The sequence below is a fragment of the Micromonospora sp. NBC_01392 genome, from assembly GCF_045040125.1.
Taxonomy (GTDB): Bacteria; Actinomycetota; Actinomycetes; order Mycobacteriales; family Micromonosporaceae; genus Micromonospora.
On sequence record NZ_CP109549.1, the window covers coordinates 743,403 to 854,171 of the forward strand.

116 protein-coding genes, 1 tRNA gene and 1 riboswitch (1 of these 118 cut by a window edge) are annotated in these 110,769 nt (G+C 73.3%); of the genes, 75 read left to right on the forward strand and 42 right to left on the reverse strand.

All coding sequences use genetic code 11. The features are described 5' to 3' along the window. Positions 1–55 precede the first annotated feature (55 nt). The 6 genes from tmk to OG767_RS03515 all read left to right on the forward strand — a co-directional run bounded on the left by tmk (position 56) and on the right by OG767_RS03515 (position 6,051). Positions 56–2,122, forward strand: a complete 2,067-nt coding sequence (tmk, locus tag OG767_RS03490; RefSeq protein ID WP_405094122.1) for a dTMP kinase — start codon at positions 56–58, stop codon at positions 2,120–2,122. Beyond that, positions 2,119–3,489: a DNA polymerase III subunit delta' gene (locus OG767_RS03495; protein ID WP_405092121.1), complete on the forward strand. Its 1,371-nt coding sequence runs from the start codon at positions 2,119–2,121 to the stop codon at positions 3,487–3,489. The genes tmk and OG767_RS03495 overlap by 4 nt, the downstream gene beginning before the upstream one ends. 150 nt (positions 3,490–3,639) lie before the next feature. Further along, positions 3,640–3,969 (forward strand): YbaB/EbfC family nucleoid-associated protein, encoded by a 330-nt coding sequence (locus OG767_RS03500; RefSeq protein ID WP_396772592.1) that lies wholly within the window; start codon positions 3,640–3,642, stop codon positions 3,967–3,969. Between the two features lies 1 nt (position 3,970). Continuing rightward, positions 3,971–4,276, forward strand: coding sequence for a hypothetical protein (locus OG767_RS03505; RefSeq protein ID WP_405092122.1), 306 nt, complete (start codon positions 3,971–3,973; stop codon positions 4,274–4,276). Then, the gene (locus tag OG767_RS03510; protein ID WP_405092123.1) at positions 4,276–4,944 is read left to right on the forward strand and encodes a hypothetical protein; all 669 of its coding nucleotides are present in this window, start codon (positions 4,276–4,278) and stop codon (positions 4,942–4,944) included. Before OG767_RS03505 ends, OG767_RS03510 begins: the two co-directional genes overlap by 1 nt. A 261-nt stretch (positions 4,945–5,205) precedes the next feature. Continuing rightward, positions 5,206–6,051 carry a stage 0 sporulation family protein gene (locus OG767_RS03515; RefSeq protein ID WP_405092124.1) on the forward strand — a complete coding sequence of 282 codons (846 nt, stop codon included), beginning with the start codon at positions 5,206–5,208 and terminating at the stop codon, positions 6,049–6,051. A 20-nt stretch (positions 6,052–6,071) separates the two neighbouring features. Here the strand turns inward: OG767_RS03515 and OG767_RS03520 are convergent, their stop codons facing one another. Next, a complete protein-coding gene (locus tag OG767_RS03520) occupies positions 6,072–7,928 on the reverse strand; it encodes a metallophosphoesterase family protein (RefSeq protein ID WP_405092125.1) in 1,857 nt (618 codons plus the stop codon). Positions 7,929–7,940: 12 nt separating this feature from the next. On the opposite strand from OG767_RS03520, the gene OG767_RS03525 reads away from it, so the two are divergent. The 6 genes from OG767_RS03525 to OG767_RS03550 all read left to right on the forward strand — a co-directional run bounded on the left by OG767_RS03525 (position 7,941) and on the right by OG767_RS03550 (position 12,520). After that, positions 7,941–8,017: transfer RNA gene (locus tag OG767_RS03525), tRNA-Thr, on the forward strand. Between the two features lie 405 nt (positions 8,018–8,422). Continuing rightward, positions 8,423–8,614, forward strand: coding sequence for a hypothetical protein (locus tag OG767_RS03530; RefSeq protein WP_405092126.1), 192 nt, complete (start codon positions 8,423–8,425; stop codon positions 8,612–8,614). A gap of 124 nt (positions 8,615–8,738) precedes the next feature. After that, positions 8,739–9,257: a SigE family RNA polymerase sigma factor gene (locus tag OG767_RS03535; RefSeq protein WP_405092127.1), complete on the forward strand. Its 519-nt coding sequence runs from the start codon at positions 8,739–8,741 to the stop codon at positions 9,255–9,257. Beyond that, a complete protein-coding gene (locus OG767_RS03540; RefSeq protein WP_405092128.1) occupies positions 9,257–9,739 on the forward strand; it encodes a hypothetical protein in 483 nt (160 codons plus the stop codon). Before OG767_RS03535 ends, OG767_RS03540 begins: the two co-directional genes overlap by 1 nt. A 93-nt stretch (positions 9,740–9,832) precedes the next feature. Next, entirely contained in the window at positions 9,833–10,216 is a 384-nt protein-coding gene (locus OG767_RS03545) for a VOC family protein (protein WP_405092129.1), read from the forward strand. Between the two features lie 150 nt (positions 10,217–10,366). Further along, positions 10,367–12,520 carry an acyltransferase family protein gene (locus OG767_RS03550; protein WP_405092130.1) on the forward strand — a complete coding sequence of 718 codons (2,154 nt, stop codon included), beginning with the start codon at positions 10,367–10,369 and terminating at the stop codon, positions 12,518–12,520. A 4-nt stretch (positions 12,521–12,524) separates the two neighbouring features. On the opposite strand, the gene OG767_RS03555 is transcribed toward OG767_RS03550, so the two are convergent. Next, positions 12,525–13,145 (reverse strand): pyridoxamine 5'-phosphate oxidase family protein, encoded by a 621-nt coding sequence (locus tag OG767_RS03555; RefSeq protein ID WP_405092131.1) that lies wholly within the window; start codon positions 13,143–13,145, stop codon positions 12,525–12,527. Positions 13,146–13,311: 166 nt separating this feature from the next. Between OG767_RS03555 and OG767_RS03560 the strand changes: the two genes are divergently transcribed. The 3 genes from OG767_RS03560 to OG767_RS03570 are packed head-to-tail and all read left to right on the forward strand — an operon-like array spanning position 13,312 to position 15,477. After that, positions 13,312–13,818, forward strand: coding sequence for a DUF2231 domain-containing protein (locus OG767_RS03560; RefSeq protein WP_405092132.1), 507 nt, complete (start codon positions 13,312–13,314; stop codon positions 13,816–13,818). After that, complete coding sequence (locus tag OG767_RS03565; protein WP_405092133.1) at positions 13,815–14,351, forward strand: Hsp20/alpha crystallin family protein; 537 nt, start codon at positions 13,815–13,817, stop codon at positions 14,349–14,351. Before OG767_RS03560 ends, OG767_RS03565 begins: the two co-directional genes overlap by 4 nt. Before the next feature lie 7 nt (positions 14,352–14,358). Continuing rightward, on the forward strand, positions 14,359–15,477 hold the full coding sequence (locus OG767_RS03570) for a glycosyltransferase family 9 protein (protein WP_405092134.1): 1,119 nt from the start codon (positions 14,359–14,361) through the stop codon (positions 15,475–15,477). Here the strand turns inward: OG767_RS03570 and OG767_RS03575 are convergent. Further along, positions 15,452–16,324 (reverse strand): glycosyltransferase, encoded by an 873-nt coding sequence (locus tag OG767_RS03575; protein ID WP_405092135.1) that lies wholly within the window; start codon positions 16,322–16,324, stop codon positions 15,452–15,454. The two genes, OG767_RS03570 and OG767_RS03575, sit on opposite strands and share 26 nt — an antisense overlap. Beyond that, on the reverse strand, positions 16,321–18,207 hold the full coding sequence (rfaE2, locus tag OG767_RS03580) for a D-glycero-beta-D-manno-heptose 1-phosphate adenylyltransferase (RefSeq protein ID WP_405092137.1): 1,887 nt from the start codon (positions 18,205–18,207) through the stop codon (positions 16,321–16,323). Before rfaE2 ends, OG767_RS03575 begins: the two co-directional genes overlap by 4 nt. A 162-nt stretch (positions 18,208–18,369) precedes the next feature. On the opposite strand from rfaE2, the gene OG767_RS03585 reads away from it, so the two are divergent. Together OG767_RS03585 and OG767_RS03590 are read left to right on the forward strand one after the other, a co-directional pair. After that, complete coding sequence (locus OG767_RS03585) at positions 18,370–18,927, forward strand: type 1 glutamine amidotransferase domain-containing protein (protein ID WP_405092138.1); 558 nt, start codon at positions 18,370–18,372, stop codon at positions 18,925–18,927. A 55-nt stretch (positions 18,928–18,982) separates the two neighbouring features. Further along, positions 18,983–20,656 (forward strand): MDR family MFS transporter, encoded by a 1,674-nt coding sequence (locus tag OG767_RS03590; protein WP_396772603.1) that lies wholly within the window; start codon positions 18,983–18,985, stop codon positions 20,654–20,656. 30 nt (positions 20,657–20,686) lie between these two features. On the opposite strand, the gene OG767_RS03595 is transcribed toward OG767_RS03590, so the two are convergent. Then, positions 20,687–21,178: an NUDIX domain-containing protein gene (locus OG767_RS03595; protein WP_405092139.1), complete on the reverse strand. Its 492-nt coding sequence runs from the start codon at positions 21,176–21,178 to the stop codon at positions 20,687–20,689. 84 nt (positions 21,179–21,262) lie between these two features. Here OG767_RS03595 and OG767_RS03600 point away from each other — a divergent pair, with 84 nt between their 5' ends. Further along, positions 21,263–22,912, forward strand: coding sequence for a fatty acid--CoA ligase (locus OG767_RS03600; protein WP_405092140.1), 1,650 nt, complete (start codon positions 21,263–21,265; stop codon positions 22,910–22,912). A gap of 175 nt (positions 22,913–23,087) precedes the next feature. On the opposite strand, the gene OG767_RS03605 is transcribed toward OG767_RS03600, so the two are convergent. From OG767_RS03605 to OG767_RS03620, 4 genes are all read right to left on the reverse strand, one after another. Beyond that, positions 23,088–24,101 (reverse strand): NADPH:quinone reductase, encoded by a 1,014-nt coding sequence (locus OG767_RS03605; protein WP_405092141.1) that lies wholly within the window; start codon positions 24,099–24,101, stop codon positions 23,088–23,090. Positions 24,102–24,203: 102 nt separating this feature from the next. Next, a complete protein-coding gene (locus tag OG767_RS03610; protein ID WP_405092142.1) occupies positions 24,204–24,860 on the reverse strand; it encodes an HAD family hydrolase in 657 nt (218 codons plus the stop codon). A 31-nt stretch (positions 24,861–24,891) separates the two neighbouring features. Continuing rightward, positions 24,892–25,740 (reverse strand): SCO6745 family protein, encoded by an 849-nt coding sequence (locus OG767_RS03615; RefSeq protein ID WP_405094123.1) that lies wholly within the window; start codon positions 25,738–25,740, stop codon positions 24,892–24,894. Positions 25,741–25,879: 139 nt separating this feature from the next. Beyond that, positions 25,880–26,551 carry an FKBP-type peptidyl-prolyl cis-trans isomerase gene (locus OG767_RS03620; RefSeq protein WP_281943459.1) on the reverse strand — a complete coding sequence of 224 codons (672 nt, stop codon included), beginning with the start codon at positions 26,549–26,551 and terminating at the stop codon, positions 25,880–25,882. A gap of 188 nt (positions 26,552–26,739) precedes the next feature. Between OG767_RS03620 and OG767_RS03625 the strand changes: the two genes are divergently transcribed. Further along, on the forward strand, positions 26,740–27,132 hold the full coding sequence (locus OG767_RS03625; RefSeq protein ID WP_281943457.1) for a PPOX class F420-dependent oxidoreductase: 393 nt from the start codon (positions 26,740–26,742) through the stop codon (positions 27,130–27,132). A gap of 55 nt (positions 27,133–27,187) precedes the next feature. Here OG767_RS03625 and OG767_RS03630 read toward each other — a convergent pair whose 3' ends face one another. After that, a complete protein-coding gene (locus tag OG767_RS03630; RefSeq protein ID WP_405092143.1) occupies positions 27,188–28,171 on the reverse strand; it encodes a Ku protein in 984 nt (327 codons plus the stop codon). Positions 28,172–28,258: 87 nt separating this feature from the next. Between OG767_RS03630 and ligD (OG767_RS03635) the strand changes: the two genes are divergently transcribed. Both ligD (OG767_RS03635) and ligD (OG767_RS03640) read left to right on the forward strand, forming a co-directional pair. Continuing rightward, positions 28,259–29,197 (forward strand): non-homologous end-joining DNA ligase, encoded by a 939-nt coding sequence (gene ligD / locus OG767_RS03635; RefSeq protein WP_281943815.1) that lies wholly within the window; start codon positions 28,259–28,261, stop codon positions 29,195–29,197. After that, positions 29,187–30,101, forward strand: coding sequence for a non-homologous end-joining DNA ligase (gene ligD, locus OG767_RS03640; protein WP_405092144.1), 915 nt, complete (start codon positions 29,187–29,189; stop codon positions 30,099–30,101). Before ligD (OG767_RS03635) ends, ligD (OG767_RS03640) begins: the two co-directional genes overlap by 11 nt. Here ligD (OG767_RS03640) and OG767_RS03645 read toward each other — a convergent pair. Both OG767_RS03645 and OG767_RS03650 read right to left on the reverse strand, forming a co-directional pair. After that, positions 30,028–31,104, reverse strand: coding sequence for a hypothetical protein (locus tag OG767_RS03645; protein ID WP_405092145.1), 1,077 nt, complete (start codon positions 31,102–31,104; stop codon positions 30,028–30,030). The genes ligD (OG767_RS03640) and OG767_RS03645 overlap by 74 nt on opposite strands. A gap of 101 nt (positions 31,105–31,205) precedes the next feature. After that, entirely contained in the window at positions 31,206–31,580 is a 375-nt protein-coding gene (locus OG767_RS03650) for a DUF4267 domain-containing protein (RefSeq protein ID WP_405092146.1), read from the reverse strand. Between the two features lie 87 nt (positions 31,581–31,667). On the opposite strand from OG767_RS03650, the gene OG767_RS03655 reads away from it, so the two are divergent. The 7 genes from OG767_RS03655 to OG767_RS03685 all read left to right on the forward strand — a co-directional run bounded on the left by OG767_RS03655 (position 31,668) and on the right by OG767_RS03685 (position 38,000). After that, positions 31,668–32,246: a TetR/AcrR family transcriptional regulator gene (locus tag OG767_RS03655; RefSeq protein ID WP_405092147.1), complete on the forward strand. Its 579-nt coding sequence runs from the start codon at positions 31,668–31,670 to the stop codon at positions 32,244–32,246. A gap of 27 nt (positions 32,247–32,273) precedes the next feature. Further along, positions 32,274–32,996, forward strand: a complete 723-nt coding sequence (locus OG767_RS03660) for a TIGR03089 family protein (RefSeq protein ID WP_405092148.1) — start codon at positions 32,274–32,276, stop codon at positions 32,994–32,996. Positions 32,997–33,168: 172 nt separating this feature from the next. Further along, positions 33,169–34,029 carry a GNAT family N-acetyltransferase gene (locus OG767_RS03665; protein ID WP_405092149.1) on the forward strand — a complete coding sequence of 287 codons (861 nt, stop codon included), beginning with the start codon at positions 33,169–33,171 and terminating at the stop codon, positions 34,027–34,029. A 214-nt stretch (positions 34,030–34,243) separates the two neighbouring features. Continuing rightward, positions 34,244–35,935 (forward strand): Eco57I restriction-modification methylase domain-containing protein, encoded by a 1,692-nt coding sequence (locus OG767_RS03670; protein WP_405092150.1) that lies wholly within the window; start codon positions 34,244–34,246, stop codon positions 35,933–35,935. 3 nt (positions 35,936–35,938) lie between these two features. Continuing rightward, positions 35,939–36,658: a PaeR7I family type II restriction endonuclease gene (locus tag OG767_RS03675; RefSeq protein WP_405092151.1), complete on the forward strand. Its 720-nt coding sequence runs from the start codon at positions 35,939–35,941 to the stop codon at positions 36,656–36,658. An 11-nt stretch (positions 36,659–36,669) separates the two neighbouring features. Continuing rightward, the gene (locus OG767_RS03680) at positions 36,670–36,873 is read left to right on the forward strand and encodes a hypothetical protein (protein ID WP_405092152.1); all 204 of its coding nucleotides are present in this window, start codon (positions 36,670–36,672) and stop codon (positions 36,871–36,873) included. Between the two features lie 176 nt (positions 36,874–37,049). Continuing rightward, positions 37,050–38,000 (forward strand): zinc metalloprotease, encoded by a 951-nt coding sequence (locus tag OG767_RS03685; protein ID WP_405092153.1) that lies wholly within the window; start codon positions 37,050–37,052, stop codon positions 37,998–38,000. A gap of 67 nt (positions 38,001–38,067) precedes the next feature. On the opposite strand, the gene OG767_RS03690 is transcribed toward OG767_RS03685, so the two are convergent. Both OG767_RS03690 and OG767_RS03695 read right to left on the reverse strand, forming a co-directional pair. Then, positions 38,068–38,361, reverse strand: a complete 294-nt coding sequence (locus OG767_RS03690; protein ID WP_405092154.1) for a hypothetical protein — start codon at positions 38,359–38,361, stop codon at positions 38,068–38,070. Between the two features lie 76 nt (positions 38,362–38,437). Then, on the reverse strand, positions 38,438–40,117 hold the full coding sequence (locus tag OG767_RS03695; RefSeq protein WP_405092155.1) for a DNA repair helicase XPB: 1,680 nt from the start codon (positions 40,115–40,117) through the stop codon (positions 38,438–38,440). Between the two features lie 172 nt (positions 40,118–40,289). Between OG767_RS03695 and OG767_RS03700 the strand changes: the two genes are divergently transcribed. After that, positions 40,290–41,159, forward strand: a complete 870-nt coding sequence (locus OG767_RS03700; protein ID WP_405092156.1) for a L,D-transpeptidase family protein — start codon at positions 40,290–40,292, stop codon at positions 41,157–41,159. Between the two features lie 96 nt (positions 41,160–41,255). Further along, positions 41,256–41,489 (forward strand): hypothetical protein, encoded by a 234-nt coding sequence (locus OG767_RS03705; protein ID WP_281942742.1) that lies wholly within the window; start codon positions 41,256–41,258, stop codon positions 41,487–41,489. 1 nt (position 41,490) lies between these two features. Here OG767_RS03705 and OG767_RS03710 read toward each other — a convergent pair whose 3' ends face one another. Next, positions 41,491–43,956, reverse strand: coding sequence for a helicase-associated domain-containing protein (locus OG767_RS03710; protein ID WP_405092157.1), 2,466 nt, complete (start codon positions 43,954–43,956; stop codon positions 41,491–41,493). Positions 43,957–43,993: 37 nt separating this feature from the next. Here OG767_RS03710 and OG767_RS03715 point away from each other — a divergent pair, with 37 nt between their 5' ends. Then, positions 43,994–44,617 (forward strand): HAD family hydrolase, encoded by a 624-nt coding sequence (locus OG767_RS03715; RefSeq protein ID WP_405092158.1) that lies wholly within the window; start codon positions 43,994–43,996, stop codon positions 44,615–44,617. A gap of 28 nt (positions 44,618–44,645) precedes the next feature. Continuing rightward, the gene (locus OG767_RS03720; RefSeq protein WP_073826071.1) at positions 44,646–45,032 is read left to right on the forward strand and encodes a cold-shock protein; all 387 of its coding nucleotides are present in this window, start codon (positions 44,646–44,648) and stop codon (positions 45,030–45,032) included. On the opposite strand, the gene OG767_RS03725 is transcribed toward OG767_RS03720, so the two are convergent. Next, positions 44,993–45,823: a 1,4-dihydroxy-6-naphthoate synthase gene (locus tag OG767_RS03725; protein ID WP_405092159.1), complete on the reverse strand. Its 831-nt coding sequence runs from the start codon at positions 45,821–45,823 to the stop codon at positions 44,993–44,995. The genes OG767_RS03720 and OG767_RS03725 overlap by 40 nt on opposite strands. A gap of 306 nt (positions 45,824–46,129) precedes the next feature. Between OG767_RS03725 and OG767_RS03730 the strand changes: the two genes are divergently transcribed. Further along, positions 46,130–47,041 (forward strand): GNAT family N-acetyltransferase, encoded by a 912-nt coding sequence (locus tag OG767_RS03730; protein ID WP_405092160.1) that lies wholly within the window; start codon positions 46,130–46,132, stop codon positions 47,039–47,041. Here the strand turns inward: OG767_RS03730 and OG767_RS03735 are convergent. Both OG767_RS03735 and OG767_RS03740 read right to left on the reverse strand, forming a co-directional pair. Next, entirely contained in the window at positions 47,007–47,663 is a 657-nt protein-coding gene (locus OG767_RS03735) for a futalosine hydrolase (RefSeq protein WP_405092161.1), read from the reverse strand. The genes OG767_RS03730 and OG767_RS03735 overlap by 35 nt on opposite strands. Then, on the reverse strand, positions 47,660–49,267 hold the full coding sequence (locus OG767_RS03740) for an MFS transporter (RefSeq protein ID WP_405092162.1): 1,608 nt from the start codon (positions 49,265–49,267) through the stop codon (positions 47,660–47,662). The genes OG767_RS03735 and OG767_RS03740 overlap by 4 nt, the downstream gene beginning before the upstream one ends. A gap of 65 nt (positions 49,268–49,332) precedes the next feature. On the opposite strand from OG767_RS03740, the gene OG767_RS03745 reads away from it, so the two are divergent. Beyond that, positions 49,333–50,172, forward strand: a complete 840-nt coding sequence (locus tag OG767_RS03745; protein ID WP_405092163.1) for a DUF3027 domain-containing protein — start codon at positions 49,333–49,335, stop codon at positions 50,170–50,172. 4 nt (positions 50,173–50,176) lie between these two features. Here the strand turns inward: OG767_RS03745 and OG767_RS03750 are convergent, their stop codons facing one another. Further along, the gene (locus OG767_RS03750; protein ID WP_405094124.1) at positions 50,177–50,392 is read right to left on the reverse strand and encodes a DUF2530 domain-containing protein; all 216 of its coding nucleotides are present in this window, start codon (positions 50,390–50,392) and stop codon (positions 50,177–50,179) included. 138 nt (positions 50,393–50,530) lie between these two features. On the opposite strand from OG767_RS03750, the gene OG767_RS03755 reads away from it, so the two are divergent. The 5 genes from OG767_RS03755 to thpR all read left to right on the forward strand — a co-directional run bounded on the left by OG767_RS03755 (position 50,531) and on the right by thpR (position 55,088). Continuing rightward, positions 50,531–52,012 carry an NCS2 family permease gene (locus OG767_RS03755; RefSeq protein WP_405092164.1) on the forward strand — a complete coding sequence of 494 codons (1,482 nt, stop codon included), beginning with the start codon at positions 50,531–50,533 and terminating at the stop codon, positions 52,010–52,012. A gap of 61 nt (positions 52,013–52,073) precedes the next feature. Further along, a complete protein-coding gene (locus tag OG767_RS03760; protein WP_281943423.1) occupies positions 52,074–52,523 on the forward strand; it encodes a MarR family winged helix-turn-helix transcriptional regulator in 450 nt (149 codons plus the stop codon). A gap of 69 nt (positions 52,524–52,592) precedes the next feature. After that, the gene (locus OG767_RS03765; RefSeq protein WP_405092165.1) at positions 52,593–53,879 is read left to right on the forward strand and encodes an MFS transporter; all 1,287 of its coding nucleotides are present in this window, start codon (positions 52,593–52,595) and stop codon (positions 53,877–53,879) included. Between the two features lie 125 nt (positions 53,880–54,004). Beyond that, positions 54,005–54,514, forward strand: coding sequence for a hypothetical protein (locus tag OG767_RS03770; protein ID WP_405092166.1), 510 nt, complete (start codon positions 54,005–54,007; stop codon positions 54,512–54,514). 4 nt (positions 54,515–54,518) lie between these two features. Beyond that, positions 54,519–55,088: an RNA 2',3'-cyclic phosphodiesterase gene (gene thpR / locus OG767_RS03775; protein WP_405092167.1), complete on the forward strand. Its 570-nt coding sequence runs from the start codon at positions 54,519–54,521 to the stop codon at positions 55,086–55,088. Positions 55,089–55,127: 39 nt separating this feature from the next. Here thpR and sepH read toward each other — a convergent pair whose 3' ends face one another. The 3 genes from sepH to OG767_RS03790 all read right to left on the reverse strand — a co-directional run bounded on the left by sepH (position 55,128) and on the right by OG767_RS03790 (position 58,898). Continuing rightward, positions 55,128–56,216 (reverse strand): septation protein SepH, encoded by a 1,089-nt coding sequence (gene sepH / locus OG767_RS03780; RefSeq protein ID WP_405092168.1) that lies wholly within the window; start codon positions 56,214–56,216, stop codon positions 55,128–55,130. Positions 56,217–56,405: 189 nt separating this feature from the next. Then, positions 56,406–57,533, reverse strand: a complete 1,128-nt coding sequence (gene serC, locus OG767_RS03785; protein WP_405092169.1) for a phosphoserine transaminase — start codon at positions 57,531–57,533, stop codon at positions 56,406–56,408. 258 nt (positions 57,534–57,791) lie between these two features. Next, positions 57,792–58,898 carry a citrate synthase 2 gene (locus tag OG767_RS03790; protein WP_281943411.1) on the reverse strand — a complete coding sequence of 369 codons (1,107 nt, stop codon included), beginning with the start codon at positions 58,896–58,898 and terminating at the stop codon, positions 57,792–57,794. 274 nt (positions 58,899–59,172) lie between these two features. Between OG767_RS03790 and pdxH the strand changes: the two genes are divergently transcribed. The 7 genes from pdxH to OG767_RS03825 all read left to right on the forward strand — a co-directional run bounded on the left by pdxH (position 59,173) and on the right by OG767_RS03825 (position 65,027). Then, positions 59,173–59,802 carry a pyridoxamine 5'-phosphate oxidase gene (gene pdxH, locus OG767_RS03795; RefSeq protein WP_405094125.1) on the forward strand — a complete coding sequence of 210 codons (630 nt, stop codon included), beginning with the start codon at positions 59,173–59,175 and terminating at the stop codon, positions 59,800–59,802. Then, positions 59,799–61,091, forward strand: coding sequence for an MFS transporter (locus OG767_RS03800; RefSeq protein ID WP_405092170.1), 1,293 nt, complete (start codon positions 59,799–59,801; stop codon positions 61,089–61,091). Before pdxH ends, OG767_RS03800 begins: the two co-directional genes overlap by 4 nt. A 15-nt stretch (positions 61,092–61,106) precedes the next feature. Beyond that, on the forward strand, positions 61,107–62,033 hold the full coding sequence (locus OG767_RS03805; protein ID WP_405092172.1) for an aldose 1-epimerase family protein: 927 nt from the start codon (positions 61,107–61,109) through the stop codon (positions 62,031–62,033). A 2-nt stretch (positions 62,034–62,035) separates the two neighbouring features. Beyond that, complete coding sequence (locus tag OG767_RS03810; RefSeq protein ID WP_281943405.1) at positions 62,036–62,638, forward strand: nitroreductase family protein; 603 nt, start codon at positions 62,036–62,038, stop codon at positions 62,636–62,638. A 54-nt stretch (positions 62,639–62,692) separates the two neighbouring features. Beyond that, a complete protein-coding gene (locus OG767_RS03815; RefSeq protein ID WP_107154773.1) occupies positions 62,693–62,998 on the forward strand; it encodes a type II toxin-antitoxin system VapB family antitoxin in 306 nt (101 codons plus the stop codon). 4 nt (positions 62,999–63,002) lie between these two features. Next, complete coding sequence (locus OG767_RS03820; RefSeq protein ID WP_357294646.1) at positions 63,003–64,163, forward strand: acyl-CoA dehydrogenase family protein; 1,161 nt, start codon at positions 63,003–63,005, stop codon at positions 64,161–64,163. A 99-nt stretch (positions 64,164–64,262) separates the two neighbouring features. After that, positions 64,263–65,027 (forward strand): DUF4230 domain-containing protein, encoded by a 765-nt coding sequence (locus OG767_RS03825; RefSeq protein WP_405092173.1) that lies wholly within the window; start codon positions 64,263–64,265, stop codon positions 65,025–65,027. 51 nt (positions 65,028–65,078) lie between these two features. Here OG767_RS03825 and OG767_RS03830 read toward each other — a convergent pair whose 3' ends face one another. After that, on the reverse strand, positions 65,079–65,282 hold the full coding sequence (locus tag OG767_RS03830; protein WP_281943400.1) for a PspC domain-containing protein: 204 nt from the start codon (positions 65,280–65,282) through the stop codon (positions 65,079–65,081). Between the two features lie 388 nt (positions 65,283–65,670). On the opposite strand from OG767_RS03830, the gene OG767_RS03835 reads away from it, so the two are divergent. From OG767_RS03835 to OG767_RS03870, 8 genes are all read left to right on the forward strand, one after another. Then, positions 65,671–67,041 (forward strand): L-serine ammonia-lyase, encoded by a 1,371-nt coding sequence (locus tag OG767_RS03835; RefSeq protein ID WP_405092174.1) that lies wholly within the window; start codon positions 65,671–65,673, stop codon positions 67,039–67,041. Positions 67,042–67,106: 65 nt separating this feature from the next. Next, entirely contained in the window at positions 67,107–67,934 is an 828-nt protein-coding gene (locus tag OG767_RS03840; RefSeq protein WP_405092175.1) for an ABC transporter permease, read from the forward strand. Next, on the forward strand, positions 67,935–68,678 hold the full coding sequence (locus OG767_RS03845) for an ABC transporter ATP-binding protein (protein ID WP_107154781.1): 744 nt from the start codon (positions 67,935–67,937) through the stop codon (positions 68,676–68,678). Further along, positions 68,675–70,660, forward strand: a complete 1,986-nt coding sequence (locus OG767_RS03850) for a DUF5941 domain-containing protein (RefSeq protein ID WP_405092176.1) — start codon at positions 68,675–68,677, stop codon at positions 70,658–70,660. The genes OG767_RS03845 and OG767_RS03850 overlap by 4 nt, the downstream gene beginning before the upstream one ends. A gap of 16 nt (positions 70,661–70,676) precedes the next feature. After that, entirely contained in the window at positions 70,677–72,866 is a 2,190-nt protein-coding gene (locus tag OG767_RS03855) for a CDP-glycerol glycerophosphotransferase family protein (RefSeq protein WP_405092177.1), read from the forward strand. A 104-nt stretch (positions 72,867–72,970) separates the two neighbouring features. Continuing rightward, positions 72,971–74,281 carry an ABC transporter ATP-binding protein gene (locus OG767_RS03860; RefSeq protein WP_405092178.1) on the forward strand — a complete coding sequence of 437 codons (1,311 nt, stop codon included), beginning with the start codon at positions 72,971–72,973 and terminating at the stop codon, positions 74,279–74,281. Between the two features lie 103 nt (positions 74,282–74,384). Then, on the forward strand, positions 74,385–74,960 hold the full coding sequence (locus tag OG767_RS03865; RefSeq protein WP_405092179.1) for a winged helix-turn-helix domain-containing protein: 576 nt from the start codon (positions 74,385–74,387) through the stop codon (positions 74,958–74,960). Further along, positions 74,960–76,240: an MFS transporter gene (locus OG767_RS03870; protein WP_405092180.1), complete on the forward strand. Its 1,281-nt coding sequence runs from the start codon at positions 74,960–74,962 to the stop codon at positions 76,238–76,240. The genes OG767_RS03865 and OG767_RS03870 overlap by 1 nt, the downstream gene beginning before the upstream one ends. 11 nt (positions 76,241–76,251) lie before the next feature. Here OG767_RS03870 and OG767_RS03875 read toward each other — a convergent pair whose 3' ends face one another. Further along, on the reverse strand, positions 76,252–76,722 hold the full coding sequence (locus OG767_RS03875) for a MarR family transcriptional regulator (protein WP_405092181.1): 471 nt from the start codon (positions 76,720–76,722) through the stop codon (positions 76,252–76,254). Between the two features lie 29 nt (positions 76,723–76,751). Further along, complete coding sequence (locus tag OG767_RS03880) at positions 76,752–76,979, reverse strand: hypothetical protein (protein ID WP_405094126.1); 228 nt, start codon at positions 76,977–76,979, stop codon at positions 76,752–76,754. Positions 76,980–77,191: 212 nt separating this feature from the next. Between OG767_RS03880 and OG767_RS03885 the strand changes: the two genes are divergently transcribed. Next, complete coding sequence (locus OG767_RS03885) at positions 77,192–77,992, forward strand: Scr1 family TA system antitoxin-like transcriptional regulator (RefSeq protein WP_405092182.1); 801 nt, start codon at positions 77,192–77,194, stop codon at positions 77,990–77,992. Continuing rightward, positions 77,983–78,171, forward strand: coding sequence for a DUF397 domain-containing protein (locus OG767_RS03890; protein WP_405092183.1), 189 nt, complete (start codon positions 77,983–77,985; stop codon positions 78,169–78,171). Before OG767_RS03885 ends, OG767_RS03890 begins: the two co-directional genes overlap by 10 nt. Positions 78,172–78,178: 7 nt before the next feature. Here the strand turns inward: OG767_RS03890 and OG767_RS03895 are convergent, their stop codons facing one another. After that, on the reverse strand, positions 78,179–78,718 hold the full coding sequence (locus OG767_RS03895; protein ID WP_405092185.1) for an AAA family ATPase: 540 nt from the start codon (positions 78,716–78,718) through the stop codon (positions 78,179–78,181). Between the two features lie 15 nt (positions 78,719–78,733). Beyond that, positions 78,734–79,258 (reverse strand): hypothetical protein, encoded by a 525-nt coding sequence (locus OG767_RS03900; protein WP_405092186.1) that lies wholly within the window; start codon positions 79,256–79,258, stop codon positions 78,734–78,736. A 109-nt stretch (positions 79,259–79,367) separates the two neighbouring features. Here OG767_RS03900 and OG767_RS03905 point away from each other — a divergent pair, with 109 nt between their 5' ends. The 6 genes from OG767_RS03905 to OG767_RS03930 are packed head-to-tail and all read left to right on the forward strand — an operon-like array spanning position 79,368 to position 85,428. Then, complete coding sequence (locus OG767_RS03905; RefSeq protein WP_281943375.1) at positions 79,368–79,772, forward strand: GntR family transcriptional regulator; 405 nt, start codon at positions 79,368–79,370, stop codon at positions 79,770–79,772. After that, positions 79,769–80,677: an ABC transporter ATP-binding protein gene (locus OG767_RS03910; protein WP_405092187.1), complete on the forward strand. Its 909-nt coding sequence runs from the start codon at positions 79,769–79,771 to the stop codon at positions 80,675–80,677. The genes OG767_RS03905 and OG767_RS03910 overlap by 4 nt, the downstream gene beginning before the upstream one ends. Next, entirely contained in the window at positions 80,674–81,738 is a 1,065-nt protein-coding gene (locus tag OG767_RS03915) for an ABC transporter permease (RefSeq protein ID WP_405092189.1), read from the forward strand. Before OG767_RS03910 ends, OG767_RS03915 begins: the two co-directional genes overlap by 4 nt. A gap of 53 nt (positions 81,739–81,791) precedes the next feature. Beyond that, positions 81,792–82,259: a DUF4442 domain-containing protein gene (locus OG767_RS03920; RefSeq protein WP_107154791.1), complete on the forward strand. Its 468-nt coding sequence runs from the start codon at positions 81,792–81,794 to the stop codon at positions 82,257–82,259. A 47-nt stretch (positions 82,260–82,306) separates the two neighbouring features. Continuing rightward, the gene (locus OG767_RS03925) at positions 82,307–83,059 is read left to right on the forward strand and encodes an HAD family hydrolase (RefSeq protein WP_405092191.1); all 753 of its coding nucleotides are present in this window, start codon (positions 82,307–82,309) and stop codon (positions 83,057–83,059) included. Next, a complete protein-coding gene (locus tag OG767_RS03930; protein WP_405092192.1) occupies positions 83,056–85,428 on the forward strand; it encodes a glycoside hydrolase family 65 protein in 2,373 nt (790 codons plus the stop codon). The genes OG767_RS03925 and OG767_RS03930 overlap by 4 nt, the downstream gene beginning before the upstream one ends. A gap of 67 nt (positions 85,429–85,495) precedes the next feature. Here OG767_RS03930 and OG767_RS03935 read toward each other — a convergent pair whose 3' ends face one another. The 3 genes from OG767_RS03935 to OG767_RS03945 form a co-directional block, all read right to left on the reverse strand. Continuing rightward, positions 85,496–85,675, reverse strand: coding sequence for a hypothetical protein (locus OG767_RS03935; RefSeq protein ID WP_405092194.1), 180 nt, complete (start codon positions 85,673–85,675; stop codon positions 85,496–85,498). 63 nt (positions 85,676–85,738) lie between these two features. Beyond that, positions 85,739–86,086, reverse strand: coding sequence for a thioredoxin (trxA, locus tag OG767_RS03940; RefSeq protein ID WP_405092195.1), 348 nt, complete (start codon positions 86,084–86,086; stop codon positions 85,739–85,741). Beyond that, entirely contained in the window at positions 86,056–86,448 is a 393-nt protein-coding gene (locus OG767_RS03945) for a MerR family transcriptional regulator (protein WP_405092196.1), read from the reverse strand. The genes trxA and OG767_RS03945 overlap by 31 nt, the downstream gene beginning before the upstream one ends. Positions 86,449–86,601: 153 nt before the next feature. On the opposite strand from OG767_RS03945, the gene OG767_RS03950 reads away from it, so the two are divergent. Next, positions 86,602–87,300, forward strand: coding sequence for a dienelactone hydrolase family protein (locus OG767_RS03950; RefSeq protein ID WP_405094127.1), 699 nt, complete (start codon positions 86,602–86,604; stop codon positions 87,298–87,300). 149 nt (positions 87,301–87,449) lie between these two features. On the opposite strand, the gene OG767_RS03955 is transcribed toward OG767_RS03950, so the two are convergent. Then, positions 87,450–88,733 carry an AI-2E family transporter gene (locus OG767_RS03955; protein WP_405092197.1) on the reverse strand — a complete coding sequence of 428 codons (1,284 nt, stop codon included), beginning with the start codon at positions 88,731–88,733 and terminating at the stop codon, positions 87,450–87,452. Between the two features lie 129 nt (positions 88,734–88,862). On the opposite strand from OG767_RS03955, the gene OG767_RS03960 reads away from it, so the two are divergent. Continuing rightward, a complete protein-coding gene (locus tag OG767_RS03960) occupies positions 88,863–89,045 on the forward strand; it encodes an antitoxin (RefSeq protein ID WP_405092198.1) in 183 nt (60 codons plus the stop codon). A 130-nt stretch (positions 89,046–89,175) separates the two neighbouring features. Here the strand turns inward: OG767_RS03960 and OG767_RS03965 are convergent, their stop codons facing one another. Then, complete coding sequence (locus OG767_RS03965; protein WP_405092199.1) at positions 89,176–89,589, reverse strand: pyridoxamine 5'-phosphate oxidase family protein; 414 nt, start codon at positions 89,587–89,589, stop codon at positions 89,176–89,178. 214 nt (positions 89,590–89,803) lie between these two features. Here OG767_RS03965 and OG767_RS03970 point away from each other — a divergent pair, with 214 nt between their 5' ends. Then, the gene (locus OG767_RS03970; protein WP_405092201.1) at positions 89,804–91,591 is read left to right on the forward strand and encodes a trypsin-like serine protease; all 1,788 of its coding nucleotides are present in this window, start codon (positions 89,804–89,806) and stop codon (positions 91,589–91,591) included. A 152-nt stretch (positions 91,592–91,743) separates the two neighbouring features. On the opposite strand, the gene OG767_RS03975 is transcribed toward OG767_RS03970, so the two are convergent. From OG767_RS03975 to OG767_RS03985, 3 genes are all read right to left on the reverse strand, one after another. Next, complete coding sequence (locus OG767_RS03975) at positions 91,744–92,079, reverse strand: hypothetical protein (protein ID WP_405092202.1); 336 nt, start codon at positions 92,077–92,079, stop codon at positions 91,744–91,746. Between the two features lie 41 nt (positions 92,080–92,120). Continuing rightward, positions 92,121–92,957, reverse strand: a complete 837-nt coding sequence (locus OG767_RS03980) for a hypothetical protein (RefSeq protein WP_405092203.1) — start codon at positions 92,955–92,957, stop codon at positions 92,121–92,123. Positions 92,958–93,096: 139 nt separating this feature from the next. Then, positions 93,097–93,486, reverse strand: coding sequence for a hypothetical protein (locus OG767_RS03985; protein WP_405092204.1), 390 nt, complete (start codon positions 93,484–93,486; stop codon positions 93,097–93,099). Positions 93,487–93,694: 208 nt separating this feature from the next. Between OG767_RS03985 and OG767_RS03990 the strand changes: the two genes are divergently transcribed. Further along, complete coding sequence (locus OG767_RS03990; RefSeq protein WP_405092205.1) at positions 93,695–94,297, forward strand: lipocalin family protein; 603 nt, start codon at positions 93,695–93,697, stop codon at positions 94,295–94,297. Between the two features lie 88 nt (positions 94,298–94,385). Here the strand turns inward: OG767_RS03990 and OG767_RS03995 are convergent, their stop codons facing one another. From OG767_RS03995 to eccB, 3 genes are all read right to left on the reverse strand, one after another. Then, positions 94,386–95,645, reverse strand: coding sequence for a WXG100 family type VII secretion target (locus OG767_RS03995; protein ID WP_405092207.1), 1,260 nt, complete (start codon positions 95,643–95,645; stop codon positions 94,386–94,388). Beyond that, a complete protein-coding gene (locus OG767_RS04000) occupies positions 95,638–96,009 on the reverse strand; it encodes a hypothetical protein (protein WP_405092208.1) in 372 nt (123 codons plus the stop codon). The genes OG767_RS03995 and OG767_RS04000 overlap by 8 nt, the downstream gene beginning before the upstream one ends. Positions 96,010–96,113: 104 nt before the next feature. Then, positions 96,114–97,592, reverse strand: a complete 1,479-nt coding sequence (gene eccB, locus OG767_RS04005; RefSeq protein WP_405092209.1) for a type VII secretion protein EccB — start codon at positions 97,590–97,592, stop codon at positions 96,114–96,116. Positions 97,593–97,752: 160 nt separating this feature from the next. Here eccB and OG767_RS04010 point away from each other — a divergent pair, with 160 nt between their 5' ends. After that, positions 97,753–98,922: a type VII secretion protein EccE gene (locus tag OG767_RS04010; RefSeq protein WP_405092210.1), complete on the forward strand. Its 1,170-nt coding sequence runs from the start codon at positions 97,753–97,755 to the stop codon at positions 98,920–98,922. Here OG767_RS04010 and eccD read toward each other — a convergent pair. Next, on the reverse strand, positions 98,906–100,303 hold the full coding sequence (eccD, locus tag OG767_RS04015) for a type VII secretion integral membrane protein EccD (RefSeq protein WP_405092211.1): 1,398 nt from the start codon (positions 100,301–100,303) through the stop codon (positions 98,906–98,908). The two genes, OG767_RS04010 and eccD, sit on opposite strands and share 17 nt — an antisense overlap. Before the next feature lie 155 nt (positions 100,304–100,458). Here eccD and eccCa point away from each other — a divergent pair, with 155 nt between their 5' ends. The 7 genes from eccCa to OG767_RS04050 all read left to right on the forward strand — a co-directional run bounded on the left by eccCa (position 100,459) and on the right by OG767_RS04050 (position 107,049). Beyond that, the gene (gene eccCa / locus OG767_RS04020; protein ID WP_405092212.1) at positions 100,459–104,424 is read left to right on the forward strand and encodes a type VII secretion protein EccCa; all 3,966 of its coding nucleotides are present in this window, start codon (positions 100,459–100,461) and stop codon (positions 104,422–104,424) included. Positions 104,425–104,493: 69 nt separating this feature from the next. Beyond that, complete coding sequence (locus OG767_RS04025) at positions 104,494–104,904, forward strand: YbaB/EbfC family nucleoid-associated protein (protein WP_405092213.1); 411 nt, start codon at positions 104,494–104,496, stop codon at positions 104,902–104,904. A gap of 13 nt (positions 104,905–104,917) precedes the next feature. Next, on the forward strand, positions 104,918–105,211 hold the full coding sequence (locus OG767_RS04030) for a hypothetical protein (protein WP_405092214.1): 294 nt from the start codon (positions 104,918–104,920) through the stop codon (positions 105,209–105,211). Between the two features lie 31 nt (positions 105,212–105,242). Beyond that, a complete protein-coding gene (locus tag OG767_RS04035) occupies positions 105,243–105,971 on the forward strand; it encodes a hypothetical protein (RefSeq protein WP_405092215.1) in 729 nt (242 codons plus the stop codon). Beyond that, the gene (locus OG767_RS04040) at positions 105,968–106,255 is read left to right on the forward strand and encodes a hypothetical protein (protein ID WP_405092216.1); all 288 of its coding nucleotides are present in this window, start codon (positions 105,968–105,970) and stop codon (positions 106,253–106,255) included. Before OG767_RS04035 ends, OG767_RS04040 begins: the two co-directional genes overlap by 4 nt. Positions 106,256–106,430: 175 nt before the next feature. Next, positions 106,431–106,739 (forward strand): WXG100 family type VII secretion target, encoded by a 309-nt coding sequence (locus OG767_RS04045; RefSeq protein ID WP_357294299.1) that lies wholly within the window; start codon positions 106,431–106,433, stop codon positions 106,737–106,739. Between the two features lie 28 nt (positions 106,740–106,767). Next, entirely contained in the window at positions 106,768–107,049 is a 282-nt protein-coding gene (locus OG767_RS04050) for a WXG100 family type VII secretion target (protein ID WP_091062555.1), read from the forward strand. 141 nt (positions 107,050–107,190) lie between these two features. On the opposite strand, the gene mycP is transcribed toward OG767_RS04050, so the two are convergent. Both mycP and OG767_RS04060 read right to left on the reverse strand, forming a co-directional pair. Beyond that, complete coding sequence (gene mycP, locus OG767_RS04055) at positions 107,191–108,345, reverse strand: type VII secretion-associated serine protease mycosin (RefSeq protein WP_405092217.1); 1,155 nt, start codon at positions 108,343–108,345, stop codon at positions 107,191–107,193. 143 nt (positions 108,346–108,488) lie between these two features. Then, positions 108,489–108,833 carry a helix-turn-helix domain-containing protein gene (locus tag OG767_RS04060; RefSeq protein WP_107154814.1) on the reverse strand — a complete coding sequence of 115 codons (345 nt, stop codon included), beginning with the start codon at positions 108,831–108,833 and terminating at the stop codon, positions 108,489–108,491. 170 nt (positions 108,834–109,003) lie between these two features. Here OG767_RS04060 and OG767_RS04065 point away from each other — a divergent pair, with 170 nt between their 5' ends. Next, the gene (locus OG767_RS04065; RefSeq protein WP_405092218.1) at positions 109,004–109,657 is read left to right on the forward strand and encodes a carbonic anhydrase; all 654 of its coding nucleotides are present in this window, start codon (positions 109,004–109,006) and stop codon (positions 109,655–109,657) included. 54 nt (positions 109,658–109,711) lie between these two features. Here the strand turns inward: OG767_RS04065 and OG767_RS04070 are convergent, their stop codons facing one another. Then, the gene (locus OG767_RS04070; RefSeq protein ID WP_405092219.1) at positions 109,712–110,737 is read right to left on the reverse strand and encodes a coiled-coil domain-containing protein; all 1,026 of its coding nucleotides are present in this window, start codon (positions 110,735–110,737) and stop codon (positions 109,712–109,714) included. A 3-nt stretch (positions 110,738–110,740) separates the two neighbouring features. Then, positions 110,741–110,769: riboswitch (cyclic di-AMP (ydaO/yuaA leader) on the reverse strand; it runs 103 nt beyond the window's last position.

The following is a 110,769-nucleotide window of genomic DNA, read 5'->3' on the forward strand; positions in this document are numbered from 1 at the left end:
GTTCGCCGCCATCCGCTCGGTGCTGCGCATCCGGCCGTTCCGCCGGCTGTGGATCGTGCTCAGCGCCGCCTCCTTCGGTGACTGGCTCGGCCTGCTCGCCACCGCGTTGTTCGCCGCCTCGCAGGTCTCCGGCAGCACCGCCCAGGGCGCGGCGTTCGGCGGCGTCACCGCGATCCGGCTGCTGCCGGCGCTGGTGCTCGGCCCGGTGGCGGGCGTCTTCGCCGACCGGTTCGACCGCCGGTGGACGATGGTCATCTGCGACCTGCTGCGCTTCGTGCTGTTCGCCTCGATCCCGCTCTACGCGCTCACCGGCGCGGCGGGCGGCCTGGTGGTCGGCTGGGCGCTGATCGCCACCTTCCTGATCGAGTCGATCACGTTGCTGTGGATCCCGGCCAAGGAGGCGGCGGTCCCCAACCTGATCCCGCGTACCCGGCTGGAGGCCGCCAACCAGCTCACGCTGATCACCACGTACGGCCTGACCCCGGTGGCCGCCGCCGTCGCGCTGGCGGTGCTGACCCGCGGCCTGCCCGGCGTGGTCGGCGGCAACCTGCCCGACTGGGCCCAGCCGGCCCAGCTCGCGCTCTGGTTCAACGCCTTCTCCCGGCTGGCCACCGCGCTGGTGGTGGCGTTCGGGATCAAGGAGATCAGCGAGGCCCAGCGCGGCGAGGCCCAGCGCACCGAGCAGAGCATGTTCCGCCAGTTCGCCGACGGCTGGAAGTTCATCGGCCAGACGCCGCTGGTCCGTGGCCTGGTGCTGGGCATCTTCGGCGCGTTCGCCGGCGGCGGCATCGTGGTCGGCACCGGCAAGTTCTTCGCCAACTCGCTCGGCGCCGGTGACGCCGCGTTCTCGCTGCTCTTCGGCGCGATCTTCGTCGGCCTGGCGCTCGGCATCGGGCTGGGGCCGATGGTCGTGCGGGACATGTCCCGGCGCCGCTGGTTCGGCATGAGCATCGTGCTGGCCAGCGCCTCCGTGCTGGTGCTGGCGTTCGCCATCCACCTGTCCATGGCCATCCTCGGCGCGATCCTGGTCGGCGCCGGCGCCGGCATGGCGTTCCTGGCCGGCACCACGCTGCTCGGCGGCGAGGTCGCCGACGAGGTGCGCGGCCGGGTCTTCGCGGTGGTGCAGATCGGCACCCGGCTGGTGCTGATCCTGGCCATCGCGCTGAGCAGCCTCCTGGTCGGTGTCGGCGGCTCCCGCCAGCTCACCATCGCCGACCTGGGCATCTCCATCTCCTCGACCCGCCTGCTGCTGCTCGCCGCCGGCGCGGCCGGCATCTTCGCCGGGATCAGCGCGTTCGGCCAGATGGACGACAAGAAGGGCGTGCCGGTCCTGGCCGACCTCTGGGGCTCGATCCGGGGCCGCCCGCTGATGCCGGCCGAGTCGTTCGTCTCCTCCGGCCTCTTCGTGGTCTTCGAGGGCGGCGAGGGCGCCGGCAAGTCCACCCAGCTCGCCGCGCTCGCCGAGCGGCTGCGCGGCGACGGGCGGGACGTGGTGGTCACCCGCGAACCGGGCGCCACCGGGGTCGGTGAGCGGATCCGCTCGCTGGTGCTGGGCACCACCTCCGACGACACGCCGTCGCCGCGTGCCGAGGCGCTGCTCTACGCCGCCGACCGGGCCCACCACGTGGCCACCGTGGTCCGCCCGGCGTTGGTGCGGGGCGCGGTGGTGATCAGTGACCGGTACGTCGACTCGTCGCTGGCGTACCAGGGCGCCGGCCGGACGCTGCCGGTGGACGAGGTCTCGTGGCTCTCCTCCTGGGCCACCGGAGGGCTCAAGCCCGACCTGGTGGTCCTGCTCGACGTCGAGCCGCACACCGGACTCGACCGGGTGACGGCCCGTCGGGAGGGCACCGACCGGCTGGAGGCCGAGTCGCTGGCGTTCCACGAGCGGGTCCGGTACGCGTTTCTCGACCTGGCCGCCGGCGACCCGAAGCGTTACCTGGTCCTCGACGCGTCCCGCCCGGTCGAGGAGATCGCCGACGTGGTCGCCCGCCGGGTGGACGAGTTCCTCGTCGACCCGGCCGGCATCGTGCACCCGCGTCCGGCCCAGGGCCCGGACACCTCGGTCCAGCCCGAGTTATCCGAATCGGAGCTGGTGACGATGGAGCAACGCCGACAATGACGGACGTCTTCGGCGATCTGGTCGGGCAGGACGAGGCGGTGGCCACGCTGCGGCGCGCCGCCGCCTCGGCCGCCGCGCTGCTGCGCGCCGCCACCCTCGGGGCGGCCGGCACGGGCGCCCCGACCGGCGGCGGAGACCCCGACGGGTACGACGACCTCGACGCGCTCGCCGAGCAGTTCGACGAGCCGGGCGACCCGGACGGGCCCGGTGCGACCGGTGACCCGGGCGCGACCCCGCCCACCGCCGACCCCGCCTCCGCCGACCCCGCCTCCGCCGACCCCGGCGCCGGGATGACGCACGCGTGGATCTTCACCGGGCCACCCGGTTCCGGCCGGTCGGTGGCCGCCCGGGCGTTCGCCGCCGCGCTCCAGTGCGTGCACGGCACCGGCTGCGGTCGCTGCCCCGGCTGCCACACCACGCTGGCCGGCACCCACGCCGACGTGCGGCTCGTGGTGCCCGAGGGGCTCTCCATCGGCGTCGGCGAGATGCGCGCGCTGGTGCTGCGGGCGGCGAGCACGCCCTCCGGCGGTCGCTGGCAGATCGTGATCATCGAGGACGCCGACCGGCTCACCGAGGCCGCCGGCAACGCGTTGCTGAAGGCGGTCGAGGAGCCGCCCCCGCGTACGGTCTTCCTGCTCTGCGCCCCGTCCACGCACCCGGACGACGTCTCGGTGACCATCCGGTCGCGGTGCCGGGTCGTGCCGCTGTGCCAGCCACCGGCCGGCGCGGTGGCCGAGGTGCTGGTCCGTCGGGACGGCATCGCCCCGGACGTGGCCGAGTGGGCCGCCGCAGCCGCGCAGGGGCACGTGGGCCGGGCCCGGCGGCTGGCCCGCGACCCGGAGGCCCGGCAGCGGCGGGACGCCGTGCTGGCCGTGCCGCGCCGGCTCACCGGCGTGGGCGCCGCGTTCGACGCCGCCTCGGCGCTGATCGAGGCCGCCGAGGCGGAGGCCGCCGCCTCGGTCGTCGAGGCCGACGAGGCGGAGCGGGCGGCGTTGCAGACCGCGCTCGGCGCCGGCGGCACCGGCCGGGGTGCGGCCGGGGCCATGCGGGGCGCCGCCGGCCAGCTCAAGGACCTGGAGAAGCGGCAGAAGTCGCGGGCCACCCGGGCCCAGCGGGACGCGCTGGACCGGGCGCTCGTCGACCTGGCCGGCTTCTACCGGGACGCGCTCACCATGGCGCTGCGGGCGCCGGTCGCCCCGGTGCACACCGACACCGCGACGCTGGCCGCCGCCGGCGCCCAGAAGTGGGACGCCGAGGGCTCGCTGCGCCGCCTGGAGGCGGTGCTGGAGTGCCGGGCGGCGATCGAGACGAACGTCAAGCCGCGGATCGCGGTCGAGGCGATGATGTTGTCGCTCTGGCGGGGCTGACCCCACCCCACCCCACGCTGTCCACAGGGCATCGACACGCGCGATTGACGTGCGGTACGGTCCGGGGAATGCCGTGGTCACCAAGGCGGCACGCTCAGTGAGGGTGGCGTCGGGGTGGGGCGGCGGCGCCGACCGGGGAGGAGTCCGCCGATGGCGCGGGGGGAGATCGACGAGGCCTGGATCGAGGAGGCGGTGCGGCGTTACCGCCGCATCGAGACGCTCCAGGCCGAGTTCGACCAGGCGGTCGCCACGGTGGAGGTCACCGTCCGTTCACCCGACGGGCTCGTCGAGGTGGTGGTCACGGCCGGTGGGCGGATCACCGACGTGCGCTTCCTCGGCCCGCTGCACCAGCGCAACCCGCGTGACGTGGCCGGTTCGGTGCGGGCCGCGGTGAGCGCCGCCGCGGACGCGGCGCAGTGGGCCCGGGAGAAGCTGCACAACGAGACGTTCGCGGCCTACCGGCCGCTCGCGGGAGCCTGACGTGGAATCGCTGCGTGCGCTGGCCGTCCGCCTCGACGAGGCCGCCGCCGATCTCACCACGCTGGCCCGCACCGTGCCCGCCACCGACCCGCCGCACCCCGCGTTCGGCGCCCACGCGGCCGGCCGGCCCGGCGAGGTCGGGCGCGCGCTGCACCGGCAGTGGGCCGCCGCCACCGCCGACCGGGCCCGCGAGGCGCAGGCGGCCGCGAACCGGCTGGCCGCCGCCGCGGCGGCGCTGCGCAGCGCCGCCGAGCGCTACGCGGCCACCGACGACGCGGTCGTCCGCCGGCTGGCCCGGGAGGCCTGATGGACGCGCTGGACCGTCTCGCCGAGCCGGGCCTCGACCTGCTCACCCGCGTCGACGCGCTGCTCGCCGCCGGCGCGCCCGAGGGGCACCGGCTCTGGCCGCTGCTGCGCCGCATGCAGGTGCTCCCCGGCGTGGCCGTGCGGGAGTTCCTCGACCTGCACCCGGCGCCGCTGACCGGCGCCGGCCACGCCGTGCGCCGGCTCGTCCGGGGGTACGACGACACCTGCGCCGTGCTCACCGACCCGGTCGCCTGGTCCGGGTCCGCCGCGTCGGCCTACGACGAGGCGCGCACCGCGCTGCTCCGGCATCTCGACGAGGGGCCGGAGAGCCTGGTCGGGCGGCTGGAGTCGACCGCGGGCTACGCGGACGCGCTGGCCGGCTGGGTGGAGAGTAGCCGGGCCGCCCTGGCGCGGGCGCTCGCCGAGGTGGTCGGCTCGGCCGAGGCGGTCGCCGTGCACGCCGCGAGCCGGCCGGGCGTCGAGGCCGGCCCGGTCGGCGCGTCGGCGGCGGCCGAGATCGCCACCCGGGTGCTGGGTGTGCTCGGGGTGGCCTACGACGGGGCCGAGACGCTGCTGCGCCAGTGGGGGCCGAGTCTGACGGAGACGACCTGGCGGGACCGCGCCGTCTCCGCGCCGCGCTACGGCGGCACCACCCGGATCGGCTACTGACGGCCCACGGCGTCGCACGCCGCTCCGACCGTGGCCGGGCACCGGCGTGCGACGCCGTGGCTTTCCCCTGCACCCCCCGCAGGTATGCCTTCACTCAACGCGGTGGATGGGCGTTTGTCCCGGGGGCGGCCCAGGTTTCAACCGTCCGGGCGAGGCGCGGGGGCCGGTTCGGTCGGGTCGACCGGGATGGACCGCTGCGCGGTGTGACCGGACGGCGACCGGTGGACCGTCCGGCCGCTCCGGTCCGCGTAGGGTAGGCGCATGGGCATGCTCTGCGCGGTCAGCTTCAACCGGTACGGGCGCCTCTACTACCTCGATCCCGGTGAGTTCCGCCCCCAGGTGGGGGACCGGGTGCTGGTGCCCACCGACGAGGGCCCCGAGGTGGCCGAGTGCGTCTGGGCCGCGCAGTGGGTCAGCGAGGACACCGACGGTTTCCCGAAACTGGCCGGGCTGGCCGGCGAGGACGACCTGCACCGCGACGAGCTGCTGCGCCGGCGCAAGGCCGACGCGAAGGTGGCCGCCAAGCGGCTGATCCGCGAGCACGGCCTGCCGATGAAGGTGGTGGCCGTCGACCACGTCCTGGCCACGCCGGAGTCCGGCAGCGACCGCACGACCATCTACTTCACCGCGCCGCACCGGGTGGACTTCCGTTCCCTGGTCCGCGATCTGGGCGCCACGCTGCACTGCCGGGTCGAGCTGCGGCAGCTCTCCGCCCGCGACTCGGCGCGCGTGCAGGGCGGCATCGGCTCGTGCGGTCGTGACTTGTGCTGTGCCACGTTCCTCACCGACTTCGAGCCGGTGACGATCCGGATGGCGAAGGACCAGGACCTCCCGCTCAACCCGCTGCGCATCTCCGGCGCGTGCGGCCGGCTGATGTGTTGCCTGAAGTACGAACATCCCCTGTACCAGCGGTTCCAGGAGTCCGCTCCGGCGGTCGGCACCCGGGTGGAGACCCCGCAGGGCGAGGGCAAGGTGGTCGGCCACAGCGTTCCGCGCGACGCCGTCACGGTCCGCCTGGACGCCGACGGCTCCCGCTGCCAGTGCAGCCGGGCCTCCGTCTGCGCCCCCCGCCAGTCCCACGACCAGCACTACAACCCCACCCCCTGACCGCCCGGCGGGGCCGGCGGTCAGCGGAGCGTGATGGGGGGTTCGGCCAGGCGGGGCGTCAGCGGGGTCTTCGGGGTCAGCCACGGGGCCGTGGCGGACTGGTCCGGGTTGAGCTGCCAGGCGTGGGACACCCGGTCCAGCGCGACGGGGTAGATCGTCACCGTGCCGTCGGGGTCGAATCGGAACCGGAGGAACGCCTTCGAGTCCTCGATGCCCTGACCGGCGAACAACTCGTTCAGGTTCACGCCGAACGCGCCCGCCACCAGCAGGTAGAGCGCCACCAGCTGACTGGCGACCAGCCCGCTGACCGGGCCGTAGAGCACCGCCGCCGCGACCGCCGGCAGCGGCCACGGCCAGTCGTAGAACGGCAGGTGCAGCCAGAGCCAGGTGCCGCCGGCCGCCAACGCCACCTGCGCCACCCCGTGCGCCACCCCGAGGATCCAGTGCCGGGCGTGCCGCTTGCCGCCCGCGCTGGGCGGCTTCGCGAAGAACGCCGCGCCCAGCAACGTCACCGCGAGCATCGCCACCAGCGGGACGCTGAACAGCCGCTGCGCGGTGGAGTCGGCGCGCTGCGCCGTCACGCCGGCCATGGCCAGCATCAGCAGCGTGTGCAGCGTGCCGAGCAGCGTGGTGAAGCCCGGGTTGCGCAACGGCAGCCGGCGGAAGATCCCCCAGCCGTACCGGCGGGAGCGGGCCTTCTCCGGGTAGCGGGCGGCCAGCTCGTACTCGCGGGTGCGGCTGGCCCGTCGGGTCAGCGTGTCCCGGGGCGGCACCTCCAGCCGCTGCGGAAGCTGGTGCGTCGGATAGAGGTACGCGCCACCGCCGCCGCAGGTGATGAGCTGCCGCTCCGGGCCGGCGTACCGGGCGTAGTGGTGCAGGTCGCCGGAGACCAGCACCCGGACCTGGGCCCCGGTGGGCGCCACGATGGTGCGGATGAAGTAGTCGACCGAGTCGTACGCGTTGGGGTGGTCGGCGGCCTTGACCCACGTCGGCGCCGGCACCGCCACGATCACCCGCGACCGCGGGGTGAGCTTGCGGGCCACCGCGTCGAAGTAGGTGAGCTGCGGATCGTCCAGGTACGAGCCGGACTGGTCGTCGAGGCCCAGCAGCCACCACCCGGCCGGCAGCTCCACCGCGAAGTAGGAGCGGGACTGGCCGGTGCCCCAGCCGGCGAAGTGGCGGTCCCGGGAACGCACGAACAGCCGCAGGAACGCGGTCAGGCCGTCGTACCAGTCGTGGTTGCCGGGGACCGCGAAGAGCGTCGGCCGCTCCGGCGGGGCGACCGGCAGCGCCGCCTGGTACGGGCCCTTGCACCGGTCCTCGTACGCCTCGTAGCCGGCCGACGGGTAGACCTGGTCACCGCCCATCACCAGCGTCTGCGCCCGGGGCAGCCGGTGCCCGTCCACGGTCAGCTCCGGCTGGGCCAGCAGGTAGGCGATCGAGTACGTGGCGTCGAAGCCGTCGCCCAGGTCGGCCACGTAGTCCAGCCAGAGCCCGCCGTCCGGCCCGACCTGCCGGAACGTGTCGTCGCCGAACGCGTTCTGCAACTCCCGCTTGTCCAGGTACGCCCCGAACAGCATGGCCAGCAGCGTCCGCAGGCCGGTGCTGATCAGCAGCAGCGGCGCGAGCCAGGGCACCGGCCGACGCGGGGTGAAACCCAGTTCCCGCGGGTCCAGGCTGTGCGGCCGACGGCTGGCCCGCTCGCCCGGGCGCACCTCAGGATCCGGCTGTCGCGGCGGTACGTGGTCGTCGCTCACCCGCCGCAGGGTAGTCCGGACCGGGCGGGAAGTCTCTCCCGTGCCGGGGCCGAGGGGCCCGGTTGTCCGGTTCCGGACGAGGGGGATCCGGTTCGGCTCCCGGCGGCGCGTGCCGTACACTTGGTGGTCGTTGCCGCCTTAGCTCAGTCGGCTAGAGCGACGCACTCGTAATGCGTAGGTCGACGGTTCGATTCCGTCAGGCGGCTCCAGATGAGCCCCTGGCCAGCAGAAGTGCTGGCCAGGGGCTCACTTGCGTATCGGGCGGACGGGTCGCCGAAGATCCGGAGAAAAAGTTCCAGGTGGCGGCAACCTGCGGGCGGTGGATCGCATGTACCCGGATGTAAGCAACGATCGCCACGATCCATAGGGGCCCGGAAATGTCTGCACGTCGTCTGCTGCTGCCCGCTGCCACCGTCCTATTCGTCCTCACCGCCTGTTCCGCCACGGCGGAACCCGGCACCGGCGCGACCGCATCCGCTCCGGCCTCGACTGCCCCGGCGAACGGCGCCCCCGGTGCCACGCCCACGGTGACCGCCAAGGCGGCCGGGGGTGTCCGGAGCGCCGACTGTCCCTCGGGGACGGACCTGCAGAAGCTCGTCGAGCTGCCGACCGGCATGACCTTCGGCAGTGTCGAGTGCGTGCAGGGCTGGGCGGGAGCCGTCCCACAGGGCCCGAAGACCGGTGACGGCGTCTACCTGTTCCACCACACGGCCGGTACGGGCTGGAAGTACTACGGCGAGGGCAGCGGATACGACTGCACGGACCTCGGCCTCACCGAGCCGGCGCCGTTCTGCGTCTCCGGCTGATCGGATCGACCGCGGTTGCCCGCTGTGGCGCACACTGACTACGGTGTGCGCCACAGTCAGCCGGCCGCACCGATGTTGTCGCGCCCTGACCACCTGTGCGGGCACCTGGGGATGCGAGCGGGGCATGGCGGACTCGATCGACGATCAGTTCCGGGAGTTCGTCCGGACCCGCTCGTCCGCGTTGCTCCGGACGGCGTTCCTGCTGACCGGCGACCGTCACCTCGCCGAGGACCTGGTGCAGGACGCGCTGGCCCGCACCCATCGGGGCCGGCGGCGGCTGAACGATCCGGGGCACTTCGAGGCCTACACCCGTACTGCCATGTACCACCAGCAGGTGAGCTGGTGGCGGCGCCGCAGGGTGGTCGAGTCCCTGCCTGGGGAACTGGCCGACGTGGTCCAGCCCGGCAGTGACCACGCCGGCCGTACCGATCTCAAACTCGCCCTGCACCAGGCGCTCGCCCAACTCACCCCGCGACAGCGCGCGGTGCTGGTGATCCGCTTCTTCGAGGACCGCAGCGAGGCCGAGGCCGCGCAGCTTCTGCAGTGTTCGGTCGGCACGATCAAGAGTCAGACCAGCAAGGCGCTGGCCCGCATGCGGGAGATCGCGCCCGAGCTGCTCTCGGCCGTGATGGAGGAGGCCTGATGACCGACAACCTCGGGCCGCTGCGTCAGGCCATGTCCGATCTGAGCGAGCACGGCGGCAGCGCCGACCTGTACGAGCGGACCCTGCGCAGGTCGCGGCAGTTGCGCCGGCAGGCGACCGTCACCACCGGTGCCGCAGCCGCAGTGTTGGTGTTCGCCGTCGGCGGTACGGTCGCCTTCGCCGTCAGCCACTGGTCCGACCCGACGACGCCTCCCGCGGCCGCCCCCGGGCAACCCGACTGTCCGTCTATCGAAACCCTGGGTGACCTGGTCGAACTGCCGCAGGGCTGGTCCTTCGCGTCCACCGATGTGCAGTGCGCGGAGACGTGGGCGGCAGTCGACGTGACGCGCCCGGCCGGCGGCGACGTCCGCTACCTGTTCCACTACACGTCCGATGCGGGTTGGCGGTACCAGGAACAGGGCGCCGAATGGGACTGTCGGGAGCTCGGTCTCACCCGGCCGGCACCGTTCTGCACCTCCTGACCGCCCGCCGATGATTCGTGACCGGCTGGCCGGTCCATCCGGTGACCGCTTTTTCCGTCCAGACCCGGAGTCGCCACCGTGCCCACCTCGCCCGTGACCGTCAGTCTGCCGATCGCCGACCGCGCGACCGCACACCGCTTCTACGCCGAGGCGCTCGGCTGGCCGACGGTCGGTGAGCCGGCGGCGGACGGCATTCCCGAGCCGCTCCAGTTCGCCGTGCACGACGGCCTGCGCCTGATGCTGGTGCCGAGCGGCGGTTTCGGCTGGGTCATCGGCGACCACGAGGTCGCCGAGCGGGGCCGCAGCGAGTGCGTGCTCGGCCTGACCGCCGCGGATCCCGCCGAGGTGCGGCGGGTCGTCGACCGGGCCCGGGCCTCGGGTGCCCGCGTCGTGACGCCGCCGGCCGAACAGCCGTGGGGGTACGCCGCCACGTTCGCCGACCCGGACGGCCACCTGTGGATGGTCACGGCGTCCTGACGCACGGTCCGGAACCGGCGCGCGGAGCTCGGGACGACGGGGAACCGGTACCTCACCGGTGCCGGCCCGACCAGCCGGTACGACATTGCCCGCATCCGTGAGAGCCGCTATCGTTCCCTGGCCAGACGCCCCCGGAGTTCGAGGATCGCGGTGACTTCCCCGGAGTTGACGAACCAGGTTGCCCGGCACGATCCCCGCACCGAGGAGAAGACGACCGGGCGCGTCCCGAGCCGGTTCCGGGGCGACGTCGCCGGGCTCCGCGCCGTGGCCGTCGCGGTGGTGCTGCTCTACCACGCCGGGCTGTCGTTCCTGCCCGGTGGTTTCGTCGGCGTCGACGTCTTCTTCGTGATCTCCGGCTTCCTGATCACCGGGCAGATCGTCGCCGAGATCGAGCGCACCGGCCGGCTCTCCCTCGTGGGGTTCTACGCGCGCCGGGCCAAGCGGATCCTGCCCGCCGCGACGGTGGTGCTCGCGGCGACCGCGGTGGCGGTCCGGCTCTTCGTGCCCCGCGGCGACTGGCAGGCCATCGGCGGCGACATCGCCGCCGCGGCGGTCTACGTGGTGAACTGGCGCTTCGCCGACCGGGCGGTCGACTACCTCGCCGCCGACAACGCGGTGGTCTCGCCGGTGCAGCACTACTGGTCGCTCGCCGTCGAGGAGCAGTTCTACCTGGTCTGGCCGCTGCTGATCGTGCTGGCGCTGATCGCCGCGCGGGCGCTGCGGCGGACCAACGTGCGGCCGGTCCTGTGGGTCGGTCTCGCGGTCCTGGCGGTGCCGTCGTTCGTCTGGTCGATCGTCGAGACGGCGAACTCGCCGGCACGCGCGTTCTTCGTCTCCACGACGCGGTTGTGGGAACTCGCCGTCGGGGCGGGCGTCGCGCTGATCGCGACGCGGGCCGCGCGGATGCCACGGGCGGTGGCGGTCGTCCTCGGGTGGCTCGGGCTGGCCGCGATCGTGGCGGCGGCGGCGCTGGTGAGCGGCAAGACGGCCTGGCCCGGGTACGCTGCCGCGCTGCCCACGCTCGGCGCCGCCGCGGTCGTCGCGGCCGGCCCGGCGGCGGGCTCGCGGGGGCCGGTGGTGCTGCTCGGCACCGGCCCGTTCCGCTGGGTCGGTGACCTGTCGTACTCGCTCTACCTGTGGCACTGGCCGATGCTCATCGTGGCCGCCGCCCGCTTCGGTGAGCTGTCGACCGTCGAGGGACTGGCGGTGGCGCTCGCCTCGGTGGTGCCCGCCTGGCTCACGTTCCGGCTGGTGGAGAACCCGCTGCGATACTCCCGCAAGATCGCCACGTCGCCGCGGCTCGCGTTGAGTCTCGGCGGCAACTTCACCATGGCCGGGATCTGCGCCGGCCTGGCGCTGGTCCTGCTCGGCGCCTGGGCGGCCGCCGCGGTCCCCACCAAGAGCCGGTACGCGCCGGGCGCGGCGCTGCTGTCCACCACGCCCGGCACCGCCCCGATCGGCCCGGTGCCGGAGCGGTTCGACGTGATCACGCCGGATCCGCTGCAGATCCGGCAGGGGTTCCTGGACGTGCCCGTCACGAAACGGGACAACTGCTTCCAGCAGGTCGAGGGCGCCGAGGTGTTGTGGTGCACGTACGGCAACCCTCAGGGCGCCACCACCGTCGCCCTGGTGGGCGACTCGAAGATGGACCAGTGGCTGCCGGCGTTCCAGGTGCTCGCCGAGCAGAACGACTGGAAGCTGGTGATCGCCGCCAAGGCCGGGTGTGCGTTCACCAGCGCCAAGGTGCTCAAGGGTGACAAGTCCGGCAAGCCCTACACCGATTGCATCGAGTGGAACCGGGCGCTGCTGAGCCGGCTGCTGCGGGAGCGCCCCGACTACGTGGTCACCTCGCAGTCGGCGCCGACCGCCCTGAACGCCACCGGCAAGGGGGTCTCGGTCGACGCGATGGTCGCGGGCGTGCGGGCCTCCTGGAAGAAGCTCGACTCGGTGGGCGCGCAGGTCGTCGTGATGGCGAACAACCCGCTGCCGCCGGGCGCGCCGGTGGCGTGCGCCGATGAGAACCGCAAGCGGCTGTCCACCTGCGCGTTCGACCGCGTGCTCCACGACCAGGACCAGGCCTACCGGATGCAGCGGCGGGCGGTGACCGGGGTGCCCGAGGTCAGGATGATCGACCTGTTCGACGCCATCTGCCCGACCGAGCGGTGCCCGGTGGTGTTCGGCAACGTGCTGATCTACCGAGGCGGTTCGCACATCGGCGCCGCCTACGTGAAGACCACCGCCCCGCACCTCGCGCGGGCCCTGTCCGACGTGGGCGTGCCGGCGGTGTACGCGCCGCAGAAGTGACCGCTCAGACGTAGAGCTTCTTGGCGTAGTCGGGGCCGTAGTGCCGTTCCAGGTCGGCCAGGCTCTCCGCCGGGGCCTCCACCTCCTTGATCAGTCGGGGCCGCGACGGTAGCGCGTCCGGCCGCCAGGTCTCCGGCTGCCACAGCTCGGAGCGGAGGAACGCCTTCGCGCAGTGGTAGAAGATCTGCTCGATCGCCACCTCGACGGCGAGCAGCGGCCGGTGGCCCTTGACCTCCAGGTCGGCGAACCACGGCGCGTCCCGGACCAGCCGGGCCCGCCCGTTGATCCGCAGCGTGTCGGTGCGCCCCGGGATCAGGAAGATCAGCCCGACGTGCGGGTTGGCCAGGATGTTGTGGTAGCCGTCGGCGCGCCGGTTGCCCGGCCGTTCCGGGATCGCGATGGTGGTGTCGTCCCGCACCAGCGTGAACCCGGGCGGGTCACCCTTGGGCGAGACGTCGCAACTGCCGTCCGCGCCGGCGGTGGCGATCAGGCAGAACGGCGAGGCGGCCAGCCACTCCCGGTCGCGTCGGTGCAGCGTACGGCGCTCCTTGGCGACCGCCCGCGGCATCGGCGCCCCGATCAGCTCGCGCAGCTCCGCCTCGTCGGTGATCTCCCGAGTCGTCACGTCTTCCTCCCCCGTCCGTTGACCTTGACGACGGTTCCGGCCCGCGACGGGTCGGAATCCGTCATCGTCAGTGTAGGGGCGCGTCGGACGCCGGGTTTGCCCCCGGAAGCGGCGGGTAGGGACCGGAACACAGCGCGTGTCCGGAACGCGACGGATGGAGGCCGCGATGGAGAGCCGACTGAAAGTGCTCGGCCATCCCGTGCACCCGATGCTGGTGATGTTCCCGGTGGCGCTCCTGGTCACCGCGGTGATCTTCGACGTGGTCGACACGGTGGGCGGGCCGGACCTCCTCGGCGAGGTCGCGTACTGGAACATCACCGTCGGCCTGATCGGTGGCCTGCTCGCCGCCGTGGCCGGCGCGTTCGACCTGCTCGCCCTGCCGACCGGCACCCGCGCCAAGCGGGTCGGGCTCCTGCACGCCGGTGCCAACATCGCGGTGATCCTGCTCTTCGCCGCCGTCTGGGCGGTCCGGCTCAACGCCGAGTCGCGGAACGCCGGCGGCGCGCTGATCGCGATCGAGGTGGTGGCCGTGGCGATCCTCGGGATCAGCGCCTGGCTGGGCGGCGAGCTCGTGGACCGGCTCGGCGTCGGCGTCGACCCGGACCACGACCTCAACGCGTCCAGCTCGCTGCGGCCCACCTCGACGACCCGCCGGATCGGAGACGTGCGATGACCGAGCCGGACGGCGGCCGGGGCTGGCGGGGCCGCCAGCAGGGCTGGGACCCGATGGGCGAGTTGCAGGCGCTGCGCGCCGAGCTGAGCCGCCTGGTCGGCGGCCGTTCCGGCACCCCCGACGTGGACGTCACCGAGGTGGCGGAGGGCTGGGAGGTGACGGTCCGGCTGCCCGGCGTGGCACCCGAGGAGGTGGCCGTCGAGCTGGACGAGCGGGAGCTGTGCGTACGGGCCCGGTCGGAGGCCGAGGTCAACGCCGACCAGGGCATCCCGGGCGGGTTCACCACCCGGGGCTTCGAGTACCGCGTCGACCTGCCGTCGCGCGTCGACCCCGAGCGGATCGACGCGGTGATGGACCACGGCCTGCTCCGGGTGCGGCTGCCCCGGGCGGCCCGGCCCGCGCCGCGCACCATCACCGTCGGCCGCACCGGCCCGCGCGACACCGTCGGCCGTACGCCGGCCCCGGTCGATCCGGCCGCAGACCGGGAACTGCACCACCCGGACACCACGCTCGACGAGACCGACCGGCCGTAGGGGCGGCGTGACCAGCCTCCCCCTCGGTCCGGTGGGCGCGCGGGTGCCGGACGTCGAGCGGATCGCCGTGCTCCGGGCCAACGCGCTCGGCGACTTCATCTTCGTGCTCCCCGCGCTGGCGGCGCTGCGGGCCGCGTACCCGTCGGCGGAGATCGTGCTGCTCGGCGCGCCGTGGCACGCGAAGCTGTGGCGCGACCGGCCCGGCCCGGTGGACCGGGTGCTGGTGGTGCCCCCCGCGCCGGGCATCCGCGACGCCGGTCCGGACGAGTCACCGACCGGCGCGGCGGACTTCCTGGCCGCGGCCCGCGCCGAACGGTTCGACCTGGCGTTGCAGGTGCACGGCGGCGGCGCCAACTCCAACCCGTTCGTCACCGCGCTCGGCGCCCGGGTCACCGCGGGGCTGCGCGCCGACGACGCGCCGCCGCTGGACCGCTGGCTGCGGTACGTCTACTACCAGCACGAGGTGATCCGCTACCTGGAGGTGGCCGCGCTGGTCGGGGCGCCGGCCACCACGATCACCCCGGCGTTGGCGGTGACCGACGCGGACCGGGCCGAGGCGGCGGCGGTGCTCGGCGCGCCCGGCCGACCCCGGGTGGCGCTGCACCCGGGCGCCACCGACACCCGGCGGCGCTGGCCGGCGGAGAGCTTCGCCGAGGTTGCCCGCGCGCTGGTCGGGGACGGGTACGAGGTGCTGGTCACCGGCACGCCCACCGAGCGGGAGACGGTCGACGCGGTGGTCGCGGCGGCCGGCGTGCCGGTGCGCCCGCAGGTCGGCACGCTGAGCCTCGGCGCGCTCGCCGCCGCGTACGCGGACTGCGCGCTGGTGGTCTCCAACGACACCGGCCCGCTGCACCTGGCCGCCGCGGTGGGCGCGCCCACGGTGGGCATCTTCTGGGTCGGCAACCTGATCAACGGCGCGTCCCCGCTGCGCGGCCGGCACCGCCCGATCGCCGCCTGGACGACCCGCTGCCCGGTCTGCGGCGTCGACTGCACGCCCGGGATCTACCCGCACCGCCCCGGGGACGGCGACTGCCCGCACCGGGTGTCGTTCGTGGCCGACGTGCCGGCCGTCGAGGTGGTGGAGGCGGCCCGCGAGCTGCTCACACCTCCGCGCCCGACTCGTTGAGCACGACCTCCCACGCCTCCACGTCCCGCTCGGTGACCGTGGTCGGCGACTCCAGGTGGTAGGCCCCGCTGGGCAGCACGCCGGCGCCGCCGTGCCGCTCCAGCACCGCGAGCTGCGCGGCCACGTCCTCGCCCTGGTGCCGTTCGGGCAGCCGATCCCAGAAGTCGAAGCCACCGGCGTCGACCAGCTTCGCCCGGTCGTAGAGCACGCAGCCGCCGATCCAGGAGACCTTGTACGCCCGCCACGCGCCCACCGGCAGGTCGAGCTTCTCGGTGACGTGCAGCAGGTTCGCCGCCGGATGAATCGACGCCCGGTGCCACTCCGGCGTGCCCGGCCGGATCCGCTCCGGTTCCGGCCGGCCCGGCCACTCCTCGTAGTGTCGGTGCGTGTCCGGGCGGACGTCCTCGGTGTAGGAGAGCCCGTGCACCGCGTTGCCGACGAACCCGCAGCCCAGCTCGTGCAGCGCGGTGACCAGCCGGGACAGCGTGCCCGGCTCCAGCCAGACGTCGTCGTCGAGGCAGAGCACGGCGTCGGCCGCCGAGCGGGACAGCAGGTAGGAGCGGTGCTCGGCCAGCCCGCGCCGGGGCAGCCGCCGGGTCAGCAGCACCGGGTGTCCCCGGTGGCGCAACGCCCGGACCATGGTGGCCGCCGCCGGGTGCGCGTACGCGGGGTCGCCGTCGGACTGGTCGCTGACCACCACCCCGAACCCGGGCACGCCCTCCTGGGCGGCCAGCCCGGACAGCGTGACCGCCAGCTCGGCCGGCCGGTTGCGGGTGGGGATCAGCACGTCGAGCCGTCGGGGATGCCGGAACTGCTCCGGGGTGCCCGGGTCGAGCGGTCGGGTCACGCCGGCCTGCTCTCGCCGACCGACTGGGCTCGGATGCGGTCGATGATGGCCGAGGTGGAGCGGTCCGGCACGTAGCCGAGCGTGCGGACCTGGCCGCCGAGCCGGCGGACCAGCGGCGCCTCCGGCACCATCTCCGGCGGGTAGTCGCCGCCCTTGACGTAGACGTCCGGGCGGACCGCCTCGATCAGCCGGGCCGGTGAGTCCTCCTCGAAGACCACCACGTGGTCCACGCAGGCCAGCGCCGCCAGCAGCGCGATGCGGTCCTCGACCGGGTTGACCGGCCGGTCCGGGCCCTTGAGCCGGCGTACGCTTCCGTCCGAGTTGACCGCCACGATCAGCAGGTCACCGAGCGCGCGGGCCTGGGTCAGGTAGCGGACGTGCCCCGGGTGCAGCACGTCGAAGCAGCCGTTGGTGAACACCACCGACCGCCCCGACCGCCGGTGCTCGTCGACGAGCGCGGCCAACTCGTCGGCGCCGACCAGGGCCGGGTGCCCGGCCTCCTCGCCGCCGGTGCCCAGCGCGGTGAGCAGGTCCTCCCGGCGGCACACGCAGGTGCCGGTGTCGGCGACCGTGATGGTGGCGGCGAGCTGGGCGAGCTGCGCGGCGGTCGGCAGGCCCGCCTCGGCGGCCAGCGCCAGCGTCATGGCCGCCAGGTACGCGTCCCCGGCGCCGACCGCGTGGCTGGCCGGGACCGGCGTGCTGTGGCTGCGCCGGGGCGAGCCGTCGGCGCCGCCGACCACCGCGCCGTCGGTGTCCAGGGTCACCGCGACCACGTCCGCGCCGGTGTGCGCGCGCAGCTCGGACAGGCGCGACTCGGCCAGCTCGGCCCGGTCCACGCCCTCGCCGACGGCCGCGTTCACGGTCACCCCGGTGCCGGTGACGCTGAGCCCGTTGCCGGTCAGCGCCACCCGTTCCTCGCCCGGAGTCGGCTCGCCGGTCGGCCCGGACGAGCCCTCGGTGGACCCGTGCACCGGCGCGCCGGAGGCGGGGTGCGGACTGCCCGGCGTACGGTCGCCGGACCTGGCGTGCGAGGCCCGTTCACCGGCCTCGCCGGGGGTCGCGGCCACCGCCCGTTCACCGGCTCCGCCGGGTGCGGCGCCGACCACCAGCTCGGACGGGCCGTCGGCCGTCGCCGGATGATCCAGGTGCAGGTCACCGGTGCGGACGACGCCGCGTTCGGCGTGGGCGAACCCGGCGGCGGCGCGGGCCAGCAGCCGGGTCGCCTCGGCGAAGCTCGGCGTCACCACCGTCGGGTTGAGCCCGCGCCAGTCGGCCAGGTCGTGCGCGTCGAGCGCCACCGTGCCGTAGCGGTCGCGGTTGGCGACCAGCCAGGCGCGTACCGCCGACGGCAGCGCACCCAGGCCGTAGTCGCAGACCACAAGCGTGAGCGGCTGCCCGGCGGCCACCGCGCGCAGCTCCTCGGAGGCGCAGTGCAGCGCGGTCAGCAGGCGGGCCACCCCGTCGTCGTCGAGCGTGTCCTCCGGGCCGCCGGAGTCCTCCCGGAGCAGGATCTGGTTGCCGGCGAGCATCCGGCGCTTGACCGGGGTGGGGCGGCCGGGCTGGCTGACCGTCCGGTCCCAGACCGTCGCCCGGTCCAGGCAGTCGTGCAGCTCGTCGCCGGCGACGTCGGCGCCGACCGGGGCGACGAGCGCGGCCCGGCCGCCGAGCGCGGCGACGTTGACCGCGGTGTTCGCGGCGCCGCCGGCGGCGGAGATCCGGCGGCGCAGCGTGAGGACCGGCGCGGGCGCCTCCCGGCAGAGCCGCTCCGACTCGGCGAACCGCCACTCGTCCAGCATGGCGTCGCCGACGACCAGCACGGGACGCCCCTGCCAGCTCGCCACCACGGTGGCCAGCCGGCGCTCTTCCGCTGCTGCTCCTGCCATGCCTCCCCGGGTCCCCCGGCCGTGGCCGGCCAAACCAGCCCGGCCGTGGCCGGCCAAACCAGCCCGGCCGCGGCCGGGCTGCGACGCGGGCCACCCGGTGCGTCCGGTTTCCGGGCATCGGCCGGGGGAATCGTCCAGACACACCCGGAGAGGAGAAGCAGCATGGCAGCGACACTTCAGGGCAAGCGGATCGCGTTCCTGGCCGCCGACGGCGTCGAGGAGGTCGAGTACACCAAGCCGCGCGAGGCGGTGGAGAACGCCGGCGCCCGGGTGGAGCTGGTCTCCATCGAGTCCGGCTCGATCCAGGCGTTCAACCACCTGGACCACGGCAAGCAGTACCAGGTCGACGTCACCACCAAGGAGGCGGACGCCGGCGCGTACGACGGGTTGGTGCTGCCCGGCGGCGTGGCGAACCCGGACTTCCTGCGGGCCGACCCGGACGCGGTCCGGTTCGTGAAGGCGTTCTTCGACGCCGGCAAGCCGGTCGGGGTGATCTGCCACGGCCCGTGGACGCTGGTCGAGGCGGACGTGGTGCGCGGTCGCCGGATCACCTCCTGGCCGAGCCTGCGCACCGACCTGACGAACGCCGGCGCCACCTGGGTCGACGAGGAGGTCGTCACCGACAACGGGCTGGTCAGCAGCCGTAAGCCGGACGACCTGCCGGCGTTCTGCGCCAAGATCGTCGAGGAGTTCGCCGAGGGCCGGCACACCGCCGGCTAGAAAACTCATCCGCCCACCGGGGGCATGATCCGCCCCCGGTGGGATAGGAAGCGGGATGACCGCCCAGGCCGCTGCACCCGCGTTGCCCGCCCGCCAGATCCGGCTGCTGATGTTCGGTCTGATGACCGGCATGCTGCTGGCCGCGCTCGACCAGACCATCGTCGGCACCGCGCTGCCCACCATCGTCGGGGAGCTGGGCGGCATCGACCACTACTCGTGGGTGGTCACCGCGTACCTGCTGGCGTCGACCGCCTCGACGCCGCTCTACGGCAAGATGGCCGATCTGTACGGCCGCCGGCCGGTCTTCCTGTTCTCCATCGGCGCGTTCCTGGTCGGCTCGCTGCTGGCCGGGCTGTCCCGGGACATGACCCAGTTGATCGTCACCCGGGGCGTGCAGGGGCTCGGCGCGGGCGGCCTGATGACGCTGGCGTTCGTCATCATCTCGGACGTGGTGCCGCCCCGGGAGCGGGGCCGCTACCAGGGTCTGTTCGGTGCCGTGTTCGGCGTGTCGTCGGTGGCCGGCCCGCTGGTCGGCGGCTACTTCGCGGAGACCAACTGGCGGTGGATCTTCTACCTCAACGTGCCGCTGGCGATTCTCGCCATCGTGGTCTGCTGGCACGTGATGCGGCTGGTGCCGTTCCAGCGCCGCGAGCACACCGTCGACTGGCTCGGCGCGGCGCTGCTGGTCGCCGGCGTGAGCTGCCTGCTGCTGGCGCTGAGCTGGGGTGGCACCTCGTACGCCTGGGGCTCCGCCGTGATCGTCGGGCTGTTCGTGGCCGGCGCGGTGCTGGGCGTGGCGTTCCTGCTCCAGGAGGCCCGGACCCGGGAGCCGATCCTGCCGCTGCGGCTGTTCCGCAGCCGCACGTTCGCGCTGGCCAACACCGCCGGCTTCGTGCTCGGCCTGGTGATGTTCGGGTCGATCATCTTCATTCCGCTCTACCTCCAGATCGTCAAGGGCGCCTCGCCGACCCGTAGCGGCCTGCTGATGCTGCCGATGATGGCCGGCATCATCGTCACGTCGATCCTGACCGGCCGGGCGATGAGCCGGATCGGCAGGTACAAGTGGTTCCCGGTGACTGGTGCCGCCGTGCTGGTGGTCGGCATGTTGCTGTTCCGCCAGCTCCAGGTGGGCACGTCGTTGTGGGCCGCGTTCGGCTACATGGTGGTGATCGGCGTCGGGCTGGGCCTGTGCATGCAGTCGCTGATCCTGGCCGTGCAGAACGCGGTGGACGTCCGGGACCTGGGCGCGGGCACCTCCTCGGCCACGTTCTTCCGCTCGCTGGGCGGCTCGTTCGGGGTGGCCATCCTGGGCGCGGTGCTGTCCACGCGGCTCACCGGCGCGCTGGCCGACCGGCTGCCGGGCGCGCTCGCCCAACTCCCGCCGCAGCAGCGGGCGGCGGTGGCGGCGGGCGGCGCGGAGAACATCTCGATCAACGACCCGGCCACCATCCTGGCGCTGCCCGGACCGGTACGCGCCGCGATCCAGTCCTCGTTCGTCGACGCGCTGCACCTGGTCTTCCTGACCACCGGGCTGATCGCGGTGCTGGCGGTGCTGGTCACCCTGGCCATGCCGAACCACCAGCTCCGCGGCGCCGGCCCGCAGGGCGCCACCGGCGGCGCGGACCCGCTGGGCGGGAAGGCCGCCGCGCCGGGTGGCAAGTCGCTGCCGAAGGAGTCGAAGGACGAGGCCGCCGCCGAGATGGAGGCGAAGTCGCAGACGATGCTCTGAGCGGGCCCGTCCCGGGCGAGGCTGCCCGGCCTATTTCAGGATCAGGCGGTTGGTCTGCTCGAAGACATCCAGGTCGGCCAGCGTCTCGGCGACGCTCGACGAGAGCGGGGTGGGGAACTCCGCCCGGTGGAAGAAGCCGGCGTCGGTGGTCTCGTCGGTGAACCGGGACAGCTCGCCGTCCCACTCGTCGACCCGGAACGCGGCGGTGAAGACCTGGTAGGTGTGCCCGTACATGTTGGTGTGGGTGCGGTCCGGCCCGGTGTAGAGCGCGAACGCGCTGACCCGCAGCGCGCGTAGGCCGGTCTCCTCGCGGACCTCGCGGACCGCGCAGTCGGCGATCGACTCGCCCAACTCCATCGCGCCGGCCGGCAGTGCCCACTGGCCGTTGTCGGAGCGCTGGATCAACAGCACCCGGGCGGCGTTGTCGCGCACCACGGCGCGGGCGCCGACGAACATCAGCGTGCGGTCACCGGCCAGCGCGCGGAGCTGCCCGACGTACGAGTCGGCCCAGGAGATGCTCACCCGGACAATCTACGCAGCATTGCCGGCCGGCTCGGCCGTTCCGGGGGTTCCGCTGGTGTGAACGGCGACACTACGTTGTTACCCATGCGTAGCACGATGATGGACGCCCCGCTCCAGGTAGCCCGCATCCTCGAACACGGCGCCACCGTGCACGGCACGGCCGAGGTGGTCACCTGGACCGGCGCCGAACCCCGCCGGATGACGTACGCGGAGGTGGGGCGTGCCGCCGCCCGGCTGGCCCACGCGCTGCGCGACGAGTGCGGGGTGACCGGTGACGAACGGGTCGCCACCTTCATGTGGAACAACAACGAGCACCTGGTGGCCTACTTCGCGGTGCCGAGCATGGGCGCGGTGCTGCACACGCTCAACCTGCGGCTCTTCCCGGACCAGGTCGCCTACATCGCCAACCACGCGCAGGACCGGGTGGTGCTCGTCGACAGCACGCTCATCCCGCTGCTGGCCCGCGTGCTCGGCGAGCTGACCACGGTGCGGCACGTGGTGGTGGTCGGCGGCGGTGACCCGGCCCCGCTGGTGGCCGCCGCCGGCGACCGGATCACCGTGCACCACTGGGACGCGCTGCTGGCCGACCGGCCGGACACGTTCGACTGGCCGGAGGTGGACGAGCGGGACGCGGCGGCGCTCTGCTACACGTCCGGGACCACCGGCCACCCCAAGGGCGTGGCCTACTCGCACCGTTCGATCTACCTGCACTCGCTCCAGGTCTGCATGCCGGAGGGCTTCGGTCTCGGGCCGGGCGACCGCGAGCTGGCCATCGTGCCGATGTTCCACGCCATGTCGTGGGGCCTGCCGTACGCGGCGTTCCTCTCCGGCGCCTCGCTGATCATGCCGGACCGCTTCCTCCAGGCCGAACCGATCGCCGCGATGATCGCCGCCGAGCGGCCCACACTGGCCGGCGCGGTGCCGACCATCTGGACCGACCTGCTGGCCTACCTGGACACCCACGACGTGGACACCTCCTCGCTGACCGAGGTGATCGTCGGCGGCTCGGCGTGCCCGCCGGCGCTGATGCACGCGTTCCGCGACCGGCACGGCATCGAGGTCATCCACGCCTGGGGGATGACCGAGATGTCGCCGCTGGGTTCGGTGTCCCGCGCCCCGGCCGGCGCGACCGGCGACGACGCCTGGCGCTACCGCTACACCCAGGGTCGCGTCCCGGCCGGGGTGGCGGCGCGGATCGTCGGGCCGCTCGGTGAGCCGCTGCCCGCGGACGGGACATCCGTGGGTGAGCTGGAGGTGCGGGGGCCGTGGGTGACCGCCCGGTACGTCGGCGACGACGAGCCGGACGCCGAGAAGTTCCGGGACGGCTGGCTGCGGACCGGGGACGTCGGCACGCTCTCGCCTGACGGGTTCATCACGCTCACCGACCGGGCCAAGGACGTGATCAAGTCCGGCGGGGAGTGGATCTCCTCGGTCGAGCTGGAGAACGCGCTGATGGCGCATCCGGCGGTGCTGGAGGCGTGCGTGGTGGGTGTGCCTGACGAGCGCTGGGACGAGCGCCCGCTGGCCACCGTGGTGGTCCGCGAGGGCGCCTCGGTCACCGCGGAGGAGCTGCGGGACTTCCTGGCCGGCTCGGTGGCCCGCTGGCAGTTGCCGGAGCGCTGGGCGTTCATCGACGCGGTGCCGAAGACCAGCGTCGGCAAGTTCGACAAGAAGGTGGTGCGCTCGCGGTACGCCGACGGCGGGCTTGAGGTGCGGGAACTGTCCACGCCGTAACGCTTTGCGGCGTACCGTCGCCTACACAGGTAGGAACACGTTTCCCACGGACATTCCTCCCAGAGGGCGGCCCCGGCGTTCGCACCGCGCCGGGGCCGCCCGTCCGTTACGGGGTGACCCGCACCGCCATTGTTGCGAAACTTGTTCGCCTCTGTCCCGATGTCGGGGAAATCCCCTACTCCTCGGCGGTGCTGACCAGCACCTTGCCCACCGCGCCGTCCCGCACCGCCTGCTGCGCCGACGCGGTCTCCGGCAGCGGGTACCGGTGCAGCGGCAGCCCGGCCTCCGCGCCGACCCGGATCGCGCCCTGCGCCACCGCCGCCGCGATGTCGGTCACCGCCTGCGCCTTGGCCACCTTCGGCGCGGTGTAGACCAGCACGAACTGCCAGCGCGCGTTCGGCCCCATCAACGGCCGGATCGGCAACGTCACCTCGTCGCCGCCGTCGTCGGCGTAGACGCAGACCGCGCCGCCGGTACGCAGCATCCGCACGTCGGCGGCGGCGTTGCGGGCGGCGGAGACCTCGACGATCGTGTGCACCCCGTCGGGCGCGACCTTGCGGACCTCCTCCACCACGTCCTGCTCCCGATAGTTGATCACGAAGTCGGCCCCGGCCGCGGCGGCGAGCTGCGCCTTCTCCGGGGTGCTCACCGTGGTGATCACGCAGGCGTCGGCCCAGCGGGCGAGCTGGATCGCCGCGTTGCCCACCGCGCCCGCCCCGCCCTGCACCAGCACCACGTGGTCGCTCAACGCACCGGCGTGCAGCGTGTCCGGCATGAACTCGCCGACGGTCAGGCAGCGGTGCGCGGTCATGAACGGGATGCCCAGCGCCGCACCCAGATCGAACGAGGCCGAACCGAGCGGCACCGCGTGCCGGACCGGGACCACCGTGTACTCCGCCGCGGTGCCCCACGGGCGCTGCCAGGCCGCCTCCCACAGCCAGACCCGCTCGCCGATCAGGATCCGGTCCACGCCCTCGCCGACCGCCTCCACCACCCCGGCGCCGTCCTGGTGCGGGATCTGCCAGCCGGCCGGCAGCGGCCACGCCTCGCGCGCCTTCCAGTCCGTCGGGTTCACCCCCGAGACGGCCATCCGCACCAGCACCTCACCCGGGCCGGGCTCCGGCACCGGCCGCTCCGCCACCTGGAGCACGGAGGCGTCCCCGCTGCGCTCGTACACGATCGCCCTCATCGCCGTCCCTCCGCCGTCGTCGCCGATGCGCTACCCGAACTCGGGGCGAACATGTAAGGCGGGGCCCCCTGTTAACGCCTCCGGTAGAGGAACGTGCCCCGCTCAACGCCCCAACCCGGCGAGCAGCTCCGGGGTGAGCGCGCCGATCGAGGGAAGCCGCACGGCGGCGAGCGCCTCGGCGTCCGGATCCAGCGGGTACGACAGGTGCGGCACCGCCACCACCCGGCACCCGGCTGCCGCCGCCGACCGCACGCCGTTGGACGAGTCCTCCACCGCCACGCACCGGGCCGGGTCGACGCCCAACCGGGCCGCCACCGCCAGCCAGACGTCCGGCGCCGGCTTGCCCCGGGCGGTCTCCTCCGTCGACAGCGTCGCGCCGAACGCGTCGACCAGTCCCGTCGCCTCCAGCGCCGCCGCGATCAGCCGGGTCGGTGAGGAACTGGCCAACCCCAGCGGCCACCGCGCGGCCGCCCGGCGCACCACCGCGTCGGCGTCGTCGATCAGCGGTACGCGCTGCGCGTACCGCCGGGTCATCTCCGCCACCACCTCGTCGGCGACCTGCTCGGCCGACCGGTCGACGCCCAGCTCACCGCTCAGGTAGGCGGCCCACTCGCCGGTGCTCATGCCCATCAGCCGGCGCTGGGTGTCCGGCTGCCAGACGCCTCCGTGCTCGGCCACGTACGCCCGGCGGACCTCCTCCCAGACCGGCTCCGAGTCCACGATCACGCCGTCCAGGTCGAAGAGCACCGCGTCCACCATGCCGCCATCCTGCCCCAGCCGGCGGCCCGGCTCACCCCGGCCGCGTCGCTCCGACCGAACGCTGCGCCGGCAACCCGATCGGGGCCTGTGCCGGGATGATCGTGCGGCAGCGCGTCGCGACCGGTTCGAGCAGCTCCCGCAGCCGTTCCGTACGCTCCGCGCCCAGCGCCCGCCACGGGCCCGCCGCAGCCCGGTCGGTGGCCTCCTCGACGGCCCGGAACGTGGCGGTGGCCTGCGGGGTCGGCCCCCGGTCGGCGGTCAGCCAGCCCTTCTCGACCAGCCGCTCCTCGGCGGCGGACCACTCCCCGTCGGTCCAGCCCCGGGCCGGCTGGTGGAACTCGCGCGACTGGTCGACCCGGCACCGCCAGGCCACCACCTCGACCGGCTCCAGCCCGGTGCCGACCAGCGCGGCCACGTGCCCGTCGCCCCGGTGCTCGCGCAGCGTGGCGGCGGCCTGCCAGAGCCGGGCCAGCGGGTACTCCCCGCGCGGCAGGGCGGCGTTGACCGCGCCGAGCACCCGCCCGGCGGTGTCCACCCGGTCCGCCGCGGCCTCCAGCAGCTCGGCGGCCTCGACCAAATGCGACTCGGGCAGCTCGTAGGTGAACTCGGCGAGCGCCTGCACCGCGCCGGTGAGCCGGGCGCGCAGCGCCTCCTCCGGGGTGGCCAGCCGCCACACCGACGGCAACGCGCGGGCCACCATCGGCGGCGCGAAGCTGAAGAACGCGGCCGTCACCGTCGGGGCGTCGACCGGCCCGAGCGGCGCGGCCCGGCCGGCGAAGTAGCCGCGCCAGTAGCCGCGCAGCCCGACCGCCTCGAACGCGGAGCGGGCGCGCGGGTGGAAGTAGGTCACCGCGTGGACCGGCTCGAACAGCGTCCACATCTGCCGGGCCAGCCCGGGGTCGTCAAGCGCCGCCACGTGCACCTCCGCGTCGGTGGTCAGGTCACCGCGGACGGACGGACCGCCCGCGGTGACCACGAACCTACTGCCGTTGGGTGACCGGACGGAAGCCTGGAGTGATCTACTGCGCAGCCAGTACGTCGACGACGAAGCGCAGCGGCCCGGCCGGACGACCGCCCTCGGCCTTGTCGCCGTACGCCAGGTCGGCCGGGAGGTCGAGCTGCACGCGGCTGCCCACCGGCACGCCGACCAGGCCCTGGTCCCAGCCCTTGATGACCTGGCCCACGCCGATCTGGAAGGTGGCCGGCTGGCCGTTGTCCCAGGACGCGTCGAACTGCTTCCCGTCCTTGTAGAAGACGCCCACGTAGTTCGTGGTGATCGTCTGCCCGGCCTTCACCGCCGGCCCCTTGCCCTTGACCAGCGTGGTGACGGTCAGCTTCTTCAGCTCACCGGAGCCGGCCTTGACCGCCGGCTTGGTCTTCAGCGCCGGGTCGACGTTGGCGGGCAGCTCCGGCGCGGGCGGCGCGGTGGGCTCCGCCTGGTCGGCGGGGGCGCTGGGGCTGGCCGAGGAGGCGGTGGTGGCCGGCTTGTCGTCGTCCCCGCTGTTCAGCCAGACGAGACCACCGACCAGGGCCACCACGGCGAGCACACCGGCGGCCGCGCCCAGCATCGACTGCCGGCGCCGGCGCGCCTCGGCGGCCTTCTTCTCGGCCAACTGGGCGGCCAGCCGCCGCCCGGCCTTGGTGGCCGGGGCGGCCTGGTCCTCCGACCGGTTCTCCACACGCTCGCTCACGTCGACTCCCTGCAGGTGGGGGGTGGGTACGCCCCCGGCGGGCCGCCGCCGAGGCCAGCGCACACGGTACCCGCCCGCACCCCCACAGCGACGAAAGGCGGGGGCCCTTCTTAACGCATTCGGTATAGGCGGGGCCCCTTCTTCACACCCCGGGCTGGATCGGACACCGAGCGGGTACGTTCTCGGACATGGCGATCCTCACCGAAGAAGACCTGGCCCTGCTCGGCGAGCCGCAGCTCGCGCACGTGGCCACCATCGAGTCCGACGGCACCCCGCACGTCACCCCGGTCTGGGTGGACACCGACGGGGAGCACATCGTGTTCAACACCGCCAAGGGCCGGCAGAAGTACCTCAACATGTCCCGCAACCCGGTCGTCGCGGTGTCGGTGGTCGACAAGGCGGACGACTACCGCACGCTCTGGGTGAAGGGCACTGTCGAGTTCGTCACCGAGGGCGCCGACGAGCACATCGACCGGATGGCGAAGAAGTATCTCGGCCAGGACACCTACCCGTGGCGGCGCGCGGGCGAGGAGCGCGTCATCGTCCGCATCACCCCGACGGAGAAGCTCGGCCGCGGGTGATAAGCGGGGGCCCCGCCTATACCGAATACGTTAAGCGGGGCCCCTTCCTTACCCCTCAGGCGGGCTTCTTCTTGGCGGCGGTCTTCTTCGCCGGGGCGGCCTTCTTCGCTGCCGTCTTCTTCTCTGCCGTCTTCTTCGCCGGGGTGGCCTTCTTCGCCGGTTCGGCCTTCTTGGCCGGGGTCTTCTTCGCGGCGGTCTTCTTCGCCGAGCGGGCCGACGAGATCGGGGTCGGCTCGGCCCCGCCGCCGGACGGCGCCTCGCCCCGGGCCGCCCGGGCCCGCTCGACGGACGCCTTCAACGCGGCCATCAGATCCACCGCGGCGGCCGGCGCGGCCTCTTCCTCCTCCGGCTGCACCACCTCGCGGCCCTCCACCTTCGCGTCGATGACCTCCTGCAACGCGGCCCGGTAGTCGTCGGTGAAGGCGTCCGGCTCGAACTCGCCGGCCATCGAGTCGATCAACGAGCTGGCCATCGCCAGCTCCGGCGGGCGGACCTTCAGGTCCTCGTCCAGGAAGCCGAAGTCGGGCTGACGGATCTCGTCCGGCCAGAGCATCGTGTTGAGCAGCAGCACGCCCTCGCGGACCCGCAGCGTCGCCAACTGCTCCCGCTGGCGCAGCGCCACCTTGACGATCGCCACCCGCTCCGAGTCGGTCAGCGCGTCCCGCAGCAGCACGTACGGCTTGGTGGCGGTGCCCTCCGGCTCCAGGAAGTAGGCCTTGTTGTAGAGGATCGGGTCGACCTGCTCGGCCGGCACGAACTCCAGCACGTCGATCGCGTGCGAGGTGCTCAACGGCAGGTCGGCGAAGTCCTCGTCGGTCAGGATGACCATCTCGCCGCCGCCGAGGTCGTAGCCCTTCGCGATGTCGTCGTAGGTGACCTCCTCGCCGCAGACCGAGCAGGTGCGCTTGTAACGGATACGGCCGCCGTCCTCGCGGTGCACCTGATGGAACCGGATGTCCTTCTCCTCGGTTGCCGAGTAGACCTTCACCCCGATCGACACCAGGCCGAACGACACCGCTCCTTTCCAGATGGCCCGCATTCCCGCGCTCCTCTCCCCGGTTGTAGACCAGAATCCCAAACGATCGAACGGCACGCACGCCCTTCCGTGCCCTACTACAGTCAGGAGGTGCCCGGCGCGCCGTTGAAGCCGATGCTCGCGATGACCGGGCAGCTCCCGGCCGGTGCCGCATGGGCGTACGAGTTCAAGTGGGACGGCATCCGCGCGCTCGCCGACATCTCCCACGGCGACCGGCACTTCTACGCCCGCTCCGGCGTCGAGATCACCACCGCGTACCCGGAACTGCTCAACCTGGCCGAGCAGGTCGACGACGCGCTGCTCGACGGCGAGGTGGTGATCTTCACGGACGGGCAGCCGTCGTTCACCGCGCTGGCCGAGCGGATGCACGTGCGCAACCCGGCCAAGGCGGCACGGCTGGCGGCGACCGCCCCGGTGACGTACATGATCTTCGACCTGCTGCGGCTCGACGGCGTGGACCTGACCGCCCGGCCCTGGCACGAGCGGCGGGCGGCGCTGGAGGCGCTCGGGCTCGGCGCCGCCCGGTGGGCGGTGCCGCCGGTCTTCACCGACGGGCCGGCCACCTACGCGGCGGCCGGGGAGCACGGGCTGGAGGGCGTGCTGGCCAAGCGGGCCGACTCGGCCTACCGGCCCGGGGTGCGCTCGCCGGACTGGGTGAAGGTCAAACTGGAGGTCACCGGCGACTTCGTGGTCGGCGGCTGGCGGCCGGGCGCACGCCGGGTCGGCGGGCTGCTGGTCGGCGTGCCCGGCCCGGACGGGCGGCTGGTCTACCGGGGGCGGGTCGGCGGCGGCATCGGCGCGGCCGTCGAACGGGAACTGCTGCGCGAGCTGGAGCCACTGCGCGCCGGCGCGTCACCGTTCGCCGGGGACGTGCCGCGCGAGGATGCGCGCGGAGCGATCTGGGTATCACCCCGGGTGGTGGTGGAGGTCAAGTACGGCCAACGCACCCCGGACGGGCGGCTGCGCTTCCCCCGGGTCCTGCGCCTGCGCCCGGACAAGCCGCCCGAGGAGGTCGAGGATGCCGGCTGACCGGTTCAAGGTCGAGGTCGAGGGGCGCTCCCTGGAGCTGTCCAACCTGGACAAGGTGCTCTTCCCGCAGGCCGGCTTCACCAAGGGTGAGGTGATCGACTACTACACCCGGATCGCTCCGGTGCTGCTGCCGCACCTGCGCGACCGCGCGCTCACCCGGATCCGCTTCCCCAACGGCGTCGACGGCGGCTCGTTCTTCGAGAAGAACGCACCGGCCGCGACCCCCGGTTGGGTACGCACCGAGAACCTGTCCGTCCCCGGGTCGACCAAGGGGCGGGAGACCATCGACTTCGTGGTCTGCGACGAGTTGCCCACGCTGGTCTGGCTGGCGAACCTGGCCGCGCTGGAGCTGCACACGCCGCAGTGGAAGGTCGGCGAACACCCGGACATGATGGTGGTCGACCTGGATCCGGGCGCCCCGGCGGCACTGCGACAGTGCTGCCAGGTGGCGCTGCTGATGCGCGACCGGCTGGCTGACGACGGGATCGACGCGTACCCGAAGACGTCCGGGAAGAAGGGCATGCAGCTCTGCTGCCCGATCGCCGGCACCCAGGACGCCGACGTCGTCTCCGGCTACGCCAAGCGGATCGCGCAGGAGCTGGAGCAGACGCACCCGAAGCTGATCGTGTCGAAGATGGCGAAGAACCTGCGCCCCGGCAAGATCTTCATCGACTGGAGCCAGAACAACGCGGCAAAGACGACCGTGGCGCCGTACTCGCTGCGCGCCCAGCCCGTACCGGCCGCCTCCACGCCGCTGACCTGGGACGAGGTGGCGGCCGGTGCGGCCGGGAAACGGCCGGCGACGCGGCCCTACACGGCCACCGAGGTGCTCAGGCGGGTGGCGAAGCAGGGCGATCTGCTGGCGCCGCTGCTCGACGGCGGTCCCGAGCTGCCCGCCCGCTGACCCGCCACCACGCGCCGCCGACCAGCAACAGCACGATCACGCTGATCGCCACGTCGCCCACCAGGTCGGCCACCGGGCCCGCCGGGGTGTAGGTCGGCACGCCGTACGCGAAGACGGCCGCGACGACCACGGCGGCCGAGCCGGCGGCGAGCACGTGGCGCTGCCCCCAGTCGGCCCGTCGGGACCAGTGCGTCAGCAGGACGGCGGTGACCACGGCGAGCGCGAGCGCGATGCCGATACCGGTCCACCCCGGCACGGCTCCGGCCCCGGCGTAGGCGACCAGCACCACCAGCCCCGCCCAGACGGGCCGCGGCGCGGTTTTGGCGGTCCGGCCGACGGGCGCGCCGGCGGCCGGGTCGATGCGCGCGTCGGCGGCGCGTCCGACGCGCAGCAGCGCGGCGGCGATCAGGGCCAGCGCCACGCCGGCGGCGACCGTGAGCTGGACCGGCGAGGCCAGGAAGCCCTTGCGCCCGCCGTCGTCGGCGAAGACCAGCAGGCTGCCGCCGAGCCAGAGCAGCGCGGCCACGACCAGGCCCGGACGACCCAGCCAGGGCCGCGACCGGCGACCCACCCCGAGGTACGACTCGACGAGCGCGATCGACGCGCAGATGGTCAACGCCACGTGGTTGCCCACGTAGTCGACCGCCTGCCGGGCGCTGAACCCGAGGCCGGGCACCAGCGTCGCCTCGGCGACGGTGCGGGCGTCGGCGAACTGGGTGTCGTCGAGGTAGTCCGGATTGAACAGCGACTGGTCGACCAGGCCGGCCTGGACCACGCCGAAGGCGGCGGCGAGCAGCACGATCCCCGGCCAGCCCAGTCCGAGCCGCCGGGCGGTCTCCCGGATCAAGAGCGCGGCCCCGCCGTACATCGGGGCGAGCACCAGCACCACGAACGGCATGCCGACGAGCGTGAATCCACCCCAGGAGCACTCGGCGGTCCAGGGCGCGAGCAGCAGCAACGCGACCGCCGGCGCGAGCCGCCGGCGCAGGGGTTCGGTCGTCATGCCCGCACCGTGCCGCAGCCGGCCGGCCCGTCGATACGGCCATCGGCCGAGGGGTCCGTGACCAAAGTCGACGGTCACGGACCCGAGGGGCGGCGGCTCGGCTAGAGCGCGAACAGCAGGGCGGCGTCGAGGAGGATGACCATCGCGGTGGCGAAGTGGATGCCGAAGGCGACGGCCCGGGTGCCGCCGTGCCGCAGCACGATGACGGTGTCGCCCAAGGGGGCGAGCGCGACGACAAGCATGAACCAGGCGACGGCGTCGGCGCTGGTGAAGGCGATCAGGGCGAGTCCCACCAGGCCGTAGGTGAGGTCGCGGACGCCCTTGATGGTGAGGTAGGCGGATTCGGCCCCACCCGTCGACGCCGGAACGCCGTAGCCGGCGGCGGCGTTCCGGGGCGTCGTCAGGAAGCGGACGCCGATGAAGACGATGAACAGGCTGAGGACGACGGCGAGCCCGTAGGCGAGGAAATTGAGCATTGTCGACTCCGAATCTAGCGCTGCTAGGGGTGAGAGCGACGCTAGCAGAGCGTCGATAGATTGCCTAGCGGTGCTAGGGTTGCGGCCATGTCCATCCAGGCGCGCCGAGAGCGGGAGCGGGCGGAGCGCGAGCGGGCCATCGTCGCCGCCGCTCGGGAACTGGCCGAGTCGGAGGGCTGGGACGCGGTCACCACCCGCCGGCTCGCCGCCGAGATCGAGTACAGCCAGCCCGTCCTCTACAGCCACTTCAAGGGCAAGGACGCCATCATGGCGGCAGTCGCCGTGGAAGGCTGCGGCGAGCTGGCCGCCGAACTCGCCGCCGCCCGCGCCGCCGCGGCCGACCCCCGGCAGGCGGTGGCCGGCATCGCTACGGCGTACGCCGCATTCGCCGAACGTCGGCCCGCGCTCTACGACGCGATCTTCAGGCTCCCCGTCGCCCTCTCCTTCGCCAGCCAGGATGCCCCGGTCGAGCTGGCCCGAGCCTTCGCCGAGCTGGCCGAAACCCTGCGTCCGTTCGCCGGTGGGGACGACCTGGAAACCTTCACCGAGACCTTCTGGAGCGGGCTGCACGGCCTGGTCACGTTGATGCGCGACGGTCGGCTGCGGCGGGCCGAACACGAACGTCGGCTGGCGCTCCTGGTGGACCGGTTCGCCCCGCTAGGCTGAGCCGGCCGCCCGGGAGGAGCACATCCGATGGCCACCCACGCACCCGCACCCGCTTCCGTCGCCACCGACGAGCCGCTGCTCAGCTACCTCGACGACGCCACCGGCGAACGCACCGACCTGACCGCGTCGCAGCTCGGCGCGTGGGTCGCCCGCAGCGCCGGGCTGCTGCGGGACGGCTGTGGGCTGCGCCCCGGTGACCGGGTGGCGGTGCTGCTGCCGCCGCACTGGCGTACCGCGGCGGTGCTGCTCGGCGCGTGGTCGGTCGGGCTGACGGTGTCCTTCCGGCCCCGGGCGCTGGCCGGGTTGCCGGCGCTGGAGCCGGGCGCGGACCGGCCCTTCGACGCGGTGTTCGTGACCCCGGAGCGCCTGGACGACTGGCTGGAGGACGTCCCCGAGGGGACCCACCGCTACCTGGTCGGCGTCCGTCCCGGCCCGGCCGACGAGGTGCCGCCGGGCTGGCTGGACTGGTCGACCGAGGTGCTGCGACACCCCGCCGAACCGCCGGACTACACGGCCGTGGACCCGGCCGACCCGGCCACGCCGGACGGCACCAGCTTCGGCGCGTGGCGTCGGCTGGCCGCGGAGATCGCCGCCCAGCTCGACCTGCGCCCCGGCGACCGCCTCCTGGTCGACCCGGTCGAACACGAGCAGCCCCTGAGGTGGCTGCTCGCCCCGCTCGCCGCCCGCGCCACCCTCGTGATCCACGCCAACCCCACCCACCCCGGCCCACCCCACACCCGCCGCCTCTGACCCCCCGGGGCCCGCGCCGATCTTGCAGTCGTGGCCCACGAGGTGTCCTTTTCGTGGCTTCATCGGGGCAGAAACTGCAAGATCAGCTTTGTGGAGGGGCGGGGAATCCGGTTGACGGGGGAGGGGTGTGGGGGCTTACTGCTCGCGATGGGGTCGCGGGCGGCAGGGGTGCATGGTGGGTGGGACAAAAGGGCTGGTCTGGCGGGAGTACGGGGAGGAAGACCTCGCCGTGTTGACCGGGCTGGTTGAGGCGTGCCTCGGTGTCGACGGCGGGTTGCCGCTGTTCGCGCGTACCCCGTTGACGCGGGCGCGGCTGGTGCAGACGCGTACCCTCGGCGCCTGGCACGACGGCGGCCTGGTCGCGGCCGTGAGCGTCGGCGCGGACCGCACGCCGGTCACCGCCACCGGCCTTGTGCATCCGGCGTGGCGGGGGCGGGGGATCGGCTCCCGGCTGCTGGACTGGGCCGGCGAGCAGGCCGGCGACGCGGACCTGCTGCTCACCACCGAGACGTGGACCGCCGACGCCGAGGCGCTGTTCGCCGCGCGCGGACTACGGCGGACGTTCCTGGAACGGGTGCTGCGGCACGACCTCGGCGCGCCGCCCGACGTGGCCGCGCCGGACGGCGTCACGCTGGAGCCGGCCACGCTCGGCCCGGAGCTGTTCGACACCTACCGCGTGTCGTTCGCCGACCGGCCCGGCTTCGTCGAGCCGGCGGCCGAGGAGTGGTTGGGTGACCTGCGCGACGACGAGGGCTACCGACCGGAGTTGTCGCTGATCGCGCGTGGACCGGACGGCGGCGCGGTCGGCTTCGTCACCGTGCTCGACACCTGGGTCGACCAGGTCGGCGTGGTGCCCGGCTGGCGCGGCCGGCGGGTCGGCGCGTACCTGGTGGCTCGGGTGCTGCGCGGGCTCGCCGAGGCGGGCGCGGACGCCGCGTGGCTCTGCGTCAACGACGACAACCCGGCGGCCGGGCTGTACCGCCGGCTCGGCTTCCGCGAGGCCGGCCGTCGGGCGCGCTACCTGCGTCGCTGACGGACGACCCGACGCAGACGGGGTGAATTGTCGACGACGTCAACGAACGGGAAGTGGGCGAGCGGTCTGCTGGGCGTGTTGGTGGGCCGCCCCGGCCGGGGCGTCTTTGTTGCCGAGTACCCACGTCGCTGACGGCTGAGACGGTCGTGATGGGATCGGTCTTGACCGCGTGCGGGGCCGAGTTGTGGGCATTCCGCTGCCCTATGCTCGTCGAGTGAAGGCGGTAGCAGCACAGACACGGCAGCTTGTGTCAGGCGAGACGGTGCCGTTCCTGACGGCCATCCCGGCGGAGTCGGTCGAACACGGCGAGGTGTTCACCCGGCGTTGGGTTGTCGAGTTGATCCTCGATCTTGCTGGGTACACCGCCGACCGTGATCTTGCTGAGCTGGTGGCGGTCGAGCCGGCGTGTGGCGGCGGCGCCTTCCTGGCGGTGATGGCGTCCCGCCTCAGCGCCTCGTGCCGTAAGCACGACCGACCGCTCCTCGACGCCAAGTCAGCTCTGCGCGCCTTCGACCTGCTCGCCCCGAACGTGGCTACCAGTAGGGCGCTCATCCGGAACGTGCTGGTTGATGAGGGTTGGTCGCTTCCCGAAGCGCGCGAGGCGACAACGGCGTGGGTGCGCCAAGGTGACTTTCTGCTCGACCCGCATGTGCCGACTGGGGTGGACTTCGTCGTAGGTAATCCGCCCTACGTCCGTCTTGAGGATGTGCCTCCGGACCGCATGCAGGCCTACCGAGCAGCCTGCCCCACCATGACGGGTCGGTCGGATCTCTACGTCGGCTTCTACGAACGCGCGCTGCGATCCCTGCGCGTAGGAGGAGTCCTCGCGTTCATCTGTGCGGACCGTTGGATGCGCAACCAGTACGGGCGTCAGTTGCGAGAGTTCGTCGCCGCGGGTTACAGCGTCGACGCCACCATCAGCATGCATGATGTCGATGCGTTCGAGGAGCAGGTGTCGGCGTATCCGGCCGTCACTGTGCTGCGCCGAGCCCAGCAGGGTGCCGCCATGGTCGCGGATACGCGACGAGGCTTCGGGCCACAGGACGCACCAGAACTGGTGGAGTTGATCCACGCTACGGAACAGCGGACCGCGGCGAACGGCAGTTTCGAGGTGGCCCGGTTGCCCCACTGGTTTACCGGGGGCGAGTCCTGGCCCGCTGGCTCACCATCGAGGATCGCGCTGATCGAGACATTGAACGACCGTTTCCCCCCGCTTGAGGATCAGAGCACCGGAACTCGGGTCGGCATCGGTGTAGCGACGGGCGCTGACAAGGTCTTTGTCACCACGCACGCCGACGTCGAGCCACGGCGACTGCTGCCGTTGTCCATGGTCAAGGACACTACTTCGGGGACTTTTTCCTGGTCGGGTCACTATCTGGTGAACCCTTGGGACGCGGAAGGCGCCCTCGTCGACTTGGCTTCGCTGCCGCGACTGCGGGAGTACTACCAACGGCACGCGGCGGCCCTCAAAGGCCGACACGTGGCGGGCAGGCGGCCGGCGCACTGGTACCGGACCATCGACAAGGTCGATCATTCTCTGATCGATCGACCAAAGCTGCTTTTTCCGGACATGAAGACCGTGATCCATCCGGTGCTGGATGAGGGCGGCTTCTATCCTCACCACAACCTGTACTACATCGTCTCCGACGTCTGGGATCTGCGGGTACTGGGCGGGTTGTTGTTGTCAGGCGTGGCACAGGCCTTTGTGGAGGCTTATGCGGTTAAGATGCGGGGAGGCACCCTTCGCTTCCAGGCTCAGTACCTGCGTCGGATCCGTGTACCCAGGCCCGAGAACGTCTCGGCCGCTGACTGTGCCGCGCTTGCCGCCGCCTTTGACGAACGGGATTCACGAGCGGCGACGAAGGTTGCGCTGCGTGTGTACGGAATCGAGGCGATGGGGGAGTAGCCGGTGGATCAGCGCTCATGGGAAGCGGCGGTACGTAGCTCCTGGGACATCCGGGAGTCACAGGCTGCGAAAAAGTTGCTGGGTGGCAAGACCGATACCGGTGGGCGAGGCGCGGTCACCGGCGGTGCTCACCTCGACGCGCTGACCACATTGCTTGCCCAGGTGTTCCTCGATGCTGGATTCCCACGCGATGCCGTTCGCTCCAAGTCCAAGGTCGAGTTACCTGGCTACTTCCGGCCGACGAAGAAGTGGGACCTGGTGGTGCTTCACGAAGGTGAACTGGTCGCCGCCATCGAGTTGAAGTCCCACGTCGGTCCGTCCTTCGGCAACAACTTCAACAACCGGAACGAAGAGGCGATCGGCAGCGCGATCGACCTGCGGCGGGCCTACGATCACGGACTGCTCGGTCGGCTGCGGCCTTGGCTGGGATATGTATTGCTCGTGGAAGAGGCGCCAGCCTCCCTCCGCCCGGGCATGCCGAGGAGCGGCACCTTTCCGATCGACCCCGCTTTTACCAAGACATCATATGTCGATCGCTACGTGATTCTGTGCAAGCGGCTTCGCAGCGCCGGCCTCTATGACGCAACCTGTCTCGTCACCTCCTCTCGCGAGGCCGATGCTCCGGTCCGGCAGCCCGATCTTGAGGTTGGTTTCCCCGCATTCGTCGGTGCCATCATGGATCGGACTGAGGAGTTCGGCGTCGTGCAGCCCAAGCGAAACTAAACTCGCGGGTGATGTGCGAATCCTGTCCCGGACCTTCCCGCTTCACCTACCGCGCCACGTGGTCGGCCGAGGACCATGAGTTCGTCGCCACCTTTGCCGAGTTCCTGTCCCTCTCGTGGCTGGACGCCGACGAGATCGAGGCGCTGCGAGGGCTCCAGGATCTCCTGCGTGGGGTGATCGCCGACATGGCGCACCAGGACGAGCAGGTCCGTTGAGTCGTTTCCGCTCTCAGCTCGAAAGGGCCGGAAGGCAGTACCGCCTCGGGCGGGCGGGGACTGTTGCGGAGGCCGCTGACGTGGTCTTATGTCGGAACGACGACGTCATCGACCCGCAGCTTTGACAACCCCGCGTCGGTTCCGTGTTCCTTTCATGCCTCTCGAAAGGTGCAGCGATGCACAGGAGACCGACAATCCACCTGGCGGTGCTGGCCACGGCCGCCGCCACGTTCCTGACCGGCGGAGCGCACGCCACGGCCGCACCCGTGACCGCCTCCGCCCAGGTCGCCGCCTGCCAGCCGGGCGCCGACCAGCACAGCGTCGCCCGGGTGAGCGAGGGCGCCACCGCCCAGGAGCCGGAGCTCTACTCGAAGAACGAGGCCAACGCGTACGGCGTGATCAAGGACGCTCCGCGCCTGGCCAACGGCAGCGTCACCGTGCCGACGATCTTCCACATGATCTCCGACCACGAGCTGGGCGCGGCCGAGAAGGCCCGGTGGAACACGCTGATCGCGGCGCAGATGACCGTGCTCAACGACTCGTACGCCGGCCGCACCGCCGCCGACGCCTCGGACACGCCGTTCCGCTTCTCGCTCGTCGACACCACCTGGACCGTGAACAGCGCCTGGTACACGGTCGAGCCGGGCAAGAACGAGCGGGACATGAAGAAGGCGCTCTACACCGGCGACTCCCGCACGCTCAACGTCTACGCGGCGAACATCGGCGGTGGGCTGCTCGGCTGGGCGTACTTCCCGAAGGGCTACAACAACGGCCGCGACTACATCGACGGCGTGGTCATGCTCGACGAGTCGATGCCGGGCGGTACGGCCGGCAAGTACGCGCTCGGCGACACGCTCACCCACGAGGTGGGGCACTGGCTGATGCTGGAGCACACGTTCGCGCACGGCTGCTCCGCCTCCGGCGACTTCGTCGCCGACACGCCGCGTGAGGCGGCGCCCCAGTTCAACTGCCCGGTCGGCGCGGACACCTGCACCGCGCCCGGCCTCGACCCGATCCACAACTTCATGGACTACACGCAGGACTCCTGCATGGACATGTTCACCCCCGGCCAGGCCGACCGGATGAGCGACGCCTGGGTCGCGTTCCGCGCCGGCGGCCAGGGCTGACGCGCGGGAGGGGACGGCCACCTCGCACCTCGGCCGTCCCCTCCGTTGCCCGAAACAGCAGCCCGAATCAGCAGGTCGTGTTGCCCAGCGGCACCCAGCCGTCCAGCGACGGGTCCTCGGCGCCGTGGCCGTACACCCAGGCGTCGTCGTCCTCGGCCCAGCCCCCGTGCGCGCGGAACCCACGCCCGGCGGTCAGGGTGCGCAGCACCATGCCGTGCGGCGCGGCCCGCAGCCAGGTGTTCTGCGTGAGGTTGCAGACGACGCCGGGCGCGTCGCTCGCCGAGGCCGGCGTGGCCGCCACGGCCGCGCCGGCGAGGCCGACGGTGGCGACCGTCAGTGCGGAGAGAATACGTCGTTTCACTCGGGTCCCTTCCGGTGTCCAGTGACGGCCACGATTGTGCCACTGTGGACCGACAGCCGGGCGGACCCGATTCGCCCTACTCGACCGTCGGCAGTTTCGGGCCGAGCACGTCGTCGGCGTCCACGATCGTGTACGCGTACCCCTGCTCGGCCAGGAACCGCTGCCGGTGCGCGGCGTACTCGGTGTCGATGGTGTCCCGCGAGACCACGGTGTAGAAGTGCGCCTGCCGGCCGTCGGCCTTCGGGCGGAGCACCCGGCCCAGCCGTTGCGCCTCCTCCTGCCGCGACCCGAACGTGCCGGACACCTGGATCGCCACCGCCGCCTCCGGCAGGTCGATCGAGAAGTTGCCCACCTTCGAGATCACCAGGGTGCGGATCTCACCGGAGCGGAACGCGTCGAACAGCCGCTCACGCTCCTTGTTCGTGGTGGACCCCTGCACGATCGGCGCGTCCAGGTATTCCCCCAACTGGTGCAACTGGTCGAGGAAACCACCGATCACCAGCACCTGCTCCTGCGGGTGCCGCTCCACCAGCGCGCGGACCACCGGCAGCTTGGTGCGGGCGGTCGCCGCCATCCGGTAGCGCTCCTCCGCCTCCGCCGTCGCGTACGCCAGCCGCTCCGCGTCGGTGAGCGTCACCCGTACCTCGGTGCACTCCGCCGGCGCGATCCAGCCCTGCTGCTCGATGTCCTTCCACGGCGCGTCGTACCGCTTCGGGCCGATCAGGCTGAACACGTCGCCCTCCCGGCCGTCCTCGCGTACCAGCGTCGCGGTGAGGCCCAGCCGGCGGCGGGCCTGGAGGTCCGCCGTGAAGCGGAAGATCGGCGCGGGCAGCAGGTGCACCTCGTCGTAGACGACCAGGCCCCAGTCGCGGGCGCCGAACAGGTCCAGGTGGGTGAACGCGCCGCCGCGCCGCGAGGTGAGCACCTGGTACGTGGCGATGGTGACCGGACGGATCTCCTTGCGCTCGCCCGAGTACTCGCCGATCTCCTCCTCGGTCAGCGACGTGCGGGCGATCAGCTCCCGCTTCCACTGCCGGCCCGCCACCGTGTTCGTGACCAGGATCAGCGTGGTCGCCTTCGCCTCCGCCATCGCCGCGGCCCCGACCAGCGTCTTGCCGGCGCCGCAGGGCAGCACCACCACGCCCGACCCGCCGGCCCAGAACGCCTCCACCGCCTCCCGCTGGTACGACCGCAGCGTCCACGGCCTGCCGCCGTCCTTGCCGGACTCGGCCAGCTCGATCGGGTGTGCCTCGCCGTCCACGTACCCGGCCAGGTCCTCCGCCGGCCAGCCGAGCTTGAGCAGCGCCTGCTTGAGCCGGCCCCGCTCGGACGGGTGCACCGCGATGGTGTCGTCGTCCAGCTTCGCGCCGAGCATGCCGGCGAGCTTCTTGCTCTTGGCGACCTCGATCAGCACCACCCGGTCCAGGGCACGCAGCACCAGCCCGTGCACCGGGTCGTTGGCGAGCTGGAGCCGGCCGTACCGGTCCATCGTCTCGGCCACGTCGACGAGCAGCCCGTGCGGCACCGGGTAGCGCGAATACTTGATCAGGGAGTCGACCACGCCCTCCGCGTCGTGACCGGCCGCCCGCGCGTTCCACAGCCCCAGCGGGGTGAGCCGGTACGTGTGCACGTGCTCGGGGGAGCGCTCCAACTCGGCGAACGGCGCGATGGCCATCCGGCAGGCCTGCGCATCCGGGTGGTCGATCTCCAGCAGCAGCGTCTTGTCCGACTGCACGATCAGTGGTCCACCGCTCACGCCGCGTCCTCCTCGCCTGGCCCGGAAACCTGCCCGCACGGCGGCTGACCTGCCGCAGGCGGACCATCCAGTGTTGCACGCCGGGGAATGTCGGAAAAAAGTCTCGCTGGACAGGCAACGTCATACTCCTCTCACACGTCTAGCAAGCGGGACAACTGTCCAGGGAGGGCCCATGAAGCGTGTCCGGTTTCTCGCCCGGGTCGCCGGCCTGGCGGTGGTCGTGCTGGTCGGCGTCGGCGCGTGCGCGCTCGATCCGCAGACGGAGGGCGCCGGGGTCACCACCCCCGCGCCGGTCGGGCTGACGGAGGGAGCATCGGGGGCGAGCGCGCCGCCCACGCCCGAACGGTCGGCCACGTCCCCGTCGGCGCAGCCGAGCCGGACGGCCACGCCGAAACCCTCCCGGTCGCCGTCGGCGACCGCCTCCCCGAAACCCAGGCCGGAGCCGAGCCGGTCCGCCGGGTGCCCGCAGGGCGAGCAGCAGCGGGCCGTGGAGCGCTACCTGAGCCGGCTGGGCGGGTTCGGGACGCTGACCGTGGACGGCGCGCAGTCCGCCGCCGACTGCGTCGCGATCAAGAAGTTCCAGACCCGGTACGGCATCAGCCCGGCCTCCGGTCGCGCCGGCCCCACCACGTACGACGTGGCGAAGCGGCTGGCCGACACCGACGTGTCCCGCTGCCGGGCCGGCACCCGGCTCACGTTCTGCGTGGATCTGACCCGGCAGACCGTGTGGGCGATGCGCGGCGGCAAGGTGGTGCTCGGCCCGACCGTCACCCGCACCGGCATGTCCGGCTACGCCACGCCGGCCGGCACGTACTCGGTCGGCTGGAAGAACCTGCGCGAGTGGTCCAACCCGTACGAGGTGTGGCTGCCGTACTGGCAGCAGTTCAACGGCGGCATCGGCTTCCACGAGACCACCACCTACCTGCACAACGGCGCGATCGGCTCGCACGGCTGCGTCAACCTGCTGCACCGCGACGCGGTCCGCCTCTGGGAGCTGGGCTCGGTCGGCACCCGGGTGGTGGTGTTCGGCCGCCGCCCGTGACCGGACCGTCCGGATCAGGGTTTTAACCCCTGTCCGCGCGGTTCGGTCGGTGCCACTCTGGAAGCCGGGTCCACCACGGGGCGGGGAGGGGCTGGCATGACCGTCGATCAGGACGTGCTTCCCGAGGACGAGCGGACGCCGCCGCAGGTCTCCACCGCGGTGCTGGTGGGCTACGCGACCGCCGCCGCGGGCGTGTTCGGTTGGTTCCTGTTCGGGCTGCTGGTGCAGCGGCAGGGCTTCGTCGACTCGGTCGGCGAGTCCGCCGGCGCGGCGTTCGCGCTGCTGCTGGCGATCTCGGTGATCGGCACGTTGCGCCGCAACGGGGAGTGAGTCACTCCTCCAGCACGGCGGCCGTGATCCGGTGCAGCGCGAACGTGTGCAGCATCTCGGTGCGGTCGTCCTCGGCGCGCAGGTAGCCGGCGCCGATCGAGACCGGTCGGACCAGCCGGGACGCGGTCGCCCCGTGCGCGTCGACGTAACCCACCCAGACCCGCGCCTTGTCCCGTACCGCCTGCTGGAGCACCGCCAACGCGTCGCCGTGCCCGGGCACCGCCGTCGGGCCGGTGACCGCCGGCCCGCCGCGGACCACCGCCGGGGCCCGCCGCGCCGCCCGGGCCGCCGCCTCGCCCCGGCGGATCTGCTCCACCACGCCGAGCAGCCGGGGCATCGGCAGCCTCGGCGTGGCCAGCGGGTCCACCGTCCGGCCGGTGAGCGGCGTCCGGGCCGGCGCCCGCCGGTTCTTCGGCCGGGACAGCACCGTCGCGCCGCTGGCGTCCTCGGGCACCGGCGCGTATCCCGCGTCGCGCAACGCGAGCAGCATCCGGTTGACCTGGTACGGGGTGACCAGCACGGTCGGGGCCAGCCGGCGGAACGCCAGCGACTCCAGCCGCCGGTCCGCCTGCACCTCGGTGAGCAGCGCCTCGTCGTCGCTGCGCACGTAGCCCCCGGCCGAACCGACCCGCAGCCCGCCGTGCTTGCGGGCCACGTCGTCCACCAGGTAGGTCAGCCCCTGCGGCACCGGGGTACGCGACCGGCGGCGGAACAGCGCGTGCAGGTCGTCGGCGGTGTACCCGGCGTCCAGTGCCCGTCGGATGCTGGCCGTGGTCACCCGGTGCACGCTCGCCCCGCCCGTCGACTCGTGCTCGGCCACCACGTCCAGCTCGGCGGCGAGCGCCGGGTCGGGCGGGCCGGGCACCACCACGCTCAGGTCGGCCTGTACGAGGAAGTGGTCGACCGGGGCGGGCAGCAGCCCGTCCAGTGCGCGTACCGCCGTCGACGGGTCGCCCGACTCGGCGTCGGAGCGCAGCCCCAGCGGGTCGTCGCCGCGCTCGTCGGCGTCGGCCAGCTCGGCCAGCAGCAGCCGCCCGTACGAGGTGAGCGCGCCCAGCCCGGTCACCCCGAGCCGGGCCGCCTCGGCCAGCACGTCGCGGTGCGCCGTCTCCCGTCCCCGGGCCCGTCGGGGCGCCCGCCACTCCAGCAGCGCCAGCACCTCGTCCGGTGTCGGCGCGGTGGCCGCCGGCAGGTCGGCCAGCACGGCGAGCACCGCGCGGCGGGCGGCCGGCGCCCCGGCACGTTCCGCCTCCGGCGAGAGCACCGAGATCGGCCGGTCCCGGTCGTCCCGCTGACCGACGAGGCCCACCTGCCGGGTCATCGCCAGCCACGCCCGGGCGAGCTGCTCCCAGCGCTGGGCGAGCGACGCCGCGCGCCACACCTCGTACCCGCCGGTGGGCGCGATCTGCTGGTCGCCGCCGTACCGGGTGGTGGCCGCGCCGGTCAGCTCCAGCTCGCCGGTCAGCCCTGCCGCGTACGCCACCTCGAAGATCAGCGCGGTGGTCGGCTCGTCCAGCCCGAGGAGCCGGGCGAGCCGGCGCAGGTCGCGTACGCCGACGCCGCCGGACCGCAGGACCGGGGCCGGCTCGACGACAAGCGCCTCCAGCAGCGCCTCGGTGTGCCGGACCACCTCCATGGTCTGCCCGGCCCCGGCCGAGTCGACGGCCTTGGTCTCCCGGGGCGGGGCGGACACCTCGGGCGGGCTGGTGCGCAGCGGGCCGAGCGGACCGGTGTCGCGGCGCAGCACCAGCCCCACCTCCCGGGGCAGCTCGACCGTGCCGTGGGGACCGCCGGACATCCGTACCAGCAGGTGGTGCTCGACCAGCCAGCGGATCGGGGAGCCGGTGGGCGCGCCGCCGTTGACCAGGTCGGGTGGGAGCACGTCCTCGCCGCCGGTGGCGGGGGCCTCCAGCGCGCCGGGCGCCACGGTGCCGACCGGCGGCCCCGCGGCGAGCCGGTCCAGGACCGCCCGGGCCGACGGCGGCGCGGCGAGCAGCGCCCGCCGCAGCTTCGCCGGGTCCGCGCAGAGGGCCGCCGCGCGCGCGTCCAGCTCCGCCGCCGGGCGACCCAGCCCCGCCGGGTACGGGGACACCTCGTCGACGCCGCCGACCACGGTCAGGTCGTGCTCGGGGCCGTACAGCAGGAACCGCGCCCGGAGCCGGTCGACGGCGGCCCGGACCGCGGTCGGGGCGGGCGGGTGCGGCCCGGCGGTGGCCGTGGCGAGGATCTGGTCGGTGGAGGTGGCGCCGTCGGGGCCCCGGGTGAGCCGGGCGGCGTCGAGGATCTGGAGGGTGAACTGGTCCAGCCCGTCGAGCGCCCGGGCCACGGAGACCCGGGACTGGGCGCGCAGGGCGAGAGCGGACACGTCCGCCGGCACCGGCACGACGAGGTCCGGCCGCAGTTGGAGCAGGGCAGCCAGCGACTCGTCGGGGAGGGCCCGCAGATGGTCGGCGAGTGAGGTGGTCATCGTCGTACCACGCTAGCCCGCTGGGTACGTTCTCGGCATGTCTCCGCTGATGGTCGGCTTCGACCTCGACATGACCCTGGTCGACTCCCGTCCCGGGATCGCCGCCGCGTACCGGGCCCTGACCGAGCGCACCGGCGTGCCGGTGGACGCGGAACTGGCGGTGTCCCGGCTGGGCCCGCCGCTGCGTACCGAGCTGGCGCACTGGTTTCCGCCGGAGCGGATCGAGGAGGCGGTGACGCTCTACCGCGAGCTGTATCCCGCGTACGCGATCACGCCGACGGTGCCGATGCCGGGCGCGGAGGCCGCGGTGCGCGCGGTGCACGAGCGCGGTGGGCGGGTGATGGTGGTGACCTCGAAGATCGGCCGGCTGGCGAAACTGCACCTGGATCACCTCGACCTGGCCGTCGACGAGCTGGCCGGCGACCTGTTCGCGGAGCAGAAGGCGACCGCGCTGCGGGAGCACGGTGCGACGCTCTACGTGGGTGACCACGTGGCCGACATGGCGGCCGCACGAGCAGCGGGAATCCCAGGCGTGGGAGTGGCAACGGGCCCTTGCTCGGCGGCCGAGTTGAGCGCGGCCGGGGCCGAACTGGTGCTTGATGATCTCGGCGAATTCCCGGCGGCGGTGGACCGGATCATCGGGCTAGCCTTGGAGGGGTAGACGGTTCGAGTGGAGCGGGGTTCGACAGGTGCCGACGGGTCGAGTGAAGTGGTACGACGCGGCCAAGGGATACGGGTTCGTCACCAGTGACGAGGGTGGCGACGTGTTCCTGCCCAAGGGCGCGCTACCGGCGGGTGTCGCCGACCTGAAGGGTGGCCAGCGGGTCGATTTCAGCGTGGTGGACAGCCGGCGGGGCGCCCAGGCCATGGGCGTGAAGCTGCTGGAGGCGCCGCCGTCCGTGGCGGAGCTGCGTCGTCGGCCGGCCGAGGAACTGCACGGCCTGGTCGAAGACATGATCAAGGTGCTGGAGGCGAAGGTCCAGCCGGACCTGCGCCGGGGTCGTTTCCCGGATCGCAAGGCCGCGCAGAAGATCGCTCAGCTGGTCCACGCGGTGGCGCGGGAGCTGGAGGTCTGAGGGACGAGCCCGGCGTCGGCGGCCCGGCCCAGCAGCGCCTCCACGGCGGCGAAGCCGGCCTCACCCAGGTCGGCGGTGAACTCGTTGACGTAGAGGCCGATGTGCCGGTCCACCACGTCGGGCTCCATCTCCTGCGCGTGCGCGAGGACGTACCCGCGGCTGGCCTCCGGGTCCGCCCAGGCCTGCCGCACCGACTCGCGGACCCAGGCGGCGGCCGCGACCGGGTCGACCGCGCCACGCCGGGCCAGGATCGCGCCGAGCGGGATCGGCAGCCCGGTGTCGCCCTCCCACCATTCGCCCAGGTCGACAAGCGCGGTCAGCCCGTGGCGCGGGTAGGTGAAGCGGGCCTCGTGGATCACCAGGCCGGCGTCGTACCGGCCGGCCGCCACGCCCGGCATGATCTCGTGGAACGGCACCACCTCGATCCGCTTGGGCGTCCGCCCGGCGGCCCAGAGCCGGAACAGCAGGTACGCCGTGGTCCGCTCGCCGGGCACCGCCACCGTCGCGCCGGACAGGTCGGCCCGGTCGCCCCGGGTGAGCACCAGCGGGCCGCAGCCCCGGCCCAGCGCGCCTCCGCAGGGCAGCAGATGGTAGTCGTCGAGCAGCCACGGCAGCGCCGCGTAGCTCACCTTCACCAGGTCGAACGCTCCCCGCTCGGCGGCCGTGTTGGTGACGTCCACGTCCGCGTAGGTCACCTCGACCGGCGGCGCACCGGCCACCCGGCCGTGCACCAGCGCGTCGAAGACGAACGTGTCGTTCGGGCAGGGGGAGATCGCCAGGGAGAGCGCCATGCCCCCACCGTAACGCCGCCCGTAACGCCGCCCGCGATGCCGCCCGCCGGGCCGGCCCGGCCGGTGTGACCGAGGCGGCTCGCTCGCTCCCGGGGATGACGGAGGTGGTGTTCGTTGGTCCCTGCGAACTTGATGGCGTGGACGGGTCGGGCATCGGGGCGGCGCGTCTGACCCATCTGTGCCATCAAGTTCGCAGGGCATCGGGAGGACCACCTCATCCCCAGCGGAGTGACTTTTCCACAGGGTTGTCCACAGGAGGATGCGGCGGGGTGGCGGCCGGCGCGGTGACGGCCCGAGCATGGCGTGGTGACCGACGCCGACGCCGACCCGCCCGCCGACCCGCCCGCTGACCCGCCCGCTGACCTATCCGCTGACCTATCCGCCGAGCCGCTGACGACCGATCTGGGTGCGACGCTGCGGGCGGTGCGCCGGGCGGCCGACCTCAGCCAACGTGAGCTCGCCGCGCGGTCGGGAGTGCCGCAGACGACCGTCGCCCGCATCGAGTGCGGGCGGTCGGCGCGGCCGAGCTTCCACACCGTCGAGCGGCTGGTCACGGCGGCGGGTGGGCGGATCACCCTGGTGCTGCCGCCCGGCGAGGGGCACGGGCCGCCCTCGGCGGCGCCGGAGGAGCTGCGCGACGCGGCGGGGCGGCACTGCCCGGCGCACCTGGACGCCCGGGAGGTGCGCGAGCCGAAGGACTGGCCGGGAGCCTGGTGGGCGCACTTCCCGGGCCTGTCGGGTTACGCGTCGGCCCTGCCGGCCGTGACGTACCGCCTCGACCGCGAGCGCCGGGACCACGACCGGGCCCGGGCCCGGGTGCGCCGGGCGTGTCGGATCCGGCGGCACGCCGACCCGACGTCCCCGGCGACGTCCTGGCGATTCGTCGCCGAGTTGCCGGACGGCGAGCTGGTCGGTGAACTGCGCGCACACGAGCGCAGCGACGAACTGCTCCTCGGCTACCGGTTGCCGGGTCTACGCCACCTCGTGCTGGACGAGGTGCTCGTCGCGCCGGCGTACCGGCTGCTCGGTGTCGGCCGGCGGCTGGTGGCGGCGCTGACCACGGAGATGGCGCGGTGCGGCGTGTCGTCGGCGCATGCCGTCACCGACGGGACCGGAGCCTGCCTGCTGCGCGACTGTGGCTTCCGGGTCGAGTCGAGAGACGCGGCGGTGATGCGGTTCGACCTCACGGCTGACGCAGCGCCGCGGCTGCGGAGGTGAGGGCGGCGAACGCCTCGCGCATGCGCCACGCGCCACGGTCGCGCGGGCCGATCGGGTTCGAGATGGTCCGCAGCTCGGCGAAGGGGACCCCGGCGTGGGCGGCGGCCACGGCGACGCCGTACCCCTCCATGGCCTCGGCCACGGCGTCCGGGTGCCGGTCGGCGAGCGTGGCGGTGCTGGCGGCGGTGCCGGTCACGGTGCTGACCGTGAGCACGGTGCCGACGGTCGCCGCGGGCAGCGCGGCGCGCAGCGCGTCCAGCAGGGCCGGGTCGGCGGGCACGGTCCGGCCGCCGCCCAGCAGCTCAGGTGCCATACCCAGCTCCTCGACCGGGATGAACCCGGCCGGCGACTCGGCACCGAGGTCGGCGGCGACGCTGCGGTCGGCCAGCACGGTGCCGCCGACCGCGACCCGGCCGACGAAGCCGCCGGCGATGCCGGCGCTGACCACCGCCCGGTACGGCCGGCCGGCCGCCTCGGCCAGCGCCAGCAGGCGCGCGGTGGCGGCGCCGGCGACGGCCGGGCCGACGCCGATCGGTCGTACCGTCACGGTCGGGTCGGTGAGGCCGGCGCGGACCGCCTCGGCCTCGGCGGGCACCGCCGTGACCACCAGCAGACCGGTCACGCCACCGGCCCCCGGGGATCGCGCCGGTTCTCGTCCTCCGCCGCCCCGACCCCGCCTACCGACGAGGAGGGGCGGTAGATGTGGAAGCCGGGCGGAGCGAGCGCGTCGTCGTCCGGCGGGGGGATGTCGACCCGCTGCGGCGCCGGCGAGGTGGGTGCCGGGTCGTCGAACGAGGTGACCGGCGGTGTCGCCCGCCCGCTGATCACCTCGTCGTCGCCGAGTGGGCGACCGACCAGGTGTTCGCCGCGCAGCCGGCCGGCGATCAGCACACCGCGTACGGCCACGAGCGCGGCCACGCCGGCGGCTACCGCCACCCCGATCAGGCCGGTGAACGGCACCAGCCCCAGCCCGCCGCCGGCCACGAACGCGAGCATCAGCGCGGTCTCCGAGTGCGCGAAGGAACTGGCCCGCAGCCGCTCCGGGATGCGCTCCTGGATCGAGGCGTCCACCGCCAGCTTGGCGATCCCGCTCATCAGCGCCGCCACCAGGCAGAGCAGCGCCACCATGGGCAGCGAGAACTTGATCGCGGCGAGCAGCGCCACGCCGGCCACGATGATCGAGCCGCTGGACTGGATCGCGGTCGGCCGGTGGATGCGCAGCCGGGTGCCGAGCGCGGTGGCCAGGAACGTGCCCACCGCCAGCGCGCCGCCGACCAGGCCCAGCGCGGCCTGGGCGCCCAGTTCGCGGCCGAAGAAGTCGGTGGTCAGGTCGCCGCCCTTGATCGCGAAGGCGAGGAAGAGCAGCAGGAAGCCGTAGATCCCGCGTAGCGCCGCGGCCCCGATCAACGTGGCGATCACCAGGCGGCCGGCGGGGCGGCCCCGGCCCAGCGGGCGCTCGCCGTCACGGCGGCGCATCGCCCGTAGCGGGTGGGGCATGCGCTCCGGCGGCTCCGAGTCGGCCTTGGGCGGCAGCCGGAGCGAGACGACCATGCCGATCAGGAAGATCACCGTGGCGACCCGGAGCGGCCACTGCGGCCCGAACCAGAACGCGGCCAACCCGATCGGGGCGACCAGCGCGCCGGCCACCGTGCCGTAGACGCTGGCTCGCGCGCCGACCTGGGACAACCCCAACCCGTCGGGGAGCAGCCGGGGCACCGCCGCCGAACGGGCCACCCCGTAGGCGCGGGAGAGGGCGAGCACCCCGAAGGCCGCCGGGTAGAGCCCGAGCCCGCCCATGTAGTCGGAGATCAGCCAGGCCAGGAACGCCCGGCCGAGCATGGTGGTGGCCAGCGCGTACCGCCGGCCGTGGCGGAAGTGGTCGAGCAGCGGGCCGACCACCGGTGCGAGCATGGCGAACGGGACCATGGTCACCAGCAGGTAGAGCGCGACCTTGTTGCGCGCCTCGCCCAGCGGCACGTCGAAGAAGATCGTCCCGGCCAGGCCGATGGCGATCAGCGTGTCGCCGGCGCAGGAGAGCGCGTGCAGGTCGAACAGGCGGACCATGCCCACCTCGTTGCCGGCGCTGCGGGCCCGGGCGGTGCCGGCCCGGCGGGTCATCCAGCGCCCGCCGTGCAGCGAGCCCCGCAGCAACAGCCGGGTGGCGCGGATGCCGGTGCCCACGGTCCGCCCGAGGAAGGAGCGGCCGGAGCGGGAGGACAGCGCCATGTGTCCCATCCTGACCCATCTACTCCGTGCGTGCCGCATCACCCGGAGAGAACCCGCCGACGGGCATGGGGAACAATGGTGGAGTGACCAGGCCCGCCTCCGCCCGCGCCCCCCGGCTCGACCAGGTATGCGCCGCCGCCGTCGAGGTGGCCCGCGACGCCATCACCGAGGTGGAGCCGACCGACGTCGGTGACCACCTCCAGGCCGTCGCCGAGGGCGACCGGGTCGTCACCCACTACTTCGACTGCCGGATGGCCGGTTATCGCGGCTGGCGTTGGGCCGTCACGGTGACCCGGGTGCCGCGCAGCAAGCACGTCACCATCTGCGAGACCGTGCTGCTGCCCGGCTCGGACGCGATGCTCGCCCCCGGCTGGCTGCCCTGGCAGGAGCGGCTCAAGCCGGGCGACCTGGGCCCAGGTGACCTGCTGCCCACCCCGGCCGACGACGAGCGGCTCGCCCCCGGGTACCTGCTCTCCGACGATCCGGCCGTGGAGGAGACCGCCTGGGAGCTGGGCCTCGGCCGGGCCCGAGTGCTGTCCCGGGAGGGGCGCGCGGACACCGCCCAGCGGTGGTACGACGGCGACCACGGGCCGGACGCCGCCATCTCGGCCGCCGCGCCGGCCGCCGCCCGCTGCGGCACCTGCGGCTTCTACCTGCCGCTGGCCGGCTCGCTGCGGCAGGCCTTCGGGGCGTGCGGCAACTTCTTCGCCCCGGACGACGGGCGGGTGGTGAGCGCCGACCACGGCTGCGGCGCGCACTCGGAGACGCTCGTCGACACGACCGAGACGCCGGTCGCCGAGCTGCCCACCATCTATGACGACAGCGCGGTCGAGGCGATGCCGGTCGGCCGGGCCAGCGGTTCCGTGGAGGCGGCCGAGCCGGCGGAGCCGTACGCGCACTCCTGACCGGTCAGCGCTGACGCCCGGCGGCCGCCCGGCGGCGACGCCGGTTGGCGTCGTGCCGCATCATGGTGGCCAAACCGGGAAAGCCCCACAGAAAACCGGCAAGGCAGGTCCAGAGCCAGTTCTGGTGGCCGTGCGCGGTGAGCCAGTCCCGGCAGAAGATCAGCAGCACCAGACCGGCCACCGCCCAGGCGATCAGCCCGGCGACGGCGAACGGCACCATCGGCGGGTCGAGCGGCTCCGGCCGCGGCTGTTGCTCCTGGGGCACCGGCCCAGCGTACGTGATCGTTCTTTCCTGTCCGCCGGGTGATCTGGCACGATGCGCGCGACAAAACCGGTTGATCGACAAGATGAGGACCCGATGGCCATTGCCCCGCCGGCGGACCACGGCACACCGCCCGATCCCGCGCACCCGCGCAACGCGTTCGACCGCTTCTTCGAGATCTCCGCCCGCCGGTCCACCACGGGTCGGGAGATCCGAGGTGGCTTCGCCACGTTCTTCACGATGGCGTACATCGTGGTGTTGAACCCGCTGATCCTCGGCGGCGCGGAGGACGCCGACGGGCGTACCCTCGCCATCCCGGCGCTGGCCGCGGCGACCGCGCTGGTCGCCGGCCTGATGACCATCCTGATGGGGGTGGTGGCCCGGTTCCCGATCGCGCTGGCCGCCGGGCTGGGCGTGAACGCGCTGGTGGCCTTCGAGATCGCGCCGCAGATGACCTGGGCGGACGCGATGGGTCTGGTGGTCATCGAGGGTGTGCTGATCGGCATCCTGGTGCTCACCGGGCTGCGTACCGCGGTGTTCCGTTCGGTGCCGACGCAGCTCAAGACCGCCATCGGGGTCGGCATCGGCCTGTTCCTGACCATCATCGGCCTGGTCGACGCCGGGTTCGTGCGGCGGGTCCCGGACGCCGCGAACACCACCGTGCCGGTCGGGCTGGGCATCAACGGCAAGATCGTCAGTTGGCCGATGCTGGTGTTCGTGGTCGGTCTGCTGGTGACCGTGGTGCTGGTCGTGCGGCGGGTGCGCGGCGCGATCCTGATCGGCATCCTGGCCTCCACCGTGCTGGCCGTCGTGGTCGAGGCGGTCGGCAACATCGGCCCGTCCTTCGTCGACGGCAAGCCGAACCCGAAGGGCTGGGCGCTGAACGTGCCCGAGCTGCCGAAGCAGGTGGTGGACCTGCCGGACCTGTCGCTGCTGGGCAACTTCAACGTGCTGGACTCGTGGACCCGGGTCGGCTGGCTGGTCCCGCTGATGTTCGTCTTCACGCTGCTGATCACGGACTTCTTCGACACCATGGGCACGATGGTCGCGATCGGCCAGGAGGGGGACATGCTCGACGAGCAGGGCACTCCGCCGCGCGCCAAGGAGATCCTGCTCGTCGACTCGATCGCCGCCGCCGCGGGTGGCGCGGCGTCGGTGTCGAGCAACACGTCGTACATCGAGAGTGCCGCCGGTGTCGGTGAGGGCGCCCGGACCGGCGTGGCCAACCTGGTCACCGGCGGCCTGTTCCTGCTGGCCATGTTCCTCGCGCCGCTGTCGGCGATCGTGCCGTTCGAGGCCGCCTCGACCGCGCTGGTGGTGGTCGGCTTCCTGATGATGACGGCGGTCCGGACCATCGACTGGACCGACTACGAGATCGCGATCCCGGCGTTCCTCACCATCGTGCTGATGCCGTTCACGTACTCCATCTCGAACGGCATCGGGGCCGGCGTGATCAGCTACGTGCTGGTGAAGCTGGCGAAGGGCAAGGCCCGGGAGGTCCACCCCCTGCTGTACGGCGTGGCCGCCCTGTTCGTCCTCTACTTCCTGCGCGGGCCGATCGAGTCCGTGCTGCTCTGACGCTGGTGAGCCTGGTCATAACGGACGTCGTTAGCCAGGCTCATTAGTTAAGCTAACGAGTGTGACGGAGCGGACGGTGACGGCGAAACGCGTGCCACCGGCGCAGCTGGCCCCCCAGCTGCGTGATGCGATCACCCGACTCAACCGGCGGGTCCGACAGGCCCGACCGGTCGGCGACCTCACGGTCACCCAGCTGTCGGCGCTCACCAGCCTCAAGCTGGCGGGCGCCCTCACGCCACGGGAACTGGCCGACGTCGAACGGGTGCAGCCGCCGACGATGACGAAGATCGTCGCGAAGTTGGAGGAGCGCGGCCTCGTGCAGCGCACCCCCCATCCGACCGACGGACGGCAGGTCATCCTGGCGGCGACCGAGGGGGGACGGGCCGTGCTCGACCAGTTCGAGCGCGCCCGCAACGAGTGGCTGGCCAGCCGACTGGCCGCACTCACCGAGGAGGAACGCGACACGCTGCGGCGGGCCGCCGACATCCTCCAGGGCATCGCCCGCGGCTGACCCCGCGTCGCGCGGTCCGCTTCGTCAGTTGTCGATGAGGCGTACCTGACGCGAGGAGGCGCACCTAGAGTGCAGGCCAAGCTGAGCACGATGTTCCAGTCCCTACGAGTCCGCAACTACCGACTCTTCGCCACCGGGCAGCTGATCAAACTGATCGGCGTCTGGATGATGTTCATCGCCCAGGACTGGCTCGTCCTCGAGCTGAGCAACAACTCCGCCACCGCGCTCGGCGTGGTCACCGCGTTGCAGTTCACTCCCGTACTCCTGCTCACGCTGCTCTCCGGCCGCCTCGCCGACCGGTACGACAAGCGGATGCTGCTCTTCGTCGCCAACGCGTTCTGGACCGTGCTGGCGCTGGGGATGAGCATGCTGGTCGTCACCGGCGTGGTGCGGCTCTGGCACGTGTTCGCGTTCGCCGCGCTGCTCGGTGTCGCCAACGCGGTCGAGACCCCGGTGCGGCAGGCGTTCGTCTCCGAGTTGGTCGGCGTGACGCTGCTGCCGAACGCGCTCTCGCTCAACGCGGCCGTGTTCAACTCCGCCCGGATCGTCGGCCCCGCCGTCGCCGGCCTGGCCATCGCCGCGTTCGACGTCGGCCCGGTCTTCCTGGTCACCGCGCTCAGCTCCATCGCGCCGCTGGTCAACGTGGTCAAGATGCGCCCCGCCGAACTGCACCGCAAGGACCTGCCGCCGGCCGGTGAACGGGACCAGGCCCGGGTGGTGGACGGCCTGCGGTACGTGGCGCGCCGCCCTGACCTGCTGCTGCCGATGGTCGTCATGTCGGTGATCGGGATGAGCCTGTTCAACTTCCAGCTCACCCTCGCCGCGCTCGCCAAGACCGTCTTCAACACCGGCGCCGCGTCGTTCGGCCTGTTCAGCACCGTGCTGGCGGTCGGCGCGCTGGTCGGCGCGCTCGCCGGCACCGGCCGGCGCAGCCGCCCCTCGGTCTGGCTGGTGCTGGGCGCCGCCATCGGCTGCGCCAGCTTCGGCACGCTGGTCGGGCTCGCCCCCGCGTACTGGATGGTGGTGGCGCTGCTGCCGCCCACCGGGTTCTTCATGATCTTCTTCGCCCAGGCCGCCAACCAGCGGGTGCAACTCGGCGTCGACGCGTCCTTCCGGGGCCGGGTGATGGCGCTGTGGGTGCTGGTGTTCCTGGGCACCAACCCGGTCGGCGCGCCGATCATCGGGTGGACGGCCGAGACGTTCGGCGCCGGCGCGAGCATCTGGATCGGTGGCCTCATCTCGCTGGCCGCCGCGCTGCTGGCGCTCACCTGGCAACTGCGCCGCTCCGGCGCGCGCCTACGGCTGCGGGTGCTGCCGATGCCGCGCTTCTACGTGGTGTCCCCCCGGGCCGAGTGAAAGGAGGGGCCCCCTCTTAACGCATTCTGCATAAAAGGGGGCCCCGCTTAACACCGCACAAATGCGTACCGCCGGGTTTCGGCAAACGGGTGGCGGGTGCGGTCGACAGGGCTTAGCGTCGATGTGTGGGATTGGGGCAGGGGCTGCTGCTGGCGCTGGCGATCCTCGCTGTCTGCTGCCTCCCTGCCGTGTTCGCGCTGGTCTTCTGCGCCGACGAGATCATCGACCGGTTCGCGTGCGGGTGGGCCGAGTGGCGCGAGCAGCGCCGTGAGCGCCGCACCATCGCCCGGCTCGATCGCGCCATCGAGGCCGAGGCGCTGACCCGCGACATCGACCTGACCGAGTTCGAGCGGGAGGGCCGCCGCCCGCTGGAGCAGCTCGCCACCGATCTGCGCCGGCTCGGCGGCCACCGGCTCGCCGCCGCCGACCGCTCGGTGGTGTGGCACGGCGCGGTCATCGAGGCGTACGACGAGCGGCTGCGCGCCGCCTGCCACGCCCTCGGCATCGCCGAGCACCTGGCCGAGCTGAACGGCGTCGACCGGGAGATCGAACGGGTTCGGGTGGAGGGCCTGCTGCACGCGGCCGGGCTGACGCTGCCGGCCGCCCGGGCGGCGCACCACCAGCGGCACCGCTGACCGGGTGCGGCTCTTCGCGGCGGTCTACCCGCCCCCGGCGGCGGTCACCGACCTCACCGCCCGGGTCGTCGGGCTGCGCGTCGGCGTCGCGTCCGCCGCCGGCGTGCACGTCCGGCTCGCCGACCCCACCCACCTCCACCTCACGCTCGCCTTCCTCGGTGAGGTGCCGGACGACCGGCTGGTCGAGGTGACGAGCGCACTCGGTCTGGCCGCGGAGTCCTTCCGGGACGGTCGGGGCAGCGCACCGCGGCTGCGCCTCGGCGGTGGGGGCAGTTTCGGCCAGGGCCGCTCCACCGTGCTCTGGGTGGACGTGCGCGGCGAGACCGACGCGCTGGACGCGCTGGCCCGCCTGGTTCGTCACGCGTTGCGTCGGGCCGGACTGCCGTACGACGACAAGCCGTTCCGGCCCCACCTGACCATCGCCCGCCCCGGCGACCGCGTCGACGTGCGCGCCGACCGGGAGACGCTGCACGGGTACGCCGGCCCCGAGTGGCCCGCCGAGGAGTTGGTCCCGGTCCGCAGCCACCCGGGCGCCCGCACCCACCACACCCGCCTCGCCGCCTGGCCCCTGTGAGACCCGGGCCCGTCGAGTGCCCGGCCTGTCACCGGTTGATCAGGAGGACTCGCGGGCCGCCGGGCCGCTGCCGAAGAGGACGTCGTCCCAGCTCGGAAGCCGCTTGCGTGGCTTGCCGCCGGCCTCACCGGACTCGGCGCCGGAGCCGCCGGACGCCGGCGGGTTGCCGGTGCGCCGCGGCCGCAGCACGGCCAACGACGGCACGGCGGGGATCTCTTTCGGCGCGTCCGAGTCGTCGTCGAACGCCGAACCCTGCCCGCCGCCGAGCAGCGCGGCGGCACCCCCGGCGACAGCCCGCTGGCGGGGTGCCTCCGAACCGGCCAGCGCGGCCGGGGAACGGGTGTCGAGACCGCGGCCGGACGTGCCGCCGAGCGGCCGGTCCAGCGAGGCGAGCAGCGCGTCCCGGCCGGCACGGATCGGGTCGCGCCCCGGACGGGCCTGCTCGACCCCGGACGGCAGGCCGTGCCCGCCCCGGCTCGGCTCGCCGCGCGACGGGCCGGGCAGCGCGTGGCCGCCCCGCTCGGGTGCCGGCTCCTGGCCGAGGATCGGCGTGGGCCGCTCGGCGCACAGGTATTGCGCCATGTCGTCGTGCGCGATGACGTTCTGCCGGGACTTGTCGAGATCCCACACCGCCTGGGCGGTGGCCTTGCCGGACGGCCAGGTGGCGATGATCCGCCAGGTGCCGTCGTCGCGGCGGTAGGCGTCCCAGGAGATCTTCTCGGTGTCGATGCCGTGCTGGGCCAGCCGGCCGTTGACCACCTCGGCCAGCGGGGTCGGCTTCTCGGCGCCCTTGAGTCGGGTGCGGCGGGCGTGCTGGGCGAGCATGGCCCGCTCCTGGAGCACCGGGCCGGCGTAGCGCAGCACCCGGTCGACCGGCACGCCGGCGATGCGGGCGACGTCCTCAGCGGACTCGCCGGAACGGATCCGGGCCTGGATGTCGCGCGGGGACAGCGACGGCGTGGGATCGGTGGAGGCCGGCACCACCGCGAGCGGGGTCGCGCCCGGCTCGGCGTGCAGCACCGAGGCCACGCGCTCGTCGATGGGGAGCGCGAGCAGGCGGCCCACCTCGTCGGTGAGCACCAGGGCCTGGCCGTCCTCGGAAAGGGCGACGAAGCGTACTGGGCGCATGGGCTTGCCTCCGTCCCGCTTCGCTGGCCGTCACGCCACGAGCCGGCCACCCGGGGCGTCCCCACCACCGTACGCTCATCTACCCGACGATGGGGACTGCGACACCCCGGCATGTCGCGACTGAGCTGCGGCGATGATCACGGTGGGTGGCCGCCGGAGCCCCGACGACCACCCAGCGTCACGGCGTGATCAGAGTCGCTCGACCACGTAGTCGATGGACGCGGTGAGCGCCTCGACGTCGGCCGGCTCGACGGCCGGGAAGAGCGCGACCCGGAGCTGGTTGCGGCCGAGCTTGCGGTAGGGCTCAGTGTCCACGATGCCGTTGGCGCGCAGCGCCTTGGCGATCGCGGTGGCGTCCACCCCGTCGGCGAAGTCGACGGTGGCGACCACGTTGGAGCGCAGCGCCGGGTCCGCCACGAACGGGGTGGCGAACGACGAGCGCTCGGCCCAGCCGTACACGATGCCGGCGCTCTCGGCGGTGCGCTTGGCCGCCCAGGCCAGCCCGCCCTGGGAGTTCATCCAGTCGGTCTGCTCCGCGGCCAGGAAGATGGTGGCCAGCGCCGGGGTGTTGTAGGTCTGCTCCAGCCGCGAGTTGTCGATCGCGGTGACCAGGTCCAGGAAGGCCGGGATGTAGCGGCCCGAGGACTTGATCTCGGTGGCCCGGGCGAGCGCGGCCGGCGACATCAGCGCCAGCCAGAGGCCGCCGTCGGAGCCGAAGCACTTCTGCGGGGCGAAGTAGTAGACGTCGGTCTCGGCGACGTCGACGTCCAGCCCGCCGGCGCCGGACGTGGCGTCGACAAGCAGCAGGGAGCCCTCGTCGGCGCCCGGCACCCGGCTGATCGGCACCGCCACGCCGGTGGAGGTCTCGTTGTGCGGGGTGGCGTAGACGTCCACGCCCGTCTCGGCGACCAGCGTCGGGGCGCTGCCCGCCGCCGACTTGCGCACGGTCGGCTCGCCCAGGAACGGGGCGTCGGCGACCGACTTGGCGAACTTGGCGCCGAACTCGCCGAAGCTGGCGAACTGGGCCCGGTCGCGGACCAGGCCGAACGTGGCGACCTCCCAGAACGCGGTGGTGCCGCCGTTGCCGATGATCACTTCGTAGCCCTCGGGGAGGGAGAAGAACTCGGCGATGCCCCGGCGCAGCCGGGCGACCTCGTCGCGGACCGTCTTCTGCCGGTGCGACGTGCCCAGGTAGCTGGTGGCGACGTCGGCGAGCGCGGAGACCGCCGCCGGACGAACCTTGGACGGGCCGCAGCCGAAACGGCCGTCGGCGGGCTTGAGGTCGTCGGGAATCCGGATGGTCGGTGCGTCAGCCACGGTTGTCTCGATCCTTCCGCATGGGCGAGGGCGGGCCCTTCCTGCGGGCGCGGACCGACGACCGGCTCGTGCGCCGGACGCACGGGGCGGCCGGGATCCGAACCCGGCCGGCAGCGCTGCCGGCCTTCATCCTCGCACCCGCCCGGCCGGCACCACCCGCTGGTCCCACCGCGAGTGCTGAGGCGTACGCCACAGGCGGGCGTTAAGAAGGGGCCCCGCCTATGCCTGAAGCGTTAAGAGGGGGCCCCTCCTTACAACTCAGACGCCGTGCGGGATGGCGTCCCAGCCCTCGACCTGCTGCGGCTTGCGGGTGCCCGGGCCGACGTAGGTGGCGGACGGGCGGACCAGCCGGTTCAGCTTCTTCTGCTCCAGGATGTGCGCGGACCAACCGCCCATCCGGGCACAGGTGAACATCGAGGTGAACATGTGCGCCGGCACCTCGGCGAAGTCCAGCACCACGGCCGACCAGAACTCGACGTTGGTGGCGAGGACGCGGTCCGGGCGGCGGGCCTGCAACTCGGCCAGGGCGGCCTTCTCCAGCGCCTCGGCGACCTCGAAGCGGGGCGCGCCCAGCTCCTTGGCGGTGCGCCGCAGCACGCGGGCGCGCGGGTCCTCGGCCCGGTAGACCCGGTGCCCGAAGCCCATCAGCCGCTCGCCGCGGTCGAGCACGCCCTTGACGTACCCCTCGGCGTCGCCGCTGCGCTCGACCGACTCCAGCATGCTGAGCACCCGGGACGGCGCGCCGCCGTGCAGCGGGCCGGAGAGTGCGCCGATGCCGGAGGAGATGCAGGCCGCGGCGTCCGCGCCGGTGGAGGCCACGATCCGGGCGGTGAAGGTGGAGGCGTTCAGGCCGTGCTCGGCGGCCGAGATGAAGTACGCGTCGACGGCCTTGACGTGCCGGGGGTCGGGTTCGCCGCGCCACCGCTTCATGAAGCGCTCGACGATCGTCTCCGCCTTGTCGATCTCCTTCTGCGGCACCGCCGGCAGGCCCAGCCCGCGCGCCGACTGGGCGACGAAGGAGAGCGCGGTGACCGACACCCGGGCCAGGTCCTCGCGGGCCTGGGCGTCGGAGATGTCGAGAAGCTGACTGAGCCCCCAGTACGGGGCCAGCATGGCGACCGCGGACTGCACGTCGACGCGGATGTCGCCGGAGTGCACCGGCACCGGGAACGGCTCGGCCGGCGGCAGGCCGGGGCCGAACCGACCGTCCACCAGCAGCGCCCAGACGTTGCCGAAGGAGACCTGGCCGATCAGATCCTCGATGTCCACGCCCCGGTAGCGCAGCGATCCACCCGCGCGGTCGGGTTCGGCGATCTGGGTCTCGAAGGCTACGACGCCCTCCAGACCCGGCTTGAAATCGGACATGTCGTCTCCTGGCTTCCGGCTCGGTGCGCCCGGGCGGGCTGATCCAGCCCCGTAGCTCAGGCGACCCCTCAGGGATGTGGTTCGAAACATCTTGCCCGGTGGGTAACCGGCTGCGCGACCCGCAGCGACTGTGCGCCACGCGACATCCCCGCCGGTGGACGCGCATGCGGACAGGAGAAGACTAGGCGTCGGGGCCTGGCCAGCGTCGGGGGACGCCGGTACGCCCGGGAGAGGGACGGCCAACGTGACAGGCGACACACCCGCTCCGGCCGGCATGCGTAACGAGTACGCCGCCGACCTGGGCCTAACCGAACCGGACCTGGCACCGGACTGGCACAGCCAGTTCGCCCGCTGGTTCGCCGACGCGGTGGCGCATCCGCTGCCCGAGCCGAACGCGATGGTGGTCGGCACCGCCGACGACCACGGCCGGCCCAGTGGACGCACCGTGCTGCTCAAGGGCTACGACGCGGAGGGCTTCGTCTTCTACACCAACCACCGCTCGCGCAAGGGCGCCGAGGTGACCGCCAACCCGTGGGCCAGCCTGGTCTTCCCGTGGTTCCCGATGCAGCGGCAGGTGACCGTCACCGGCCGGGTGGCGCACGTCGACCGGGCGGAGACCGAGGCGTACTTCGCCAGCCGGCCGCGCGGCTCGCAGCTCGGCGCGTGGGCCAGCACCCAGTCGGCGGTGGTCCCGGACCGGGCCGCGCTGGACGAGGCGTACCGGGCGGCGGCGGAGCGGTTCGCCGGCGTCGGGTCGATTCCCGCCCCGCCGCACTGGGGCGGGTTCCGGGTCCGCCCGGAGACGGTGGAGTTCTGGCAGGGCCGGGCCAGCCGGCTGCACGACCGGCTGCGGTTCCGGCGTACCGCCGACGGGGTGTGGGTCGTCGAGCGGCTCGCACCGTGACGGAGGTCACCAAGGCCCGGTCGCGCGGACCCCGCCGCTGGGCGATCGACCTGCGCCCGCTGCGCGTGCCCGCCTACCGGCGGGTGTGGCTCGGCAACGCGGTGGCGATGTTCGGCTTCCAGTTCACCGCCGTGGCGGTGCCGGTGGAGATGTTCGACCTGACCGGCGGCTCGTTCTGGGTCGGGCTGCTCGGCGTCGCCGGTTTCGTGCCGCTGCTGGTCTTCGGGCTCTGGGGCGGCGCGGTCGCCGACGCCCGGGACCGGCGGCGGGTGCTGCTCGCGGGCGGCGCGCTGCTCTGGGCGGCGACGCTCGGGCTGCTGGTGCAGTCACTTGTCGGCGCGCGCAGCCCGGTGCTGCTCCTGCTGCTGGTGGGCGTGCAGTCGGTGGCGTTCGCGATCACCTCCCCGGCCCGCAGCGCGATCCTGCCCCGGCTGGTGCCGGCCGAGCTGGTCCCGGCCGCGACCACGCTGAACTACACCACGTTCACCGCCGCCGCGGTCGCCGGGCCGCTGGCCGCCGGGCTGATCTTCGCCACCTGGCGGGTCGACGCGGCGCTGCCCATCGCGTACGGGTTGGACGCGCTGCTGTTCACCGTGTCGCTCTGGGCCACCCTGCGGCTGCCGGCGATGCCGCCGGAGCCGGAGCCGGGCGGCGGTGTCCGCCGGGCCGGGCTGAGCAGCGTCGTCGACGGCTTCCGCTACCTGGCCACCACGCCGGTGCTGCTGCTGTCGTTCGCCATCGACCTGATCGCGATGATCCTGGCCATGCCGCGGGCGCTCTTCCCGGAGCTGGCGCAGGAGCGCTTCGGTGGCGGCGCGGCGGTCGGCTGGCTCTACAGCGCCATCGCCATCGGCGCGATGCTCGGCGGCCTCACCTCCGGCTGGATCGGCCGGGTGCGCCGGCAGGGGCTGGCGCTCACCGTGGCGGTGGTCGGCTGGGGCGTGGCCATCGCGCTGGCCGGGCTCGCCGGCCGGCTCTGGCTGGCGGTGTTGCTGCTCGGCGTGGCCGGCGCCGCCGACCTGGTCAGCGCCACCCTGCGGCAGTCGATGCTGCTGGTGTACGCGCCGGACCGGATGCGCGGCCGGCTCCAGGGCGTGAACACGGTGGTGGTGGCCGGTGGCCCGCGCCTGGGTGACCTGCGGGCCGGCGTGACGGCCGCCGGGTTCGGCACCGGCGTCGCTATGGTCGGTGGCGGTATCGCCGCCGCCGTGCTGGCGGTGCTGCTGGTGACGGCGTTCCCCGCGTTGCTGCGCTATCGCGCCACCGCTCCCACCGAGGACCGTCGGTGACGATAGGGTCGCCGAATGGGGATCGACGAGCGGGCACCGTCCGGAACACAGTGGACCATCTCCGCCGACGGCCACGAGGCCGTCGTGGTGGAGGTTGGTGGCGGGCTGCGGGCCTATCGGCACGACGGGGTGGACTACCTCGACGGGTACGCCGAGGACGAGCTCAGCCCCGGCTCGGCCGGGCACGTGCTGGCGCCCTGGCCGAACCGGATCCGGGACGGCGCGTACACGTTCGGGGACCGCTCGCTCCAGCTCGACCTGACCGAGCCGGAGCGGCACAACGCGCTGCACGGCCTGGTCAACTGGGTCCGGTGGGAGCTGGTCGAGCAGTCGCCGGCGAGCGTCACGCTCGGCTACGACCTGCCGCCCACCCCGGGCTACCCGTGGGCGTTGCGGCTGCGCAGCCGGTGGAGCGTCGGCCCGGACGGTCTGCGCGCCGAGCACGAGGTGACGAACCTCTCCGCCGAGCCGGCGCCGTTCGGCTTCTCCGTGCACCCCTACTTCCAGCTCCCCAAGGTGGGCGTGGACGAGCTGGTGCTGCGGGTGCCGGGGCGGAACCGGGTGCTGGTGGACGGCCGGCTGCTGCCGGTGGGCGCCAGCCCGGTGGCCGGCACCGAGTACGACTTCACCGCGCCCCGGCCGATCGGTGACCTGGTGCTCGACCTGGCCTTCGGGGACGTGGAGCGGGACGCCGACGGCGGTTCGGCGGTGACGCTCGGCGCGCCGGACGGCTCGTCCGGGCTGGCGGTCTGGGCGGACCGCGAGTTCGGCTGGTGGCAGGTGTTCACCGGGGACACGCTCGGTGGCGAGCGGCACCGCCGCTCGGTGGCGGTGGAGCCGATGACGTGCCCGCCGGACGCGTTCCGGTCCGGCCGGGACGTGATCACGCTGGACGCCGGGCAGACGTGGCGCGGCGCCTGGGGCGTCCGGCCGGGGCGCTGAGCGTGGAGTTCGCCGAGGTCGTCCGGCGTCGCCGGATGGTCCGCAACTACGACCCCGACCGGCCGGTCCCGCCCGAGGTGGTGGACCGGTTGCTCGCGCACGCGGTCCGGGCCCCGTCGGCCGGGTTCGCGCAGGGCTGGGGCTTCCTGGTGCTGGAGGAGCCGGCGGACCGGGCCCGGTTCTGGGCGGCCACCACGCCGGACGGCGGCGGTCGGGAACGCTGGCTGGCCGGGATGCGCCGGGCCCCGCTGATCGTGGTGCCGCACGCCAACCGGGACGCCTACCTGGACCGGTACGCCGAACCGGACAAGGGCTGGACGGACCGCGCCGAGGACCGCTGGCCGGTGCCCTACTGGTACGTGGACGCCGGCTTCGCGGCGTTGCTGATGCTGCTCACCGCCGTGGACGAGGGGCTGGGCGCCTGCTTCTTCGGCATCCCGCCGCAGCGCGTCGGGGCGTACCGGGAGGCGTTCGGGGTGCCCCCGGAGCTGCATCCGATCGGCGCTGTCACTGTTGGCTACCGAGCCGTCGACCATCGGTCACCGTCGCTGCGCCGGGGGCGGCGCCCGGTGGATGATGTGGTCCGGCGGGGGCGGTGGAGCTGAGCGGTTAGGCTGGCAGCCACATCGTCAGCCCGGCCTGGGGGAGGAGAGCACGCGGTGATCTTCAGGGCGGTCCGGGACGGGCGTCCCTACCCGGAGCACAACTTCACGCTGAAGCAGTGGGCCGAGATCCCACCGCGTCCACTGCGGCTGGCCGAGCTCATCACCACCAAGCGGGAGCTGGCGCTGGACAAGCTGCTCGCCGAGGACTCCACCTTCTACGGCGACCTCTTCCCGCACGTGGTGCAGTGGAACGGCGGCCTCTACCTGGAGGACGGCCTGCACCGGGCATTGCGCGCGGCGTTGCAGCAGCGCAACCAGATCCATGCCCGGGTGCTGGTCCTCGGCGACCAGGGGGAGTGACGACGTGACCACGCTCGACCTGCTCGACGTCGACGCCTCGCTGAGCGAGGAGGAGCGGCAGATCCGGGCCGTCGTCCGCCAGCTCGTGACCGACCGGGTCCGCCCGCACGTCGCCGGCTGGTACGAGGACGGCGACGTGCCGGCCCGTGAGCTGGCCCGCGAGTTCGGCAAGCTGGGCCTGCTCGGCATGCACCTGACCGGGTACGGCTGCGCCGGCGCGTCGGCGGTCGCGTACGGGCTGGCCTGCCTGGAGCTGGAGGCCGGCGACTCGGGGGTCCGCTCGCTGGTCTCGGTGCAGGGCTCGCTGGCCATGTACGCGATCTGGCGCTTCGGCAGCGAGGAGCAGAAGCAGCGCTGGCTGCCGGCGATGGCGACCGGCGACGCGATCGGCTGCTTCGGGCTGACCGAGCCGGACCACGGCTCCGACCCGGCCTCGATGGCCACCCGGGCCCGTCGGGACGGCGACGACTGGATCCTCACCGGCGGCAAGATGTGGATCACCAACGCGCCGATCGCCGACGTCGCGGTGATCTGGGCCCGCACCGACGACGGCGTGCGGGGTTTCCTCGTGCCCATGGACACCCCCGGGGTGGGCGCGCGGGAGATCCGCCGGAAGATGTCCCTGCGGGCCTCGCTGACCGGCGAGATCACGCTGGACGACGTGCGGCTGCCGGCGGATGCGCGACTGCCCGAGGCGACCGGGCTGAAGGCGCCGCTGAGCTGCCTGACCGAGGCCCGGCACGGCATAGTCTGGGGCGCGCTCGGCGCGGCCCGCGACTGCCTGGAGACCACCCTGGCGTACGCGACCACCCGCACCCAGTTCGGCCGGCCGCTGGCCGGTTTCCAGCTCACCCAGGCCAAGCTCGCCGACATGGCGGTGGAGTGGAACAAGGGGCTGCTGCTGGCGCTGCACCTGGGCCGGCTCGCCGACGCCGGGTCGCTGCGGCCCGAGCAGGTGAGCGTGGGCAAGCTGAACAACGTCCGGGAGGCGCTGGCCATCGCCCGGCAGTGCCGCACCATCCTCGGCGCGAACGGCGTCTCCGGGGAGTACCCGATCATGCGGCACGCCGCCAACCTGGAGAGCGTGCTCACCTACGAGGGCACCTCGGAGATCCACCAGCTCGTCATCGGCCAGCGGCTGACCGGGCTCTCCGCCTTCGCCTGACCTGCGGTTTCACCCGATCGGGGCACTCGACGAGCGAGTGTCGCACAGTCCCCGTACCGTCATTGGCAGTCGATGTGTCGGACGAGGACGGTGAGGGCGATGGCCCGCGACGGTGACACCCAGCAGCCCACCAGGGAGTTCCCGGAATACCCGACCAGTGAGTCCCTGCACGACCGGGCGGACGCCCCGCCCGAGCCCGGGCCGGGCGCCCGGCCCTCGGCCGGCGGGGCCGCGCGCGGCCTGCTCTGGGTGCTCGGTGCGGCGGCACTGGCGGTGGTGGTGCTGCTCGGCGTGCAGGCGACCGGCCTGCTGCCGGAATTCCGCAACCCGTTCGCCAAGGAGCAGACCGACCGCAGTCAGCCGCCGCTGCTCAAGTCGATCCGTGACCTGAGCCGCTACGTCGCGGCGGAGGGCAACTTCCAGGTGGTGGTCGACGTGCAGAAGGACCGGCGCAACGTGCCGGACTTCCTGCTCAACGAGCGCACACTCTTCGTCGGGGCGGGCCGGGTCGAGGCGTACGTCGACTTCGCGAAGATCGCCGACGGGGCGGTGGTGGCCTCGGACGACGGCAAGTCCGTCGAGATCAAACTGCCCGCGCCGCAGCTCGGCGAGACCGACCTGGACATGGACAAGAGCTACGTCTTCGCCGAGGAGCGCGGCTTGATCAACCGGCTCAACGACCTGGTGGCCGGGGACCCGAACCGGCAGCAGCAGGTCTACAAGCTGGCCGAGGACCGGATCACCGCGGCGGCCCGGGACAGCGGGCTCGCCGCCCGGGCGCAGGAGAACACCCGCAAGATGCTGGAAGGGCTGCTGCGCTCCCTCGGCTACGAGAAGGTGACAGTCACCTACACGGCCCCCTGACCTCGCACGACGCGCCCGCCCTCCCGGGGCGGGCGCGTCGTCGTGTGCGGGTCAGCGGGTGGCGAGGTAGCGGTCCTCGTTCGGCATCAGCACCCACAGGATCAGGTAGACGATCACCTGGGTGCCGGGCAGCAGCAGCGACAGCAGGAACAGCAGCCGCACCATGCCGGCCGACATGCCGAACCGCCGTCCCAGGCCGGCGCAGACACCGGCGATCATGCGCCCCTCGCGGGGCCGGACCAGTTTGCGACTCATCGTCGTCTCCCACTTCTGCGGCGATCCGCCGCGCTGATTCCACGCTAGGTCTCCGATGCGCGTCGCGCCCTCGGCCCCGAGGAGGATCGGCGACCCGGGCACCCGTAGGTACATACCCCCGCGCACCCCTCCCGACCCACCCGCCCCACCCCGACGCAGGTGCAGATTCACGGAAAGAGTGGCCATCGACGCGCGGATGGCCACTCTTTCCGTGAATCTGCGCAAGCCGGGGTGGTGGCGGGGTGGGGACGGGTATTGAGCTGGGGCGGGTAGGCTCGCCGGTCGGGCGCCCCCACCCCGGGCGCCGCGCCGTCGGCCCGCGAGCGGGTACGTGGCAGACACCGGTTCGGAACCGCACAACGGGGACGACGGCGAGGAAAGTGCAGCCATGATCAGTGTTTTCGACCTCTTCAGCGTCGGTATCGGGCCGTCCAGCTCGCACACCGTCGGGCCGATGCGGGCCGCCCGGACGTTCGTGGGTGGCCTGAAGGCCGACGGGCTGCTCGCCGACGTGGCCCGGGTGCAGGCGGAGCTGTTCGGCTCGCTCGGCGCCACCGGCCACGGCCACGGCAGCGACCGGGCGGTGCTGCTCGGGCTTGAGGGCGAGGCTCCGGAGGCGGTCGACACCGACACCGTGGGCGAGCGGATCACGCGGATCCGGGACGCGCGGCGGCTGCGCCTGCTGGGCAGCCAGGAGGTCGACTTCGACCCGGACCGGGACCTGGTGCTGCACCGCCGGCGCTCGCTGCCGTACCACCCGAACGGAATGACGTTCGCGGCGTACGACGGGGCCGGGCGCGAGGTGCGGGCGCGCACCTACTACTCGGTGGGCGGCGGGTTCGTGGTGGACGAGGCGGCGGCCGGGGCGGACCGGATCAAGCCGGACAGCACCCGGGTGCGCCACCCGTTCCTCACCGGGGCGGAACTGCTCGACGTCACCACCCGGACCGGCCTGTCGATCAGCGAGGTGATGCTCGCCAACGAGCTGTCCTGGCGCAGCGAGGCGGACGTCCGCGCCGGGCTGCTGGACATCTGGCGGGTGATGCGGGAGTGCGTGGAGAGCGGCTGCACCCGCGACGGCGTACTCCCGGGTGGGTTGAAGGTCCGTCGCCGCGCCGCCGAGCTGCGGCGCGGCCTGGAGGCGGAGACCGGCGCGGACGACCCGCTGCGCGCGATGGACTGGGTGACGTTGTTCGCGTTGGCGGTCAACGAGGAGAACGCGGCCGGCGGGCGGGTGGTGACCGCGCCGACGAACGGCGCCGCCGGGATCATCCCGGCCGTGCTGCACTACTACACCCGGTTCGTGCCGGGCGCCTCCGACGAGGGCGTGGTCCGGTTCCTGCTGGCGGCCGGCGCGATCGGCGTGCTGTTCAAGGAGAACGCCTCGATCTCCGGCGCGGAGGTGGGCTGCCAGGGCGAGGTCGGGTCGGCGTGCTCGATGGCGGCGGCCGGGCTGGCCGAGGCGCTGGGCGGCACGCCGGAGCAGGTGGAGAACGCCGCCGAGATCGGCATGGAGCACAACCTGGGGTTGACCTGCGACCCGGTGGGCGGACTGGTGCAGATCCCGTGCATCGAGCGCAACGCGGTGGCCAGCATCAAGGCGATCACCGCGGCCCGGCTGGCGCTGCGCGGTGACGGCGTGCACCACGTGTCCCTGGACAAGGTCATCAAGACCATGCGGGAGACCGGCGCGGACATGAAGGTCAAGTACAAGGAGACGGCGCGGGGCGGGCTCGCGGTCAACGTGATCGAGTGCTGACCTCGTTGGGGTGATCTGGTGCCCGAGCCGGGAGGTGCCGCGAAAAGCAGCGCGACGATGGTGCGGTGACGTCCGGCGTCGCGGCGCTCTGGTCCGCCCGCACCTCGCTGCGCATCCTGGTCCGGCGGGATCTCGCGGTGAAGTACCAGCAGTCGGTGCTCGGCTACCTCTGGTCGCTCATCGAGCCGCTCGGCATGGGGCTGATCTACTGGTTCGTCTTCGGCGTGCTCTACTCCGGCGCGACCCGGCGGCACCTGGGCGAGGCGGCCGGCTCGTACCCGCTGTTCCTGATCACCGGGATCTTCGCCTGGATGTGGGCCAGTTCGGCGCTGACCGAGGCGGCCGGCGCGCTGACCGGGCAGGCCCGGCTGATCACCACGATGAACCTGCCCCGGCCGATCTTCCCGATCGGCCGGGTCGCCGGCCGCTTCGCCGAGTACCTGGCCGGCCTGCCGATCCTGGTCGCCATCGCGGCGCTCTACGCGGCCCAGGGGAAGATCCACCCCGGGTGGAGCCTGCTCGCCCTGCCGCTGGCGGTGGCCGTGCAGTTCGTGCTGCTGGTGGGCCTGGCGCTGCTGCTGTCGGCGGGCAACGTGCTGATGCGCGACATCGAGCGGACCATGCGGCTGGTCATCCGGCTGCTGTTCTACGCCACCCCGATCATCTATCCGTTCAACCTGGTCCGGGACTCCGGCATGCCGGGCTGGCTGAAGCTCGCGTACGAGCTGAACCCGCTGGTCGGGATCTTCCAGTTGCACCACGCGGTCTGGTACCCGGACGAGTTCCCGGACGCCCGGCTGCTCACCGTGACGGTGGCGGTCAGCGGGCTGGTGCTGGTGTTCGGCTGGTGGGCGTTTCGCCGCTTGGAGCCGGCCGTGCTGAAGGAACTCTGAGTGCCGCCGATCATCGAGGCGGACGGGCTGGGCATCCGGTTCGTGCGGAACCGGCGCCGGCAGTTGCGGCTGCGGGAGCTGATCGTGCACCGGGGCGCGCGGGACCCGGACGCCGGCCGGTTCTGGCCGCTGCGGGACCTGTCGTTCCGGATCGAGCCGGGCGAGACGGTCGGGGTGGTGGGGCGCAACGGCACCGGCAAGAGCACGCTGCTGCGGTTGATCGCCGGGGTGCTCATCCCGGACGAGGGCACGATCTCGGTGCACGGCCGGGTGGCGCCGCTGCTGGAGTTGTCCGCCGGGTTCTCCGGCGACCTGACCGGCCGGGAGAACCTGTACCTGGTGGGCGGGCTGCACGGGCTCTCCCCGGCGTACCTGCGGCGGCACTTCGACGAGATCGTCTCGTTCGCCGGTGAGCAGGTGGAACGCGCCATCGACACGTCGGTGCGGCACTACTCGTCGGGGATGAAGGTGCGGTTGGGCTTCGCGGTGATCGCGCACCTGCCGCACCCGGTGTTGTTGGTGGACGAGGTGACCGCGGTCGGGGACGCGGAGTTCCGTGCGAAGTGCTATGCGACCATCGAGCGACTTCTCGCGGAAGGACGCACGTTGGTGCTGGTGTCACACAACGACAAGGACCTCACCCGGTTCTGCCGTCGGGGGCTCTACCTCGACGCCGGACGGTTGATCGTCGACGGGACGATCGACGAGGCGCTGGCGGCCTACGCCGACGCGGCGCAGCGGTGACGCTCGCGATCGTGCTCGCCGCCGGGCCGGCGGCGGGCGGAGCCACCGAGGGCGCGGAGCCACCGGCCGACCGGCTGGCCGCGCAGTGGCGGCGGGCCGGGGCGGCGCAGGTGCGGGTGGCCGCCGACCTGGGCGAGATGGCCGACCTGGTGGCCGGCGCGACCGGCCCGGTGCTGGTCAGCGGCGTCGATCTGGTGGCGCACACGGCCGTACTCAGGCATCTCGCGACCAGCCCGGTCGGGCCGACGGTGGCGTTGGTGCTCACCGACCCGCCGGCCGCCGGGCAGGCGGTGGTGCGCGAGGAGCGCGGCCAGGTGGTCGCGGTCGGTGACGCGGCGGACGCGACGGGCGTGTTCGGCGGCGCGCTGCGGGTCGGCGCGGCCGACCTGCCGGCGCTCGTCGACGCGGCCCGCGCGGCGTCCGCGACCGCCCCGGCCGCGCCCGCGGCGTCCGGCGTGCAACCGGCCGGTTCGGCGACCGAGCCGGGCGGGCCGCTCGGCGCGGTGGACCGGCTGGTGGCCGGGCTCGCCGCCCGGGGCGCCCTGATCTTCGCCCATCGGGTACGCCTGCTCGTGGCGCACCGGGTCGGCGACGCGGCCGGACGGGCGGCGGCCGAGGCGGAGGTGGCGGCCGTCGACGAGGACCGGGCCGAGCTGAAACTGTCGGTGAAGGAGCGGGACGACTTCTTCACCACGTTCTTCGTCAGCACCTGGTCGCCGTACGTGACGAAGGCGGCGGCCCGGATCGGGATCGGCCCGACCGGCGTCACCATGGTCTCGGTGGCGTTCGCGGTGGCGGCGGCCGTACTGTTCGGCGTCGGTGGCCGGCCCGCGCTGGTGGCCGGCGCGGTGCTGCTCTACCTGGGGTTCGTGCTGGACTGTGTGGACGGGCAGTTGGCCCGCTACACCCGGCACTTCAGCGCCTGGGGCGGCTGGCTGGACACGATGGCCGACCGGTTCAAGGAGTACGTGGTCTACGCCGGTCTCGGGTTCGGCGCCACGCACGCCGGGTTCCGCTACGGCTGGGCGCTGGCGCTGGCCGCGATGACGTTGCAGACCGTGCGGCACATGACCGACACCTGGTACGGCGCGCTGCACGACGAGGCGGCCCGGCGGCCGAAGGTGGTGTCCGGTGACGCGGGCGGCATCGGCGGGAAGCTGAACGCCGCGTCGACGAGGGTGCAGGCGGACACCGGCTCGGTGTCGTACTGGCTGAAGCGGACCGTGGTGTTCCCGATCGGTGAGCGGTGGGCGCTGATCGCGCTGGCCGCCGCGCTGTTCGGGCCGCTGGTGGCGCTCTGCGCGGTGCTGGTCTGGGGCACGTTGGCGTTCGCGTACACCGGGGCGTTGCGGACGCTGCGGGCCCGGTGGATGCGGGTGCCGGTGCTGACCACCGTCGACACCGGCCTGCACCGCGACGACGGCCCGCTGGTGCGGACGCTGCCCCCGGCGCGGGGGCCGCTGCTGCTGGCGGTGCTCGGCGCGCTCGGCGCGGCCGGGATGCTGGTGTGGGCACTGCGCACGGTGCACGGCGGGGGCGACCTGCCGATCTGGGCGCCGGTCCTCGCGCTGGTGCTGCTGCTGGGCGCGGCGCAGGGCGCGCGGACGCCGCACGCCGGGGCGCTGGACTGGCTGGTGCCGGCCGCGTTGCGGGCCGCCGAGTACCTGTTCGCCATCGCGGTCGGCGTGGCCGGGCGCGCACCGGCCTGGTTGATCTTCGGGTACGTCCTGGTGCTCACGCTGCACCACTACGACCTGACCGCCCGGCTGGAGAAGCGGCAGTCGGCCCCGCCGCTGCACGTCGCCACGCTGGGCTGGGAGGGGCGTTCGGCGGTGCTGGCAATCGCGCTGATCGCCGGAATTGCGAGTATCGCTCTGGCTACACTCGGTGCGTACCTTTTCGTGGTTTTCGTCGTGAGCGTGGTCCTCGCCTGGGTGGTCCTGCCGGCCCGCGCCCGTGGGGGTGTGCGCTCGCCGGGCTGACGGAGGGCGGGCCGGCATGACCCTGATCAGTTTCGTCGTGCCGGCCTACCGGGTGCAGGGCTACCTGCGGGAATGCCTCGACTCGATCCTCGACCAGCCGTTCGGCGACCTTGAGGTGATCGGGGTGGACGACGCCTCCCCGGACGCCAGTGGCGAGATCCTGGCCGAGTACGCGGCCCGCGACCCCCGGGTCCACCCGGTGCGGCTCGCCGACAACGTCGGGCTCGGTCCGGCCCGTAACGCCGGGCTGGACCGGGCCACCGGCGAGTACGTGTGGTTCGTCGACGGGGACGACTGGCTGGTGCCCGGCTGCCTGCCGCACGTCGCCGACCGGCTCCGCGACACCCGCCCGGACGTGCTGGTCGTGGACCACGTCCGGGCACACTGGAACTTCGTCGGCACGCGCAGCGCCATGCGGGACGTCTTCCCGGAACCGCCCGGCCCGGAGACGTTCACGCTGCGGGACCGGCCGGAGACGCTGCGGCTGCTGCACACCGCCTGGAACCGGCTGGTCCGCCGCGAGTTCCTGGTCGAGCGCGGGCTGCGCTTCGCGCCCGGCTGGTACGAGGACGTCTCGTTCAGCTATCCCGCGCTGATGGCCGCCGACCGGATCGGCGTACTGGACCGGGTCTGCCTCAACTACCGGCAGCGCCGCACCGGCGCGATCACCCGGACCCGGGGCGACCGGCACTTCGAGGTGTTCGCCCAGTGGCACCGCGTGTTCCGGCTGATGGACCGGTGGGCGCCGGCGGTGGACGGGCTGCGGCCGGCGGTCTTCGAGCGGATGATCTGGCACTACCTGACCGTGCTCGGCCACGGGGAGCGGATCGCGCCGGAGCTGCGGGCGCCGTTCTTCGCCCAGATGCACGAGGACCACAGGCGTTTCCGGCCGTCCGGCGGCTATCCGGTGCCGCCCGGGGTGGAGGGGCTGAAACACCGGCTGGTGGCGGCCGGCCGGTGGCGGACGTTCAGCGCGCTGCGCGGTGCCCACCAGGCCGGGGAAACCGCCCGGCGGTCGGCCGGCCGGGCCCGGCGGCGGGTGACACCGGTGGTGCGGCGGACCGCCCGGCGGGCCCGCGACACCGCGTTGCGCGAGTACTACCGGGCCGAGCTGCGCCGCCCGATCGACCCGACGCTGGCCGTCTACGCGGCCTACTGGTACCGGGGGTACGCGTGCAACCCGGCCGCCGTCTACGAGGCCGCCCGCCGGCTCGCCCCGCAGGTGCGCGGCGTCTGGATCGTCCGGCGGGACCGGGTGGCCACGCTGCCGCCGGGCGTGGAGTACGTGGTCGCCGGCACCCCGGAGTACCACCGGGTGCTGGCCCGCGCCCACTGGCTGGTCAACAACGTCAACTTCCCGGACTTCGTCCGTAAGCGTCCCGGCTCGGTGCACGTGCAGACCCATCACGGCACGCCGGTGAAGGTGATGGGTCTGGACCAGCAGCGCTATCCGGTGGGCGCGATGGGCATGGACTTCGCCGGCCTGCTGCGCCGGGTGGACCGTTGGGACTACAGCGTCACCGCGAACGCCTTCTCCACCCAGATGTGGGAGCGGGCGTACCCGGCCGACCACACCACGCTGGAGGTCGGCTATCCGCGCAACGACCGGCTGGCCCGGGCCACCGCCGACGAGTGCCGCCAGGTCCGCGCCGCGCTGGGTATCGGCGCGGACGAGTACGTGGTGCTCTACGCGCCGACGCACCGCGAGCACCTGCCCGGCTGGCGTCCGCCGTTCGACCCGGACCGGATGCGTGACGTGCTCGGCCCGGCCGGGCGGCTGCTGATGCGCAGCCACTACTTCCACGACCGGGAGCGACGGCCGCGTGGGCCGGCCGCCGGCGGGGTGCTGGACGTCAGCGCCCACGAGCGGGTGGAGGACCTCTACCTGGCCGCCGACGTGCTGGTCACCGACTATTCGTCGGCGATGTTCGACTACGCCGTGCTGGACCGGCCGATCGTGGTCTACGCGCCGGACTGGGACGCGTACCGGGTGGCCCGGGGCGTCTACTTCGACCTGCTGGCCGAGCCGCCGGGCGCGGTCGCGACGGACTTCCCCGGGCTGCTGGACGTCTTCCGCTCCGGCGCGGTGAACGGCGGGGCGGCCGAGCGGGCGCGGGCGGCGTTCCGGGCCCGGTTCTGCGCGCTGGAGGACGGGCACGCTGCGGATCGGGTGGTCCGACGCGTGTTCCTCGGCAAACCCACGTAATAAGACTGTCACGAGCCGAACATGGCACGTTTACCCGATGTGCGAACTCGATGATCCTGGTCACAGTCATTCCCGGGTTCGGGCGAGCGACTGGGGAGGTGACGGTGACCACCGTCGCGCTCAAGGATGTCACCAAGGTGTTCCAGGACGGAACGATCGCGGTCGACAACATAAATCTGGACGTCAACGACGGCGAGTTCATGGTGCTGCTGGGCCCGTCGGGCTGCGGCAAGTCGACAGTGCTGCGGATGGTGGCCGGCCTGGAGGATCCGACCTCGGGCGCGGTCATGCTCGGCGGCGAGCTGGCCAACGACCTGCCGCCCCGGGACCGGAAGATCGCCATGGTCTTCCAGGACTTCGCGCTCTATCCGCACATGACCGTCGGTGACAACATCGGCTTCCCGCTGCGGCTCTCCGGCATCGAGCCCGGGCCGCGCGGCGAGCGGATCCAGGACGTGGCGGGCGCGCTCGGCATCGGCGACGTGCTCGCGCGCAAGCCCAGCCAGCTCTCCGGCGGCCAGCGGCAGCGGGTGGCGATGGGCCGGGCGATCGTCCGGCGGCCCGGCCTGTTCCTGATGGACGAGCCGCTGTCCAACCTGGACAGCGGGCTGCGCGCCGAGCTGCGGGCCGAGATCTCCGCGCTGACCCGGGAACTGGGCGTCACGACCATCTACGTCACCCACGACCAGGCCGAGGCGCTCACCATGGCCGACCGGGTGGCCATCATGCGCAAGGGCGTGCTCCAGGACGTCGGCACCCCCACCCAGGTGTACGGGCGACCGGCCACGCTCTACGTCGCCGCGTTCCTGGGCAGCCCGCGGATGAACCTGCTGGAGGCGTCCGTCTACGTCCACCTCGACCGGTACGTCACGCTGAACCTCGGCGACCAGGCGCTCTACCTGCCCTGGGACGACATCCGCAGCCGCGCGGTGGCGCACTACCACGGCGAGCGGATCGTGGTCGGGCTGCGCGCCGAGGCGCTCACCCCGGTCGCCCCGGACACCGCCGGCGACGTGCTGCACGGCCGGATCCGCTACCTGGAGCACCACGGCCACGAGTCGCTGGCCTTCCTCGACATCGGCGCGACCGCGATCGTGGTCGACGAGATGGGCACCCCGGTCGAGCGGACCGCTCCCGGCCAGCGCGGCCTGCGCCGGTTCGGCCAGGTGGTGCAGCGGCTCACCGGCCGGTCCGCGGAGACCGCCGCGCCGGCGCCGACGCCGAACGGCGCTGGCAACCGCACCAGCGTGCTGCCCGACCCGGGCCGGCACCACCGCCGCCCGGCGGAACTGGCGGTACGGCTGGCCCCGTACCCGCAGGTGTCGGCCGGACATTCGCTGGCGGTGCAGGTGCGGATGGACGCGCTGCACTTCTTCGACGAGCGCGGCGACCGCATCGACGTCGGCTGGCGCTGAGGTGTAAGGAGGGGCCCCCTATTAACGCTTTCTGCATAGGAGGGGCCCCCGCTTAACACCACCCGGCAAGCCAAGATGTCTTGGCCAAGGTATGTTGGCTTTCATGTCACCCCAGCAGAAGCGGCAGATCACCGACCCGCAGGCGCTGCGCGCGCTCGCCCACCCCCTCCGGCTCACGCTCCTCGAACTGCTGACCGTCGACGGACCGGCCTCCGGCCGGAAGCTGGCGGACCGGACCGGCGAGTCCACGGCGTCCGTCAGCTACCACGTCGGCCAGTTGGCCAAGTGGGGCCTGGTCGAGCCGGCACCCGAGTTGGCAGAAGGCCGCGAACGGCCCTGGCGGGCAACCAGCCGGGGGATCACCTGGTCCGCGACCGGCGACGGATCACCGGAGTTCGTGGCCGCGTCCCGGGCGCTGCGGGAGCAGTTCATCGCGCAGCGGCTCGCCGCGCTGGAGGTGTACCAGCGTCACCAGGACGACTTCGACCCCGCCTGGCAGGAAGCGGCGTGGGTCGGCGAGGACGTCGGTCATCTCGACCCGGACGAGCTGGTCGAGATGACCGAGCGCATCAAGGCGGTCGTCGGCGAGTACACCGCCGCCGCCCGGCCGCGCAGCGCCCGCGCCCGCCGCGTCGCCTTCTTCGGGTACGCCGTCCCGAGCCCCGACGGCCCGAACTGATGCTGCGTACGCCCGGATTGTTCGCCCTGTTCGCGGCGAAGCTGCTCTCCACCTTCGGTTCCTGGCTCACCCTGCTGGCGCTGCCGTGGTTCGTGCTGGTGACCACCGGTTCGCCGGTGCGGATGAGCGCCGTGCTGGCCGCGGAGTTCCTCGGCGTGGTGAGCCTGGGCCTGCCCAGCGGTCGGGTGGTGGCCCGGCTCGGGGTGCGCCGCACCATGCTGATCTGTGACGCCGCGCGCGTACCGCTGATGGCGCTCATCCCGCTGCTGCACCAGGCGGACTGGCTGAGCCTGCCGGCCCTGCTGGTCGTCTCGTTCAGCCTCGGCGCGTTCACCGCTCCCTACGTCTCCTCGCAGCGGCTCATCCTGCCCGACCTGCTCGGCCCGGCGCGTGGCCGCGACGAGAAACTGCTGGCCCGGGCCAACGGCCTGATCGACGGCGCGACCCGGATCGCCGCCCTCGCCGGCCCCGCGCTCGGCGGCCTGCTCATCGCCCTGCTCGGCCCGGTCCAGGTGCTCTGGATCGACGCCGGCACCTACCTCGTCTCGTACCTCATCCTGATCGCCTTCGTCCGACCGGCCGCGACCGCCGCGTCCGGCGCGCACCGCGCCGCCGTGTCCAGCGCGCAGCGGGTCGCCGATCGGGCGGGTGGGCGGGGCACCACCCTCGCGGGCCTGCGCTACGCGCTGCGCCATCCGGCGCTGCGGCTCTTCGTGCTCGCCCAGACGTTCGTGACCCTCTCGATTCCCGCCGTGTTCATCTGCCTCCAGGTGCTGGTCCGGGAGGAGTTGGGTGGCGACCCCCGGACGTTGGGGCTGCTCACCTCGGCGAACGGCGCCGGCCTCGTCATCGGCAGCCTGGCGGCCGTCGCCGGCCTGGGGCGGATGACCAGATCCGCGCTCACCGCCGCCGCGCTGTTGCAGTGCGCCCCGCTGTGGCTGCTGCTCGTCGATCAGGTGTTCGTGGTGGCAGGTGCGCTGTTCCTGGTCGGGCTGGCCACGCCGGTGCTGGCGGCGACCATCAACACGCGCGCCACCGTACGCGCCCCGGCGCCCCTCCGACCGCACGTGATGACCGCGGTGACGACCACCGAGAACCTGGCGGCGTTCGTCGGCTACACCGCTGCCGGGCCGGCGTTGCAGTTCAGCGGGCTGCGTCCGGTCTTCGCCGGGATCGCCGCCCTGGCCGCTCTCGGCGCGGTCACCTTCACCGCGGCCCTGCGCCTCGACCGGCCGACAACGAAGGTGCCGGATCGGCGTCCGGCCGATGTGACGACGTAACCAGACGCGCCTCAGGCCGGTACGGAGCCGCCGGTGTTCCTGATCATCCGGTGGAGCACCTTCAGCGTCGTGACGTAGTCTGCGTCGTCGATGCCCTCGTGGATGCGGGCACGGATCGCCGGCGCGTGCCGCTTGAGGTCGAGGCGGGCGGCCTCGCCGGCCTCGGTGATCGACAGCCGTCCGCCCTTGTCGCGGGCCAGCCAGCCGCGCTCCAGCAGCACCCGCGACTCGGCGTCCAGGTCGTCCTCGGCTCGCAGGTAGGAGCGCATCGCCTGCCGTAGCTCGGCGACGGTCAGTCCGCCGCCCTGTGGCAGCAGGTCGTTCGGGGAGAGGTTGCGCAGCAGCCAGAACTGCGGCTGCGTGAAGCCGAGTTCGGCGTGCCGGGCGCGGGTGAAGGCGATGAGTGACTCGTAGGCCACGCCGGTCCAGTAGGCGGCGGGCTGGCCGGCCAGTTCGGCGTCGGTCGACTGCGGCGTCGTCATGGGATCGACGGTAGAACCTCCACCCGGCTTCAGCTCAAGGGTTCACGCCTGACGCCCCAGGCGACGAAGCGGGCGAACATGTCGGCGGGGTCCGGGGCGCCGGCCGGGTTCAGCCGGTAGAGGTCGCGGGTCGCCTCGTAGAACAGCCCGCACAGGTAGAGCGACAGGCTGACGTTGTTGTCCGCGTACTCGCTCTTGAGCAGCAGGCGGGCGGTCGGGCAGGGCCACTGCTGGCCGCACGCCCGGCAGCACCACATCGGACGCAGCGGTGTGTGCGGCGCGGCATGCCGGGGGTACGGGCGTTGATTGGTCACGGGCGCTCCTGTCGATAGCGGGTAACGGACGAGTTCGGCTCCGCTGCGTGACAGTGTCGTCACCGCGTCGCTAGGGTCGGAAGGCGTTCCACCCCCACCGTCCGGGCCGTCCGACCGGCCGTCTTCCGTGTGCAGCCGTGTGCAGAGGTGTGCAGATGATCCGTATGGCGTTGTGGGAGCTGTTCGCCGGTGAGCTGCGCCGGCTCCGTGCCGAGGCCGGGCTGACGCAGGAGGCGTTGGGCGAGCGGGTGAGCTATTCGGCGTCGCTGGTGGCGGCCGTCGAGCAGTGCCGCCGCGCGCCGCGGGCCGAGTTCACCGAGCGCTGCGACGAGGTGCTCGACGCCGGTGGCCTGCTGGTCCGCATCCGGGCCGCGCTGGTGCAGGAGTCGCTGTTGCCGTGGTTCCGCGAGTGGGTGGGCATCGAGCAGGAGGCGACCGCGCTGCGCAGTTACGAGCCGTTGGTGATTCCGGGCCTGTTGCAGACCGAGGAGTACGCCCGCGCGCTCTACGAGGGGGCCGCGCAGTTCATCGGCGAGGCGCTGGAGCAGCAGGTGGCCGCGCGCCTGGCCCGGCAGGCGGTGCTGGATCAGCCCGCGCCGCCGCAGCTCGTGGCCGTGTTCGACCACTCGGTGCTGACCCGCCCGGTCGGCGGCCCGAAGGTGATGCGGGAGCAGTTGGCGCACCTGGTCGAGATGGGCCGCCGGACCCGGGTGCACCTGCACGTGGTGCCGGAGACGGTGGGCGCGTACCCGGGGCTCAACGGCGCGTTCGTGCTCGCCACCCCGGCCGACGGCGACGACGTGGGCTATCTCGACAACCAGATGCACGGCACAATCGTGGAACGGACGGCGGACGTGAACTCCCTGCGGCAGACCTGGGAGTCCGTCCGCGCGGAGGCGATGCCGCACGGGGCGACCCTGGCGGCGATCTCGGAGGCGGCGAACCGATGGAGCTGACCGGCGCGACCTGGCGCACGAGCGCCCGCAGCAGCGGCAACGGCGGCAACTGCGTCGAGGTGGCGGACAATCTGCCCGGCGTGGTCGGGGTCCGCGACAGCAAGGACCGGCAGGGGCCGGCGCTGACGTTCACGCCGGCGAGCTGGGCGGCGTTCGTCGCCCACACCAGGCGCGCCTGACCGGGCGTCAGGCGACCGACGGCGGCCAGCGACGCGTGCGCCACTCGTCCCAGCTCGCGAACCCGGCCGGTGGGGCGTCGACGGGTTCGCTGCCGTCGAGTTCGCCAGGTGTGGGGATCTCGATGGTGGCGGCCCACCCGGCGAGTTCCTCGTCGGTCATGGGCCACGTCGTGTGCGGCGCCTCGGCCTGCCGCAGGTCGCGTCGCCGGCGCTGCTCGGCGGCGGTGAGTGCGAAGTAGTGCAGCTCCACCGTCGCGCCGAGGTCCGCCGCGGCCTGCCGTAGCGCGGAGCGCTCGTCCCGACTCCAGAGGCCGAAGTCGAGCACGACGTTGGTGCCGAGTTCGAGCGCGCGCAGGCCGATCTGGATGAGCCGTCCCTCGATCACGTCCTGAGCCGATGACGGGTTCTCGGGCCCGTACAGGGCTTTGACCCACTCGTCCTTCGTGAGACGAAGCGCCTGCCGTTCCCGTTCGATGCGCCGAGCGGCGGTGGTCTTGCCGGTGCAGGGGAGCCCCACGGTCAGATACAGCGTCGGTCGCCTCGTCATCGCCACACTCAATGATCACGCCTGGCGGCGTAGTTCGCGGAGCACGCCGTGCCGGCGGAGCGCCCACGCGAGGCGCCGGGCGCTCGGATGGCGGACGAACAGCACGGCCGCCCGGCGGATCAGACCGAACCGGTCGTCGCTCACCTGGCGGTCGACCGCCTGCCAGATCAGCTCGCGCACGTCCGCGCTGTCCAGCATCGTGCGCACCTCGCGGCGTACCGCGGGGTCCTCGGTCGCCGACGTGATGGCGGTGGCCCGGGCCGGTCGGTCCGCGAGCGGCTCGACCGCCGCGGCGACCAGTGGCCGGCGGACCGTGTCGCGCTCCAGCAGCAGCAACACCGCCTCCCGGACCTCGGTCGTCGCCAGTCCGGACCGCAGCAGACCCAGCAGGCTCCGCTCGACCTCGCCGTCCCGGTCCGGGTCGGACAGCGCGGCCAGCAGCACGGTCACCTCGTCGAGGTCGACGAGGTGACGCAGGCCGTCGCGGAACTCCGGCAGCCCCCAGGCCACCGTCAGCCCTCGGGCGAGATCGCGGTTCATGCGCCACTGGCTACCCGGAGCCGGCAGCCGGTGAAACGCCGGAGGCGTCTTGCCATGCTGATTGACTGGTGTTCTACTTAACCATAACAATCGTGAAGGGGCTCACCAGGTGATCAACTTTCATGTCGACCGGTCCAGCAGCGTCCCCGCCTACGCCCAACTGGTGCGGCAGGTCCGCGAAGGGCTGCGGATCGGGACGCTGCAACCCGGGGACCAACTCCCCACCGTGCGCAGCGTGGTGACCGCGTGCACGGTCAACCCGACCACCGTGCTCAAGGCATACCGGGAGCTGGAGCTGTCCGGTCTGGTGGAGGCGCGGCAGGGGGCGGGCACCTTCGTCAGCGGGACGCTCGGCTCCACCGACCCTCATGTGATGGCCCGCCTGCGGAGCAGCCTCGCCCGGTGGCTCGGCCAGGCCCGGGAGGCCGGCCTGGAGGACGAGGACGTCCAGGCGCTGCTCGCCTCGGTGATCGTGGAGAACTCCACGCGCCAGAAGCGGGAGGGTGCCGCGTGAGCGGCCAGCCGCTCGCCGTCGAGGCACGTGGGCTGAGCCGGCGTTACGGCAGCGTGTGGGCGCTGCGGGAGTGCGCCTTCCAATTGCCGGCGAACCGCATCGTCGCGTTGGTCGGCGCGAACGGCGCGGGCAAGTCGACGTTGCTGAGCATCATCGCCGGCACGCTGGCGGCCACCAGCGGCACGCTGCTGGTGCACGGCCGGCCGGTGACCCGGGGCGGTTCCACCGACGGCGGGAGCAGGGTCGCGATCCTGGCCCAGGACAAGCCGCTCTACCGCGACTTCACCGTGTCGGAGATGCTCCGCTTCGGCCGGGCGACGAACCGCGTGTGGGACCAGCAGCGTGCGCTGTCGTGGCTGCGGCGCTTCGACATCCCGCTGGACCGTCGCTGCGGCCGGCTCTCCGGCGGGCAGCGGGCCCAGGTCGCGCTGGCCGTCGCGCTGGGCTCCCGCCCGGCCGTGCTGCTGCTGGACGAACCCCTCGCGAACCTGGACCCGGTGGCCCGCACGGAGGTGACCGGCGAACTCATGGCGGAGGCCGCCGACGCCGACATGACGGTCGTGCTGTCGACCCACATCATCGCCGAACTCAGTGGCGTCGGTGACCACCTGCTGCTGCTCGACGAAGGCCGACCGGTCCTCGCCGGCGACGTCGAGGAGTTGCTCGACAGTCATCTCCGGCTGACCGGGCCCCGGGCGGACCAGCCGCCCGGCCCGGGCACGATCGTCCAGGCCCAGCACACCGAACGCCAGTCCACCTTCGTCGTCCGGCAGGCGGCGCCACCGACGGCGCACGCCGTCGTGGCCCCCGGCTGGACCGCCCAGCCCATCACCCTCGACGAGTTGATCCTGACCCATCTCAAGGCGTCGTCCAGGGCGTCGCACGAGCGGAAGGCAGCCGCATGAGCCTGGTCACCGACGTGTCCGCCCACCCGAACCGCCGGGACGACCTCGGGTACGCCGGGGGCGTACGCGGTCTGCTCTGGCTGACCTGGCGTCAGCACCGGTGGACCCTGATCGGCACGCTGGTCCTGGCCGCGGCCCTGGTGGGTGGGATGACCTGGCTGTCCGTGGAGCTGACGAGCCTGTGGCACCAGTGCCATGAGACGTTCTGCCCGGAGGACTCCCCGCAGGGCCGACGGCTCGGCGGGTCCTCGCCCCTGGTGCTGGCCGTGGCGGCCCTGTCCCGGGTGGTGCAGTGGATGCCGCTGCTGATCGGCGTGTTCGTCGGCGTGCCGGTGCTGACCCGGGAACACGAGCAGCGCACCCTGCTGCTGGCCTGGAGTCAGGACGTCTCCCCGCAGCGGTGGCTGTGGAGCAAGCTGGCGATGCTCGGCCTGTTCGTGGCCGCCGTGACCTCGGCCGTCGGTGGCGTCAGTGACCATCTTGAACGACTCCAGGCGCGGGTGGCGCCGGTGAGCCTGTTCGAGTACGGGCCGTTCCTGAACACCGCGATGGTGCCGGTCGTGATCAGCCTCTGCTGGTTCGCGATCGGGGTCGCCCTCGGCGCGGTGCTCAGGCGCACGCTCCCCGCCGTGTTCGGCGTGATCGTGGGCTTCGTCGGACTGACCTACCTCGTCCAGTGGCGCTATCCCACGCTGATGACGCCGTTGTCCGCACACCGTCCCATCGGCGGGCCGAACCTCGACGTGCTGCGCGACAACGCCCTGGTCGTCGACGGCGGCATGATCGACTACGGGATCGACGGGCCGTCCGGCGCGTACGACGCCTCCGGGCGCGAGCTGACCGGCGTCGAGCTGCAACGCCTCTGCCCGCCCGACAACGGCAGCGGCCGGACGCTCACCTGCTTCACTGAGCACGGTCTGGAGCAGCACCTGCTCTATCAGCCGGGCAGCCGGATCCCCGACTTCCACCTGATCGTCGCCGGCGGCTACCTGGGGCTGGCCGCGGTGGCGCTCCTCGCCGTCTGGTGGATCGTCCGCCGCACCGATCTCAGCGCGGGCTGAACCGGGCCAGGTTGCTGCTTGCCCGGAAAGTTACCGACGAGTAGCGTTCGGGCATGACCATCGACTCTCGCCAGGTGGCGGCCGGTCTCCTCGAAGCCGTGCCGTTCGCCCGTACGCTCGGCATCGAGATCGTCGAGGTGGCGCCCGAGGCCGACGGCGGGGTCCGCGCCGTGGTCCGGCTCCCCGACGACCCGGCGCACCACAACCACGTGGGCGGCCCGCACGCCGGCGCCATGTTCACGCTCGGCGAGACCGCCTCCGGCGCGGTCGTGCTCGCCGCGTTCGGGCAGGTGCTCGACCGGGCCGTACCGCTCGCCGTGACCGCCACCATCGGCTACCGCAAGGTGGCGATGGGGCCGGTGCTGGCGACGGCGCGGCTCGCCCGCCCGCCCGCCGACGTGCTGGCCGAGCTGGCCGCCGGGCAGCGGCCCGAGTTCGACGTCGAGGTCGAGATCGGCACCGAGGACGGCACCGTCACCTCGGCGCTCACCGTGACCTGGACGCTGCGCCCGAACCGCTGACACGCGAAGCGGGTTTGCCCGGGGAGCCGCCTGGATAGATTCAGGCAATGCTGGGCCTACCCGCGCACGTGACCGCGTGTCTCTTCGATCTGGACGGGGTGCTGACGCAGACCGCCAAGGTGCACAACGCCGCCTGGGCCGAGACGTTCGACGCGCTCCTGCGACGCCGGTCCGCCGAAACCGGCGAGCCGTTCCGCCCATTCGACCCCGGACCGGACTACAACCGGTACGTGGACGGAAAACCGCGCGCCGACGGGGTGCGATCGTTCCTGGCCTCCCGTGGCATCACGCTGCCCGAGGGCACCCCCGACGACCCGCCGGACGCCGACACCGTCAACGGCGTCGGCAACCGCAAGAACGTCGTCCTGCTCCAGCGCATCGCCCACGACGGCGTCGAGGTCTACGACGGCTCGGTGCGCTACCTGGAGGCCGCCACCGCGGCCGGGCTGCGCCGGGCGGTCGTCTCGGCCAGCGCCAACTGCGAGGCCGTGGTGCACGCCGCCGGGCTGGACCGGTGGCTGGAGGCGCGGGTCGACGGCGTGGTCGCCCGGCAACGCGGGTTGCAGGGCAAACCGCACCCGGACACGTTTCTGGAAGGCGCGCGGATGCTCGGCGTCGAGCCGGCGCAGGCAGCCGTCTTCGAGGACGCGCTCGCCGGGGTGGCCGCCGGGCGGGCCGGCGGCTTCGGGTACGTGATCGGCGTGGACCGGGTCGGCCAGGCCGACGAGCTGCGCGCGCACGGCGCCGACGTGGTGGTCACCGACCTCGCCGAGCTGCTGACCACGGAGTCGGCCCGGTGATCCGGGAACGGTCGTACCCGGTCGAGCCCTGGCACGTCCGCGAGGTCCGCCTCGACATGGACGTGCTGGCCCAGTCCGAGTCCGTGCTCGCGCTCTCCAACGGCCACATCGGGCTGCGCGGCAACCTCGACGAGGGCGAACCGCACGGCCTGCCCGGCACCTACCTGAACTCGTTCTACGAGCTGCGTCCGCTGCCCTACGCGGAGGCCGGCTTCGGCTTCCCCGAGTCCGGGCAGACCATCGTCAACGTCACCAACGGCAAGCTGATCCGGCTGCTCGTCGACGACGAACCGCTCGACGTCCGCTACGGCGAGCTGATCGCCCACGAGCGGGTGCTCGACCTGCGCGCCGGCACGCTCCAGCGGGAGGTGCACTGGCGCTCCCCGGCCGGCCGCGAGGTCAAGGTCCGCAGCACCCGGCTGGTGTCGTTCACCCAGCGCTCGGTCGCCATGATCGACTACGAGGTGGAGGCGGTCGGCGGGCCGCTTCGACTGATCCTCCAGTCCGAGCTGGTGGCGAACGAGTCGCTGCCGCCGCAGAGCCGTGACCCGCGGGTGGCCGCCGTACTCGAATCGCCGTTGCAGGCCGAGGAGGAGCTGACCACCGACGACGGCGGCCTGCTCATCCACCGCACCAAGGTCAGCGGCCTGCGGGTCGCCGCCGCCATGGGCCACGACGTGCACGGCCCGGAACGCACCACCATCGGGTCCGAGGGGTACGAGGACTGGGTCCGCACCACCGTCGGCTGCGTGCTCCAGCCCGGTGAGAAGCTGCGGGTGGTCAAGTACCTGACGTACGGCTGGTCCAGCCGACGGTCCCTGCCGGCGCTGCGTGACCAGGTCGGCGCCGCGCTGGCCGCGGCCCGGCTCGACGGCTGGGACGGCCTGCGCCGGGCACAGCGGGAATACCTGGACGCGTTCTGGGACGCCGCCGACGTCCGGGTCGAGGGCGACCCGGAGGTGCAGCAGGCCGTCCGCTTCGGTCTCTTCCACGTGCTCCAGGCCGGCGCCCGCGCGGAACGGCGGCCCATCTCCGCCAAGGGCCTCACCGGCCCCGGGTACGACGGCCACGCGTTCTGGGACACCGAGATGTTCGTGCTGCCGGTGCTCACCTACACCCAGCCGGGCGCAGTGAAGCACGCGTTGCAGTGGCGCTACGACACCATGGTCCAGGCGCAGGAGCGGGCCCGCACGTTGAACCTCGAAGGCGCGGCGTTCCCGTGGCGCACCATCGAGGGGCCGGAGTCGTCGGCGTACTGGCCGGCCGGGACCGCCGCGTTCCACATCGCCGCCGACGTCGCCGACGCGTTGCGCCGCTACGTGCTGGTCACCGGCGACGAGGCGCTGGAACGCGAGATCGGGTTGGAACTGCTCGTCGAGACCGCGCGGCTGTGGCGCTCGCTCGGCCACCACGACCGGGCCGGCCGGTTCCACATCGACGGGGTGACCGGCCCGGACGAGTACACCGCGGTGAAGAACGACAACGTCTACACCAACCTGATGGCGCAGCGGAACCTGCTCACCGCCGCCGACTGCGCGATGCGCTACCGCGACCAGGCCATGGACCTCGGCGTCACCGAGGAGGAGTCGGCCGCTTGGCGGGACGCCGCGAACGACATGCACGTCCCGTACGACTCGGACATCGACGTGCACGAGCAGGTGGAGGGCTTCACCCGGTTGCAGGAGTGGGACTTCGAGCACACGCCGCCGGAGAAGTACCCGCTGCTGCTGCACTACCCGTACTTCGACCTGTACCGCAAGCAGGTGGTGAAGCAGGCCGACCTGGTGCTGGCCATGCACTGGCGGGGCGACGCGTTCAGCGCCGCCGAGAAGCTGCGCAACTTCACCTACTACGAGCGCCGTACCGTCCGGGACTCGTCGCTGAGCGCCTGCACGCAGGCGGTGCTGGCGGCCGAGGTGGGCTTCCCCGAGCTGGCCCACCGCTACCTGCGCGAGGCCGCGCTGATGGACCTGCACGACCTGAACGAGAACACCCGCGACGGCGTGCACATGGCGTCCCTGGCCGGCGCCTGGATCGCGTTGGTTGCCGGCTTCGGCGGGCTGCGCGACCACGACGGGACGCTGTCCTTCACGCCCCGGCTCTCCAGCCGGCTCAGCCGCCTGGAGTTCTCGTTGCAGTGGCGGTCGATGCGGCTGCGGGTCGACGTCCGACTGCACCAGACCACGTACTCGCTGCGCAACGGGGGCCCGGACACGGTGTTGGACCTGCTGCACCACGGCGAGCCGCTGCGGGTCACCTGTGCCCGGCCGGTCACCGTGCCGGTGCCGCCGGCGCACCCGTCCGGGTCGCAGCCGGAGCAGCCGCCGGGTCGGGCGCCGCTGATGCACCTGCCGGAGCACGCCGGCTGAGGCCGCGCGGTCCCGCCCCGGGGACGCGGTCCCGCCCGGGTGGGCGGGACCGCGCTGTCCGCGTACCTCAGAACTGGCGGCCGTTCGACGGACGCCCGCCGGCGTCGCGCGGCGCCACCGCCCGCGGATCCTCGGGGGTACGCGCCGACGCGGCCCGGTCGGCCCACTCCGGCGAGCCTTCCAGCTCCTGTTCGCGACGCTTCTGGTCGGTGAGTTCCTGGTCTCGCTCCCGGTCCTGTTTCGCCATCTCCAGATCCTCGCGATCGGTCGGGGTCCGTGGTCACGCCGCGCGTTCCCGCCCGGGCGGGGCTCAACCGTCCAGGTGGCGGGCGAAGCTCTGACGGAGATGGTTCTTCGGCCGGGAACCGACGATCGAGCCGACCACCTCGCCGTCGCGGAAGACCAGCATGGTCGGCGCGGACATCACCCGGTGGGCCCGCGCGGCGGCCGGGTTCTCGTCGATGTTCAGGGTGACGAAGCGCAGCGCGTCGCCGAACTCCTCGGCCAACTCGGCCAGGTGCGTCGAGACCACCCGGCAGGGCGGGCACCACTCGGCCCAGAAGTCGACCACCACCGGTCGGTCGGCGGCCAGCACCGTCGCCGCGAACGTGGCGTCGGTGACCGCGGTCAGTCGGCCGGTCTGCGTGTCCTGAGGCATGTTTCCTCCCGTTGGGCGATCGCGTGGGCGAGTTGGTCGTGCAGGCGGCGGCGGACCGCGCCGAGTCGGTCGAGGTAGTCGTCCACCTCGGCGAGCTTGCGTCGCAGCACCGCCACCGAGTCGGGGCAGACGTCGCCGGAGTCGTGCCCGGCGCGCAGGCAGGCGACGAACGGACGGATGTCGTCCAGCCCGAAGCCGATCGCCAGCAGGGACCGGATCTCGTGCACGACACGCAGCTCCGCCTCGTCGTACACCCGGTAGCCGTTGGCGGACCGGCGTGGCCGGACCAGCCCCTGGCTCTCGTAGTAGCGCAGCGTGCGGGCGCTCGTACCGGCCCGTTCCGCCAGCTCCCCGATCCGCATCCGTGCCCCCGCCCGCCGTCCGTCCCTCGCCCGCCGACGCTAAACCTTGCCGCCGACGTCAAGGCAACCCACGCGCTCCCGTCCCTCCCCGCCGTTTGCTCGGCGATCATGAAGTTGGCGGGTTGGGGGAGCGCTCTCCCGGCCGTCAACTTCATGATCGCCGGAGGGCGGGGTATGCCGGGGACGGAGGTGAGGGGTGTGCGTGAGGTTTCGGTGCCGGTGGTGGAGGGTGGGCTCGCCGGGGACGTCTCCGTTCCGTCCGGGGCCGGCGGGGCGGTGCTGTTCGCCCACGGGAGCGGCAGTTCCCGGCACAGCCCGCGCAACGTGGCGGTGGGTCGGGCGCTCAACGCGCGCGGGCTGGCCACCGTGCTCGTCGACCTGTTGACGGTCGACGAGGAGGCCCGGGACGAGGTCACCGCCGAGCTGCGCTTCGACATCGGGATGCTCGCCGAACGGCTGGCCGGCATCGTCGACTGGATGGGCGCCGACCCGGAGCTGGGACGCCTGCCGTTCGGGCTGTTCGGCGCCAGCACCGGCGCGGCCGCCGCCCTGGTCGCCGCCGCGGCCCGCCCCGGCCGGGTGGGCGCGGTGGTCTCCCGGGGCGGCCGGCCGGACCTGGCCGGCAGCTCACTGACCGCGGTACGCGCACCCACGCTGCTGCTCGTCGGCGGGCTGGACGAGCAGGTGATCACGCTCAACGAGCAGGCGCGGGACGAACTGGGCGAGGTGGCGGAGCTGCGGATCGTGCCGGGCGCCACCCACCTCTTCGAGGAGCCCGGCACGTTGGAGCAGGTGGCCGACCAGGCCGGTGCCTGGTTCGTCGCCCACCTGCGCCAGCCGCATCCGGCCTGACCCGCCGACGCCCGGGGTTGCCGGCCTCGGCGGGTCAGCCGGTGGCGTTCGCCGGGCCAGCCGGGTCAGCCGGTGGCGTTCGCCGGGCCAGCCGGGTCAGCCGGTGGCGTTCGTCGGGCCAGCCGGGGTCAGCCGGTGGCGTCGGCGGGTCAGGCGGTGGCGTCCACGCCGGCGGCTCGCGCGGTCCCGCCGGACCGGTGCCGCTGCACGGTGTCCAGCACCCGCCAGAGCACCGCGGCGATCGGCACCGAGACGAACGCGCCGGCGACGCCGGCGACGAGCGTGCCGGCGGTGACCACCACCAGGATGACCGCCGGGTGCAGTTGCACCTGCCGACGCATCACGAGCGGCTCCAGCAGGTTGCCCTCGATCTGCTGCACCGCGATCACCGCCGCCAGCGTGAGCAGGGCGGTGGTCGGGCCGTTCGCGGCCAGCGCGACGAGCACGGCCACCGCGCCGGCCACGGTGGCGCCGATGATCGGCACGAACCCGCCGAGGAACGTGATCAGGGCGAGCGGCAGCGCGAGCGGGACGCGCAGCACGACCAGCGCCAGCCCGATGCCGATGGCGTCGATCGCCGCGATGATCATCGTGCCCCGGCTGTACGCGCCGAGCGTCCGCCAGCCGGCCCGGCCGGCCTCGGCGGTCACGTCGCGACGCGGCCCGGTCAGCCGGCGCAGCACCCAGTGCCACATCGACCGGCCGTCCTTGAGCAGGAAGAAAAGGAGGACCAGGCCGAGCAGCAGCGCGCCGGCCACCTCGGCGACCTTCTGCGCGCCGGCGACCGGGTCGGGGGCGCCGGAGCTGACGCCCTGCCGGATCTGCTCGACCAGCTTGTCGAGCTGCTGGTCGCTGACCGGCAGTGTGGACGTGACGAAGTCACGGCTGCGTTGCAGGCCCTCGTCGAGTTGCTGGCTCAGCTCCCCGAACTGACTGGCGGTGAGGTTCCAGACCAGGACGCCGGCGCCGGCCAGCACCCCGAGCAGCAGCAGGACGGTGAGCAGCGCGGCCGGCGCGGCCGGCACCCGGAGCCGGCGCAGCCGCACCAGCACCGGGTCGAGCAGCGCGGTGAGGAACAGCGTGCCGGCCAACGCCACGGCCAGCGGCGCCAGCAGCACCGCGATCTGCCCGAGCAGCCACAGCCCGGCGGCCACCACCAGGAGGCAGAGGCTCCAGGTGACCGCCGTGCGCACCGGCCAGGGCAGTCCCGCCCACGTCTGCCGGGGCCCGACCCGTGCCGGCTCGGGATGGGCCGGCCCGACCCGTGCCGGCTCGGCATGGGCCGGCTCGGGATGGGCCGCCTCGGGATGGGCCGCCTCGGGATGGGCCGGCTCGGCATGGGCCGCCTCGGGATGGGCCGGCTCGGAGCGGGTCGGGTCGAACCGGGCCCTGGCGGGGCGTGCCGGGTCGGGCGTACCAGCGTCGTCGTCCACGTCGCCTCCTCGATCGTGGCCGTTGGTACCCGACCCGGCGGAATCCGACACCCGGTCCGTCATCGCCCGTCCGGTGTTTGCCACCCCGGCCCCGGGGAAGGCTTTCAAGGTACCGAAGGGAGATGCGACATGAGTGACTTCATGGACAAGGCACGAGACTTCGCCGACAAGCACGACAAGCAGGTCGACCAGGGCATCGAGAAGGCCGGCGACATGGCCGACAAGCGCACCGGCGGCAAGTACGACCAGCAGGTCGACAAGGGCGTCGACATGGCGCAGCAGCGCACCGGCGAGGGCGACACCGGACGCTGAGCATCCGGACGACGGATCCCGGGCCACCCCGAGAACGGGTGCCCGGGATCCGGTGTGTCCGGCGCGTGTTCCGGGCAGCCGCGTACCCCGGGCAGCGGGACCCGTCGGTGGCGGGAGTCGGGCGGGCCGCTCAGTCGGGCAGGCTGCCCAGCAGGCGGGTCACCGCGATCTCCAGCACCACCCGTTCCGGGTTCGGGCGCGGGGTGCGGTAGCGCTCGGCGTACCGGCGCTCGGCCTCGGCCACCGACTCCGGGTCACGACGCACCACCGCCCGGCCCTCCACGGTCAACCACCAGCGGCCGTCGACCTGGCACACCGCGACCGGCGTGCCCGCCGGGCCCGCGCCCGCCACGTGCCGCGCCTTCGCCGAACCGCCCGAGGTGATCACGCGGGCCAGGCCGGCGTCCGGGTCGAAGGTCACCCCGACCGGTACGACGTGCGGCGTGCCGTCGGCGCGCAACGTGGTCAACGTGGCGAGGTGCCGGTCGGCGAAGAAGCGCGCGACCCGCCCGTCGTGCGGATCCAACCCGTGCCGCCCAGCCATGCCGTCTCCTCACTCGTCCCCGAGCCCGATCATCACACGCCGAACCGGCGGCGCGCCGGACGACGAGACATACGCCATGCCCGATGTCCGGAGCAAGGCCGCCAGGTGTGCTCTTCTTCACGCCAAGGTGGACAGTGGGTGTACCGAACGCTTCATAAGGTGACCCCGGGTGCCCACCGTCGCGGTGGGTGCCGTTCGAATCGGGGGAATCGTCGTGTCACTGTCGTACCGCCGTGTCGCCGTCAGAGGCGCCGGCCTGCTAGCCATGGTCCTGCTGGCCGGGGCCGCCGCCACACCCGTGCAGGCCGTCACCGGCGGTGCCGCCGTGACCGACGGCTCCTACGCCTTCGCCGCCAAGATCTCGATCGGTCCGGCCGACCGCTCGTGCAGCGGCGCGCTCGTCGATCCGTGGTGGGTGCTCACCGCCAAGAGCTGCTTCAGCTTCGACGGTCAGCCCGTCGTCGACGGCAAGCCGGCGCGGCCCACCACGGTCACCGTGGGGCGCTCCGACCTGACCACCTCGACGGGTGCCACGTCGTCGGCCTTCCGGGTCGTGCCGCACCCCGACCGCGACGTCGCGCTGGTGCGGCTGACCCGCCGGGTGGACGTCGCGCCGGTGGCGCTCGGCACCGCGCCGGTCGTGGGCGAGCAGCTCACCGCCGCCGGCTTCGGCCGCACGGCCACCACCTGGGTGCCGGACCAACTGCACACCGGGCCGTTCGAGGTGCAGAGCGTCGGCACCGGTACGACCGGCATCCTCGGCACCGGCACGGCCGGCATCTGCCGGGGTGACCTGGGCGGCCCGACCGTCCGCACGACCGGCGGCACGCCCCGGCTGGTCGGCCTGCACCACTCCTCCTGGCAGGGCGGCTGCCTCGCCGAGACGGAGACCCGCCGGGACGCGGTGGACACCCGGGTCGACGACCTCGGCCCGTGGCTCACCGCCACCATGCCGCAGGGGCCGGCCACCGACCAGTACGGCGACATCAACTTCCTCTACGTCTACGCCAACGGCGACATCGCGCCGCAGACGTTCCCGGCCACGTCGACCGGCGGGTTCGGCAGCCCGCTCGGTGCCTGGCGGGGCGGCGCCGGCGCGTACGCCACGGACCGGGTGAAGGTGTTCAACGACGACTTCGACGGCGACGGCGTCGACGACCTCGCGGTCATGTCCACCACCACCGCCAACGCGTTCGCGCTGGACACGTTCGTCACCCGCCCGGACGGCACCCACGGCGTACCGGTCCGCTCCTGGACCTCGCCCAACTTCGGCCACCTGACCAGCATGAAGATGGCCTCGGGCGACATCAACGGCGACGGTCGGGCCGACCTCACCGCCTTCTACGGCTACGCCAGCGGCGACGAGGCGTGGATCAACTGGCTCGCCCGGCCCGACGGCGGGTTCGACGCGCCGATCGAGGCCTGGCGGGCGTCGAACTTCGGCAACTGGGCCAGCACCAGCGTCTTCGCCGGTGACGTGACGGGCGACGGGCGGGCCGACGCCAGCCTCTTCTACGCGTACGGCAACGGCTCGATGGCGGCCATCACCTGGCCGGGGCAGGCGGACGGGAAGTTCGGCGCCGGCTACACCTCGTGGTCCGTCGCGGCGGACAAGGCGCCCGGCGCCCTCTCCACCCTGAAGATCGTCGACGGCGACTTCACCGGTGACGGGCGGGCCGACGTGGCCGCCCTCCAGACCAAGGACAACAAGCTGCGCCTGCTGACCTGGACCGGCAAGCCCGACGGCAACTTCACCGACCCGGTCGAGTCGTGGTCGTCGTCGATCTTCGGGCAGTTCGCCAGCATCAAGCTGGTCGGCGGCGACTACAACGGCGACCGGCGGGACGACCTGGCCGTTCTCTACAAGTACCCGGACAACGGGCTGGGCCTGCACACGTTCACCTCGACGCCGACCGGCGGGTTCAACGTGCCGCTCGCCTCCTGGCGGGTCGGCTCGGGCGTCTACGGCTGGTGGCCGAGCATGCGGATGGACGGCGAGTAGGACCGACCGGACGAGGCCCGGACCGGCGTCCTCCGCCCTTGCGGAGCGGCACCGGTCCGGAGCCGTGTCAGGGGTCGGGAACCGGGTCAGGCGGGGGCCGTACCTCTACCGGAGGCGTTAACAGGGGGCCCGTGCTTGCGGGGCGGCGCGGGTCAGGGGCGGCGCGGCGGGGCGGCGGGCAACGATGTGGCGGGGGCGTCGCGCGGCGCGCGTTGCGCCGCCCGGTGCTTGGCCGCCAGCCGGCCCAGATAGAACAGCGCGCCGGCCAGCACGCCCATGTCGTCCAGATAGATCGGGTCGGGGAGCAGGTCCACCGGCAGGATCGTGTAGATCAGCGCGCCGTAGAAGGCGACCTTGCCGCCGGCGCCGAGCGCGCCCAGCATGCGACGGGTGCGAACCACCCGGATCGCGAGCAGCACCGCGCCGACCAGCGTCGCGGCCGCGACGACGGCGGCGACAACAACGAGCACCCACGTTTCACGGGACACGACACCACGCTAGCGGAGCCGGGCCGCCGCCGCCCGGACGCTCAGTACGCCGGCACGGCCGCCCGGCCCCGGGCCACCGGCGTCAGCTCCCGGGTGGTCTCCGCGACCGGCGTCGCGGTCGGCAACTCCCGCGTGCTCTCCGGGCCGGCGAAGCCCACGATGGAGAGTGCCGCCTGCGGCTCGACGACCGGGTGCAGCGCCGCGAACGCTTCCTCGCGCAGGCTCCGCGCCGCCGCGGCGGCGGTCTCGGCGGCCCGCCAGGCGGCCTGCTCCCGCTCCGACGCGGCACGCTGCCGGGCGAGCAGATTGTCCCGTACCAGCCGGCGCAGCAGCAGCTCCTGCTCCACCGGGTGCCGGCTCGGGTCCCAGCCGCGCCCGCCGAGGATGTCGCTGAGCTGCTGCACGCTGATCTCCTTGCGCCACTGGGCGTCCAGCGCCGCCCGGTGCAGCCAGCGCTCCCGGTCCGCGTACTCGGCCGGGGTGCGGGCGGTCCGGGGCAGCGGCAGAGCCGCGGCGGCGGCCAGCCGGCGGACGTCCTCCTCCGCCGCCTGGCAGGCGAGCCACGCCGCTTCGGCCTCGTCCTGGGCGGCCAGCCACTCGGCCCGACGCCGTTCGGCGGTCACCGTCGCGCGGGACGCGGCCACCGACACCTCGTCCGCGTACCGGGCCCGTTCGCGGGTCCGCTCACGGTCCTGCTCGGCCCGGTCGATGCTGCTCGGCCGGGCGGCGTCGCTGATCCGTTCGCCGAACACCGCGCGGAACCGGGTGGGGCGGACGACGAGCGCGGCGACCACGACCGCCGCCAGGGCGAGCAGGGCCAGCCAGATCACGGCGGCGGCGGGGACGTCCGGCAGGACGGTGGAGAAGACGGTCTGCATACCAGCACCTCGCGGTGGAACTGTTCACGATCAACGGGTGGGCCCGGGCATCGGGCGGAGTGCGCGTCGGCGCGCGACGGGTGCGCGGGTGGGGCGGCCTGCGGTGAGGCCGCGCCGGGGCGACCGGAAAGGTGGCCCGTCAGGCGCGCGGCGGCCCGCGGCGGGCGATGGTCGCCCGGCCCGCGTCGTCGGTGACCGTGACCTCGACGGCCGGGATCGGCGCGAGGGACGCGTCGTCGATCCGGTCGGCGACGGACGGGCCGGTGGCCGAGTGGGTGACCGCCCACGCCGCGGCCGCGGCGGTGCCCGGCCCGGCGACCGACGCGGCCTCACGGCCGGCGTCGACGGTCGACGGCGCACGGGTGTCGGTCACCGTGACGACGGCGGGACGCGTCACCGTGGCGGCGTCGGCGGAGGTGGCGGCGATGCCCTGGAGGCCGGCGATCAGCGCCAGCGTGGCCACGGCCGTGCGGGCGATCCGGCGCAGCATCGCCGTCCAGGTGGACGAGGCGAACGCTACGGGCAGCACCCCCTCAACCTATCGGTTGATGCCGGCTCCCGCAGCTCGACGATCTTCCCGGTTACGTGAGCCGGCCCACGGATCGGTGTGGACGGACCTTCTTCTTCGCTTCGGACCAGGTCCACGGATGCATCGACGACGATGAGATTGTCGACAGTTTTCGGCTGGTCGGGCGGGGCACACTGGCGCGGACGACCCCCCACCGCGAGGAGAAACCATGGGCGTACGCCGCACCACCACCGCGCTGGTCGCCGCGCTGACCGCCGCCACCGTCCTGGGCGCCACTCCGGCCCACGCCGCGACCACCTCGGTCGACACCGGGCCGCTGCGACCGGTGGCCGCCGTCGACGTCGACCGGTACGCGGGCGACTGGTACCAGGTCGCTGCCATCCCGCAGTGGTTCGAGATCCAGTGCTTCAAGAACGTCAAGGCCCGGTACGACGTTCAGCCCGACGGGACCGTCGGCGTCCGCAACACCTGCCGGACGATCCTCGGGACCACGAGCACGGTCACCGGCCGGGCCCGGAGCGAGAACCCGCCCGCCGACTCGGCGCTCACCGTCTCCTTCCTCCGGCTCGGCGACCGGTGGATCTACCTGGGCGGCCCCAACTACGTGGTGATCGGGCTGGACCCGGAGTACCGCTGGGCGGTCGTCGGCGACCCGGACCGCAGCAGCGGTTTCGTGCTGTCCCGCCAGCCCGCGCTGGACGCGGCGCAGCTCGCCGACGTGCGGGCCACGCTCACCGACAACGGCTACGACCTCTGCGACTTCCGCACCACCCGGCAGGACGGCGGCGCCCGGGCCGGCGCGTTCTGCTGACGGCCCGGCCCATTTCGGGGGATGCGCGCCGCCCCGACGCCGAACGGCGCGGCACCCGTCGGGTGCCGCGCCGTTCAGCCGTGCGAGGTCAGTGGCCGTCGATGACCGGCGGCGGGGCGGCCCGGCCGTCCCCCCAGACCATGTCGTCCTCGGTGAGCCAGGTCAGCCGGCCGTCGGACTCGTCGTCGTCGGAGTTGCCGCGTGCGCCCAGCACCCCGTTGCGGCCGGCCGTCGCGGGCCGCCCGGTGCGACCGGTCGACCTGCCCTCCGTGTCGACGGCCAGGCTCCGGCCGGAGGTGAGCCGGCCGGTGCCGGCCGCCGAGCGGCTCTCCGCGCCGGACACGCCGCCGAACCGGCCAGGGGCGGCGGCGTTGGCGGTGCCGGCGAGCGAGCCGGTGCTCAGCACGCCGGGGCCGCCGAAGAGCCCGCCCGCGCCGGCCGGCACGGTCGGCTGGGCGCCGCCGGGGCCGAAACCCGGGCCGCCGCCGATCGCCGGGCCGCCGGGGACGGTGGTCAGCGGGCCGGCGCCGGCCAGCGACGTGCCGCTCGGGTCGACCGTGCCGCCGGTCAGGACCGAACCCGGGACGCCCGCACCGGGGCGACCGCCCGGTTGGCCGTCCGGTGTACCGTCGCCCGGCGTACCGCTGGTCGGGGCCGTGTGGTGCACGCCCGAGGTGGTCGCGGAGGCGTGCGCCCCGGGGCCGAAGCTGCCCAGGCTCGGGCCGGACGACGGGGTCCGGACCGACGGGCCGTCGTGCAGCGTCGGATCCTGCGGAGCGTGGTGGCCGGGCAGCTCGCTCCCGGGCGGCTCCGGCGCGACGACCCGGCCGTACGCCGAGAAGTCGTAACCCTCGGCCAGCTTCGCCACCACCCGCACCATCCGCTGGTGCGCCTTCTCCTGCTCGGCCTCGTCCTGCTGGTGGCCGATGATGCCACCGATCACCGCGCCCGGGCCGCCGCCGAGCAGGAAGCCCTTGCCGGCGCCGGAGAGCAGCTTGTCGTGGTCGTCGGTCTTCTCCGGGCTCTCCGCCTCGGCCTGGGCGGCGCGCAGGTCGCCGGCCATCATGTCCAGCGCCTGCCGGATGCCGGTCATGCCCTCGGCCAGGTCGCCGGAGTAGCCGGCGACCATGGTGAGCCGGCGCTGGAACTCGCGACTCGCGTCCCCGGTCCAGCTTCTGGCCAGCGCGTCCAGGTCGGCGGTGAGGTCACGGGACAGGTCGTCGAGCGTGCCCTTGAGGGAGGTCCAGCGGGCGCTCAGCCCGTCGATCTGCGCCGGGTCGCCGGCGTTGACGCCCTGGTAGAGCTCCTCGTGGCTGACGTGCTCGTAGCGCCGGGTGTACTCAGACACGGGGATCCTCCTTCGGCTGCGTCATCGCCTCGTTCAGCCCGGCGAGGGCGGCCGCGATGTCGGCCGCGGCGGCGGCGTTGCGGGCCTCGGCGGTCCGGTAGTTCTTCATGATCGTCGCAGTGGCCTCGCGGGCGGCCAGGATCGCCCGGCGCAGCCGGTCGACGTGGTCGACGTAGCTCTGGTGCGTCTCGGCGTACCGGCGTGAGTTGTCGGTCGCGTCGGTGAACGTGCCAAGCGCGGGGGGCCGGCACTGCATCTCGGTGTTGAGCGTGCGCAACACCGACTCGGCCTCGTGCAGACGCCGTTCGAGCCGCTTGTGGAAATCCTCCAGGGAGAGAACGTCGACTGTGGTGCGCCCGGTCATGGCGGAATCCCCGTTGTCCTCGTCGAGAGCCGGTGGCCGTGCTCAGATTAGTCGAACCGCGTCCACCCGGTTGACCCTCGGACGCGCCGCTCCACGTCGGCCGGTCAGCCGCCTCCGACCTGGGCCGCCGCGCCGTCCGGCGGGGCCGGCACGGGCGTCGCGGCGCGCTCCGGCAGCGCCGTCGCATCGAAGTACGCCATGGCGTCCGCGCGGGCCAGGGTCGGCCCGGTCGGCACCAGCGCCAGCAGCGAGGCGGGCACCGCCACCGGGCTCACGTCGCCGTAGCCGAGGGCGCTCCGCGCGTCACCGGCGGCGGTGCCGAGCGGGTAGCGGATCCCCTGCGCGGTGATCAGGTAGACCGTGGCGCCGGCCGCAGGCTTGCCGCTCTCCCCGGCGGTGGCCTGCACCAACGCGCCCTTGCCGCCGGGCAGCAGCACGCTTTCGGCGGTGCGGACCGCGTCCCGGGCACCCTGCCGCGCCGGCAGCGCGGTCGCCGCGGTCAGCTCCGCCGGCGGGGCGTCGAAGACCTCCAGCGTGGTGGTCGGCGGCTGGCCGGCCGGACCGGACCGGTAGGTGGCGCAGAGCACGGTACGGCCGGGGCGCACCTCGTGCAGCGTGGGCATCCGGGCCGGCAGCCCGTCCGCCTCCAGCCGCTGGTCGGTGTAGAGCCGGCCGGCCTCGTCCGGGGTGATGTCGGTGATCCCGCCGCCGCCACCGAGCAGCAGCCGGGCGGTGACCTCGCCGACCGCCGCCAGGCCCTGCCGGGTGAGGACGTAGAACTGGCCGGCGGCCTGGTAGACCTGACCGACCCGGGCCGGCCGGTCGGCCACCGTCAGCCCGCTCGGGCCGCCGTCCCCGCCGATCGTGGGCCTGCGCAGCGCCGGGCCCACCGGCACCGCGTTGAGCAGTTGCGGGCCGACGGTGAGGTTGGCGGCGCCGGCCATCCGCAACGCCACCAGCGCCTGCTCGTCGCCGACCACGCGCAGCCGGGCGCCGCCGGTCAGCAGCCAGCGGGCGTCGCCGGAGCGGACCAGGACGGCCCGGTCGGTGAGCGGGGTGCCGCCGGACAACGGCCGGTCGATCAGCAGCCGGGTGGTCGAGCGGCGCCTGTCGTTCGGGTCCGGCACGTCGCAGACCGACCAGGGGAGCCCGACCAGCGATTCACGGTCGGGCAGGTCGTCCGGCGCGCCGACGATGCCCACCATCCGACCGCGCGGTCGGTCCCGGATCGACGCCTGCGACACGGTGCGCACCGTCGCCGACGCGTCGTCGACGACGAGCCGGGCCGAGGCGTAGTTGAGCGTCGGGTGCAGCACCCGGTCGTCACCGAACCAGTAGGTGGCGCCGGTCTCCCGCTCGATCACCACGGTGTTCGGTTCGAGCGGGGCGGAGTTGCTGGTCAGTTGCCCGTACGCGCCCACGCCGCCGAGGACCACCGCCGCGGCGATGACGCTGCCGAACACCGCCAGGCCGAGCCGGCGCATCGGCAGGTCGTTGGTCTCCGGGTCACCGGAGAGCAGCGCCGAGACGATGCGGCGGGTGACGAAGCGGTACGCCTGCACCTGATCACGGCGGGTCCGCATGACTAACCTCCGGGCCGGGTGGGCCCGCGACGATCAGGGCCGAACAGCGCCGCGGGCTTCCCTACGATAAGGGGCCGTCGGGGATGCGCCGGACCCCGTCCGCCGCCCGGCGAGGGCATCCGCCGGCAGGTGCCCACATGTCCAGAAGGGACGCTCACCGATGACGCAGCTCCAGGCGCCACCCGGTCGTACGGCGACCGCCCCCGCCCCGGCGGACCGGCCGGTCACGCCGGCGGACAGGCGACGCCGGGGCCGCCTGGGCCCGGTCGTCGTCGGTCAGCTCGTGGTGGCCGAGTGCGCCGCGCTCGCCGTCTGGTTCGCCACCGCCGGCCCGGCCTGGCTGCTCGCCACCGTGGCGCTGCTCGCGCTGCTGTCCGTGGTGGCCGCGTTCGCCCGGCGGGGCGGCCGATGGTGGTACGAGGACCTGATGCTCCGCCGCCGGCTGCGCCGTCGTCGGGACCGGGCCCGGGGCGCGCCGCCGGCCGGTGACCCCCGGCTGGCCGCGCTCGCGCCCGAGCTGACCGTGGTGGAGCTGACCGAGCGCGGCACCCGGCTCGGCATCGGTCAGGACGACCGGGGCTGGTTCGCGGCGGTGGCGCTGACCGGTCGGCCCGGTGCGGCGGCCGGGTCGATCGAGGCGGCGACCGTGGACCGGGCCCTCGCGGTGCTCGCCGACTTCGCCGGCCCGGTCACCCAGACCCAGGTCGTCTCGCACACCCTGGTCTGGTACCCGGCACCGGGGGCGGCCCCGGCCGCGCACCGCACCGTGTGGGTGGCGCTGCGGCTGGCCGTGGGTGACGCCCGGGCCGAGACGGTGAGCCGCGGCGGCGGCCTGCGCGGCGTGCACCGGACGGTGGCGGCCGGCGTGGGCCGGCTCGGCAAGGCGTTGCACGCCGCCGGGCTCGGGCACCGCGTGCTGGGTCGCGACGAGCTGCACGCGGCGGTGGTCTCCGGGGCCGGGCTCGACCTGGCGCCGGAGTCCCCGATCGAGACCTGGACCGGCCTGCGCGGGGGCGGCTGGACACAACGCTGCCTGGCGCTGCGGGTCCGTCCCCACGGCTCGCTGGGCGCGCTTGTGGACGCGGTCACCGCCACCTCCGCGCCGTCGCACACGGTCGCGGCGGTGGTGCTCCCCGGTGGCCGGCGGCTCCCCCCGCTGCTGCGGGTGGCGGCCATGGACGGGCACGCCGAGGCGCTGGTGAAGGCCGTCCGGGAGATGGCCCGACGGGCCGGGGTGCCGGCCCGCCCGCTGGACGGCCAGCACGGGCCCGGCGTCTACGCCACCGCGCCGGTGGGCACCGCGATGGGCACCGTCACGGTCGAAGGTTGACGATCCAGCCGTACGCGCCGCAGACCCAGACGGCCAGCGGCACCAGCGCGACGATCAGCAGGATCTCGACGATGTCCAAGACCCGCCCCCAGACCGGGGAGATCCGCTTGCCGGCCACGGTGAGCCCGTAGACCAGGCTGATCACGGCCACCACGGTCAGCCCGCCGAGGATCAGGCCGAGCCGCACCGGCAGCGAGCTTGTGTCGAAGACCGCCGCGGCGACGAGCCCGAGGCCGAGCGTGCCGGCGAGCAGCACCGGGGTGCGTTGGTCGCGGCCGAGGAACGGGCGGGCCCGCAGCAGCGACAGCAGCGCGAGCACCAGGCAGAGCAGCACCGCCGGGAGCCGACCGTCGACGGCCAGCACCAGCTCACCGCCGAGCACCAGCAGCGCGACGGTCCACAGCAGACCGGTGAGGAACCCGTCGGCGCGCTCGCTGTCGCGTAGCACGGACAGCCCGTCCACCGACTCGGTGTCGGTCTTCAGGTCCTCCGGGCCGGTCGGAATGGACGGCACCGGCAGCCGGGCGAGCCGGTAGGCGAGCATCGGCAGCGCCGGCAGCGCGCCGAACGCCACGGCCGACACCACCGCCGCCGAGGCGGCGGCGTCGATGTCGAACGCCAGGCTGAGCACCGCGCCGAAGCCGACCGCCGCGCCCACGCCCACCGTGCCGAGGAACCACGGCGTCCGGTCCCCGACGGCGAGCGCGGCCAGCGCGCCGAAGAGCACCACGGCGGTGCCGGCGAGCAGCACGTGCGGGCTGGCCAGTTCGGTCAGCGGCCGGTCCCCGGCGAGCACCAGCAGGCCGCCGACGCCCGCGTGGCCGACCCCGACCAGGGCCAGCACCGCGCCGGTGCGGCTGTCGCCGGCCGCCCGGGACAACACCGCGGCACCGACCAGCAGGGCCACCGCCACCACCAGGGCGGCCACCGCGCCGGGGAGCTGCGGCGGCCCGGCGAGCAGCGCCACGACCGCGCCGGCGGCCAGGGCCGACCCGGCGAGCAGCACCGCGTACGCCCGGGTGGTGCCCACCTGCCAGGCGCCGGCCCGTTGGGTGGTGGAGGTGGCGACGGCGTCCACCACGTCGTCGAAGACGATCTCGGGCGCGGTGGCGGCGCGCGGGTTGAAGAAGAGCACCTCGCCGTCGCGGACGTCGAGCTGCGCGGCGGTACGCCCGCCGTCGAGCGGCTGCCCGCCGAGCCGGGACAGGCTCCACCCGCCGTGCCCCACGCCCTCGTCGGCGAGCTCCTCGCCGGCGTAGCGCAGCAGCGTCGGCAGCAGGTCGGCCAGCGGCACGTCGGCGGGGAGGGCCAGGTCCATCCGGGTCCGTGGCGCCACGATGGTGATCCGGCTCAGCCCACCGGTCGCCGCCTTCGTCGCCACAGTGGCCTCCTCGCGCTCGCCTACGATCCGCCCCGGCCGTCGACATCGTCCCCACGGGTCCACGACGCCTCCGGGAGATTACCTACGATGGCGGTCGCACAGGTCGCCCACCCGACGCTCGCGGCGGTGGCGGACCTGCGGGGGAGGGGAGAGCCGTGGGTACGGTGGTGTTCCGCCGGCCACCGCGTCAACCGGGGCCGGCGATGCCGCGCGGTGAGGTGCTGCTGGAGTCCCCGCCCGAGCTGCCGGAGCCGCAGGCCAAGGGCATGGGGCAGGTGCTGATGATCCTGCCGATGCTCTGCGGCGTCGGCGCGATGGCCTTCCTCTACGCCGGCCGTGGCGGCGGCATGATGACGTACGTGGCCGGCGGCCTGTTCGGCGTGTCCATGTTGGGCATGGCGATCGGCACGCTCGGCACCGGCGGCAACGACAAGGCGGAGCTGAACGCCCAGCGCCGCGACTACATGCGTTACCTGGCGCAGATGCGCAAGCGCACCCGGCGGGCGGCCGAGCAGCAGCGCGCCGCGATGACCTGGCGGCACCCGGAGCCGGACGCGCTCTGGTCGATCGCCGCCTCCCGCCGGCGGTGGGAGCGGCGGCCCACCGAGGACGACTTCGGCGAGGTACGCATCGCGCTCGGCCCGCAGCGGCTGGCGGTGGAGATCGTGCCGCCGGAGACCAAGCCGGTGGAGGACCTGGAACCGATGAGCGCGATCGCGCTGCGCCGGTTCGTCCGCGCCCACTCCAGCGTGCCGGAGCTGCCCACCGCGCTGTCGCTGCGGGCGTTCGGCCGGATCGCGTTGCGCGGCGACCGGGAGCCGGTGCTCGACCTGGCGCGGGCCGCGCTGGGCCAGTTGGTGACGTTCCACGCCCCGGAGGACCTGCTGGTGGTCGTGGTGGCCGCGCCGGACCGGCAGCCGGCCTGGGACTGGGTCAAGTGGCTGCCGCACGCCCAGCACCCGGGGCGTACGGACGCGGCGGGCGCGCGCCGGCTGGTCTTCGCCGGCCTGGCCGAGGCGGAGTCGGCGCTGGCCCACGAGCTGGGTGGCCGGCCCCGGTTCGCCCCCGAGGCGAAGCCGCTCACCACCGCGCCGCACGTGGTGGTGGTGCTCGACGGCGGCGAGGTGTCGGCGACCTGCGCGCTGACCGGGCCGGGGCTGCTCGGCACCACGGTGGTGGACCTGTCCGGGGCGGTGCCCCGGGACGCCGGCCGCTGGCTGCTCGGCCTGGACGTCGGCGACGGCACCGGGCTCGGCCTGATCGGGGCCTCCACCGCGCCCCGGCTCGGCCGGCCGGACCGGTTGACCCGGCCGGCGGCCGAGGGGTTGGCCCGGCAGCTCGCGCCGTTCCGGCTCTCCCCGCAGCAGGGTGCCAGCACCGACGAGCCGCTGGCCCGCAGCATGGAGCTGCCCGACCTGCTCGGCGTCGGCGACGCGGCCACGGTGGACGTTCGGCAGACCTGGCGGCCCCGCAACCACCGGGACCGGCTGCGCATCCCGCTCGGCCTGGGGCCGGACGGCAACGTGGTCGAGCTGGACTTCAAGGAGTCCGCGCACGAGGGCATGGGCCCGCACGGCCTGGTCATCGGCGCGACCGGCTCCGGCAAGAGCGAGCTGCTGCGGACCGTGGTCGGCGCGTTGGCGGTGACGCACTCCTCGGAAGAGTTGAACTTCGTCCTGGTCGACTTCAAGGGCGGCGCGACGTTCGCCTCGCTCGACGCGTTGCCGCACACCAGCGCCGTGATCACCAACCTGTCGGACGAGCTGCCGCTTGTCGACCGCATGCGCGACGCGCTGGCCGGCGAGATGAACCGGCGGCAGGAGGTGCTGCGGGCGGCCGGCAACTACGTGTCCCGCTACGACTACGAGAAGGCGCGGGCGGCCGGCGAGTCACTGGAGCCGATGCCCAGCCTGCTCATCATCTGTGACGAGTTCTCCGAGCTGCTGGCCGCCAAGCCGGACTTCATCGACCTGTTCGTGATGATCGGCCGGCTCGGCCGGTCGCTCGGCGTGCACCTGCTGCTCGCCTCGCAGCGGTTGGAGGAGGGCAAGCTGCGCGGGCTGGACACCCACCTGTCGTACCGGATCGGCCTGCGGACGTTCTCGGCGGTGGAGAGCCGGATCGTGCTGGGCGTGCCGGACGCGTACGAGCTGCCGAGCGCGCCCGGGCACGGCTATCTCAAGACCGACACGGCCACCATGCTGCGGTTCCGCGCCGCCTACGTCTCCGGCCCGTACCGGGCGCCGGGGCAGGTGCAGCGCTCCACCCGGGCGCAGGTGCAGCGCCGGATCGTGCCGTACGGCGTCGACCACGTGCCGGTGCCGGCGCTGCCGACCGCGGCGGAGACCGCGCCGGAGCCCGAGCAGACCGGCGACGGCAAGACCGTGTCCACGCTGGACGTGCTGGTCGACCGGCTCCGGGGCCGGGGACGCCCCGCGCACCAGGTCTGGCTGCCGCCGCTGGCCGAGCCGTCCGGGTTGGCCGAGTTGCTGCCGCCGTTGAGCGTGCACCCGACGTTCGGCCTGACCACCGCGGAGTGGCCGGGCCGCGGCCGGCTTGCCGTGCCGGTGGGCATCGTGGACCGGCCGTACGAGCAGCGCCGCGACCCGATGATGGTCGACCTTGCCGGGGCCGGCGGCAACGTGGTGATCGTGGGCGCCTCGCTCAGTGGCAAGAGCACCATGCTGCGCTCCCTGCTGGCCGCCCTGGCGCTCACCCACACGCCGCGCGAGGTGCAGTTCTTCTGCCTCGACTTCGGTGGTGGCGCGCTGCGCAGCCTGGACGCGCTGCCGCACGTCGCGGGCGTGGCCGGCCGGCGCGACACCGAGGCGGTCCGCCGGACGGTGGCCGAGGTGGTGGCCGTGCTCGACGAGCGGGAGAACCGGTTCACCCAGCACGGCATCGACTCGGTGGCGAGTTACCGTCGGCGGCGGGCCGCCGGGGAGTTCGCCGACGACCCGTTCGGGGACGTCTTCCTCGTCGTGGACGGCTGGAACACGCTGCGCCAGGAGTACGAGGAGCTGGAGCAGACCATCACCAACCTGGCCAACCGGGGGCTGGGCTTCGGCGTGCACGTGGTGGTCACGGCGGTGCGGTGGGCGGAGATCCGGATCAGCATGCGTGATCTGCTCGGCACCAGGCTGGAGCTGCGGCTGGGTGACCCGGCCGAGTCGGAGATCGACCGGCGGGCCGCGCAGAACGTGCCGGTCGGTGCGCCGGGTCGCGGCCTGACCCGCGACAAGCTGCACTTCCTGACCGCGGTCTCGCGGATCGACGGCAGGCGCGACATCGAGGACCTGACCGAGGCGTCGGTCGCGTTGGCCGGGCACGTGGCGGCGAACTGGCCGGGCCGGCCGGCGCCGAAGGTCCGGCTGCTGCCGCGCCGGCTCACGGTCGACGAACTGGCCACGGTGGTCGACCGGGCCGTCCCGGGCATCCCGATCGGGGTGAACGAGTCGGCGTTGGCCCCGGTCCACCTGGACCTGGCGGGCGAGCCGCACCTGACCGTCTTCGGCGACGCCGAGTGCGGCAAGACCAACCTGCTGCGGCTGATCGCCCGGGGGATCGCCGAGCGGTACACGCCGGCGCAGGCGCGGTTGGTCATCGCCGACTACCGGCGTGGCCTGCTGGGCGCGGTCGAGGGTGACCACCTGCTCGACTACGCGCCGTCCAACCAGGTGTTCAGCCAGGGGCTCGGCTCGATCCGCAGCGCCCTGCAGAACCGGCTGCCGGGCCCGGACGTGACGACCGCGCAGCTCCGCGACCGGAGCTGGTGGAAGGGGCCGGAGCTGTACATCCTGGTGGACGACTACGACCTGGTCGCCTCCGGCGGGAGCAACCCGCTCAGCGCGTTGCACGAGCTGCTGCCGCAGGCGCGGGACATCGGCCTGCACCTGATCGTCACCCGGCGGGTGGGCGGCGTGGCCCGGGCGCTCTACGAGCCGGTGCTGCAACGCCTGCGCGAGCTGGACTCGCCGGGCCTGCTGATGTCGGGCAGCCGGGAGGAGGGCGCGGTCTTCGGCAACCTGCGGCCCGGTCCGCAGCCGCCGGGCCGGGGCACCCTGGTCCGCCGCCGCGACGGCCAGCAGTTGATCCAGACCGCCTGGGCGGAGCCGGCCTGACGGGTCGGACGGCGGACCGTCGGTCCGGTAGCGTCGGCGCGACGTCGCGAGTGTGGAGGGGAGCCCGTGGTGAGCAGCCCGTCGGGTATCGGTGGAGCCGTGGAGAGCCTGTTGCGGCAGGCCCAGGAGCAGCAGCGCCGGCTGGTCGAGCTTCAGCAGCAGCGGGCGGAGCTGCGGGTGGCCGGGGAGAGCCCGGACGGCCTGGTCCGGGTGACTGTCGACGGTGACATGAAGGTCGGGAACATCGAGCTGAACGCCCGGGCCATGCGGCTGGACAGCTTCTCGCTGGCGGAGTCGGTCCAGGCGGCCGTCGACGCGGCGTACGCGGCCTTCGCGGAGCGGCAGCAGGAGATGCTGGCCGAGACGCTCGGCGACTCCGACCTGGTTCGCCGCGCGCAGGACGGCACGCTGACCCCGGAGGACTGGTTCCGCCAGTTCGGGGTGGACCTGTCCGACCCGACCCGCGGTCTGCGGCGCTGAGCGGGGGCCGACGATGGCGAACACGGTGGACGTCGACGCGATCCGCAAGGCCGGCCGGATGCTCGACGCGCCGGACGGTCCGATCCAGTACCTGCGCAACGTGCAGACGCTGCTGGCGGACGTGAAACTGCCGGGCGGCGCGTTGAGCATGTTCGGCCACGGTGCGGTGGAGCGGCACAACGCCTCGGTGGACGGGCACCTCGACAATGTCCGGGCCGGCATCGAGCACCTGCACCGGGCCGCGGAGCAGCTCGAACAGAGCGCGAAGAACTGGGAGAAGTCGGATCAGCCCTGGGTGGTCAAGTGACCGGCCGGGCCGAGCAGGGGGAGGACGCCTGATGCCACCGGAGATCTTCATCGCCAACGCCTCCGGCTCGGTGACCGGCACGGTCTCGGTCGCCGAGACGACCGCGCCGGTCCGGTCGGCGGCGGCGATCGCCCGGGGCAACCTGATGTGGATCGCCGCCTCGGCGGGGCTGATCGGCGCCATCCTCTATCTGGAGATGTTCGACAACCAGCAGGTCAACGAGACGATCAAGAAGTGGGAGGAGGCCGCGCGTCTGCTCGGGTCGGATCAGTTCGGCGCCGCGATGGCGGCGGTCCCGCCGGACGCGAAGGAGTGGGACTTCGACGACCGGGACGCGTTCGACCTCTTCATCCGCAAGCTCGGCGCGGAGATCGACTCGCTGGCCGACGCGTTCAACACCAACAAGGAGACGCTCACCTCGGCCCGGGACGCCTACAACGACGCGGTCTCCGGGTTCGCCCAGGCGATGATGCCGGTCCTGGTGGCGGTGATCGCCTCGATCGCGCTCCAGTTCTTCCCGGCCACCTCCGCGTTGGCACAGGCCATCGGCATCGCCGGTCTGACGGCGACCGCCGCCATCCTGGTGATGGTCTTCGGGGACATCGGGGCGCTCCTGCACGCCGTGATGGCCGGGTTCAACACCGACAGCCGGGTGATGTTCGCGGCGGACTCCCGGCCCGGTTGGGCGCCCACCGGCACCGACCCGGGGATCAAGGACATCAAGATCGACTGGGTCAAGGACAGCAAGTTCTACGAGTGACGGGAGCCGACCACGTGGACACGCTGATCACCTGGTTGTTCGTCTACTTCGTGCTCACCATCCCGGGCTTCCTGGTGCTGGCCCTGATCGCCGGGCTGACCCGCTCGCCCCGGCTCCGGCTGGCCGCCGAGGTGGTGGTGCTCAGCGGCTGCGCCGCGCTGCTGGTGGTGGTGGTCGAGGGCGCCTCCGACAAGCCGCTGCTGTGGCTGGCGGCGGTGCTGCTCGTCGCGGTGCTGGTCTTCGGCGTGACGCTGCTGGTCAGGACGCGCCGCGACCGGTTCTGACCACGAACCGCGTCTCCACTTCGGACGGTCCGCTTCGGATCGGTCGGCAGGGCTGCGCGGTTTGGACGTCGTCCGCTACGGTTCGCTTGATGTGCCGTCGGTGGGGTGGGTTCGCCTTGCCGCGGGGGAGGGCGCGGCGGATCCGCCGCCACAAGATGACGGAAGGGTGTGAAGCATGGCGTTCGAGGTCAGTGCAGCGAGTCTGCACACCGCCGCGAGTGACGTGCGGTCCACGCGCAGCGATGTCGACGGTGAGCTCAAGAAGCTGTGGAACGTGGTCGACGACCTGGCCATGGCCTGGAAGGGCCAGGCTTCCACGGGCTTCCAGGGCCTGATGACCCGCTGGAACGAGGACACGAACAAGCTGCTCACCGCGATGGACAACATCGCTGACCTGCTTGACAAGTCCGGCACGACGCACCAGGTCAACGACGAGGAGCAGCAGCAGATGCTGGACAAGTTCCACGCTGCGCTCAACCCGTGATCCGCGCAGACAGGCAGAGGGGGAATCGATGAGCATCAAGGTTGACTACGCCGTCCTCGAGAGCAGCAACCAGCAGATGCAGGCCATCTCGCGGACCATCGACGAGAAGCTGGACACGCTGCGGGCCATGCTGACCAAGCTCGAGTGGGAGGGCCAGGACCGGGTCGCCTACCAGCAGCACCAGGCCCAGTGGGACGCCGCCGTGCGGGACATCAACAAGGTCCTCAACGAGATCGGCGGCGCGGTGGGCATCGCGCGCGAGAACTACATGACCACGGAGATGAGCAACTCCAAGGTCTGGGGCAACTGACCTCGACCGGTCCGGCACGGCTCCGCTCCGGCTCGCGTCGGGCGGAGCCGTGCCGTGTTCCGGGCCCGGCGGCCCGGGTCCGCCCCGGCTCGGGTCTGCCCCGGCTCGGCCCTGCCGTCCGCGTCGCCGGCCGGTCGTGCGTCAGGCGTCCCGCGGGACGTCGCGCCGGCCGGGTCGCCATCCGCGTCGCCGGCCGCGTACCAGGATCGGGCGCACCGTCAGCAGCACGCCGGCCAGCAGCGTGCCGACCACGGCGACCCAGATCGCCGCGGCGCGCTGCCGGGCCAGTGGGTCGGTACGCGGGGCGGGCGGCGGCAGCGCGCCCAGCGGCGGGTCGCTCCGGGTGCCCAGCAGACTGGTCACCGCCCGGTAGGGATTGACCATCCCGTAGCCGACCTGCGGGTTGTGCCCGTCGGGCGGGTTGTCCGCGGTGCGGGTCAGCCGGTAGGCCACCTCGTCGGGGCTGATGTCCGGGTACGCGGCGCGCACCAACGCCGCCGCCCCGGAGACGTACGCGGTGGCGAAACTCGTCCCGCCCTGCGGCTCGGCCCGGTAGCCCGGACCCTGCGGCGCGGGGCCGACGATGTTCAGGCCGGGGCCGGCGATGTCCACGTAGTCCGCGCTGACCGAGCTGCCGACGTGTCCGCCCTGCTCGTCGATGCCGGCCACGGCGATGACCCCCGGGTACGCCGCCGGGTAGGCCGGCCGGTCCTCCCGGTTCTCCTGCCGGTTGCCGGCGGAGGCGACCACCACCACGCCCTTGTCGAGCGCGTGGGCGACCGCCGACCTCAACGCCGGGTCGTCCAGCGTGACCAGCGACAGGTTGATCACGTCGGCGTCGTGGTCGACCGCCCAGCGGATCGCCCGGCCGATCTCAGCCGGCACGTCCGGGTCGAAGTTCTCCTTGTTCTCCGCCAGCACCCGCAGCGGCAGAATCCTGGCCTCCGGCGCGATGCCGGTGTAGGGCGAACCGCTGCCCTCCCGGCCGGCGATGATGCCGGCCACCATGGTGCCGTGCCCGACCAGGTCGCACTGCCCGCGCAGGTGGACCAGCCGGTTGAAGTCCTCGCCGGGCAGCACCCGGCCGCGCAGCAACGGGTGGATCGGTGAGACGCCGGAGTCGACGACCGCGACCGTGACGCCCCGCCCCTTGCCGACCCGCCAGGCGGCGGCCGGGTCGAGCCGGCTCAGTGCCCAGGGCGCCTCGGTGGGAGCCGGACCGCCGGTGGGCCCGCATTTCGGCGCCGCCACCGCCGGGGCGGGCACCGCCGCCGCACCGGCGACGAGGGCGGTCACCGCCGCTCCGGACAGGACGGACCTGACCCGGTGACCGGCCCGGGCGCGTCCCGTCGTCCGGCCTGGCCGCAAGCTGTCGCGCACGCGGTGAGATTACCGTCGTGGCCGGTCGCGTGCGGGCACGGACGGCCGCCCGGCCGCGGTCAGCGCTCGGGGGTGGCGTCGGTGGCTGCCGGTTCGTCGGCGAAGAGGTCGAGCAACGCCCCGACCTGCTGGTCGGCCTCGGCGGGGTGCCGGAAGCGGCCGTTCGGGTTGATCGTGTACTCGTTGCGCCGGCCCACCCGGGTGCGGTGGAGGTAGCCGCCCGCCTCCAGGTCGGCGACGATCGCCTGGGCCGCCCGCTCGGTGACGCCCACCTCGTCCGCCACGTCCCGCAGCCGCGCGGTGGGGTTGCGCGCGATGGCCAGCAGCACGTGCCCGTGGTTGGTGAGGAAGGTCCAGTGCCGGCGGCTCCCGTCCTCGCCTGGTGTGGTCGCCATGGTGGTCATCGTATGGCGTTGCGGGCGGTTGCCCCGACCCGGAGCAGGTCGAGTCATAACGCATGAAATGCGTATCACGAAATCTTGACGTGCCATCGGTCTCGTGTGACGGTGGGTCGCGAGGCCGACACCGCCGACCGCCGGCCCGGTCGTTCCGCCCGAGGACGAGGTGAGCAGCGATGATCCCGAGCACTCCCGACGAGGCACTCGCCGAACTGCGGGCCGGTAACCACCGGTTCGTCACCGGCGTGCCGCAGCATCCGAACCAGGACGCCGGGCACCGGGCCGCGGTCGCCGAGGGCCAGCACCCGTTCGCGGTGATCGTCGGCTGCTCCGACTCCCGGCTCGCCGCCGAGATCATCTTCGACCGCGGTCTCGGCGACCTCTTCGTGGTGCGTACCGCCGGGCACACCGCCGGCCCCGAGGTGCTCGGCAGCGTCGAGTACGCGGTGACCGTGCTCGGCACGCCGCTCGTGGTGGTGCTCGGCCACGACTCGTGCGGCGCGGTCCAGGCGGCCCGCGAGGCGGTCCGCACCGGCTCCGCGCCGGCCGGGCACCTGGGCGCGGTGGTGGACGCCGTGTCGCCCAGCCTGCTCCGGGCCGCCCGGCAGGAGGTCACCGACCTCGACGGCATCATCGACATCCACATCGCGCAGACCGTGGAGACGCTGCTGGCCCGCTCGACGGTGCTCGCCGAGCGGGTGGCCGCCGGAGCGTGCGCGGTGGCCGGCATGTCGTACCGGCTCAGCGGCGGCGAGGTGCGGACGGTGGCGCAGTCCTCGGCCCCGGTGCCCGCGCCGGCCGCACCGGCGGACCCGGCGCTCGCCGGCTGACCACCCCCGGACACAGAAGGGGCCGCCTCCGGGCGGCCCCTTCCCGCGTACGCGTCAGAGCAGTGACATGTGAACGTGGTCGGTGTGGTTCGACGGCCCGCTGTAGGAACTCCAGCCGGTCGCCGGGAACCAGATCTGCCGGTTCCAGATCACGTAGTAGATGCCCAACCGGTCGGCGTTACGGATGAGGAAGGCGGCCACCTCGTTGCCGTACCGGCGGGTGTCGTTGTTGTGCCACGGCGAGAAGCCGCTGTTCTGCAACGACCAGTCGCACGCCTTGCCCTTGGGGTGCTCCCACGGCCCGCCGGGGCGGTAGCAGCCCACGAAGCGGTTGAAGCCGGCGCGCTTGACCTCCTTGTACGCGTGCAGCGTGCGCGGCGTGACGCAGCCGGAGGTGGTCGGGTCGTTCTCGCTGCACGACTCGGACCTCCACCCGCCGTCGGCGGTGCGGCCGGGGCCGATCTTGGCAACCGGCGAGGTGGCCGAGACCAGGCCACCGGTGAAGTCCAGCCCGCCGACCAGCTTCAGCGCCTTCTGCGCCTCGACCTTCTCGCGGGCCATCGCGTTCGTCTGCTTCTCCTGCTCGCGCACCTCGGCGTCGAGCGCGATCTTGGCCTGCTCGGCGCGCGTCTTCACCGCGTTGATGGCGGCGAGCCGCTGCCCGTTGAACAGGTTGAGTTCGTCCAGGGCGCTGGCCCGGCGGACGAACGAGTCGGGCGAGTCGCTCTCCAGCAGCATCGCCATCGCACCGACCCGACCGGTGCGGTAGGACTGCGCGGCGATCTCGGTGACCTGCGGGCTGAGCGCGTCGAGTTCGTTCTGCGCCGCCTTCACCTCGAGCGCGAGCTTGAGCTGCCGTTTGCGCGACGTGTCCAGCTTGGACTTGGCCTGGAGGTAGGCCCGGTTGGCGGCGGTGACGGCCTCGCTGATCAGCGGTGGGTCGTCGTCCTCCGAGTGCCCCGAGGGGTTGGGGGCGGCGGTGTGCGGGGCCGCCGACGCCGGGGTTGGCCCGACCAGCACGGCGAGCGCGGCGAGCACGGCCACCACGGGTGTCAAGCAGCGGCGCAGGGGTGCCGTCACAGTGTTCCCTTCCGTCGGCCGCCGACCGGGTT

Bases quoted from the DNA above. Each gene is read 5' to 3' on its own strand.
- OG767_RS04045 (WP_357294299.1), top strand. From the start codon at position 106,431: ATGGCGTTCGAGGTCAGTGCAGCGAGTCTGCACACCGCCGCGAGTGAC.
- OG767_RS03900 (WP_405092186.1), bottom strand. From the start codon at position 79,258: ATGAACCGCGATCTCGCCCGAGGGCTGACGGTGGCCTGGGGGCTGCCG.
- OG767_RS03560 (WP_405092132.1), top strand. From the start codon at position 13,312: ATGGAGAGCCGACTGAAAGTGCTCGGCCATCCCGTGCACCCGATGCTG.
- OG767_RS03600 (WP_405092140.1), top strand. From the start codon at position 21,263: ATGCGTAGCACGATGATGGACGCCCCGCTCCAGGTAGCCCGCATCCTC.
- OG767_RS03660 (WP_405092148.1), top strand. From the start codon at position 32,274: ATGGCCACCCACGCACCCGCACCCGCTTCCGTCGCCACCGACGAGCCG.
- OG767_RS03950 (WP_405094127.1), top strand. From the start codon at position 86,602: ATGATCGCCGGAGGGCGGGGTATGCCGGGGACGGAGGTGAGGGGTGTG.
- eccB (WP_405092209.1), bottom strand. From the start codon at position 97,592: ATGCGGACCCGCCGTGATCAGGTGCAGGCGTACCGCTTCGTCACCCGC.
- OG767_RS03700 (WP_405092156.1), top strand. From the start codon at position 40,290: ATGAAGCGTGTCCGGTTTCTCGCCCGGGTCGCCGGCCTGGCGGTGGTC.
- OG767_RS03855 (WP_405092177.1), top strand. From the start codon at position 70,677: ATGACCCTGATCAGTTTCGTCGTGCCGGCCTACCGGGTGCAGGGCTAC.
- OG767_RS03925 (WP_405092191.1), top strand. From the start codon at position 82,307: ATGCTGGGCCTACCCGCGCACGTGACCGCGTGTCTCTTCGATCTGGAC.
- OG767_RS04050 (WP_091062555.1), top strand. From the start codon at position 106,768: ATGAGCATCAAGGTTGACTACGCCGTCCTCGAGAGCAGCAACCAGCAG.
- OG767_RS03650 (WP_405092146.1), bottom strand. From the start codon at position 31,580: ATGCTCAATTTCCTCGCCTACGGGCTCGCCGTCGTCCTCAGCCTGTTC.
- rfaE2 (WP_405092137.1), bottom strand. From the start codon at position 18,207: ATGGCAGGAGCAGCAGCGGAAGAGCGCCGGCTGGCCACCGTGGTGGCG.
- OG767_RS03500 (WP_396772592.1), top strand. From the start codon at position 3,640: ATGGCGCGGGGGGAGATCGACGAGGCCTGGATCGAGGAGGCGGTGCGG.
- sepH (WP_405092168.1), bottom strand. From the start codon at position 56,216: ATGCGCCCAGTACGCTTCGTCGCCCTTTCCGAGGACGGCCAGGCCCTG.
- pdxH (WP_405094125.1), top strand. From the start codon at position 59,173: ATGCGTAACGAGTACGCCGCCGACCTGGGCCTAACCGAACCGGACCTG.
- OG767_RS03890 (WP_405092183.1), top strand. From the start codon at position 77,983: ATGGAGCTGACCGGCGCGACCTGGCGCACGAGCGCCCGCAGCAGCGGC.
- OG767_RS03495 (WP_405092121.1), top strand. From the start codon at position 2,119: ATGACGGACGTCTTCGGCGATCTGGTCGGGCAGGACGAGGCGGTGGCC.
- OG767_RS03915 (WP_405092189.1), top strand. From the start codon at position 80,674: ATGAGCCTGGTCACCGACGTGTCCGCCCACCCGAACCGCCGGGACGAC.
- OG767_RS03750 (WP_405094124.1), bottom strand. From the start codon at position 50,392: ATGGTGCCGTTCGCCGTCGCCGGGCTGATCGCCTGGGCGGTGGCCGGT.
- OG767_RS03825 (WP_405092173.1), top strand. From the start codon at position 64,263: ATGGCCCGCGACGGTGACACCCAGCAGCCCACCAGGGAGTTCCCGGAA.
- OG767_RS03875 (WP_405092181.1), bottom strand. From the start codon at position 76,722: ATGACGACGCCGCAGTCGACCGACGCCGAACTGGCCGGCCAGCCCGCC.
- OG767_RS03655 (WP_405092147.1), top strand. From the start codon at position 31,668: ATGTCCATCCAGGCGCGCCGAGAGCGGGAGCGGGCGGAGCGCGAGCGG.
- OG767_RS03980 (WP_405092203.1), bottom strand. From the start codon at position 92,957: ATGCAGACCGTCTTCTCCACCGTCCTGCCGGACGTCCCCGCCGCCGCC.
- OG767_RS03880 (WP_405094126.1), bottom strand. From the start codon at position 76,979: ATGTGGTGCTGCCGGGCGTGCGGCCAGCAGTGGCCCTGCCCGACCGCC.
- OG767_RS03535 (WP_405092127.1), top strand. From the start codon at position 8,739: ATGGCGGACTCGATCGACGATCAGTTCCGGGAGTTCGTCCGGACCCGC.
- OG767_RS03680 (WP_405092152.1), top strand. From the start codon at position 36,670: ATGTGCGAATCCTGTCCCGGACCTTCCCGCTTCACCTACCGCGCCACG.
- trxA (WP_405092195.1), bottom strand. From the start codon at position 86,086: ATGCCTCAGGACACGCAGACCGGCCGACTGACCGCGGTCACCGACGCC.
- OG767_RS03870 (WP_405092180.1), top strand. From the start codon at position 74,960: ATGCTGCGTACGCCCGGATTGTTCGCCCTGTTCGCGGCGAAGCTGCTC.
- OG767_RS03710 (WP_405092157.1), bottom strand. From the start codon at position 43,956: ATGACCACCTCACTCGCCGACCATCTGCGGGCCCTCCCCGACGAGTCG.
- OG767_RS03665 (WP_405092149.1), top strand. From the start codon at position 33,169: ATGGTGGGTGGGACAAAAGGGCTGGTCTGGCGGGAGTACGGGGAGGAA.
- OG767_RS03805 (WP_405092172.1), top strand. From the start codon at position 61,107: ATGGGGATCGACGAGCGGGCACCGTCCGGAACACAGTGGACCATCTCC.
- OG767_RS03630 (WP_405092143.1), bottom strand. From the start codon at position 28,171: ATGCGGGCCATCTGGAAAGGAGCGGTGTCGTTCGGCCTGGTGTCGATC.
- OG767_RS03990 (WP_405092205.1), top strand. From the start codon at position 93,695: ATGGGCGTACGCCGCACCACCACCGCGCTGGTCGCCGCGCTGACCGCC.
- OG767_RS03705 (WP_281942742.1), top strand. From the start codon at position 41,256: ATGACCGTCGATCAGGACGTGCTTCCCGAGGACGAGCGGACGCCGCCG.
- OG767_RS03755 (WP_405092164.1), top strand. From the start codon at position 50,531: ATGGCCATTGCCCCGCCGGCGGACCACGGCACACCGCCCGATCCCGCG.
- OG767_RS03565 (WP_405092133.1), top strand. From the start codon at position 13,815: ATGACCGAGCCGGACGGCGGCCGGGGCTGGCGGGGCCGCCAGCAGGGC.
- OG767_RS03715 (WP_405092158.1), top strand. From the start codon at position 43,994: ATGTCTCCGCTGATGGTCGGCTTCGACCTCGACATGACCCTGGTCGAC.
- OG767_RS04065 (WP_405092218.1), top strand. From the start codon at position 109,004: ATGATCCCGAGCACTCCCGACGAGGCACTCGCCGAACTGCGGGCCGGT.
- OG767_RS03515 (WP_405092124.1), top strand. From the start codon at position 5,206: ATGGGCATGCTCTGCGCGGTCAGCTTCAACCGGTACGGGCGCCTCTAC.
- ligD (WP_405092144.1), top strand. From the start codon at position 29,187: ATGCCGGCTGACCGGTTCAAGGTCGAGGTCGAGGGGCGCTCCCTGGAG.
- OG767_RS03605 (WP_405092141.1), bottom strand. From the start codon at position 24,101: ATGAGGGCGATCGTGTACGAGCGCAGCGGGGACGCCTCCGTGCTCCAG.
- OG767_RS03530 (WP_405092126.1), top strand. From the start codon at position 8,423: ATGACCTTCGGCAGTGTCGAGTGCGTGCAGGGCTGGGCGGGAGCCGTC.
- OG767_RS04060 (WP_107154814.1), bottom strand. From the start codon at position 108,833: ATGACCACCATGGCGACCACACCAGGCGAGGACGGGAGCCGCCGGCAC.
- OG767_RS03615 (WP_405094123.1), bottom strand. From the start codon at position 25,740: ATGTGGACGCTGTTCGAGCCGGTCCACGCGGTGACCTACTTCCACCCG.
- OG767_RS03865 (WP_405092179.1), top strand. From the start codon at position 74,385: ATGTCACCCCAGCAGAAGCGGCAGATCACCGACCCGCAGGCGCTGCGC.
- OG767_RS03830 (WP_281943400.1), bottom strand. From the start codon at position 65,282: ATGAGTCGCAAACTGGTCCGGCCCCGCGAGGGGCGCATGATCGCCGGT.
- OG767_RS03745 (WP_405092163.1), top strand. From the start codon at position 49,333: ATGGGGAACAATGGTGGAGTGACCAGGCCCGCCTCCGCCCGCGCCCCC.
- OG767_RS03885 (WP_405092182.1), top strand. From the start codon at position 77,192: ATGATCCGTATGGCGTTGTGGGAGCTGTTCGCCGGTGAGCTGCGCCGG.
- OG767_RS03790 (WP_281943411.1), bottom strand. From the start codon at position 58,898: ATGTCCGATTTCAAGCCGGGTCTGGAGGGCGTCGTAGCCTTCGAGACC.
- OG767_RS03645 (WP_405092145.1), bottom strand. From the start codon at position 31,104: ATGACGACCGAACCCCTGCGCCGGCGGCTCGCGCCGGCGGTCGCGTTG.
- OG767_RS03510 (WP_405092123.1), top strand. From the start codon at position 4,276: ATGGACGCGCTGGACCGTCTCGCCGAGCCGGGCCTCGACCTGCTCACC.
- OG767_RS04000 (WP_405092208.1), bottom strand. From the start codon at position 96,009: ATGACCGGGCGCACCACAGTCGACGTTCTCTCCCTGGAGGATTTCCAC.
- OG767_RS03625 (WP_281943457.1), top strand. From the start codon at position 26,740: ATGGCGATCCTCACCGAAGAAGACCTGGCCCTGCTCGGCGAGCCGCAG.
- OG767_RS03945 (WP_405092196.1), bottom strand. From the start codon at position 86,448: ATGCGGATCGGGGAGCTGGCGGAACGGGCCGGTACGAGCGCCCGCACG.
- OG767_RS03540 (WP_405092128.1), top strand. From the start codon at position 9,257: ATGACCGACAACCTCGGGCCGCTGCGTCAGGCCATGTCCGATCTGAGC.
- OG767_RS03835 (WP_405092174.1), top strand. From the start codon at position 65,671: ATGATCAGTGTTTTCGACCTCTTCAGCGTCGGTATCGGGCCGTCCAGC.
- OG767_RS03965 (WP_405092199.1), bottom strand. From the start codon at position 89,589: ATGGCTGGGCGGCACGGGTTGGATCCGCACGACGGGCGGGTCGCGCGC.
- OG767_RS03590 (WP_396772603.1), top strand. From the start codon at position 18,983: ATGACCGCCCAGGCCGCTGCACCCGCGTTGCCCGCCCGCCAGATCCGG.
- OG767_RS04035 (WP_405092215.1), top strand. From the start codon at position 105,243: ATGCCACCGGAGATCTTCATCGCCAACGCCTCCGGCTCGGTGACCGGC.
- OG767_RS03895 (WP_405092185.1), bottom strand. From the start codon at position 78,718: ATGACGAGGCGACCGACGCTGTATCTGACCGTGGGGCTCCCCTGCACC.
- OG767_RS03585 (WP_405092138.1), top strand. From the start codon at position 18,370: ATGGCAGCGACACTTCAGGGCAAGCGGATCGCGTTCCTGGCCGCCGAC.
- OG767_RS03725 (WP_405092159.1), bottom strand. From the start codon at position 45,823: ATGGCGCTCTCCCTGGCGATCTCCCCCTGCCCGAACGACACGTTCGTC.
- OG767_RS03685 (WP_405092153.1), top strand. From the start codon at position 37,050: ATGCACAGGAGACCGACAATCCACCTGGCGGTGCTGGCCACGGCCGCC.
- OG767_RS03740 (WP_405092162.1), bottom strand. From the start codon at position 49,267: ATGGCGCTGTCCTCCCGCTCCGGCCGCTCCTTCCTCGGGCGGACCGTG.
- OG767_RS04030 (WP_405092214.1), top strand. From the start codon at position 104,918: ATGGCGAACACGGTGGACGTCGACGCGATCCGCAAGGCCGGCCGGATG.
- OG767_RS03960 (WP_405092198.1), top strand. From the start codon at position 88,863: ATGAGTGACTTCATGGACAAGGCACGAGACTTCGCCGACAAGCACGAC.
- OG767_RS03935 (WP_405092194.1), bottom strand. From the start codon at position 85,675: ATGGCGAAACAGGACCGGGAGCGAGACCAGGAACTCACCGACCAGAAG.
- OG767_RS03610 (WP_405092142.1), bottom strand. From the start codon at position 24,860: ATGGTGGACGCGGTGCTCTTCGACCTGGACGGCGTGATCGTGGACTCG.
- OG767_RS03920 (WP_107154791.1), top strand. From the start codon at position 81,792: ATGACCATCGACTCTCGCCAGGTGGCGGCCGGTCTCCTCGAAGCCGTG.
- OG767_RS04010 (WP_405092210.1), top strand. From the start codon at position 97,753: ATGACGCAGCTCCAGGCGCCACCCGGTCGTACGGCGACCGCCCCCGCC.